Below are 115,343 nucleotides of genomic sequence, written 5' to 3' on the forward strand. Positions count from 1 at the left end.
CCATCGTACTCGCGATTATTCTGTTCGCTATTTCTCCGATCATCCAGCGTGCCATGAAGGGTATTAGATAACGATGATTTAGGAAAGAGCTGTTTACAGTCCATAATGGACCGTAAACAGCTCTTTTTTTGTACAAACCGATGCAGACTAAATTTTACATTGCGATTACATTGTTTTAAGGATGCATTAAGCTTGCTGCCCTATAATAATATGATATTTAGCAATTTCGCTCTGTTTAAGGGAAGGCTACGGTGGGTTATATTAATCATCATATCCCATAAGGATGCGAATACGCTAAGAAATAAAGAGGTGTTTATATATGCTTAGAAAACTGATCGACAAGGTTCTTCACTCCACTTCGCACAGTCAGGGACGCAAACGATACAGCAGCTCAGACCGGAAATACCGTAAACGTTCTTCAAGCTCTCATCGTTATTCACGCAGAGGCTCCTCGTCCGATTACAAGCACAGACACAACCGTAACGGCTCCTCATACTACAAGAGCAGAAAATATAGTTCAAGCTAGGCCGTGCCTAATTAGATACGAAATGCCGAAGGAAAGGGAGGAATCCCTTTCCTTTTTTTGTCCCGTGTCAAAAAAAGGATGAGCCAGGCTGGCTCATCCTTACCATTGATATATTAAGATAGTACCTTCTCCCGGCTGCCGTCCACGTCCTTCTTGATCTGCTTGCTTCGCAGCTGTCCGCAGGCCGCATCAATATCCGTTCCGTGCTCCAGCCGCACACTTACGCTGATATTTTGCTTCTTGAGCGTATCATAGAAGGAAGTAATGGAGTCCTTCTCGCTACGCTGATACTGGCTATGCTCATCTACAGGGTTGTATGGGATGAGGTTGACGATCGCGAGGCTCCGTCTATGCTTCAGCAGCTCTGCGAGCTCTAATGCATGCTCCGGCTGGTCATTTACATCCTTCAGCAAAATATACTCCACCGTAATCCGGCGATTGGTCTTATCCCAGTAATACTCAAGCGCGTCCATCAGCTTCTCGATCGGGATGGCCTTGTTAATCTTCATAATACGTGTTCTTAGATCATTGTTCGGTGCATGCAGCGATACCGCAAGGTTAACGTTCAGGTCCGAATCCGCGAACTCCTTGATCTTGCCGGCCAGTCCGCTGGTTGAGACGGTGATGTGGCGTCCTCCGATCGCAAGCCCTTTGTGATCCTTCACGACACGAATGAAATCAGACATGTTCTTATAATTATCAAACGGTTCTCCGATCCCCATAACGACGATGTGACTCACTCTCTCACCCGTACCCATCGAATCGAGATGCAGCTGCACCTTCATGATCTGCTCGACAATCTCTCCGCTGCTCAGATCCCTGCTCTTCTTGAGCAATCCGCTCGCACAGAAGCTGCAGCCAATGTTACAGCCAACCTGCGTTGTCACGCAGACGGACAAGCCAAATTTGTGGCGCATAAGCACGGTTTCAATCAAGTTGCCATCGGACAAGCGGAACAGAAATTTTATCGTCCCGTCGATGGACTCCTGACGCGTATGCTCAGTCAGCGTTTGAATAGAGAAGTGTTCCGACAGCAGCTGAAGACAGTCCTTATTGACTTCTTCCATTTGGTCAAATTCTGTAACCCGTCTTCTGTACAGCCATTCCCATACATGGGTGGCCCGGGATTTCTTGTGGCCCTTCTCTTCGAGCCAGGCTCCCATTTGATCAAGTGTTAATCCATAGATGGATGGTTTAATCATGAATCTTTTGCCCTCTTTTCACATACCAGGATTGTGCGTCATTCTGTATGAAACGAGCAGAATCCTCATACTTCAATATATTTAAACAATCAATAAAACGATGAATTTGAAAATGTCGTATAGACAACGATCAGCATAGTGACGAACAACCGGGATTTGACCTCTATAATCATGCGGTAATCCGTCTATTATTGTCCCAAACTTTTCACGTTTAAACAAGGCTTAATCCATGGAACTTGAAAAAGACGGCCCCCTATAAGATGAGGAACCGCCTTAACTGGAAATTTTTAAAAATCAATATGATCTGGATCTGGACCTACCCGGTCATTTTGATTCAATTGATCTATTCTAGCCATCTCTTCATCCGATAGGGTGAAGTCAAATACTGTGGCGTTCTCTATAATCCGATGCTCCTTTGTGGATTTGGGAATCGTGATAATTCCATGCTGGAGATCCCAGCGCAAGATGACTTGGGCCACTGAACGGCCATGACGCTCTGCGATGTCTTGCAGCACCGGCTGATCCAGCAGCTGCCCTTGCATGAGCGGGGACCAGGCTTCAATCTGAATATGATGCTTGGCCGCATAATCGCGCAGCTCGGTTTGGCTCAAATAAGGATGAAGCTCAATTTGGTTAACGACCGGCGTGATTTCTGCATCCGCCAGCAGATCCTCCAGGTGATGGATTTGGAAGTTGCTCACTCCAATCGCTCTCACTCTTCCATCCTTGTACAGCGTTTCAAGCGCTCTCCACGCTTCTTTATACTTGCCTGGCACCGGCCAATGCACAAGATACAGATCCAGATACTCCAATCCCAGCTTGTTGAGACTTGCCTCATAGGCAGCCAGCGTCTCCTCATATCCCAGATCAGCGTTCCACACCTTCGAAGTGATGAACAGCTCCTCTCTTGAGAGTCCGTTCTCCTGCAGAGCTTCACGAATGGCCTGTCCAACGCCGGCCTCATTCTGATATACGCTCGCTGTATCGATGCTGCGGTAGCCGTGAGCTATTGCATTTTTCACAGCTTGAACGAGCTCCTCGCCCTCCTCCACTTTAAATACGCCAAGACCAAACCATGGCATGTTCACTCCGTTATTCAGCTTAACCGTGTCTTGTAAATGCATTGCTGTAATCATTTGTACATTCCTCCATTATTGTTAATCGATCAGGCTGCCGGACTCGTGTGAACCGGTACCTGTTTTCTTTCCAGTATTAAGCTCCATATGGTGAGCAGTACTGCCCCCAGAACCATCAGCGATCCAACCCAAGGGGTATGAATCAATCCGATGGAATCGTTGACCACGCCGCCGAGATAAGCTCCGATCGCAATTCCCGCATTAAAGGCTGCGATGTTCAGTGAGGAAGCTACATCCTTGGCCTCCGGTACATACCGCTCTGCCAGAATAACCACATAGACTTGCAATCCGGGAACGTTCATAAAGGCAAACAATCCCATCATAAAAATGGTGATGAGCCCTACAATCTTAAACGGTGCTGTAAAAGCAAGCATGAGCAGCACTACAGCTTGTAGAATAAACATAACGAGCAGCGACTTGAGCGGGTTTCGATCTGCCGCTTTGCCGCCAATGATATTACCAACGGCAATGGCGATTCCGTATAGCAGCAGGATGGCCGCTACCGTATTTTCTGAAAATCCGGTTATATCATGCAGCAACGGGGATAAATAAGTGTAAACAACAAACGTTCCTCCGTATCCGAGTGCCGTTATAGCTAGAATTAACAATAGTCTTCCGTTCGTAAGCAGCCTGCCCTGATCCCGAAAGCGCACGGTCTTGCCTTTTTGCAGCTCAGATGGAACGAGGATGGCATTCGCGATGAATGCGAGAATACCGATAATGATGATCGTGACAAAAGCCGCTCTCCAGCCGATCTGGCCTCCGATAAATGTACCCAGCGGCACACCCGTTACGGTCGCTACCGTAAGACCTGTGAACATGGCGGATATGGCACTTGCCCGCTTATCTTCCGTGACGAGATCTGCCGCGATCGTTGAGCCTACCGACATGAAGACCCCATGTGTAAATGCAGACAGAACACGGGCAGTCAGCAGAACTGCGATGCCGTCCGCCATGGCGGCTACACTGTTCGCAATAATAAATAGAATCATAATGGATAATAGCAAGGCTTTGCGCGGCACACGGGCCGTAAGTGACGTCAGAATCGGTGCCCCGAAGGTGACTCCAAGCGCATACAGTGTCACCGTCAGCCCTGCGGTGGTAACGGATATATTCAGGTCATCAGCAATCATGGGCAGCAACCCTACACTAATAAACTCGGTTGTTCCAATGGCAAAGGCACTGATCGCCAGGGCTAACAGCGCCAAAGTGCTTCGTTTTTTTTCGAATGACATGGACTTTTCGCTCCTGTATGATAGAATCGCCGGCCGGCAAAAGCTATTATGATCCATATGAGTTATAATGAACAGTACGTACTTTAAAGTACTATAGGTACTTTTTAGTGCCTTTTGGAAAGGGATGATGCAGATGAACAAGAAATATAACATCTCTGTGGAAGCAACGCTTGAGGTCATCGGTGGAAAGTGGAAGAGCGTCATTCTGTGCCACCTGACTCACGGCAGGAAGCGCACCAGTGATCTTCGCAGGCTCATGCCCAATATTACGCAAAAAATGCTGACCCAGCAGCTTCGCGAGCTTGAGGAGGACGGAATCGTAAACCGAATCAGCTATAATGAGGTCCCGCCACGGGTCGAATATGAGCTGACCGAGTATGGCTGGAGCCTCAAACCGATCCTGGACTCCATGTGCAATTGGGGAGAACAACATATTATTAAGGAGCATGGCAGTTTGACCGATATGCTGGAGGACAGCATTCTGAACAAGAAGGAAGAGCATTCGGTCACTTAGAATATTCTCAATTAGAACAGAACGCACAAAGAACGCCGGAACCACTATGCAGTGGGTGCCCGGCGTTCTTATGCATATCTAATATATTATTGTGGTCTCTTACAGTGCTTCTACGTCAAAGCCTGCTTGTTTCCACGCTGCTGTACCGCCGTCAATAAAATGAACGTCAGTGAAGCCCATCTGATGCAAGATATAAGCACCTAGAGTAGCTTGTCCGCCTGCACCGCACGTAACAAGAACAGGACGGCTGCGATCAGCTAGACGCTCGTCACGAAGCTCAGCTGGCAGCTCAAGATCTGCACGAATCGGCAGCATGCCAAGAGAGATGTTGACACTGCTCGGAATGAGTCCGCAAGCACCGGCATCAGCGGCATCCTGTACATCGATCACTAGCGTGTTCGGTTTGTCAGCAATTTGCTGCTTCGCTTCCTGGGAGCTAATCCCGGATACATGCTTCAATGCTTCTTCAATCATATTCTTAAATGTCAAAGCCATTCGTCATACACTCCTTTTTCCGTATGGGGATTGGCACGTTTTAACTTCGCGCCTTATTTATTCTATCATGCACGATTCAATTATGCGAAATGAATGCTCAAATAGACTTATAAAAAAGAGACAGGAGTCCTCCACTACCCCTGTCCCTTCCTTCCCAATGGATTCTACACATACCTCAGTTGTTAGCTGTTCGCTATACTCTTGTCTTGAATAGCAAGTACACAAAGTAAGGAACCCCTATGATGGATATAACGATACCCACCGGCAGCTCCGCCGGTGCAAAGATGGACTTGCCGATGAGATCGCCGACGACCACCATTGCCATCCCTATAAGCCCGGATACAGGAATAACATGCCGGTGCTTAATCCCGACAAGCCTGCGGGCGATATGCGGTGCAATCAGTCCGACAAAGCCCACGCTTCCTGATACCGCTACACACGCACTCACAATGCCAACACTGAACAGGAGCAGCCATAAGCGTTCACGGTGTACACGCACACCGGCTCCCAAGGCACTGAGTTCTTCAAGCTGCATGACATCAAGCACGAGTGATTTACTCCAGATCAGCGGGATTAATATGATCAGCCATGGCAGCATGGCAAGGATAAACTGCCAGTTCGCATTATAGATACTGCCTGACAGCCATACTGTGGCCATCTCGAAGTCACTTGGGTTCATTTTGAGCGATACATACAAGGTCAGTGCACCGAACCCTGACGATACCGCGATCCCTACCAGAATGAGCCGCTGCGAATCAAGTCTCCCTTTATCAATCGTAAACAGCAGAATGAAAGCGGCCGCTATAAGCCCGCCGACGAGCCCGAACAAGGGCATCAGCATGATGGAGCCAAAGCTCGCTCCTGTAATGGTTCCCTGGAACAAGAACATGAACAGCACGACCGCTGAGCCAGCCCCTGCGTTAATACCTAACATCCCGGGGTCCGCAAGCGGATTTCGGACGATACCCTGAATGACGGCACCCGCTACCCCAAGCCCCAGTCCAAGTAATATGGCAATGACAATTCGGGGCAGCCTGAAATCAAAGATTACCAGATCATGCTCTGGCGCCGGATCAATCCGAAGCAGTGTCTTGATCACCTCAGCCACCGTCATGTCAAAGGTGCCATTCGTTACACTGATATAAGAAGCGGCAAGAATAATGAATAGCGACACGGTAACGACCGTCCATCGCTTAAAACGAGCGGTTCTAGGCATCGGACTTCCCTCCTCTGGTCTTGATCAGGTAGAGGAAGAATGGTACACCAAATATGGCAGTAACAACGCCGATCGGCGTCTCAAACGGAGCGTTGATAAACCGGCTCATTATATCACACCAAGCTAGGAATATGCCTCCGATTAACGCAGAGCATGGGATGACCCACTTATAATCAATACCAACAATAAAACGGGTAATGTGCGGAATGAGAAGACCGACAAATCCGATCTTACCCGCAAGCGCTACCGAAATTCCTGTAAGAATAACGACGCTGAGAATGGACAATGCCTTAACCCATTTGGTCCGTTGGCCAAGACTGGTAGCCATCTCCTCGCCCATCGATAGAATCGTAATGGACCGTGCCAGACCCATGGCAAGCACGAGGCCGGCAATTGCGAATGGAATAATCAGCTTGATCAGCTCAGGATCCATCTGATGGAGTCTAGCATTGTACCAGAAGCTTACCGTCTGCGATACCTGAAAATAAGTCGCAGCCGCCTCAGACAATCCACTCAAGAAGGTCCCGATGATTGTCCCGAGAATGGCCATCCTGACCGGTGTCATCCCCCTCGGCAGCAGCCATGCAAGTGAGAATACGATGCCGGCACCGATGGCAGAACCGATCAATGAGTAAGCTATGTATCCTAATGAGGATGTGTTAGGAAGCAGAATCATGCAAATCGTGATTACAAATACGGAACCGTCCGATACACCCATTATGGAAGGTGAAGCCAAATAGTTTCTCGTCATCCCCTGCATCAGCGCACCGGAGACAGCTAAAAACGCACCAATTAATAATGCCCCCACGACTCGAGGGAGTCGTGAGGTTAGTATAATCTGGTGATCGATACTGTCCGAGTCGAAGTAAAATAAGGCATTCCATACTTCAGACGCGTTAATATCCTTGGCACCATAGAGTATCGAGACGAGAATGGTTACAGCTATGATGACCGGAGCGACCAGGCATATGAGCAGCGGATGTACTCGTCTTTTGGATAACATGGATGAATGAAAGCTCGTTTACTTCTTCAGCTCTGCTACAGCAGCTGTCAGGAAGTTTGTTCTGCTCCAAGCAGGTCCGCCTTCAGACAATGGATCAATGATATTGGTATATACATGTCCATCCTTGAAAGCATTTGTTTTTTGAATAATCGGGTTGTTCTGGATGTCTTCGAGTGCAGTAAGTTTATCCGCGTTCTCCGCATCTGCAAATTGCAGGAAGACATAGTCAGGATTAATCTCGGCAAACTGCTCAACCGTAATCAGCTCCTGCGCTTTGGCTGCAGCAACTGCATCTGGAACCGTCAAGCCAAGGTCAGTGTAAAGCACTGGGTTAAAGAATACATCCTGTGGGTAAACATACATCTCTCCACCACGAATACGGATCGCCATGACATTCTTACCTTCAAGCTTCGTACCAAGTTCAGCTTTGGCTGCTTCTGCCTCTGCTTTGTAATCTTCAATGACTTTAGCTGCCTCATCCTGTTTGCCGGACAGTTCACCCATCAGGTTCAGGTTAGCTTCCCAATCCGTTGAGATATGAGACACTTGAATAAGTGGAGCGATCTTTTTCAGCTGTTCTACAACTTCTGGTTTGAATTTGGTTGTTCCCAGAATAACGTCTGGCTTCAAGGAAAGAATCGTTTCGAAGTTAGGCTCTTGTTTGGCTCCGATCGATGTTGCCCCTTCCGTAATAGAAGCGTAACGCTCAGGGAACTCACCGCCTACTTCAATAGCACCTGTCAGCGGCACATCAAGTACAAGAGCGTCCTCCATCGCTTCCATAGCGCCCGTTACGACGATCTTCTCCACATTTGCTGGAAGAGTATACTCTTCTCCCAGATATGTAACCGTACGTGTCTCGCCTTCTGAACTGTCTGTTTCTGTTGTATCGGTTTCTGTAGTATCGGTTTCGGCAGGCTGCTCAGAAGCAGCTGGAGTTGTCTCTGTTGTGCCGCTTGCTGTCTCCGAGTCGTTCGTGTCGCTTGCTTGTCCGCACGCTGCCAGCATGACCAGCATCACTACGAGCATGGCATAAAAGGAAATCTTTTTCATGAAAATAGAAACCCCTCTCTTATATCTCCATAATTGATAATGATTATCATTATTGAATATTATAAGAGTTTTATAAAGGTATCCATGGACATTACTCGGTAAAGACATGGACTAATTCCACATTTTTTACCAATACCTAGGAAAAACGGCTGCCTAAGAAGGTTAACTCCTGCTGCTTCTTATATTCAGATGGGGAAACACCCATCATTTTCTTAAATTTACGGCTGAAGTAGAATTCATCTGGGTACCCGACTAAGTGGGCAATATCCCGCAGCTTGAGCTCTGAATCCATCATGAGCTGCTTAGCATGCTCCATACGCGTCGTCGCAATATATTCGGTTACACTTACTCCATATTGCTTCTTAAACAGTTCACTGTAATACTTCAAGCTGAGTCCCGCCATCCGTCCGAGCCGCTCCAGTGTCAGATTCTCATCATAATGCTGATCAATGTACTCTTTTGTCTTCTGGAGCGTCGAGTTCGAGTCCTGCGAATCAGATGTACGGCTCTTTGCAACCCAGTACAGAAATTCCTGAAAAATAATCTGGCTGCGGTAGCGTCCAAGTCCCTCACCACTGTGCCAATGACCATATATGGACTGACACATCCCTGTGAACCAGCTTGCCTCTTGAGTGAGCAGCTCACTGCCGGGTTCCATAATGTAATCATCGACAACGACAAGCGGACCCTTATTGCCCTGTTCCTGGTAGATATCATACTCTATAATCATTAAATCGAGATCCCGGCCGCAGTTGCATGTCATTTCAATGCTCGCTTCCGGCACACAGGAATACACGCAGGGCTTCTCTACTTGATATGAACAGTTGTTCATCGTAAGGGAGCCCTTTCCATCCGTGATCACAAGCAGTCTGCGTGATGCTGTACGGGTTCTCGGAAGGGACCATCTTGATCTGGTACTGACTCTTGCAATATCACGCAGTCTTACCGATGAATAATCAAGCGTCTTGCTTACCAATTCATGATCTGCACTATCCATCTTCCATTCATACATGTTGGATCACCACCTCATAAATGATAATGATTATCAATATCATAAAGAGTATATCAAATTTTACGACTTTGCAGTGATTTTTTTTGAAATAAACGAAAATTCATTTTCATCCGCAGAAAAAAAGACAGCTTCCTCAAAAAGCACTCCTGAGAAAAGTTGTCTTGTTGTCCGTTATTTGCTCGCCCAGTCCGCAAATCGTAAAGCCCGATTAATCAGTACAGGCAGAATGGAGCTGTGATTCTCGTCCTCGAATTCCTTGAATACAGCGTGTACGCCATATTCGGATAGAGCGGAGAGCCGTTCTGCCTGCTTCTTGGCATTCTCAATCATCGGGATCTTAAAGTTTCCCTCCCGCTCGCCTACAGCCACCAGAACCCGAACCTTCAGTGATGCAAGCTCTCCGGATGTCAACGACTTCGTCCAAGTCTCCTCCTGCTGCGCAAGATAAGATCCATTCCAATGAATAGAAGGGCTTCCGGCAATGTAGGTATGAAAAGTACCCGGTCTCGCAAACAGCATTTGCAGCACGAACAAGCCTCCGAGTGAATGTCCGATGATCATTTGCTTCCTTGCATTCACCGAATAATGCTGCTCGATTTCTGGTTTGAGCTGTTCTTCGATAAAGGACATAAATTCCTTAGCTCCGCCCTGCTCCGGGCGTTCTCTTCCTCCTGGCATTGCAGGCAGCTCTGCTTCGTTAGCCGGCATCGTCAGATCATAGTGTCTGCGCGGCGGAAACGGCGCATCCAGATCATAGCCAATACCGACCACAATCGCTGGAACGACCCCCGTCTTCTCCCGTCTCACCGATTGAATTCGAATCATTTCCGTTGTCATTGCAAAGGTCGCATTGCCATCAAGGGTATAAATGATAGGAAAGCCTTCTGCTGGAGGCTCCTCTACTGGACAATACACACAAATTCGATAGTCATGTCCGTTAAATCGGGAACGCAGGATCCATTCTTTCGTTGCAGAAAGTGTGACCTGCTTCGCTGAAGTTGTTGCCATACCTCTCCTCCTCCCTACTTGCCTAGCCATTATAGAGTATTCACCCCGGACAAAACATGGACTTTTTCCGTATCAAAGTCTAGTCAGCACCAGAGATCGTACTTCTTGCAATTCGAACGAGCTCTTCTTGGTCCGCTGTGTGACTGGTCAGCACATAATTGGCTGTGAATTCTCTCTCTTGGATTGCCCAGATCAGCGAGTTCTCGTGCATATGATCATTCTTATAATAATAGGTATCCACCCCATTAATCTCTGTCACGTTATCAGTCGTTGGAGCATCATCATAAAAATGGGTTTCTTCTTGAGTTTGAGTAAAATGAATGTTGTAGTCGATTACGTGCTTGCCGTTCTGGTAGCTCAGTATAATTGAATTCTGCTTACTGCCTAGCTTTTGAGTATAATAACCGTATTCTTGTCCATTTGAGGCAATACCATAAACGATCTCTCCCTTTTCCCTTACTGATGGGTTTGAGTTCATATAGATGGATGCTTCCTTGAAACGATACTCATCAGACAACTGCCTCGGAAATTGGTTTGACTTGAATGGAACAGAAACAGCTTTCAGAAATTGTTCATAATCCGTGTATTTGTATGGTGAAATGGTCCCCATCATATTTTCCGGAATTTTATTCTCAATGTCCTCCTTGGTGCCAAAATAGACTGTAGCCGACTCTCCGGGAGGTAGCATTTCTCGAATTTCATTTAAAGCAATCTCATGAGTTGTCGGAATGGACTTATCCGTGAGATGTACTTCCATTACCTTGTTTCCATCTTTATCTTGCAGCTCAAACCAATCTGCTGCAACAAATGAAAAGCCAGTAAGTAATCCTACCACTGCCACTACAAGCGTTACACGTTTTAATATCACAAATCTAAGTTTCCCCCTTGACTGCTCCAACCTGTTAATATTGTCCATGATATTTAAGGAGAAATCCCGCTTGGGTAAATACGATGTATTGAACAGATTATTTAGATCGTTAATATCATCATCTAAATGCTGTTTTTGTTCCATTTTGGGTACTCCTCCATTTGAATCAATTTGAGTTTTTTTCGAATGCGTTCAAATCGCTTGCGGAGTGCTGCTGGCGTTCGGTTCATAATTCGGCTGATTTCCTCGAAGCTCTTCTCTTCACTTACTCTCAGTACGAGCAAATTTCGATCCTCTGGGGATAGTAGGCTTAATAGCTCATGAATAGATGGAGAATAATCCAACATCCCTTGCGATTGCTCACATTGTACACGATAAAGATTAAGTATTTTATAACGCACTTTACGCTTTTTAAGTAAATTAATACAGTGATAATAAGCCAATTTATATAGCCATCCTGAGAAGGCTGTGCTGCTGGCATATTTACTTATCTTTTGATAACACTTTAAGAAAATTTCTTGTACCGCATCTTCGGCCTCTTGACGGTTTCCTAGCATGTGATAACAATACAGGTGAATTTTTCGCTGATACTTGTAAACAAGAAGTCGAAACGCTTCCTTGTCTCCGTTCTTGACTTGATCAACAATAAGCTCTATTTCTATGTCTATATAATCCTCGCTCATAGCTCCTCCTTCCCTACAGGGCGCCCTGTCTATGAGTAATAACAAAGTAAAATGCTTATTTGTGACATTCATTTGATTATTAATAGCAAATAATCTGATCATCAGTTGTCATCTTAATAAAGAAAAAGCTGCTCAATACCGCCATCGGCAGCATTGAACAGCTCAGTGCTCATGTTACAGTGTCGTGCTATTACTTACGCTCTACGGCATACCAGCCGTCTTCATACGTAACCGTTGCATCCAGTGCATCTGCAATGGAACGCAGTGGAACATAGACCATCCCATGCTCCGTATAAGGTGCAGAAGGCAAGGTTACCTTCTCTCCATTGACGACAGCTTGTTTAGAGCCCAGCGTATAAGTGGACTGTTCCAGTGTCAGGTCATTCGTCACCACAATCTGATTCGAACCTTTGGTCCATTTCACATCCGCTTCAAACTGGTCTGCAAAATAACGAAGGGCTACAAATCCAGTACCGTCGTGATTCACCAATCCGTAGTACTCGTCTTCCGGATCAAGATAAGTGTACATGCTGGTCATACCGGAGTTCAGCAGCAGCTCATGCACTGGTGCGGATCCTTCAAAATTACGAAGAATTTCGCCTGTCGTTGCTTCACCGTACATCACATCAAGAACGCCACTCGAAGTATCGACCTGATCTGCCTTGACTTCTGTTCCGTAGTTCCAGATCTCAGAGGTATTTACAAGCTTGATTTCACTGACAGGCAGTTCATCCGATTCGGGAATGGCTACCTTCAGCTCCATATCTGATTTGCGGGCATTCAGCTCGCTGTCGAAATAATAATCTACTGTAAGATTCGTATCATCGCCAAATACGGTCTTCAGCTCTGGTGTTTCATTGAACAATTTCTCAACTTCTTGATCATAATCCAAAAGGAACTCATCCAGATAACCCGTGATCGCGCCATGAATCATCGCTACCGTCGTATCCTTGGATTCCGGAGACAGGAACTCCGAAGCTCCTTCCAGTGACTCATCTTCCGCTTCGATCGCAACAAACATAACTGAGATGGCATCGTAGAGATTGCCAATGAGCTGCTTCAAGCCTTCTTCATCCTCAGCAATAGAAGTCAGGAACGGACGGATAAGCTCGACCATCTCTGTACCGCTGAGTTCCACATGAAGCTGAGTGAGGTCAAGCTGCTCTCCATTAACTGTCTCTTGTGCCTTTGCAACCGAGATGGTGTCTGGATTAGGCAAATGCTTCACCAAGAAGCTCGCCAATTCCCAGGTTACATCCTCTACCTGCTCATAATATTCTGTCATCTCTGGTGTTTCTATCTCTTCCCCAAGCGAGAAGTAGACCGGCTTCTCTGCACCCTCAATATCAAGAGCAAACCCGGCTTTATCCATGCTGAAGAGGAATGGAATTTCATTATCCGAATAGTATACAGAGCCTGTAACCGAAGCATGATCCATATCTTCCGATTTGGCACTGTCAATATGTACGGAAATGGAGTTCAATAGGTCTATCATTTCCTTATCTTCCGCAGTTGCATTCGCAGACGGTGTAACTTCCAGATCGAGTGTCTGACGGGATTCCATCGGCTGATATAATTTTTCCTTGCTTCCTAGTATGGCTGAATTGACATCAAATCCACCTACTGACTGACAGCCTGTCAATACGACCAGCATGAAAATGAGTGGCGCGGCGAGCCACTTAAACGATTTACGATTAATAATATTGCTCTCCCCCTTAAACGTTATGGACGTACTCCTTCATACTATATTTAGAGGGAAAATATGTAAACCTATTTTTTTAAAAAATGCCTATATATCCTTGTGTATCAATTGTTGAGAAATGATGACAATAGTCGACAATCTATCATATTCCTCTGTTTTTCATGAAAATATTAATATTTTCGGCATGATGTAATAAAGATTCTATTGCAACTTTATGTAGAACGCCGGCGTCAGTAGAAGTATTAATTAAATCAAAAGGAGTCGTTATACAGATGAAAAAAAGCCGAATTATCCTCTATGCAGCAAGCGCCGCAGTGTTACTATGGATCACTGGATGTAGTCAAGCAGAGACGGAGACTTCGACTCCTGATCTTCCCGACCCTGTTAATGCGACAGAAACAGCGCCAAAAACTGTTCCAGCAGAGCAGCCGGAGGCTGAAGAACAAACGATTATATTTGAAAGGTCCGCCCCCTCTGATCCCACTAAATTTCAAGAAGGTGTCTCTATAGATATGGCAGGTTATGTACAGGATTTTTTTACATTGGACATGGCGGAGACCATCCAACGCAATATGGAAGCGATCGTCAGCAATGATTCAGAAGGCTTCTCAGAAGGAATGTCCGAGGATGTAGTGGAACAAAATCTGAATTTATTAGCCTATCTGCACACGGATGGAGAAGCGATTGAGTTCCAATCTGTTGATTCAATCACTTATTTGGAGAAGGAGAAAAGAATCCAAATTGCAGTAAGCTATGCCATTCAGATGAAAGAAGAAGTCACCTATGGATCTTTTGAATATACTTTGATTCCGGAGAAGGGGACAGAAGAGGACAGGTGGATCATCGCTACCATGGACTAGAAAGTAGATCCAATGCGAACAAGCAAACCCCCATCAGCAAGATGAGGGTTCACAACAAAAGAATGAAATGGATGGATTTATTCCTTATTGAAAATGAGGGCTGTCTTCGTTTCGTTGATAAAGGCCGTATCCGCATTCAGCTGTTCGGATATGAAGCGGACAGGAACGAACAAACGGCCATGCTGCTGCATGAGCGGGACATCATACCGTTCAATCCTGCCATTCACATCCACCTGCCTGCTTCCCTCTGCCCAGCGAATCGTTGTGTCTCCAGCCTGGATCGTCGCTTCTCTAAGATCTTGATTCCACTCAACAACTGCCCCCAGCTGTTCTGCTGCAAACCGAAGCGGTACATAGGTGCGGTTATCGCTTATATATGGGGCAGTTTCCAAAGAAAATTCCATGCTGCCGGCATAGGCTGTGCTTGATCCAATGATTAAGCGCTGCAGCTCGCCTTGGGATCGTTTGTCTTTGTCATTCGCCGTTATTTTCTCAAAAATATCTAATGTATCGCTTCCTTCGCTTAAGTCCAGATAGTTGTCAGCGAGCCCCAAAGAATAGTATTCCAGCACGTTTCCAACCTGGTTTGCCGGATAATAGATAAAGTCATGATCTGCAAGGGGCGAAATATCCCATATTCGATTGCCTGACAGCTGCAGCTCGCTGAGCTCTGCCAAATCTGCCAGTGGTGCCAGATCATAGATCTGGTTATTGGCCAGCTGGATGGATCTTAAGTTCGTCAGGCTCGCAAGTGGTGTTAAATCGGTGACTTCATTATTATTCATACTGATTCCCTCAAGGGTCTCTGTCAAATGCTCAAGAGGGGACAAATCCGCAATCTGATTATTGTCCAGCTGAATATACCGAAGGCTCGGAAGCTCGGCGAGCACCGAAATATCTGTAATCCCATTATCGGTCGCTTCCAGCCAGCTTAATGCCTTGGCTTCTTCCAGTGCATCCAGTCGATCTACAGGATTGCCGCTGATCAGAAGCGTATGTAGCCGAGGAAAGTTTCTGACGACCTCAATGGATGCAACTCCATTATTGCTTATGTACAGTCTTCCCAAATCCGTAAGTGCTGCTAACTCCTCTATTGAAGTAATATAGTTACTCCTTACATCGACTTCCCGCAAAGTCTTTATTCCACTTATAGGTGCAAGATCCGATATTTCATTGCCGGAGAGCCTCAGATGGGTCATATTTACCGCGTGCTCCAGTCCAGCCAGACTCTTAATTCCCAAGCTCCGCAGATCAACGACCGTCAAGGAAGCCAAATCTTCTGTCGTGAGCGGCTCGTCAACCGGCTTATTAAGTATTGACTTCAGTCCATAGGACAGTGCCTCATCTTCAATAAATATCTCTTCGGTGTACGCTGCGGCAAAGGAGGATTGTCCGACAACACTTATACTGATGATTAAGAAAATAAGTATGCTGGATATGTATTTCCTCACTACGCATATTCCTCCCCCTGTTTGCTTAAACTGAAAGCCAGAATCCTAAATATATGGACGTTTCTTGTGATCAAATGTTTCGATTTATTATCTCTGTTACATATACCCAATTTCAAGGGGAAAGGAACAATATATGATAAATTCATCCAATAAAGCACTTCTGTTCCGTACAGGCACTATCCTGCTCATTGTTATGGTTTTATTTTCGATGATAAATATAATGACCGGATTGGAGCCTAGTTCTTCTGCTGCCGCCGCTTTCCAACGTCCGAGCGAGATGAATACGTCTCTTCCGGAGACCAAACGTTTTCACCTCTATGCCACTGACGGCACTCTCAAGCTCCCTGATGAGACATCTGTATATGTGTGGGGGTATAGTGAGCAACAAGCAAAGGGGACTGCCGGATATCCTGCCCCTACTCTCACCGTTAATGAAGGAGATCAGGTAGAGGTGACCTTGACCAATCTGGGTACCTCCCAGAAGGGGATTAAGCAGGTCGGGCATACGATTCATTTTCATGGGCTCGATACGGATCAGGCAAACGACGGTGTGCCGCACACCTCCAAGGATTTGCTTGTGGGAGACAGCTATACCTATAGATTCAAGGCCGATCATGCAGGAACCTATTTCTATCACTGTCATGTCGATACGATTGAGCATCTGCAGATGGGAATGACCGGGGCTTTTATTGTCAAAGCAAAGGACCGAGCTAATGAGGCTTGGACCAGTGGTCCGAAATACGATAAAGAATATACTTTCGTACTGAACGAGATTGATCCGGTATGGCACAAGGCCGTGCAGGAGGGCAAGAAGTATGATCGTACTGACTTCAAGCCTACCTATTTTACAATCAACGGCAAGGCCTATCCTGATACGGAGAAAGACCCAGGTACGCTGATCACAGGCAAGCTCGGGGAGAAGGTACTCGTCCGCATCATCAACTCGGGATACCGGCCTCATGCCATGCATCTGCATGGACATCATTTTCAGGTGATCGCATCTGACGGCAGGCCGCTGCCTGCCCCGCTTGAGAAGGACACGGTAAATATCGGGCCCGGCGAGCGCTACGACCTGTTAATTACATTCACCCAGGAAGGGGCTTACCCCTTCCACAGCCATAACATCGTCGACAATACGAACAATGGAGTCTATCCCGGCGGTATGCATACGATGGTCATGATCGGTGATCAAGGACCGGCGCCAGGACATGAAGGGCATGGGAAGAATGGTGAACTTGAGGAGCACAACGAGAATGAACACCCTAGCAGCATAACAGGAGCAGGAGCCGCTGCACCCCCTGTCTCCCCCTTGGAAGAGTCCCGGGAAGGAGCTATGGTTGCAATCAGCCACATGAAATATTCCGTGAAAGAGCTTCGAATCAAAGCCGGAACAACCGTTACCTGGGAGAACCAGGACCCTGTCTTTCATACGGTGACGGATATAGGAGGCACCTTTGACAGCCGTCACCTCGGACCTGGGGAGGAGTTCAGCTATACCTTCCATGAAAAAGGCGTTTACAACTACTACTGTGCTACCCACCCGAGTATGGAAGCCAGTGTTATTGTGGAGTAAGCATAAGACTGACTTACTTCATTAAAAAACACCCTCTCGTCTTATACACGAAAGGGTGTTTGGTGTTTGGCACTTAACTTACGCGTTGCTTTACTCAGACTTCTCTTCGTCCGCGCCAGCCTTCCCGCCGGTTTGCTCAAATTGGTCCGGTTCATCATCACGGATCGCTTTATCTTCTTCATTGTTTTGTGTATCTTTGTTTACCATGATGCAGCCCTCTTTTCTGTAAAGTTGTACGTATGCTCATTATTAACCCGTTACAGCAAATTGAACCTGGCACCCGATTCAATTTGAGTATGCTTCATCAAAAAGGCCCTCACTTTAATCAGCAAACAATTTCCTATACACTGGCTATAGTAATCTATAGAGAAACGTGGTGACTTGTCATATGTTCACAATCATGCTCATCGAGGATGATCTGACCTTGTTTCAGGAGATAAAAGACCGTTTATCGCAGTGGTCTTATGATACATACGGGGTACAAAATTTTGATAAGGTCATGCAGGAGTTTGCAGAAATCCAGCCCGATCTAGTCATCATCGACATCCAGCTTCCCAAGTTCGACGGGTTTCATTGGTGCCGCATGATTCGGGCCCACTCCAACGTTCCCATCATCTTTCTGTCCTCCCGTGATCATCCGACGGATATGGTGATGTCTATGCAGCTCGGTGCTGACGACTTCATTCAGAAGCCGTTCCATTTCGATGTCCTTATCGCGAAGATCCAGGCTACGCTCCGCCGTGTCTACAATTACAATACAGAACCGACTCAGCTCAAGACCTGGAGGGGAGCTACCGTAGAATATGTGAAGAACACGATTTCTAATGATCAAGGTACGGCAGAGCTGACGAAAAATGAGATGTTCATCCTCAAGATGCTGATTGAGCAGAAGAACCAAATCATCAGCCGAGAGGATCTGATCAAGAGCCTGTGGGACAACGAGCATTTTGTGAGCGACAACACGCTCACCGTCAATGTGAACCGCCTGCGCAAGAAGCTCGAAACCATCGGCCTTGGGGCTTATATCGAAACCAAGGTTGGACAGGGTTACATGGCTACGGAAGAGGCTGCCCCATGATTCGGGGGTTTCTTATTGAACGGCGCAGCTGGCTGCTGCTGATTCTCGTCCTACAGCTGCTGACACTGTTCGTCGCCTATATCGATGCCTCTGTTCCACTGCTGCCGATTTTGTATATTACACTGCTGTCCTCCATGCTCTGTATTTTGTTCCTCTTTATTCGGTATCATAAGGAAACCAAGTTCTTCAAACAGTTGAAGGCCTGGAATCACACCTATGATCTTACAGCCTTCAAGAACGCCGAGAGCCCCTTCGAGCAAATTGTGGAGGAAGCAGTGACATTACAGACCCAGCACTATAAACAAGAAGCTTCCGGCCGTCTTCTGCTCCTTGAGCAGGAGAAGGATGAACTGCTCTCGTGGATTCACGAAGTCAAGACACCCCTGACGGCAATGAGGCTCATGATCGACCGGCTGCCTGATGATACGCTCAAGAACCAGCTGCAGTTCGAATGGCTGCGGATTCACCATCTGCTGGATCAGCAGCTGCACCAGAAGCGGATTCCTTTTATCGAGAATGATCTGTATATTGAGGAGACCTCGCTCGAGCCGATCATCTACAAGGAGATTCGGGACTTGAAATCTTGGTGTATCCAAAAAGGAATCGGCTTTGACGTATCGCTGGAAGCGCCTCAGGTGCTCACGGATGCGAAATGGCTCGGCTTCATCCTTCGTCAGCTCCTGACCAATGCCGTCAAATACAGTGAGGCTTCGGATATTATCGTAGAGAGCCGGCAAGAGAATGGACATGTTATTCTGACCATTCAGGATTTTGGCCGCGGCATTGATCCGAAGGATCTGCCCCGCATTTTCGATCGGGGTTTCACCTCAACGACCCGGCATCAGGAGAGCGCGGCTACGGGAATGGGGCTGTATTTGGCACAGAAATCGGCTGATTCGCTTCGAATTCATATAGAGGTTCAGTCTTCTGTAGGGCATGGCACGGCCTTCTATCTTACCTTTCCTGTTCCTAATGATTTCGATCACCTTGCAGGCATGTGACAACATTGTCACATGCTTTTGTGCTTTGTTCGCTGAATCGAAGGAGAATCTTACGTGAACCAGGTAAGATGGATTCATAAAGAACATAAGGAGTGAAACCCGTGGTTATATTGGAAGCAAACAAGATCCACAAAATATACGGCAACAAATTCAACAAGCAGGAAGTGCTGAAAGGGATCGATCTGAAAGTAAACAAAGGAGAGTTTGTCAGCATCATGGGCGCCTCGGGCTCAGGCAAGACCACCCTCTTGAATGTGCTGTCCTCCATCGACAAGCTGAGCGAGGGAACCATAGAGATTGAGGGCAAGGAATTTACAGGCATGAAGGAGAAGGATCTCGCTGAATTCCGCAAGAACCATCTCGGTTTTATTTTTCAAGAGTATAATCTGCTCGACACACTGACGGTTAAGGAAAATGTACTCCTTCCGCTATCCATCAAGAACGTATCCAAGCGGGCTGCGCTGGAGAAATTCAAGGCGGTTGCATCCGAGCTTGGCATTTATGAGCTGGCGGATAAGTATCCGAGTGAGATTTCAGGCGGACAGAAGCAGCGAACCTCTGCTGCGAGAGCCTTCATCCATGATCCAGGCATTATTTTTGCAGATGAACCGACAGGAGCGCTCGATTCGAAATCCGCCTCCGATCTGCTGAATAAGCTCAGTGACATGAACGAGAAGCATGCGGCAACGATCATTATGGTTACGCATGACCCCGTAGCGGCAAGCTACTGCAGCCGGGTCATCTTCATCAAGGACGGACAGATATACTCGCAGCTGAATAAGGGCGAGCAGCCGAGATCCTCCTTCCTGAGCGATATTATGAAAACCCAAGGCGTGCTGGGCGGTGTTCAAGCGTGAATCTGAATACCATTATTTTTCGAAACCTGAAGAAGAATATACGCAATTACTATCTTTATGTATTTGCTCTTATCTTCAGTGTCGGCCTGTACTTCTCATTCGTAACGCTGCAATACGATCCGTCCATGGATGAAGCGAAGGGTACGGTCAAAGGGGCTGCGGCACTTGGGGCAGCTTCGGTTCTGCTCGTTGCCATTGTCGCCGTCTTCCTGCTCTATGCCAACACGATCTTCATCAAGCGTCGGAGTAAGGAGATCGGATTGTTCCAGTTAATTGGTCTGACAAAAGGCCGCATCTTCCGGATCCTGACGGCGGAGAACCTGATTCTGTATTTTGGCTCCATGGTTATCGGTATTGCGGCAGGCTTCGCCGCTTCGCGGCTTATTCTTATGATTCTGTTCAAAATACTTGGCGTGGATGAGCTGGCAGCCCTTCGCTTCTCACCGGAGGCTCTCACGCAGACCGTTATTGTGTTTGCACTCATCTATGTGCTGATCATGATCATGAACTATCTGTTCATTGTCAGACAGAGCATACTCTCCCTGTTCCGTGTCGTATCCACCGCACAGCAGCGGGTGAGTAAGATGTCACTGCTTGAAATATTACTCGGCGTACTGGGAATCGCTCTGATTCTGGGCGGTTATTATGTTTCCTCTGAATTATTCGGAGGACGCTTTACGGAAATGGGAGATCTGATGTGGGCCATGATCTTTATTTTGGCGTCCGTCATCATCGGTACTTATCTCTTCTATAAGGGCTCGGTCAGCTTCATATTCAACGCGATCCGCAAGAGCAAGAATGGATATTTGTCCATTGGCGAGGTGCTGTCGCTCTCATCCATTATGTTCCGGATGAAATCGAATGCCATGCTCCTCACCGTCATCACGACCGTCTCGGCGCTCGCGATCGGCCTGCTGTCACTCAGCTATATCTCTTATTATTCTGCTGAAACAAGTGCGAAGAATAGTGTACCGCATGACTTCTCCTTTGCAGATGAGCAAGTCAAAGAAGATTTCATATCCGAGCTGGATTCACACCTGATCGCTTATGAGGTCATCCACAGACAGCCGATTACAGCTGAGATGGATGCAAGTAAACTCATGTCTAATAGTACATTTGCCGATGAAACGATTGCAACGCCTGTGCTCAGTGAAACGATGGTTGGAGGAATCGAGCTTGAACCTGGTGAAGCTGTATTCATGGGATACGATGATTCGTTATCAAGCTTCATGACGATTGCTAATACAGGTGAGTTCAATTTGATCGGAAGAAATGGAACTGAAATTCATCAGAAACTGATCGGAATCAAGAAAGAGGCTGTGCTCTCCTATTTTTACGGCGGCTTATCACCTACTGTTATTGTAGACGAGACTGTGTATCAGCAGCTGCACCAAGATATGAATCCGGAGCTTCAAACAGACGACCGTGCCAACTATTACGGAGTTCAGCTCAAGGACCGTTCACAGGTCAAAGAAGCCCATCAAATATATAAAGAGATGGATCTTGGCGTACCAAGCTTCTCTCAATATGATTTTGAATTGAATCAACGTAATAACATGGGAATGATCATGTTCATCGTCGGCTTCCTCGGTCTGACATTCCTGATTACCTCCGGCTGTATTCTGTACTTCAAACAGATGGATGAAAGTGAAGAAGAGCGGCCTAATTATACGATTCTGCGCAAGCTGGGCTTTACAGAGAGCAACCTGATGCGCGGCATAAGGTTCAAGCAGCTGTTCAACTTCGGCATTCCGCTCATTGTCGGTCTGTGCCACAGCTACTTCGCCGTCAAGTCAGGCTGGTTCCTCTTCGGTACCGAGCTCATGGCGCCGATGCTGATCGTGATGGGTCTGTACACCGTGCTCTATTCGATCTTTGGCATCCTGTCAGTCAACTACTACAAACGGGTGATCAAAAGCTCGCTGTGAGCATGACTTGAATAACATCCCCTTGCACTATGCAAGATCTCATTTCGCGATACCAAGAACAAACGGTGCTGATATAAAAAAACTCCCTGCCAAAGAAGGCAGGGAGTTTTTTTAATAGGCATTAAGGCTGGCCACGACTTCTCAGTCGTTAATTCAATATCTTAAGCTCTGAATTCTGCATTGCGGCTTCTTTTCTGCCCACCAGTGCATAATAAAGAACAAATCCAACGATCATCAGTGCCGCCATTGCCATGTACATGCCGTTGTAGCCGATGACCGGTGTAAGGAACCCGAGAATAAAGGGCCCCACGCCGATTCCCACATCCACAAAGATATAAAAGGTCGAGGTAGCCAGTCCCATCCGGTGAACGGGAGATCTCTTCACGGCGAGAGCCTGAGCGCTGGCCTGCGTTGTTCCGTAGCCAAGCCCGACGAAGACGGCGGAGAGCAGCAGCAATGGACCGCTGTGCACCTGACTCAGTATCGCAAGTCCAATGGCGAACAGCACAATAGCAGGGTACATGACCACGTTGATTCCATGCTTATCGAACCATTTCCCTGTGAAGGGTCTGGTCAGAATGACGACAATCGCATAGACGATGAAGAAGAAGCTTGCGACCTCCACCAGGTTTATTTTTTCGGCAAACAAGGTGAGGTAAGTTAGAATGCTAGAATATCCAAACGCCATGACGAAGCTGATGATGGAGATCGGAATGGCCTTCGGTTCCACCAGGTTGGATATCTTGAAGCCTTTTAAGTCCTTCTGCTGTTCCGCGGTCAGTGTAAGCTTCGGAACCTTCATCAGGAAAGAGGAAGCCAAGGATAGTACGCCAAGAACCGCGCATAAAATAAAGTTTAACGTGATGCTCCCGTGTTCTTTGACCAGCAATCCGATAAACGGGCCAATGGCAGAGGCAATAATGATGCTGACCCCGTAATATCCGGTTCCTTCTCCTCTTCTGGAATGAGGGATGAGGCTGGCCGAGATGGTTCCTGTCGCAGTAGAGGCTAGCGCAAAGGCAATCCCATGCAGCAGACGGACGATCAGGAGCACTCCCAGATTAGGGGTGACGAAATAAAGAAAGGTTAGGATGACAAAAGAAATCAGCCCGGTCAAGAGCATTCTTCCCCGTCCCACCTTCTCAATTGTGCTGCCTCCAACCAGCCGGCCGATCAATGCACCGATCACAAAAATACTGGATGCGAATGCACCCATGCTCTCCGATGCCCCAAACTCATTGATCGCGTAAGATGGCATGATCACGACAAGCAAGTAGAAGCATAAAAATAATAAAAAGTTCACACCGAAGACAATGAAGAAATCCTTTGTCCATAATCGGTCCTTTGAAATTGTCTGTTCCATTGCATATTCCCCTTTCTATACATCAAAAAAAGGACCACCCTGCATTGGTGCAAGTCTGGTTCTTTGCAGCAAAAAGCTTTATTGAGCTTAATTAGTCAAAAAAGGCCGTGTTCTTTTCACTATTAGTTACCCTAGGTAACTATATTGCTCTATTATTATAATGTACTTTTTTACATATGTCCAGGTGCGTATGAGGCGTACCTAAAAAAGGACTCCTCAACCCATAAGGTAAAGGAATCCTTCAAAATCACGATCTCTCGTAAGGCGACAGCTTTGCTGTAGATATAATCGCAACTACACAGACCAAATACTATCCACGCTGGCCGAGTATGGCCAGGGAGAGCGCTGCATCAACGACCGCTTCCGGCTGATGAATATGAATGTCTTGCTCACTGTCCTGAACCGTTAGCGGTATTGTGCAATTGGTCAGTTCAAACAATGCCTGCTGGCTGTCCTTCCACTCTTCCGTTTGCTTGCCTGCCGTCAGCACGATGACCGGCATCGAAGGCCGAAGCGGTGCAGCACTATACAACTGCCGAACACTCTCACGAGCATACCTAAGCTCAAGCTCAGGATCAGCGACTGCAAATGCACTGCGGCGATATCCTGAAGCTATAGCCTCGATGTTCATGCCCTCATGAATCGAATCGACGAGCAGCAATCCAGACACTTCATCCGGATACATGGAAGCAAACAGCCGTATGGTCATTCCACCGAACGAGGTCCCGACAAAAACATAGGGAGGCTTCAGCTGCTTCACAGCCAATAGGGTTCGCAGATCCTCCACATCCTCTCGGCAGGTCTGCTGCTTCTCCTCTCCCCTGCTCCAGCCGAATCCTGCACGATCATAGGAGAGCACTACTGCATGCTTGGACAGCTCAGGCTGTATCCGAGACCAGTCCTGTGAGCAGCCGCCGTTACCTGCTTCCAGAATAATCGTCTGATCGCCTGATCCGGTAATCAGCGTGTGAAGCTGGCGATCCCCCACCGGAACAAGCTCTCCAGGCGGCGTGACGAAACGGTTCTCATCATCGGACAGCATGAATGGGTTCAGCATATAAGGAAATTCTGTAACGACAGCACAGGTATCTAAATTTATATATTTATCCGTTAAAGGAGTAGAAGTCATATCAACACACCTCTCTTATTTATCGCAAACAGCGTAGCTGCATCTACATACGATAATAAAGGGAAATGCTTCTGTGAAAAATAGAAGGTATGTGGGCGATTCTTTCTTATTTTTTGAGGATGTAGGCTTGCCGGGTATTCACATGGGGACTTCTCAGGGTAAAGAATATCAAAATGATAACCAAGGAAGGAACAACGATATGAAGCAGGCAATGATTATTATTAACCCTTCTTCAGGTAAGGAAGAAGCTCTTGCCTATCTGAGAGATGTACAGGAGGTCTTGGAGGAACAGGGCTACCAGACGTCCGTAAACGAAACAGCGAAGGAGCATGATGCAACAGCCTTCTGCATTTCCGCCTGTGAGGATTGCTATGATCTGGTTGTATCCATCGGAGGAGACGGTACCTTGCACGAGACGCTGAATGGTTACATGGATCAAGCGCACAGACCCAAGCTTGGCATTGTTCCTCTCGGCACTGTTAATGATTTTGCCAGAGCACTCCATATCCCGCTTGATCCGGATGAGGCGATCCGTACGCTCCGTTCCACCCGCTTGAAGCCGATTGATATCGGATTGATCAATGATCGGATCTTTGCCAACGTCATTGCGGTCGGCATGCTGGCTGAAGTGTTAGCTGAGGTGAGCTCTGAGCAAAAATCGAAGCTCGGCGCGTTCGCTTATTACAAAGAAGGCCTTAAACGCCTCGTGAACAGCCCGTCCAATCATCTGATTATCGAGCATGATGATGAAACATGGGTAGGTGAATCCCCCTTGTTCGTGGCTGCATTAACGAACTCTGTCGCCGGATTTGAGAAGATGGTGCCTTCGGCCTCCGTGGACGACGGACTGATTCACTGCTTCATCATCAAAGATATAAACTTCTTTAACACTCTTACTGTCGGAACGTCGCTCTTACTCGGGAACTTAAAGGATCATTCCGACGTGGTTTACTTTACAGCGAAGGAAGTCCGTGTTCGATCTGAGGAGTCATTGTCTACCAATATTGATGGAGAAGCTGGTCCTTCTCTGCCCCTCCATCTGCGTATATTACCCCGTCATATTGATGTGATCGTTCCAGAGGAAGATTAGATTTTATACATGGATCCATTTTCTAAGCGGATAAACACTGTTTCTCCCCGATTTCTTGGCGGTATACAGCGCTTTATCTGCTTCCCTCATGAGGGACTGAGCGGAATGCTGTCCTTCGCCAGGGACGATACCGGCATGCGCTACACCAAAGCTGGAGGTTACCCTAACTTCTTGGTCCTCTACAATCATCTGACGTCCAGCAATATTCTTACGAATCGATTCCGCAAGCTCACACGCCTCCGTCAGGGAGGTGTCCGGAAGCCAGAGGATAAATTCATCCCCGCCATACCGGCCTGCAAATCCTGCACCGCTGAGTGTCGAATGAATGGCATCTGCCACATGGGTCAGCACGATATCTCCTGCTTCATGACCATACGTATCATTAACTTCTTTGAACAGATCGATGTCGAACATGATCACGGAGAGCCTTCCCCCATGCTCGGTGTATTCACGAATGACCCTATCCGATTCTCTCAGTAGTGCGGTTTTGTTTAGGAGTTGGGTCAGACCGTCCGTATCAGCCAGCTCCTTGAGCTGTTCTTGCATCAGGATGCGCTCTGAGATGTTGGCAAACGTGATGATGCGGCCGATCGGCATCCCTTGCTTCATCATCGGTGTAAATCTGACGTGAAAATGCTGATTCACTCCATTTATTTTGAGCATATAGTCAAACTCCAGCCCACGGCGAACCAGCTCCGCAAGCTCAGGATAATCCTGAAGTGCAGCCGATGCCGAGCGGCCTATAACCCCCTTGGTCATTCTTGGAAACACAGTCAGCACTGTTTGGTTGTAATCAACAATGATGTCCTTGTCATCTAATACGACGACTCCTTCCCTCATATGCTCGAATACCATCTCTCTCGCCAGAGGTACGGCGCTGAACATCTGAAACCGGAACAGGGCGATGCTGTGAAATATAAAGGACAGACTAATAAAAACAGGCCCCAGATCGATCCCGTAAGGACTCATACCCGCCAAGTACAAAAAGGCGCCGATAATCGGCACAAGATTCCCAACCGCCATCGTAAGAAGCTGCCTCCGAAAGGCGGGCGCTGCCTTGCCCCATTGTACAAGCAGGATAGCGGCACTCGCGATGATGCATCCGTACAGATAAACCGAGTGCACCGCGAACCACGGTCCATAAGTCAGCTCCACGATCGGAAATGGAGCGTTCCCCCGGAGTGTCACGGAGGTGTAGTACAGATGATGCAGCTCGTTCGTGCTTTGGATGAGTGTCGTCGTCACTGGGATGGCAAAAAGGATATAATAAACCCACTTTTTCATAGCCACGCCGACGTATTGTGTGCACATGAGCAGCATGAATGCAGGAATAAGCGGAAGCGGGATGTATTCGACGGTGATCCAGAACTTGATCTGCATCAGTGTCGAGCTGGTCAGCTCCGCCGCATAGGCAAATGAAAAAAAGGATGCCATTAATGTCATCCAGACATAGTACATCCCGCCAGGTGCACTCTTAAGCCTCAGCAGTCCGTATACACATAAAATTACGCTTATACTGCCGCCAGCCATGATCATGAATACCGGTAAGCGCAGCTCTTCTGCCATCTTCATCTACTCCATGATTACTTTTATGGTTTCATACTAAATCCTCATTAAATTATAAAACAGGTTGTTGCCGTTCTCTAGCCATAATTCTACATAAAACGACTTTAATCTACTATATCACGATAGGAATAATTGTAGATTATTTTTTTTTGCTTTTTTCACTTCTTTGCCATCTATAACGCAAAAAAAAAGATCCTCAACCCTTACGCTTAAAGTAAGGCTTGAAGATCTTCTATTTATAATCAATCACTTATCATGATATCACTGATTTAGGCTCCACCATTCGCTTCCCACGCAGCGATCTCTTCCCGAACCCGAGGGGCGACCTTCGTGCCGAGCAGCTCAATCGCCGTCATGACCTCCTCATGCGGCATTGTGCCCAGGGGGACGTGAAGCATGAACCGAGTAATGCCGACATTTTTTCGCAAATATATAATCTTCTCGCTCACCGTGTCCGGGTCACCAACATACAGCGCCCCTTCAAGACTGCGGGCTGCATCATAGCTCTGGCGCGAGTAGCTCGGCCAGCCCCGTTCCCGTCCGATGACATTCATACTCTGCTGGGTCGGAAGGAAGAACTTCTCCACAGCTGTCTCTTGATCTGCTGCAATAAAGCCATGGGAGTGAGAAGCCACTGGAAGCTTGGAAGCATCATGCCCTGCATGGGCAGCCGCCTTCTTATACAGCTGAACCAGCGGTGCAAACTGTGCAGGTCTTCCTCCAATAATCGCAAGCACGAGCGGGAGCCCCAGCAGCCCGGCCCGGATGACGGATTCCTGATTCCCACCACTGCCAATCCATACCGGAAGAGGGTCCTGAACCGGCCTTGGATAAACGCCAAGATTGTTGATTGCCGGACGATGAGTCCCCTGCCAGGTTACCTTCTCCGATGCGGTTAACTTGAGCAGCAAATCCAGCTTCTCATCAAACAGGGTGTCATAGTCATTCAGATCATAGCCAAACAGGGGGAAGGACTCGATAAAAGAACCTCTGCCCGCCATAATCTCCGCGCGTCCGTTCGAAATGCCGTCCAAGGTCGCAAAGTCTTGAAACACACGTACCGGATCGGCTGATGACAGCACGGACACGGCGCTCGTGAGCCGAATTCGCTTGGTCTGCGGTGCTGCTGCTGCCAGAACGACTGCAGGATTGGATGCGGCATAATCTTTTCGATGATGCTCCCCAACTCCATATACATCAAGTCCCACCTGATCGGCCAGAATAATCTCTTCCACCACTTCGCGCAGACGCTGCGCGTGACTCATCACCTCACCGGTATGCACATCGGGTGATGTCTCTGCAAAAGTACTGATTCCTATCTCCATTCGATTTCTCCTCCTGCTTTATATTAATTAATTTTTGTAAGTTAATAACTTTAACGCACTATCTATATTCTGAGGTCGAATGGCTGATTTATCAAGCACTATTTTATCCGAAGATCTACCCTTGCTCCTGGCGGTACAGCTCGCGGCTCTTGTACCCTTTTCCGAGAATCATCTTCATCTCTTCCCGTCGTTTCTCTCTCGTTGCTTCCTGCTTGGCACTGTATACGTACCGTGCCCAGTCCTTCTGATATCCAGGGGTAAGGGTGAGGTAGAAGGCAAGCAGCTCCGGCTCATTTTGCAAATCCTGCTCCACATTTGGGATCATGGCGACATAATCTTCTACTCTCTGGCTTGCTTTGGAGGACTCCTTACTCTTCCGCTGTTCCTTCTTCAGCCCTACCACGGTAAATACGTCATCCATACCCACCATGCGGGCAAATTTAATACTGCTTGTCCCTACATAGCCGTCCTCATCTGCCCCTATTCCTCCCAAGATCTCATCACGGTGAATGTAAGTAGCGTAAACCTTGTTGCCCTTTTTGGGATAAGCGAAGTACAGGTAGCCCTTCTCTTCGAGCAGATCCTCTTCGATTACCCTGCTCACCTGTGACTTCATCTGGTCCATATCCAGCACGAAGGCAAAGATCAGATCATATTTACTCTCTGCCAGCTCCTGCTCATATTCCCCGAGCTCTGCAAAATAATCGATGTCTGCAGGCAAATTCAGCACGGCCTTGCGGGTAAAGTTATGTAAATTCAGCTTTTGTACAATGGTCTTTGTCATCTTCTCACCTGTCCATTCATATATTCTGTGAAAAAAGAGGAAGCTAGAGCTTTCACTAGAGATTATAGCGAACGAATCATATAAACACGAGGAGACTGAATCGATATTTAGTTCGTGTGTCCTGCTCATATGAAAAAATCGGTGCATAAACGCTTTAAACGTCTATACACCGATTCGTGTGCAAGTCAGCTATTCAAAAACGGCAATTATTTTGTTTTAAAGCTCAGGAAACCATCATCCACTGGAAGCGTTGTTCCGTTAATGGCAGAAGCAGCATCGGTAAACAGGAAGGTTACAGCGCTTGCTACTTTTTCCGGCTCAATCAGTTCACCGCGCATATGCTGCTCGGCCAGGAATTTCTTCGCTGCTTCATCTTCCCCAAGAATCGGCGTATTAATAAAGCCAGGAGCAACACCCACCACACGGATCCCATGCTCGGCCAGCTCAAGTGCACCAGATTTGGACATCATCACAACAGCCGCTTTGGCTGCGTTATAGTTGAAGCTGCCGACAGCAGCAATGGTTCCATAGATGGAAGCTGTATTCACGATGGTACCTTTGACGCCAAGCTCAACCATTTTCTTAGCTCCGTAGTACATACCATAGTATACGCTGTGTTGGTCGACATCAATTACACGGTGATAGGACGCAGGATCCATCTCAAGGAACGGTTTAACCAGACCAATACCCGCATTATTGAAAATACCGCTGAAGGTTCCGAATTTCTCAGCTGTAAAGTCGATTAATGCTTTGATCTCATCGCCATTGGATACGTCTACTTTGTAAGCAGCCGCTGTACCGCCCTGCGCTTCAATCTCGGATACGACTTTCTTGGCACCTTCTTCATTAAAATCAGCTACAACAATCGTTGCTCCTTTTGCCGACAACTGCAAAGAAGCCTCTCTGCCGATACCGCTTGCTCCACCTGTAACGACGATGACTTTTCCGTTTAATTCAGACATGATTCAGGACTCCTTTGTATATAAAAAGTAAGTATATTGAAGTGAGTTACTAACTATTTGTTATTGTACTCCTCTGTCACAGTTTTGTCAAATGTAGTCGAACTTTGTTGGTTCGAGCTTCAAGACGAACTGTTGCCAGACAACTCCATTTTTATATGTTTGCCCAAGAAGCTCTTAAATATGAGGATTTATGACATACGTCGAATAGCCCAAAAAAAGGGCAGACGAACTTATTGTTCGCCTACCCTTATTGTGTTATTCCTGCTTGATCCACCTGCTGTGTTAGTTCACTGCCGATGTTGTTGCAAGCTCCTGTACCTCTTCTGCACTGATGGCACCTTGATATATTCTCAGCTCATCCATCATGCCTTTGAACGGGGGGTCCCACCAATTCACAGCCAGACTGAAGGTTCCTGTATTGTCGAGAAAGATGTCCGGGAAGCCTGAACCTGTGAATTTTTCTTCCCCATTAACATATACCTTGACCTGATCGCCAGCGACTGTGAAGGCCAAATGAGTCCACTCACTTAATGGAAGCTTAGTGCCTGTTACCGCATTGTACCAAGCTCCATTGGAATTAGACCAGAGCATGGACTTACCCTCAGGACCTGCCGGCTTTAGACTAAGCCAGCTTGCATTCGACAGCGCTCCAAAGAAAGTGGTCGTATTCACGCCTGGCAGCTCATCTGCATATACCCACATCGTTACAGAGTAGCTGTCACTGGATATAAGCCCATTCGGCAGTCTTACGCCCGACTTGCCATCAAATACGGCTGCTTTACCTTCTGTCCCGTCTTGGTAGGTGATGGATCCACCGTCCGGAGTATTGATATTGTTACCAATCACGGTTCCTGCTTCAAAGTTACCGACAGTGTCTGCCAAATTCTCTTCGAAGGAATACTGCGCTTGCAGCTCTGCAGGTCCTTCTTCACGCGGCGGCAGATCTTCAGCAAGCTTCGATGCAACTTCGGCTGTAATGGCCACATCATAAATTTTAAGCTCATCTATTTTCCCTTTGAACGGCGTATCCCAGAAATTCACACCAAGACTAAACACACCTTCACTCGTCGTAAATACATGAGGAAATCCTGTTCCGGAGTAAGCTTCTTCTCCATTAACGAACACTTTAACAAATTCACCATTGACGGAGAAGGCTACGTGATGCCATTGATTGGTTCGAATTCGGGAGCCTGTTGATGCATCGTACCAGCTCTCCCCGGACCATAGCATCGTATTCCCATCGCCTCCATGGGGAACGAAGCTGATCCAGCTCTTATCCGAGCCTCCGAAGAAGGCCGTTGTATATTGTGTTGTCTGTGCCGGGTTCAGCCACATGGACACCGAATATTCGTTTCCTTCGATCAATCCATTGGGCAGCTTGATGCCTGAATTTCCGTCAAATACAGCGGACTTCCCTTGTACTCCTGCCTCATAAGTAATCGCTCCGCCTTCATTGTTGATGCGATCACCGGTGATTGTGCCCTCCCCGAAATCGCCAACCGATGCGGCAAGATTCTCTTCAAAGGAATACTGTGCAGATAAGCCAAGCGTCACATCAATCGGTGTGACTGTAATGTTGAAATCTTTCGTGCGTGATGCGTCACCTTTGGTGATGGTAGCCGTCAGTACAGCTGTTAGATTCTCTTCACCTACCTCAGGAGGGAATACTTCTCCTTCCGCAGTAATTACAGTTGGATCGGAAGTTGCCCAAGTAATCGTTGTGTTTCGTGCCGCTTCTGTTGGAAGGTCCAGACGGGAGCTTACATTGGATGTATTCCCGAGCGTCAGTGCCTGCTGTACATCCTGTACGACCTGCTCATCTGACTTGTCCGGCTGCTGGATTCCCCATACCGTTTCGCCAGCTTCAGAGATGGCTGTAAAATTCATCGTCTCCCGCTTCGTCATCTCATCCCACTGGGATATAAATACGCCGTCATAAGTCACATCATCAATAGTAATTTGCGTTTCGTAGTCATCAACAAGAGTCCATGTTCCATATACATCGCCGGATACCGTATGATCCTCGTTCAGAACGATATTCACAGAGCTGACAATATCTCCTGAATAGGCAAGTCCATGGTTGACGAATTTATACTCTCCTGCAATTTCTTCTTCTGCCACCTCTTCAAGTGATTCACCTGAGTAGCGATGCGGGGCAACAACAGGCCAGCCGTCCTTGTTCATAAACATTTGATGGACACGCAGCTCGTGTGCCTCCCCTTTTTGCGGGAATCGAGTATGGAAGAACAAGAAATGCTTGTCCAGCTCTTCATCGTAGAAGACGGAATTATGCCCTGCCGATACATATCCATAACCGCTTCCTGTTCCAGCCTCACCAATTTCTCTCTCGAATAGGAAGTTACCAATAAGCTTAATGCCAATCTTCTCGTTCTCCGTCCCCGCTGGCAGAACAGCATCATTTCCAGCCGCATCGAGGTAAGGACCTTCTGGGCTCTCTGCTCTAAACTGCCGGATGTTATAACCACCGTTTGCTCCAAGCCAGCCATAGGAAACGGTCAAGTAATAGTAGCCGGAGGCTTCATCATATACGATGAATGGACCTTCGCCCGATTTGGTATGTCCGCCTGCGATTTTGATTCCGAAGTAACGGTCGATCATACGTCCATCAGAGGTCTTCCCATCTTCTCCCGGATAGAGCGCTCTGCCTGTCTCTGGATCAAGCTCCAGCAGGAAAATACCGCCTGACCAGGAACCGTAGGTCATCCACAGTCTTCCGTCTTCGTCCTTGAACAAGGTTGCATCGATTGCATTCGGGTATTGTGAATTATCATAGGCACCGTCCGCCTTGAACCAATTCGGGTTCGGCTCTGCCAGCACTTCGCTGTCAACAAGACCTTGAATGTTGGTATTCGTCCATTTCTTGTTAACCTGACTGTCTGCATCTTTTGCATCGTTCTTGGTAAATCCAGAGTATACAATCGTGTCAACATAAGTGTACGGACCTTCGATATTTTGTGATACTGCAATACCAATGGCGGAGCGGATATACGTCGAAGACGCGCTGTAATACATCATGTAGGCACCTGTCGTTCCGTCCTCATTGATATAATCCTCATTCCAGTACACATCAGGTGCCCAGACCGAGAAACCGCCTTTACTGTCTGAGTCATTCTCACCCGCCCATGCAAATGAGCCTGCAAGATTCTCGGACAAATCGCCATACAACTTGTTACCTGGAGTCGTGTAGCCGTTCGTAAAGGTAGACCAGTTCATCAAATCAGCCGATTTGGCAGCTTCAATATGCGAACCGAACACATAATAGGTATCTTCGTCTTTAATGATAGAAGGATCATGTACAGATACGTTCGTAAAAGCAGGAGCTTCCTGACCCGGTTCTTCTGGCGTAGGAGTCGTAGGGGTCGATGGATCACTTGAGTCCGATCCTGGATTTGGATCCGGGCTCGGATTCCCACCCGTTGTTTCGTCACCGCGATCATGAACAATACGGTCATCCTTGGAATTCACTTTCCCTTTTCCTGTTACCTGAATGGAGCCCTCGACATGGATTTCTACCTTATCAATGACCGCTCCCTCACCAACCTGAAGCGCTGCCGGTTGATTCAGAATGATCTGCTTGATCAGACCCTTAATCAGGTCAATCGTAGGCTGATGCTCTGCCTCCACTTCGACCCGCTCAAACTCCCCGCTCAATCGAACGACTGCATTCAGGGGCAGCTCCGCTTGCAGTACGATATCTAAGAAACCGACGCCCGTTAAGTCCTGTTCTTCAAGAGATGCACCGGAAAGAACATAGGACTTGTCGATGTTCGTACTTCCTGTAGCAAGTAAGCGAATATTGCCGTTCAGCTTGTTCACCAGCAGCTCATTAATGGCAGAGTCCTGCAGGTGCACTGTATTCTCACCGCCGCCACTAGCGATAACCTGACCTTTGACAGTGACATTGTTAAGCACCACGTCTCCATCTGCAATCCCTTGAGTCAGATAGAGATTTCCATCAATGGTCGTATCCTCAAGCGTCACACCCGGCTGATTAATGACCACATTACGGGATGTAATGTTGCTGTAAGTTCCTGATTTATTGATGACCTGTCCTGAGATGTTCTGAAGGAGGGTCACTGCTTCAGCTCTCGTGATCTGGCGTTCTGGGCTAAAGGTGCCGTTCGTATAGCCCTTCACATAGCCCTCATTAACAAGCGTATTAACATATGACCGGCTCCAATCTGGAAGCCCTTTCACATCAGAAAGTGCAGAAGACCCAAGAGCAGATTGCAGCGGCAGTCCATAAGCCTTCGTCAGCATCACCGCCGCTTCTTGACGGGAAACATAGCTGTCCGGCTTGATTGTACCGTCTGCATATCCGTTCATATAACCGTTCGCAACCGCTTTCAATATCTCTTGATAAAAAGGATCTTGCACCGACAGATCGGAGAACTTACTGCTGCTGTTCACCTCAACCAAGTTGAACGTACGATTAATCAGTGTCGCAAGTTCAGCCCGTGTGATCGGCTGGTTCGGCTTGTAGGACCCATCCGGATATCCTTGCATCAGACCGCTGTCGATCCAGGTGCCGAGTTGCTCCTTCGCCCAATGACCACTCACATCTTCCTTCTGGCTGGAGTCAGCGAATGCGGCGCCAGGCAGTAGCATCGTAAATGTGAGAAGCGTGGCCGTAACTTTCTTCATCATTCTCTTCATGCATATCCTCCTTCGTTAATATAGCTGTATCGCTCAATTTCTTGCGGGATTGTTGACAAGATTAGACTAAACCATCCATAGCCGGCGTGTGGAGAACTGTTCACCTCCGTTATCATATAATTAATAACAATATTAATTACTAAATAATTGAGTTAACATTTGTATTCTAACTTTATTTACCATATGGCGTCAATAACTTTCCCGCAAAAAAACAGACGGACTAATCATCCGTCTGTTTCCTACTAGTGCTATGCTCTTCGCTGTTTATTAATTGTACGGCTGTCGCTTCATCGGTGACCAGCATTTGGATCCAGCCTCCGCGAAGTGCAGCCGTTATGCTCTCAATCTTGTGCATGCCAAAAGCGAGTCCCACAACTTGTCCAACCTGCTTCAGATGCTCGAGGTTCATGCCGATCACCTTACGGTTGATGGAATGATCTACAACCTGGCCGTAATGGTTGATGAACCGGGAGTTGATGTCTGCTGCAGTGCCCAGCTTTTTCAGCTCGCTCAGCACCTGCTCGGACAGGTAGCCGAACCGCTCCAGAGTCGACATGGTATACGGATTTCCGATGCCAACGACAGCCAAATCCACCCGCTTCCCTTCTGCAAGAACAGACTGGATATGAGGAAGGTGGGTTAGCTGTTCCTTCAGCTCCTCTGTTTCCACCATGGAAGGAGCATATAGCGATTCACTTCTTCCGCCCAGCTTCTTGGACAGCTCATAAGCAATCTGATTGGAATGAACCTCTGTTCTCTCATTTCCTGTTCCACCGATCAGAGGGATAACCTTCACGTTCTCTTTCTTGTCGAGGGGGAACTCCCGCACCATGTGAAACAGTGTATTCCCCCATGACACTCCGATTCGGTCCCCATTCTTAATGAGCTTCTGAACGAACTGGGCTGCTGCTTTACCGACGGCGCTTGTAACCAGCTCTTTGTTCAGGTCTCTCGTCGGCACGACCAACACCCTTTTCAGCTGATATCTCAGCTCCAGCTGCTTCTCCAGTTCAGCCGTCTGATGGGATTCGTCATGCACAATGATTTCGACAATCCCTTTCTCTCTGGCCTTTTGCAGCATTTTGGAGATGATCGGCCGGGACACCCCTATTTTCTCCGCTATTTTCTCCTGCGTCCAAGCTTCATAGTAGTAGAGCTTGCATACTTTTACGAGGTCCTTGTCGTATTCGTCGTTCAATTCAACATTCACCCTTACTATTGAGATTTCGCTGCAGCAACTTCTTATCCATATATTCACTCTACTATATAAATGCACTGCTGGAAAATATTCATCCGCCGTACAAGCGACTGCTTTACAGAAATTTAACATTACATTAACGCCTCATAAACACATCTCTTTTACAATTGTTTTGTCGAGGAACAAATGTAAATCTACTTTACAACCATTTTGAGGTGAAGTCCATGAAGATCAAAATACTAGGGTACTGGGGAGGGTATCCAGCTGCAGATGGAGCTACAGCAGGATTTCTCATTCAAACCGGGGAGGGACAGCTGCTTCTGGACTGCGGCAGCGGAGTCATGAGCCAGCTTGCCAAATATACAAGAGTGGAGCAGCTGGATGGCGTGATCTTATCGCATCTCCATTATGATCATATGGCCGATATCGGCATCCTACAGTATGCAGCCACTGGTGCTTTGCGCAATGGAAGAATGAACAGAAGGCTGCCGATCTATGCGCCAGCCGAGCCTGCGGGAATCTTGAACACGCTCTATGGGGATCATTCTGAAATTGTCCATATTGAGGAGGAGCAGCCTATTTTCGTGGCCGGAGCAAAAATTGAATTCGTTCCTGTCCGCCACACCATTCCCTGCTATGCTGTCAAGATCACGTATGGAGAGAAAGTGATTGTGTACTCTGCGGATACCTCCTACTGTGAATCTCTTATTGATATCGCACAGAATGCAGACCTCTTCCTCTGTGAAGCGACAATCTGTGACGGCAGTGTTCATACCTCAGGACTGGGTCACATGAACGCACACCAGGCAGGAACCATTGCAAGCAAAGCTAATGTAAAAAAACTAATCCTCGTGCATTTGCCTGGTGACGGCGATTTTGACAGCATGCTTCAGTCCGCAAGTGCAGCATTTGAGGGCCCCGTGGAGCTCCCGGACACTGCTCATGTGTACACCCTATGAATCCAAGGACAAAGGAAGGGCCCACCTATGTATAAATTACTGGCACTTGATATGGACGGCACACTGCTTGATCCAAGCAAACGCATAACAGAGTCTGTACATGCCTCGCTCCGAGCGCTCATGAATAAGGATATCCTTGTCACCATTGCATCTGGTCGATTTCCTGCCTCGGTATGGCTGCATGCCCAAGCGGCAGATATGAATGCCCGGCTTATTGCCCTGAATGGAGCCGTCATTATGGATGAAGCCTCCGGTGAGCTTATTCATGGCATTCCGCTGCCTGCTCCCGATCTGCTGCGGCTTGTGCATCTAGCAGAGAGCAGAGGAGCCTATGTCCACTTTTACGGCTACAATGTGCTCTATGTCAAAGAATTAAATGAGATGAATATGCGCTGGCCGCTCGCCAATGTCGTCGTACAGCCGGATAAGCCGCTTACAGAGGAGCATTATCAGGAGCAAGCCGGATACATCCAAGTACAGCCTGTAGGAGATCTGCATGCCTTTGCACGCACTTCTGCGTCGCCAATCTACAAAGCTACAGTCATTTGTGATTCCCCTGATCAAATTGAAGGCTTAATGGACGAGCTGTACGAATGGGGCTGCTTCACCATTACGAGGACCGGCAGGCGGCGCTTTGACGTCAATGCTCAGGGAGTATGTAAACGCGCTGCTCTAGAGCATGTAACCCGCTATTATTCCTTGCATCCGTCCGAAGTCGCGGCAGCCGGCGATTATGACAATGATCTGTCCATGCTTCAGTGGGCAGGGCTCGGTATCGCAATGGGCAATGCCAAGGATTCCATTAAGCAGGCCGCCGATGTCGTAACGTTAAGCAATGAGGAAGACGGCATTACGTATGCCGTAAAGAACTATTTGTTGCCAACCCAATCCAAATATGAAGACAAAAGGAGCTCAAATATATTATGAAAAAAAGTGCGATCTTTTCTGTTCTTGCTGCAATGCTGATCTTTACCGGATGCGGTGCCCAGGATAACACCACCTCCGGCGGCGATACAGGATCAAATGAAGCTGCTGGCTCATCTGCTCCTTCCGTATCCGGCGAGCTGACTTTCTACACCTCCCAGCCAGAAGAGGACGTAACCAAGCTGGTCAGCGCCTTTAATGAGAAATACCCGGATGTAACAGTAGAAACCTTCCGTTCAGGTACAGAGGAAGTAACAGCTAAGCTGCAAGCCGAGAATCAGGCTGGCGAGGTTCAAGCCGACCTGCTCCTGCTTGCCGACGCGGTCACTTTTGAAGGATTAAAGGAGCAAGACTTGCTGCTCTCCTACACCTCTCCTGAAGCTGAAAGTATCCCTGACGAGCTGGTAGATCCGGACGGTGCTTACACGGGAACCAAGGTCATGGCAACTGTCATTGCAACGAATACCGATCAGGTGGCATCTGCTCCGACTTCCTGGAACACTCTGACTGAGGAAGCAAGCAAGGACGCAGCAATCATGCCAAGTCCTCTGTATTCCGGTGCAGCCGCATACAACATTGGTGTATTCTCACGGACAGACGGCTTTGGATGGGAGTATCTGGAGTCCTTGAAGAATAACCATATTTCCGTAATCAAAGGAAACGGCGCAGTACTCAAATCTGTTGCAAGTGGTGAAAAAAGCTACGGCATGGTCGTCGATTACCTTGTGGCCCGTGAAAAAGCCAAAGGCTCCCCAATTGAGCTGAGCTATCCGGAGGAAGGCGTACCGATTATTACTGAGCCGATTGCCATTATGAAAAATACCGATAACAAGGAAGCAGCACAAGCATTTGTAGACTTTGTATTGTCTGAAGAAGGACAGGAGCTGGCAGCAGAGATTGGCTATACTCCAATTCGTGAAGGCATTGCGCCTCCAGAAGGGCTGAAGAGCCTCTCTGAGTTCAAAGTCATGAGCGGTGATCTTGCCACACTTACGAGCGAGCGCGAGGCTGACAAAGAGAAATTTACAGAAGTGTTCGGAAATTAACGAACGGAGCGATCATACATGCTGGACAGAAACACGGCAAAGGCCGAACAGAAACGGAATGAGCGGGCCGCCCGCTCTTCCCTATTCTCGTCACCCTCAGTTTACAAGAAGACGGGAACAGCTATAGGCATTTTACTGACGCTGTTCTTCTTTATCCTCCCCATCATTCAGCTTCTACTGCTTAGCTTTAGGGGAGAGGAAGGCTTCACACTCGGTATTTACAGCGAGCTTTTTCGGCAGGATCGGTTCTGGAATACGCTCAAATCCACCTTTGTCATTGTACTTGGATCGACGGTGCTCTCCCTGGTGATGGGGCTGTGCGCTGCCTGGTTCATGGCTTACACAGATATTAAGCATAAACGGCTGCTTCATCTTCTGATCCTGCTCTCTTTTGTACTGCCTTCTTATGTTCTGACTCTATCCTGGTCTTCGTTCATGGGATCTCAGGGTCTGATGGCAAGCTTCCTGCAGCTGTTTAATCCAGATGCCAAGCCTTGGAGTATGTACAGCACCGGAGGCATCATCTTCGTCATGGGCATCCATCACTTTCCGCTTGTCTATATGTTTACGACGGGTGTACTCAAGAAAATTCCGCGCGATCTGGAATGGGCGGCCAAAGCGGGCGGAGCAGGCAGGGTCAAAACCTTTGTCAAAATTACGCTGCCCCTAGCGCTTCCGGGCATTACGGCAGGCGGTCTGCTCGTATTCCTGGCATCTCTTGACAACTTCGGGATTCCGGCTTTCCTCGGATCTCCCGTCAATATAAGCGTGCTCAGCACACTAATTTATGAAGAAATCATCGGCTTTGGTCCCTCTGCCTTTGCAAGAGGCGCATCGCTGTCCGTCATATTGGGCTTGGTCGCGATCGCTGGCACTTGGCTGCAATGGTTGTCTGTACGGAAGAGCAAGACATCCGATACGATCATGATGGATGAAGAGCCGCGCTACTTCCTCGGCAAACACCGGGCTTGGATCAGTTCCCTTATCTGGATAGGACTGATTGGAATTACCATCGTTCCTCTCTTCTCCATGGTATCTCTTTCGCTGAGAAGCTCATATGGCGGAGGCTTCAGCCTGCAAGGGCTGACACTGGACAACTACAAATATATTCTGTTCGAGAATTCAAAAATCTGGCAGGCCATTACGAACAGCCTTATGCTCTCCTTGTTCACCCTGCTTGCATGCCTGATCATCGGTACACTGTTTGCTTATGTGCGGGTTCGCAAGCCTTCGAGGCTGAACAAAGCCGCTGAGCTGGCCATCTCGATTCCATACACGCTGCCCGGCATCGTATTTGCCCTGTCAATGATTCTCGTCTGGATGGAGCCAATCCCTGGCTGGAACCCAGGCATCTATGGAACGGTGACGATTCTCTTCATCGCATATATTTGCCGCTTCCTCATTTTGCAGATCAGGGCAGGAGTCACTGCCTTTATGCAAATTGACGCATCGATGGAAGAGGCAGCCCGTGTATCGGGTGCTGGTATGTTCACCAAGTGGAGGACCATTCTGCTCCCGCTCCTGCTGCCCGGTCTTCTGAGCGGAGCGCTGCTCGTATTTCTGACAGCTCTGACGGAGCTAACCGTCTCTGCGCTGCTCTACTCTTCCGGCTCCCAAACAATCGGGGTTACGATCTTCAGCTTTGAGCAGGCAGGCGATACACTGTACTCTACAGCCTTATCGAGCCTGATCGTGTTCCTCATCATTATTGGAGCAGGACTGCTCCAGCTCATCCAGTATTTATCCCGACGCAAAGGAGTTCGATTATGAGTATACAGCTGAATGAAATATGCAAAGCCTTTGGCCGATTCCAGGCACTCAAATCCGTAAATTTAACGATTGCAGAAGGCGAGTTTGTTGCCATCCTCGGTCCTTCCGGCTGTGGGAAGACAACACTGCTTCGCATGCTTGCCGGCTTTGAACAGCCCTCCTCCGGAGAGATTCGTATTCAGGACAAAGTCGTTGCCAGCGCACATGGGCTGACCCCGCCGGAGAAACGGCGCATCGGGATGGTGTTTCAGAATTTTGCTCTGTGGCCGCATATGAATGTATATGAGCATGTACAGTTTCCGATCCGAAACCACAAGGAGACACCTTCATCTATAAGGGAACATGAAGACAAACGGATTAAGGATGTGCTTGAGCTTGTCGGGCTGTCGCACTTGTCCAAGCGCATGCCGCATGAGCTGTCCGGCGGACAAAAGCAGCGCGTAGCGATTGCGAGGGCGATTGCTTCAGAGCCGTCTCTATTACTGATGGATGAGCCGCTTAGCAGCTTGGATGCGATGCTCCGCATGGATATGAGACGGGAAATCCAATCCGTCCATCGGAAGACGAGATCCGCTATCGTGTATGTTACACATGACCAAAGTGAAGCACTTGCGATGGCCGATCGCATCATTGTGATGAAGGATGGACAGATAGAGCAAGCTGGAACACCCGAAGAGATCTATTTATATCCGCAAACCGAATTTGTAGCAAAGTTTGTCTCGAAATCGAATCTTGTACACGGGCAGTGGACACCGAATGGCTTCTTCCCTGATGGGGCGGAGACCGGCCTGCCTTGGACCGGCGAGAAGATCTCCCCCTACTTCAAAGAGAACGGGACTTACCCCGTACGCCCTGATCAATTTGAGCTCGCCTCAGACAGCACAGCTGGATTGCAGGGAACGGTTGCGAACGTACAATTTCAAGGGAAGGAGTTTATCTACGATATTCAGTCAGGAGCGCAGCAGCTGGAAGTCGTTTCACCGGTGCCCCTGCAAATCGGAGACACGGTGACCCTATCCATCCCCCTTCAGAAACCGGTGAAGGAAAAAAGCTATGTATGAACAAGGCATGCTTCATGGAACCAGGACGAGCACGTCTGCGAAACGATTAATTTTCTTTGATATTGATGGGACACTGCTGGATTATAACAAACGGATTCCCACATCCTCCAGGCAAGCAATCTATGAGTTGAAAGCAGCAGGTCATGAGATTGTCCTTGCAACCGGCCGCTCTCCATTCATGCTGCAAGCCGTAGCAGCAGAGCTGGAAATTCATTCATATGTGGGATTTAACGGCCAGTATGTCGTTCTGAATGATCAGCTCGTCTATGCCAATCCGCATCTGACGGATGAGTTGTCCAGGCTTGCTGCTGTTGCGGAACAATCAGGCCATGCCCTCGTATATCTGGATCATGAAACGATGCGAGCCAGCCAGGCTTATGATCCATATGTAGAGGAATGCATGGGCTCCCTGAAGTATCCTCATCCCGAGTATGATCCGGACTTCTACCACCAGCGGAGCATTTATCAGAGCATGCTGTTTTGTCCGGAGCATGAGGAAGGGCAATACAGGAAGAGGTTCACCTCGCTTCAATTTGTCCGCTGGCATCCTTATTCTCTGGATGTCCTCCCTGGCGGCGGCTCCAAAGCGAATGGAATCAAACAGCTCCTCCATTATATGCAATATGATCCGAGGGAGGCCTATGCGTTCGGGGACAATTTGAACGATATGGAGATGCTACAGTATATCGGGAACAGCGTCGCGATGGGGAATTCGCCGGAAGCCGTCAAGCAGCACGCCAAATATGTCACTACCGATGTAGACAAGGATGGGATCGCGAACGGCTTGCGGATGGTAGGCTTGCTCCCTTGATTCATGATAAATATGCACGAAATGACTGCTTAAGGCCTTGATCGCATGGATCTAGATGCAGTGGATGCTCAGAGCAAAAAGAGCCCTTCCTTGAATGGATAGGCTCTTTCTTCTTTGCCTTCTTGGCCATTAGACCAAACGCATACTTCATCATCTTAGTCCGATGCTTCTGTCGCGATCGCCTGAATTGAATTCCCAATGGATTGCAGCAGGCTGCCGAAGGCATTCCAGTTGTTGGCGCTCTTGTTCGTGACAAAGGGGGTTTGCTGCAAGGTAAGCTCGGTTTGGACTGCATTGGCGATGGACTGAATAATGTTTCCTATAACCACCAGGTTCTGTCCCTCGTCTTGTACCTCCGTGCTTCTCGACAGGATCTTGGTCTGTCCAATCGCTGTGATGTTCGTGCCGATTGCCTGCAGCCATGTATATATCGCAAGCTGTACATTAATATCCTGCTGGATTTGCTCAGACTGCTCATTAGCCTGGTTTTGCTGGCCCTGCTGCCTCTTCCGCGGGGACTTTTTGGAGTTATTCCGCTTGATCGGCTGTGGCAGCTGCTTCTTCTGCTGTGGAAGCTGGCGCCGCTCCAGCCGCTTCTGCTGCTGTCGCTTGGCGGGCACAGTACATCCCTGCTTTCTCCTGAGTGCTGTAAGTTTCTATAGCATATGCAGCCGGTGTCCGCGAGGATAAAGATATTTTGCTAGATTTTATCCATGATCAGGTTCGTACTCGCTCAGCTTGCCCTCATAGATCAGCTTCAGCCGGTCACACTGGCGAAAATCATCCGGTGTCACTAGTGCAGGCAGCTTATTCCACAGCTTGATTCCGGACCGCTGTAAGATTTCAGCGACAAACTGGGAGCAGAAGTAAGAGTTGCTGAACTCAACTGGCTCTTTTAACGTAATGCCAATCACACCGAGGATATTGTAAATATATTTACGATGACTGCGAATAAAGATCTGCAGCACTCTCTTCATCTTCACTACTTCCCGGTCGGTGACCCTCAGCTCATACAGAACGCATGTCGTACCAGGATATTTGCTGAACGTACCCGTCTTGATATCCTCCTTGACGAATCCGCCATTCAGCGGATTATTCGGATGCTTTCTGCCGAAGCTGTACAGCTCGGAGAGTTCCCGATCAAATGAAATGGAGGCATGATTATAGGGAGCCCTTGTATAGCTCTGGATCATCTTCGTAAAGAGCGTCCCTGTATTCGTAAGCAATATATAAACTGAGCGTGAAGCTTCCATTTTGAAATTTCCCCTTATCAAGATTGACCTATTCCTTCATAATAACATATGATCCTAATGGTGGAATTTTCGAATAATCAAGGTCTTCTATCCGTAGTTTTCATTCATTATAGCCGAGAATTTGAAGAAGTTGGTGACATCACATTGAGCAGTTCTTTACCTACGCTTATCGTTATTCTTACGTTGTTAGTTGCAATCCATATTATCTATCATATCATCGGCAGGGTTCAGCCTGACAAGGACTACAAGGCAATCGGCCAGCGGATCAAGACCTGGTGGGGCATGTTCTTCATCTTCTGTCTGGCTACCCTGTTCACTCCAGCAGTTTCGCTCTTATCGCTTATGGTACTATGTTTCTTCTCCCTGCGGGAATACTTCTCTATGATCAAGACGAGGAAGGCAGACCGCCGACTGTTTCTGTGGGCCTATTTGTCAATTCCGGTGCAGTTCTATTGGATTTACATTGGCTGGTACGGCATGTTTATTATTTTTATTCCCGTGTATGTGTTCCTGTTCCTTCCGCTTCCGCGGCTGATTAACAAAGGCACGATCGGATTTGTACGCAGCGTCAGCTCTACCCAGTGGGGGCTTATGCTGATGGTGTTCGGTCTCAGTCACCTGGCCTATTATCAGTTCGCTGCGCCCGAGTATGGAGCTGGAATCGTCTTGTATCTCGTGCTGCTGACACAGCTGGGTGATGTCGTTCATTATTTAGCGTCTCTCTATTTTGGCAAGCGAAAAATCGTACCCACATCCAATCCCTATTTAACATGGGAGGGGTTTGCCTGCGCGTTTCTCGTGACGACAGCTGCTGCTTATTTTGCCTATCCTCACCTGACGCCGTTCGATTTGAAGTTTGGCCTAATTACAGGTATGCTGATCAGCCTCAGCGGATTCTTCGGCAGCTTAACGATCTCCGTGCTGAAGCGGGACCTGCTGCTCGGAGGCGACAAGCTGGAGGCACCGAAGAAAGGCTATCTCAGTCAAATTGACAGCTTAACCTACACTTCGCCGGTGCTGTTTCACTTTATCCGGTATTTCTTCGATTTTATGTAATATTTGTAGTAGATTAAAATGTCCTGATGCGCTAAAATGATTCAGCATGATTTTTTTCATAATTTTCAGAAATTAATGAAATGAATGCACCTATATTAGATTACTGGAGGCATTAACAAACAACATGTCAAATGCATCATCGACTCAAGTTAAGATTGTAACGGCTGATCCGAGCGGTATCGGCCTATTCGGCCTGGCTATTGTTACACTGGTTGCTTCTTCGCAGAAGCTGGGCTTGACCGAGGGCCTCAGCCTGGTTATCCCATGGGCTATTTTTCTAGGAGCCTTCGCTCAATTGTTCGCAAGCATGCTGGACGCCAAGCACAATAACACCTTCGGCATGACCGCCTTTGGAGCTTATGCCTTCTTCTGGTTTGCTACAGCTGCCAGCTGGCTGACGAACATGGGCGTGTTCGGGGAGGAGCTTGCAGGTGCAGCAGATGGCAGACAACTGGGCTTTGCTTTTGCCGGCTATTTGATCTTCAGCGTATTTATGACTATTGGAGCTATGGAGACACATAAAGTGCTGTTCTTTATTTTCGTACTGATCGATCTGCTCTTCCTCGGCTTGACGCTGGATGCCTTCGGCATTGCTCCTCACGTCTTCCACACGCTGGCAGCCTATGCAGAGATGGGTATCGGACTTCTATCCTTGTATGGAGCGGGCGCTGCTGTGCTTAATACGCACTTTGGACGGACCTTCCTGCCTGTGGGACGAGCATTTGGCATTTTCAAAAAATAAAGCTATTGGTTTAAACCGGTATGCATCAGAACAGGCCGTTTCCCGATATCCGGGAGATGGCCTGTTTGTATATAGCCTGTTATTTAGATGGAAGAATGCCTCTAATATACCCTGCTAATGCTGTGGCGGCTTCCTCGTGAGCCAACGCACCGGGATGACTTCTCGCGCCCATGGTCGCTTCCGTCATGTTCGGCATCTGGAACACAGATACCTTCCGATCGGCCGATCTCGACAGGTAAGCATCCACCCCCCGATAAATGGCCGGCATCATCGGTGTTCCGAGCATACCGTAGGCCCATACGATATGAGCCTCCTTATTATTCTTCCGAAGGGTGACGAGAAACTGCTCTACCGCGTTCTCGAACGCCTGTAAGTCTTCCTTATGATATGTTCCGTCCGAATTTAACCGCTGTTTGTGGGTCGCTCCTCCTGCTTCATCTCGCCATTCGGGAGAGTGAAAGGCACCGCCATCATTCGTACCCAGATTGACCACAATGACATCCGGCTGCCATGCGGCAAAATCGTTCGGCTCCTGCGCACCGAGCTCCCGGTTTCGCTCTCCTGGCAGCAGTCCGCACACCTGCTCATAATACTGCGGCATGCTCGCCTTCGGATTGTTATCCCAGCTTGTGAGCACACCCCAGCCGCTCTGGGACAGGATACGGTATTCCGCATCATCGAGCGCTGCGGCCGTCAACCCGCAGTAATTGCTTACCGCGCTAAACCACATCGGAATCCAGTCCTGCTCTAATTTTGCGCCAATAGCTCCTTCCCCGGAAGTGATGCTGTCGCCGATAAATTCCAGCTTCACAGCACGCTCGGGAACAGGCATAAACTGCCCATTGCCTTTGACCGCATGGAATTGCAGCAAGGCATCAGGATCGGCGCTCATGGCCTGAACCTCCTTCACGATTCGCACATTTTTGACCGTACGATCATTCATCCCTCTGAATAAGCAGATCCAGTACCTGCCGTGCGTGAGCATCTGTCTTGCTGCCGGCACCCCGTTGATCAGAATAGAGATCCACTGTTCATGCTGGCTGTAGTCCACTTCGACTTCGAGCCACAGCTCGGAGCCCGTGCTGTTCAGTTCAATGCCACTCCCCGTCCAGAATAAGGTGAGTGGTGCGAGCCTGCCTGTCGTACGGCCGTGAACCTTAAGATGAGGAACATCGGATAGCTGATGAGTTTGCAGATTCGGATCTTCTTTCATGACTTCACTCCTTATTATTGCTCACTTATTAAGCTGGATTCCGAGCGGAGTCGGCAAACCGTCAATGCTTGCGCTGTTTTTCTGCTCCCAGTAGCTCTTCAGCCCTTCTTCCCCTTTTTGATCAGCCCATCTTTGGAGTGTATCTCTCTCCTTCTCATATGCCATGAACGGAATAGAGTAACCGCAGGAAGTCTGCACTTTATGTACGTCGACGATGATAATCTGCCTTGATCCGGGAAGCGGATCAAACTTGGGATACAACTCCTCCCACTCCTTCGTCCCGTGCAGCACTACGTTTCCCGTTCCATACAGCCGCAATATATTAGGCGGGCCCTCGAATGCACAGAACATGATGGTTACCCGCCCATTTTCCTTGATATGTGCGCTCGTCTCGCTGCCGCTTCCGGTCAGATCGAGATAAGCGACTTGATTCTCGGACAGCACACGAAACGTATCATAGCCCTTGGGTGAAAGATTAACATGCCCATCTGGTGATAGAGCCGCTGAACCTACAAAGAACAAATGCTGTTTTCCAATAAACTCAACATGCTCTGGCAGTAAGGCCGGGAACTGCTTTGCCATTCTAATCTACCTCCCCTATGTTGTTGTGAATCAGGCAATTCTCATATTACAATTCCATCCCCTGGTGTATTCTCCTGCTGCCAAACCCTCCAATAAGACACCACCCTGCGCTTCTTCTGATATAGTTGCTTCTCACCCAAAAACGAAGGAGGCACTTCATATGGTACTAAACGTTAAAAACTTATCTGTTACCTACGGCTCTACTCATGCCGTCAATCATATCAGCTTCGAACTTGAATCAGGCAAGGTGCTTGGGCTGCTAGGAGCTAACGGTGCCGGTAAATCTTCAACCATTTCCGCTGTTCTAGGCATGGAGAAGAGCCAGTATGACGAGCTTGCCATTCTAGGCAAATCCCCGATCAAGGAGAGGAAGCATGTTTTTCAAGAGGTTGGTGTCCAGCTGCAATCCACGCAGTTTCAGGAAAACATAACCGTTCAGGACTCATGCCGCCAGTGGAAGAGCTTATACCAGCAAACGGCAGATATTAACGAGTTACTACGTATTTTTGGACTCGAGGACAAATCAGATCAGCTCGTCAAAACACTCTCTGGTGGGGAACGGCAAAGACTCGCTGTTCTTCTTGCGCTCATTCCCAGACCTAAGCTGGTATTTCTTGATGAGCTGACGACAGGTCTGGATACTCGAGCACGCCGCATGCTCTGGAATCGACTGCTGGATATGAAACAACAAGGGATGGCCATGGTTCTTACTTCACACTACATGGATGAGGTGGAGATCCTGTGCGATGAAATCCTTATTCTTAATAAAGGAAACACCGTCTTTCAAGGGACGACACCTGAAGCACTTGAGCTCAGCGGTACGCAATCATTGGAAGAAGCATATTTACATTTTGCAGGAACAGAGGGGGACATCTACTGATGAATTCTTTTATGACATTCTTTAAAATTGAAGCAAAGCTCGTCTGGAAGAGTATCGATATACTCATCTTCGGGATTTTATTTCCCATTATACTTGGGTCTATATTTGGATATACCTTGAGTAAAGACAGTGCTGGGAGCGGTGCGTCTAACTTTGACCTTTCGTACGCATCGGTCATAACGATTGGTATACTGGCAACCGGGGTGATGGGCTTGTCCCTGACACTTGCCGATTATCGTCACCGGGGAATTCTGCAGAGACTGCAGGTTACACCTGTATCCCCTCTTCAGATCGTCATTGCCCAGGGACTTGTTCAGATGATTGCAGCTGTCATTTCATTTATTGGCGTTACACTCGTTTACATCTATGCGTTTGGCTTTGAGCTTCAGGGCTCCTGGCCGTTGTTCCTGATATCTTATTTATATGTTCTTATATCCATGTTCAGTATTGGCACACTGATTGGCAGCCTTGTTCGGGATACCAAGTCCGCCAACCTTTGGAGCTCCGCAGCCTACTTCTCGATGCTGTTATTCTCAGGAGCAACCATTCCGTATGAGATTATGCCGTCTTTTCTGCAATGGGGAATGGATGTGTTTCCGCTTGCCCATGGCATTCATTTATTAAAGGACGTCAGTACAGGAACCGCACTCTCAAACAGTCTCCTGCACATTGGAATTCTAGGAATTTGTATCATCCTCTCTATGGGGATCACGATTCGATATTTTAGATGGAAGTAGGTCGTTATCCGTTGTACAAGACCTCAGAGATTGCCGCTCTCGCCTCTGTGCATCCCAATACGGTAAGAGTCTATGAGGAATGGGGATACATCTCTCCTGTTCCTCGGCTTACCAATGGGTACCGTGTGTATTCAGACCTTCATCTCTTTCAGATGAAGATTGCCCGAATTCTGTTTCAATGCGAGATTGTACAAGGTGACATCCGTAATAAAGCAAGAGAGATTGTTACCACTTCTGGGAAAGAACAATTCCCACAGGCGTTACATTTGACTCACGAGTATCTATCCCATCTAAAAAGCGAATATCAGCATGCTCTGCTCGCGGCAGAAGCCGTGGAGAAATGGCTGCATGAGGATGTTCCAACAGGAGATAAGACATACTCACGAACAGAAGCAGCTCATATTTTAGGAGTGACGACAGAAGCGTTAAGAAACTGGGAACGCAATGGGCTGATTGTGATCCCGCGACTTAAGAACGGACACCGTATTTATGGGGAAAAGAATTGTCCAGGCTGCAAATTATTCGGGGGCTAAGAAGCGCCCACTACTCTCTCCAAGCCATTCTCCGTTTGCTTCGCAAGCTTGATCAGCTTCCTACAGATGTCATTACTATTCTTAACTCTCCTTCAAATGAAGAGGATGTTGTAACGGTTACAGACCGTCTAATCCAATCCTTGCTCGAAGCAATCCAAGGGGCAAAGTCGGCTATTGCTCTCTTTTATGAGTACAAGCATCTTTATGAGAGACCACATTAGTCTTGTGAATTTAGGCCACTCCCTTGGTCAGATAACCGTTTCTACTAATCTTTCATCTTCATACCATAGAGTATAGTTGTAAGATTCCTGTGGATGAAGGGAGTGATCGAGTGGAAAACAGACGTCAGCGATCCATATTGAAACAAGGCGTGTCGATCATCACTTGTACGAAGCGCCAAAGCTATGTAGCACAGCTCTTCAAAAATTACACCAGACAGCGTCATTCAAAAAAAGAACTGATTATTGTCGTTAACAACGATGCCATATCACTTGAACCCTATGAGCAAGCCGCTAAGCATCTCCGTCATGTGCAAATCTTCCGTGTCCCTGAGCACTACTCCCTCGGCACCTGCCTTAACCTTGCTGTAAAAAAAACAAAATATAATTATGTCGCCAAGTTTGATGATGATGATTACTATGCCCCTGATTACCTAACCGAAGGCCTTCTGACCTTTCAGAAGAGTGGCGCCGATGTACTGGGCAAGCGGGCTCATTATATGTATCTGCGCGGCTCCAAAACTTTAATACTGCGATTTGCGAATGATGAGAACAAGGTTGTCTCCAAACTTCCGGGCGCTACCCTGATGATCAAGCGAAAGGTTCTGAAACAGGTTTCCTTCCCTGATCAAAACGTGGGAGAAGATGACCTGTTTTGCAAAAGAAGCAAGAAGAAAGGATTCAAGGTCTACTCTGGCGGCAAACATAACTTCGCTGCAATTCGAAGAAAGAATTCGGCCGATCATACTTGGATTATCAATGACGAAGAGCTTATTGCTCATCATAAGTCTATTCCCGGCGTTCACAATTTCAAGAAATTTGTTAAACGTAAGCCAAAGGGAGTGTGAGTATGGCAAAAAAGGAGCGTTCTTCACATTACGGCGTTTCCATTATCGTCTGTACCAAAAGACATTACTGTATGGACAACCTCATTGAGAATTTTATAAGTCAGCGCTACAAACACAAAGAGCTCATTATTATCCTGAACCACAAGGAATTGAAAATGAAAGATTATATTAAAGCTGCCGAGCCTTATAAAAATATAAGAATTTATCGACAGCCTGAGCATGTATCCTTGGGCAACTGTCTTAATTATGGAGTCAACATGGCCAAGTATCCCTATATTGCCAAGTTTGATGATGACGATTATTATGCACCGGATTACCTGAAAGACAGCATGCATACGCTGCGTAAAACAAAAGCAGATATCGTCGGAAAGAGAGCCCACTATGTATATTTAAGCAGCAAAAAACTTGTGCTTTATCGTTATCGTGATATGGCCGAGCGTTACGTATCTGAGGTACAGGGGGCGACACTCCTCTTCAAACGTGAGGTATTTGATGCGGTGAGCTTCCCGAACCGGTCGCGCGGTGAATGTGTGAAGTTCTGCTCCCTGTGCCGAGCCAAGGGTTATTCCATTTATGCAGGAAGCCCCTACCACTTTGCTGCGATTCGAAGAAAGGGCTCCAAGGATCATACATGGATTGTTAGTGATAGAAGGCTCATGAAGAAAGGGGATCAGGTACCTGGAGTCAATGATATTAAGACGTTTGTAAGCCGCTAAGTGGATAATATTCTCCATTAGCGGTTTTATTTTTTTAAGGCTTTGTAAAACTTTGTTGTTGATATTTGCGAACAAACGCTTCGGCTTTCTGCTTATTCTTGTTAAGCTAACAGGCAGGATCGTTTAATGAACTGAAATTGTGATGTATATTCATTAATAAGGAATTCTAATTCAGCTATATAATATTCAACATCACTTTCGTAAAGGGGTTTTAAGAAATGAAAGAAGGACATCTTGAAAAGATTAATTTATATGACATTACTAAGGAGATATCCGAATATAGAAACTGGATTGTGAATGAAGTAAATGATCATGCCCTACGTATTGCTGTTATTAATGGTGAATATCATTGGCATAAGCATGAAGATTGTGATGAGTTGTTCATGGTTCTTGATGGAGAACTTTTCATTGATCTGGAAGATAGGACGATATCACTCAAACCTGGAGAAATTATTACTATTCCACGTAATGTTATGCATCGTACTAGGTCTAATGAAAGAACGGTTAATTTATGTTTTGAAAAATCCTCTAACGATATATCTGGAAAAACAGCAGAAAGTCTATAAAGCTATCTGGGCAGGTTAGTATAATAAGAACGTCGAAAACATATTGCAAACAGAAAATTTCAACCAAGCGAAGTCTGGAATGGTTAAGGGAGTTTACTAATAAATAATAAGGGTGGATGTAGATGGGTACGAAGACGAGAGCTGCGCGGTATTAGATTACGGAAATACATGCATTAATCTCTTAAATCAATCGAATGCCCAAGAGTTGATTGATCCGGCTCAGGTTGGGCGTGTCGGGGATGGAGCAAGGTTCCTGTTTACCATCCAAGTGCCTGACGTTGACCGGTTATGCAATGAGTTGGTAATGCGGGGCGTTACATTGTTGAATGGGCCGATAACACGTCCCTGGGGGCGGCGGACGGCATGTTTTGCCGATCCTGACGGGTATATTTGGGAGATTGCGCAGGTGCTTTAACGACTTTGAAGTGAGTGGTGAAAATTGTATGATAAATAATGATTCCCCGGCTATTATCGAGCAATATAAGCGAAGTCTGGCTGAATATACGATAGACCAGTTACGGTATAAATCTGAAGAAGACGTTTGGTCGATTGGACAAATGTATATTCACGTGATCGATGTAGCGGAAGAGTACATCGGTCATATTCACACTTGTACTATAGCGGCACAAGAAGAACATGGAGACAAGACTGAAGACGGAACAAAGGCGTTTCTCGAAAAAGCGTGGCCCGATGTCCGTGTGAAACTTGAGGAACCGGTCAACAGGACCCGTAACCCCGATAGTAAGGATGAGATCATAGCCGGCCTGGAGCAGGTGCTAAAGAAATTGAAATACTGGGAGGAACACGTACGTGGGGCGAATCCTGCTTGCAAGGTGCGTCATGGCTGGTTTGGCTGGCTTAATGCGCGTGAATGGTTTGAAATGATTGGCATGCACAGCAGGCATCATTTGCGCCAAAAGGCAAGACTGGACCAGAAGCTTGCGGAGGCAGGCTTATGAAATAATTCACTAAGCTAACGTAGAAACGATAGCTCAATACGCCGCCTTTTTACCAGGCGGCTTTAATTTAACATAGCCATTCTAAAAAACACCTGCTCAGCAGAATTATGACGACTTCTCCTTACGCTGCTCAAGGATCTCTGGAATGTGCAGCTCTCTGAGCACGGGCACAATCTCCTGCACACTGCTCTTCTTGAACTTCTTTAGAATACTGTTAATCTGTGATTTTAGAGTGGAAGGCTCCACATGTCTGAGCTTGCATATCTCCTGCCGTGTATAGTCTTTCATCAACAGCTCCAGCACCTCAAGCTCAGTCGGGGTCAGCTGGGTGAAGATAAAAAAGTTGTGCAGCAGACTGTCTTCTGTCGTCTTGATCCGTTTGAACTCCCTAGTAATCTTGCCGGCAATATTCGAGTGAAGAGCAGGTCGATCGTTATAAGCATCCTTCACTGCCTGTAGTATAGAATCGGCTGGCATATTTTTGAGTAAATAATTCGTTGCACCCAGCTCAAACGCACGAAATACCGTTTCATCCGTCTCGCATACGGTTAGCATGACAATTTTGATCTCCGGCATGTAATTCAGAATCTCCTCCGTAGCTCTAAGCCCGGCCTGCTTATCCTCCAGTTCAATATCCATGAGTATGACATCCGGCTTATTCAGCGCAGCCAGCATCGTTCCTTCGTATCCACTTGCTGCTCTCCCTACGCACTCAATCTCCTCATCCTTGGACATGATCATTTGGTATCGCTTACAAATTAGATCATCATCTTCAACAATCAGAACCTTAATCTGTGGCGTACTCACGAATGTCTCATCTCCTTCCATATATCATCTTAAGAGTAACGGCATAACAATATGAAATGAGCTCCCCTCTCCCTGTGTGCTGCTGGCATGAATCTTACCACCATGTGACGTAATAATCGTATGACAGAGCGATAATCCCATTCCCCAATTTGTCGCCGTTGGTTTTGACGAGTAGAAAGGCTGAAAAATGTGCTCCAGCTTGTCCTCTTCCATACCCGTTCCGTTATCTTGAATGATCAGCTCGACCCACTTGTTCTTCACATTCATTCTAACATCGATTTGTCTGGATTTGTCCGGAACAAATTTCAGAGCGTCAACGGCGTTAGACATAATATTTTCGATGGCCTGCGAAAAATAATAAGAGTCTGCCATGATCGTCAGCGGTTTCTGCGGCTTGCTGTAGTTCAGCTGAATATCTCTGAGCTCCATACTCATATCGCCGAGCAGCTTGTCCATTAGCTCTGTCAAGGGAACCGGTTTAAGCTCCATCTGGGATTTAAGATTTTTTTGATGAATAACATTCAGCCGATCATACACCTTGCGGCAGCGCTGCTCGATCACTTGAATTTCCTCTACAACCTCAGGTGACTTCTCACACATGCTCTCCAAAAATTCAGTCTGCGCCATGATGGCCAGCAGTTCATTTTTTATATAGTGACTGAACACACGCGATGTTAATAATGCCGAATCGATATTCTGCGATGTCACGGTCTCCTGGTTCCGAATGCTGTTCTGCAGGCGTGCATATTTGTAGATGGAATATAAACTGAGCAGCACACACACCCCCGCAAGATAAGGCAGCAGCGTATAGATGGACGGATTGCCCACTAGATTGATGGGTTTAAAGCTGATGAAATGGGCCGCTTTGGACACTTTGACCATAAGGTCAGGAGCCCAGTAATTCATATAGTAGTACGTAATTTGTACGGAGACATAGGTCACCACAATCATTAGTATATTGCTTCGGATCTGCCTGACTTTGGGAGCATCACAATAGGCATAAATAATAAGCACAATGCCTGCCACAATATAAAGTGTATTTAGTGTCCAAGTCACTTTATGAATGGATTCATAGAGAGTGACAATACCCTGTGCTGTCATGTAATCCGGGTACATTGCATAGTAGAAGGCCGTATATACGGACGGATCGTAGATTATCACCTGCAGGATACACGGTAGTGCGATGAGGGATAGAATCCATACCCCCCTCTTGGGAAGGATGTGAAAGGCAGAATAGATCGCAGAAGCAAGGCCCGCATACAGAAACACCATGGTGAACACGTTAAAGACTCGTATCAATACATACCGTGATATCGGCAAGAATACCAAATCATTTTGCAGCTCTTTCGAGATACCGAAGTAACGATCCAGGCTGTAATAGTAATAAGCGTCCTTGGACAAATAAGTAATAATACAGGAAACGACGACGAGGAAGGAAAAGCCCATGAGCAGCATAAACAGCGTGGCCTTTGTATATTTTTGCTGGGTCAGGCAGAATACCGCGATCACAATAAACAGGATCAGCACGAAGAATATAACCATAGATGCCACCCTTCCCTAAGATGTGAAATGAATTAATTTTATGGTGCATTCCTTCACCTGTAAAGGTTGAAATTATATACACCTTATTAGGAATGCGTTTTCATAATAAATCCGCAACTGGAGCTGTATTTTAGCCTGATATACCGCTGCTCTCCCTTCGTCCACCTGTAGGACGATAAAATTTCAACCTTACACTTAACCAAAGATCACCCTACTATTAGAGCATACCACAAAAAATTGGGGGCGTTATGATGAAGAATAAACACGGCTATTTCAGGTTCTCGCTGATTGCTGTGCTAATACTTGCCTTGGTCGGCTGCAGTTCAGCAGCCACAGATTCAGAAGGCAGTACAGGTGAGAATGGCAAAGTCGTTCTGGAATATTACACATGGACGGATGAAGAAGCTTACATGCAGAAGGTCATTGAAGCCTTTAATGCTCAGAATAGCAACATCGAAGTGCATATGAATACGATCAGCAACAATGCAAATGAGTATAACACGCAAATAATGAACAACCTCTCCGGCGGTTCAAAAATGGATGTATACAGCGTTAACGGAACAACCAGTCTTGGCCTGTTTTCAACCAAAAATCAGCTGCTGGACCTTACCGATCGGGTGAAGGAGGATAATCTTGATGTCAGCGCCTACGGTCCCAGCTTTCAGGAGATTAGTGAGGTGCTAACCGAAGGGAAATATTACGCGCTCCCTTATCGGACGTCTCAATATGCCCTCTTTTATAACAAGGCGCTCTTTGATGCCCAAGGCATTCCTTATCCTGAGCAGTTAACATGGGAGGAATACGCGGAGCTGGCGAAGAGCCTGACAAAAGGCGAAGGAGCAGACAAGCAGTGGGGCGGCTACTACGCTGACTGGATCATCTCACCACTTGGTGCAATTCAGCAGGGGACTACGATCCTGGACGACAGCCTCGCCCCCATTGAGGAATGGATGAATTATCTGGATCGCCTGTATTACCAGGATCAATCTCATATGAGCTATAAGCAGATGAATGCAGAGAGCATCGACTGGATCAAGCAGTTCGAGAATGGGAACGTCGCCATGATGGTCAATGGTGAATGGACTGTCAATATGCTCAAGGCCGATATAGAAGCAGGCAAGACCGATATTGAATTTGATATGGCTCCGCTTCCGCTCCCAGAGGGAACCTCCGACCCAATAACCGTTGGCGGTGTGAGTACCTATATGGGGATTAATCCAGCCAGCAAAAATGTGGACGCAGCCTATGAATTTGTAAAATTCGTAACCGGTGAGGAAGGGGAGTCGGTTATTGCAGAAGCAAGTGTCCTCCCTGCCTATTCTAGTGATGCAACGAAGGAAGCCTTCCTGAATGCCACCGGCCTTGAAGGAAGCGGATATTTCTTCGAATCGAATACGCTGGTTGAAATGCCTCCGATTGCCAAGATCGATCAAGTGTATAACTTGTACAGCGAGCAGCTCGATCTATTCCTGTTCCAGGAGCAGGATGCGGCGCAGGCGATCCAAAACTTCCAAGCGGAGAGATCCTCCGTCTTGAATTAGATAACGAAGTATGGCGATCAGCCTGTCCCCACTCGGACTCAGGCTGATCTACGTAAGATCAATAATGACAAAGGAGGCTGTTGTGATGACGGGCAGACATCGAATCCAGTACAAATCCTACATGGCAGGCACACTGTTCATTCTACCGGCCTTCATCCTGTTTGCGGTATTTATATTTATCCCTTTAATCTATGGTTTGTACTTAAGCTTCACCGATTACGGCGGCTTCAATATCAAGCCCAATTTCATAGGTGTAGACAATTACACCAAGCTGCTTACGGACGATTATTTTCTTATATCACTTAAGAATAACTTTATCTACATGATTCTGTTTGTTCCTCTAACGATCTTGTTCGCCCTGCTCTCCGCAGTAGCTTTGAACAACATATGGCATCTGCGCAAATATTTGCGTATGGCCTTCTATTTTCCTCATATCACTTCCATGGTGTCGATCGCCATCGTATGGGGTCTGCTCTTTAATCCGATGTCGGGTCCGATCAATTACATCCTGAAGGCCATCGGAATAACCAATCCGCCAGAATGGCTGATGTCCTCGGCCTGGGCACTGATTGCCATCGTATTGGTAGCGGTATGGAAGAGCTTCGGTTACTACATGATCATCCTGCTTGCAGGCATTCAAGGGATACCAACATACTTGTACGAGTCTGCAAGGCTTGATGGGGCAAACAAGTTTCAGCAGTTCATTTACATTACGCTGCCCTCCCTGTCACCCACCTTGTTCATGGTGCTCATTCTTACGATCATTAACTCCTTCCAGGTATTCGACCTTGTATCGGTGATGACCGACGGCGGTCCGGGACGTTCAACGAATGTGCTCGTATTCCGAATCTATCAGGAAGCCTTCAGCAATTATCAGATGGGATACGCCTCTGCGATGTCCATCGTCTTGTTCGTCATCGTTATGGTTATATCACTAATTCAATTCAGACTCGAGAAGAAATGGGTCACTTACTAAGGAGGGGAGGGAGGAACACATGATAAATGCATTTCATACAGTCAAGAGACATAAGCCCTCTTACTACCTGCTGTTAATTCTGCTCGTTATCTTTTCAGTAGCTGCACTTTTCCCATTCTTATGGATGATCTCCGCATCGCTTCGGACCGATGTCGATCTGTTCAAGAACCCGATGAATTGGATTCCGGAGACGCTGTTCCTGAACAACTATAAAGAGGTATGGACGGCCATTCCTTTTGCCCAGTACTTTCTGAATACATTAAAGCTGTCCGTGGTGATCACGGTATTGCAGGTGATCATCTGCTCCATGGCGGCCTATGCGTTTGCGAAGCTCAAGGTGCCCTTTAAGAATACGATCTTTGTCCTCTTCATGGCGAATCTAATGATGCCCTGGCACTCTATTATGGTGCCTCAGTTCTCCATTGTCAGTAGCCTGGGACTGTACAACACGCATACTGGTTACATTCTGATTCAGCTGTTCAGCGGCTTCGGTGTATTCTTGATGCGGCAATTCTTCAAGAGTCTGCCTGATGAGCTGAATGAAGCGGCGCGGGTTGACGGCTATAATGAATGGCGGATTTTCTGGCGAATTGTGATGCCTTTATCTGCGGCTGGCTTGTCCACGTTCGCCATCTTTACGTTTACTTTTATGTGGAACGATTACTTGGCACCCTTGATTTACTTTAATGATGATAGCTTGAAGACTTTGCAGCTGGGTCTTAAATCCTTCCAGACCGAGCACACCATGGATTACGGGTTACTCATGGCAGGCACATTAATTGCGACTGTTCCGATGATCATCGTATTCCTGATCGGCGAGAGATTCTTCATTCAAGGCGTAGCTACAACCGGCATGAAAAACTAACACATGATAAAAGGAGTACATGATCATGACTAATCTATTGCACAATTTTGTACAGGTTCGCGGTGAAGATTTTACGGTGAACGGAGAAAAAATCGTATTTCGAGGCTTTGGACTCGGGTCCTGGATGAACCTAGAGCATTTCATGATTGGACTCCCTGGGACAGACACCATGATTAAGAAGGCATTTGCCGAGGTGTATGGCGAAGAGCGCAGCGCCAAGTTCTTTGACCGATTCCTGCTGGAATATGTCGATGAGAAGGATTTTGAGTTTCTCAAAAAGATCGGCGTCAACCATCTTCGGATTCCTTTTAATTATAAATACTTTATTGATGATCAAAATCCGCATGAATACAAGAATGACGGCTTTAAATATCTCGATCATATTGTTGCTTTGTGTGAAAAATACGAGATCTATGCCATGCTCGACCTTCACTCCGTTCCAGGCGGGCAAAATCCGGACTGGCACGCGGACACCTCCTCCGGCCTACCGTTGTTCTGGGAGTATGGCGCTTTGCGCGATACCGTCATCGGACTGTGGGGACATATTGCTCAGTACTACAAGGATCAGCCTTGGATTGCTGCTTATGATATTGTTAACGAGCCTTCAATGGTCACCAATGCAGCAGCATTTAATGAGTTCTACGAGAAGGTCATTGCCGAAATTCGCAAATACGATCCGCATCATATTATCTTTATTGAGGGTAACAAGTTCACGACCGACTTCTCCATGCTGGATCCGATTGATGATCCGCAGGTGGCATATGAGTTCCACTTCTATCCGTTCGTGGATGAACCTGCTGTGCTTACCGAGGAAATGGACCGGGCGCGCCGCAAAGAGATCTTTGCCGACGCCTTCAACCAGCTGCTCAGCATCCGCGAGAAGTACAAGCGTCCTGTCTGGTGTGGTGAGCTTGGGCTGGTGTTCAATCAAGAGCAGATTGATTTTCAGATGACGATCATTGAAGACATGCTGGAGCTGTGCGAAGCAAACGATGTCTCCTGGGCGCTCTGGACCTATAAGGATGCTGCCGTGATGGGCATTGTGTATCCTAAGATTGAAACACCTTGGCGCAAACTGACCGAGGAGATCAAGCTCGTATGGAATCAGCACGAGGAACAGTCAAAGGGAGAAGCGTTAGTCGATTATATGGCTGAAACGTATTTTAAACCGATCTCGAAGGATGAGCGCTATCCGCTTCAGTTCCGGATGAGAACCCTCATGCAGGTCATCTGTGTGGAGCAGAACCTGAAGCCTTATCTGCAGAAACGCTCCTGGGAAGAGATTTACGAGCTTCCTTCCTCATTCCATTGGGATCAATGTGACCATTGGAGCGAGCTGGTCGATGTAGTTGAAAAGTATACGAAGGCTTAACGCAGCTAGACAAGAACTGGGCCGCGCATGATATGCTCCCATCATAGTAGACAGTAGAAAAAACTCTACCGCTACCACGATGGGATTTTTTGTAGTTGTCTAAAAAAGCCTAATCCTATCCGTCCTTATTTATAATCTATAATTCAACTTTCAAAGTAACTCTGCTTAACACAGTAATATGCAGGCCTTTCGCCTTTCTGATCAACGAGGGACAACGAACTTAATTCCTTCATCACTTTTCTTAATGTTGCTTCTGATTTCGAAAATATTTCGCTGAGCTCTTTAATTGTAAGACCTCTACTGGAATCAAAGAAGTAGTCTTGTGCTAACACGAACATGACTTCCGCGTAAAATCCATCCTGATCCTTCAAGATACTCTCTTCCATTATTTTTCGACTTGCTAAGTTCAACAACTCACTCTTTTCCTTTAATTCTGCATTCATTTGTATAAGAGTTTCTAGAATGATCTCCAGAAAGTTCTCAATAAAGCAGTTCATTTCACCCCTGCTCTTTATGCTGTTTGTGATCTCAAAAGAATCCAAATATTTATTTTTATATTTATTGCATCCTCTTGATAAGGAAAGTGTTGAAATATTACCTAGCACTTCAGATAAATAGATACTGCTAATAAATCTTGAGGTTCTCCCGTTTCCATCATAAAAAGGATGAATATACCCAAAATAATAATGCCCTATAGCAATTTTGATCATCATAGGAACCTCATTATTATCATTCATAAACCGTAATAACTGTTCTGAGGCACTAATAACTGCAGACTCTGGTGTCATTCCTTGATGAACGACCTTGCCTGTACCCGACTTTTTCAATATATAAGTTGTTTCACTTCTAAAAATATTACCATCAGGCAGTTCCTGCTCCTCGATCTCACCATTTGTAATATCATCATATATTTCACGTATATTATAAGGTGTCTTTGGAGGTACGATGTCATTATTCAGAAGACGTATATACGACTTAATCATGCTTTCAAATCTTTTATTTGAACCTCTATTTAGCTGTATTTCTCTAGTACTTCTCGCTATCTCCTCTCGAGTACTTCTTATACCTTCAAGGTCATTTGTGTTGTATAATTCCTCTACTAAGCACTCGTTTATAAATTGTTTCTGTGCAACTGTTGGTAATTCATTAAAGATATTTTCAAATTGGTCAGACACTGCATGGATCTTACTCACAACTTGAAGCATATTATTGGTAGGAACATAATATAGTTCATAGTTATTGGGCTGGTTCATCGGTTTGATATATAAGCCAAAACGGCTAGTCGAATCAAAGTTGAATCTCTCATTGTATTTTATCTGAAAATCAGTTGCATTTTTTTCATGAAATATTTTATAGAGATACCTCATGTCGACACCTCTTTGTTTAATTTTAAAGAATATTTTACATATAAAATAGAGGGTGTCTATATCTAATTATAAAAATATCTATTTTTTTGCAAATAGACTGAATTAATCCTTGTCTATCACTTTAATATTAGCTCCACATTCGCATCTTCCGTTTCCGTTTTTTTTGATCTTCACTATTCTTTTACAGGAAGGACAAGTTACATTCATAAATAAGATCTCCTGTCTATTAAATGTTACTATTTTGGACAGGATAGATATTAAATATTCACTTGCTAGTCTTCCATCGTTTATTTAGATCAAATAAATCCAAACCGTTTCTTCTTATAAAATGGTTCCGCATCCCTGAGATGTTCGGCAGCCCAGCCCTTGCTATCGGTAATATCAAGCAATGATCCGTTCAGATAAGGCGAAGCTGCTTGGGCAATGTCTCTGAACAGCTCTGCCTGACTCCCCTCGAAATCGACGATGAGGAGATAGCTTTGTTCTTCTCCTTTTACCATCCATTTTAAGTAGGCTTTCTTAACGCCCTTCTGCTTCTTCAGACAGGCCTTTAACGAGTGGGAGAGAGGTTCTGGCACCTCACTAGGTTCACCAATCCGCAGCGTTGTTCCTTGAGGAACCTTCACTTCCTCAATTGCCGCGGCAGAAGGTGAATGCTTCGTCTCAACTGGGGCTGCACTTTCGTTCTGAGCTCCATTGTCTATGCTACTCTTTGTCTCGCGATCAGCTTGGCTATCATTTTGTGCTCCTGCTGATGGGTCAATGGTTACATCTGTTGCTGCTTTAATCGGTGCATCTGCTGATGCATCATTTAAAGCTTGTCTCGACACCTCATTCGGCACTGCATCAGATGTTCGATCTGGCGCGTCACTTGTTGCTTCGGTTGGCACATCATCTGTATTACTCTCTTGTACAGCCTCGGTTGGTGCTTCCTTAGAAGCTTCAGCCGAAGCCGAATCAAGCTCCTGTCTGTACGCCTCAATCATCTGTTTGTTTTTCTCATGGATGGGAATCGGAATCCCCCTGCAATTCACGACAATTCCATTCATTCTTGCTGATATCGCCACGATGTCATCGTATGTAGCAATGTTGCTGCTCCACACCTTCTTATCGTAAGCCTTCTCAAACTCTTTCCAATCTGTAAATACCGGCAGCCATTTCGAATCACCCTCGCCGCCCAGTACGGCAAATTGGATTCTTGCACCTTCCTTGATCGTCTTTCTGCCCTGCTCATCTGGCGTAGACGGCACTTTTTCCTCCAGCTGCATCGGGACTAGATACTTGGCACGAATCACTTCATACAGCATCTTGGCCTCAAACTCCTTGGCCAGCTGTTTTGCTCCTTCTCCGCTCCGTCTGGTGCCAATGAATTGAAAGAAGCGAATAATAGCATGCTGCAAATCTGGATTGGTTACAGGAATATTAATCTCGGGTGTATCGCCAAATTCCGGTGGCGGCAGCAGTTCATCCCGATCCAGCAAGGTGTGGTACTGCCCATTATCTACGAGTATTTTTTGCAGCCCAAGCATGTGAAGCTCGCCAAACATCTTCATCAGATCTTCCTTGTTAACCCGCTTCATCTCCAGCATCAGCTGCTGCTGCATGAAATAATCGGCTGCATGCGATGCATATTCCTCTGTTGAGAACATCCAGATGCGATCCTCTGCATCAATGTAAGGGTAATTCGTCTTTTTCTCATAGGCTATGTATAACGCTTCTGCGTCTCTTACTTTCTCGTGCAGCACGTTAATTAACAGACTGATTCTCTCATCCAGCTGCTTCGCTGGAGCTGCCTCTTTTGTCTTGAGGTGTTTACCTGAATGAATGAGAAAGATCAGTTCTTGTATTTCCAGTTCATTGCACTCATCTATTAAAATATAGGGGCTTAGCAAAAACCTTCTTCCTAATTCGTCCTTTCGTTTCTCGTTCATCCCATTCCCTCCGTCTCTGAAGTTGTAGTGAGCTTCCTCATCAAATATCATCTCGGGCTTCATTCGGCTCTGCTGTTTCCCAGCTTCATACAGGGCTCTATACATAATGTAACATAGATTCTACCTTCTCTATCACTTATCCGTACTATTCTTCAACAATAAACCGGCTTTGCACCTATCAGCAAGGGCAAAGCCGGTTTATATGTTCAAGGTTTCTTCATTAGTTCCCTTAAAAAAAAGACTGCTACTTAAGGATCTACCCTTTTCTGTAGCAGTCTTTATTCATTTAGATTATTTCAATTCAGCCAATATTTCTTCAATCTTAGCAAGCTCAGATTCCAAGCCGCCGCCGCTCAGGTACCACAGTGGACCGTCAAGGTAAACGACACGATCGTTCTGGTAAGCGGTTGTTTTCTTGATGATGTCATTTTCCATATCGGCTTCGATATTCGATTCGCCGCCTGTAGCTGCGGTACGGTCGATAACGAACAATACTTCAGGGTTGAATTCCAGGATGGCTTCAAAGCCGAAGTTAGAGCCGTGGGATGAAGATTCGATATCCTCTGTTACTGGCTTGAATCCGTATACTTCATACATATATCCAAAGCGGGATTCGGAGGCGAATCCTGACAGATTGCCTTCATTGTACATTGTCACCAGGGACGTCTCAAAGTTGCCTGCAAGCGTATTGATCTCTTCTAGAGCTGCATCGAATTTCGCAGTGTACTCTTTAGCTTCTGCTTCTTTGCCAAAGATTTTGGCTGCCGTGTCCACAGAAGCAAGGAAAGTGTTCCAGTAGTCATCCTGCTGTGTACCCACGAAGAGGACGGGAGCAATCTCTTTCAGCTCTTCATAGTAAGCAGATTGACGACCAGAGATGAAGATCACGTCTGGCTCAAGCTCTGCGATATCTTCCAACAGCGGGCTCTTGAGTCCGCCTACACTTACGTAGTCATCGGATGCAAATTTTTCAAGGTGAGCTGGCAAAGTGGAGTCTTTAGCAACACCAACGATTCCTTCAACACCCAGTGCATTTAGTGTATCTAAGAAGCCATAGTCGAATACAACGACTTTCTCTGGCATTTTTTCAAAAGTAACATCTTCAAAGTTGATCGTTCCGTTCTCTTCACTTTCAGATGAACCAACCGTAGGAGATACGGTTAGCGGGTATGTAGCCGTTGATTCTACAGCTGTCTCTTCACCAGCTGCTTCATTTCCGCTTGCCGTTGTCTCATTCTCAACGACTGCCGTTTCATTCGTTCCTTCCGCTGTACTACCTTCTTCCGTTGTTCCGCATGCTCCGAGCATCAAAGCGATGGCAAGTATTGCAGAAGTAAATTTCCACTTTTTCATGATCACTAACTCTCCCCTTTTCGTTTCTCTTATTTATAATGATAATCATTATCATATTGTTGATAACGATTCTCATTATATTGCTTTAAAGCATGATAAGTCAAACGTTTTTTACAAAGTTCTCATGATTTCTTATACGAGATTTAATAAATTGTTCAATTTTATTGGTTTATGCTGCCCCCTCCTAAAGCGATCATCTTAAAAAAAGGCTGAGAAATCAGCTGTTTTAGCTGCTCCTCAGCCTATAATCAGGAACTCTATTTCACTTAGGATTGGGCATCAAAATAGACACAAATACGGTTACCATTCTGCTCTTGAACCGGAATCGTCATATCGTAGATATCACGCAGAGCCTCGGTATTAATAATTTCATGTGTCGGCCCGTCCTTCACCAGCTTGCCATCCTTAAGCGCCACAATCCGGTCAGAATACACGGAGGCAAAGTTGATATCATGGAGCACGATAATGACCGTTTTGCCCAGCTCATCAACGAGCTTGCGTAGAATTTTCATAATTTGGACAGAGTGCTTCATATCCAGGTTGTTCAGTGGTTCATCGAGCAAAATATAGTCCGTATCCTGTGCAATGACCATGGCAATAAATGCTCGCTGCTTCTGTCCGCCTGACAATTCATCCAAATACTTGTCCTGCATATCAGCAAGATTCATATATTCAATTGCTTGGTCTACGAACTGCTCATCCTCTGCATTAAGCCGCCCTTTGGAATAAGGGTAACGTCCAAAGGAAACCAGCTCACGCACCGTCAAACGCACATTAATAAAGTTTGACTGCTTCAGTATGGATACCCGCTTTGCGAACTCGCTCGACTTCCACTTCTTCACATCATTTTGGTCGATAAATACTTCCCCTGTATCCGAATCAAGCAAACGGCTGACCATGGACAGCAGGGTAGATTTACCCGCACCATTCGGACCAATGAACGATGTGATCAGCCCTGATTCAATTGTTACTGACACGTCCTCTACAACAGGCTTCTTGCCATATCGCTTCGTTAATCCTTTGATTTCGATCATCTTCCAGCCGCCCTGCTTTCTTTGAGTAATAAGAATATAAAGTAGATTCCACCGACAAAGTTAATGATGACGCTCAGTGTGGTGCGCAGCTCCAGTATATGCTCGACGAGAAATTGTCCGCCGACCAGCGCGATTATACTAATTAGGCTGGCCCCCAGAATTAATATAGAGTGTTTATAGGTCACTATAAATTGATAAGCGAGATTGGCCACAATGAGTCCAAAGAACGTGATTGGGCCGACCAGCGCAGTAGATGTCGCAATCAGCACCGAAGACAGGATCAGCACTCTCATGACCATGCCATCATAGTTAATACCAAGATTGATCGCATTCTCACGGCCCAGTGACATGACGTCGAGCTTGTGCATAATACGATAACCATAAATAAATGCTATGCCCAAGATCACAATAGACACGTACAACAAATCGACCTTAACATTGGTAAAGTTCGCGAAGAGACGACTTTGAAGGCTTAGATACTCTACCGGATCAATCAATACCTGCAAGAAGGTGACGAAGCTTCCGAGCAGTGTGCCCAAGATCATTCCTATTAATAGCAGCAAATAAATGGGATGCTTGTCTGCCCTAAACAGGAACCGGTACAAGATGAGCGCGAATAGAACCATAGCAGCAATCGCCGCGCCAAAATTCAAGTACTTATTCAGCACCCATACCGACATGGAGCCGGCAAAGAAATAAATTAAAGTCTGCACGACCTCATACATAGAATCCAAACCCATAACAGACGGCGTCAGAATCCGATTACGCGTAATCGTCTGGAATACAACGGTTGAATATGCGATAGCGATACCTGTTACAACCATAGCCCCGATGCGGACCATGCGTCTTGGGAAGGCATAATCAAACCCGCCTTTTATATCATAGAAGGCATAGAGCAGAATGCATGCAAGGCCAACAACCCCTAGTAGAATTAACTTTGTGCTATTTTTTTGCATATGCTCTCCCCCTAAACAACATAAATAAGAAGATCGCACTGCCAATTACCGCCACCGTTACGTTAACTGGAATTTCAAAAGGATGAATTACAATGCGCCCCACAATATCACAAGCCAATAGGAATACTACACCAAGTGCTGCGGTATGCGGAATGGTTTTGCGCAGATTATCCCCCAGATACAGTGATACAATGTTAGGAACAATAAGTCCCAGGAACGGTATAACACCAACGGTCAGCACAACAGTTGTAGCAATAATCGCAACTAAGATAAGTCCTATATTCAGCACTGTTTTGTAGCTCAGACCTAGATTCTTGGCAAAATCCTCGCCCATGCCTGCAACCGTAAATTTGTTGGCATATAAGTACGCCAGGATAACAGCCGGAACACTCAGGTACAAGAGCTCATAGCGCCCTGCAATAACAAGGGTGAAGCTGCCCATCAGCCATGAAGAGATATTTTGAAGCAAATCCCCTTCATAAGCGAAGAATGTCGTGATTGAGGATAGAATATTACCATACATAATCCCGATGAGCGGTACGAAGATAACATCCTTAAATTTAATTCGATCCAGAATTCTCATAAATACCAGAGTGCCTGCAAGTGCAAAAACAAAGCAGAAGATGACCTGCCACGTATAGCTTACATTCGCAAAGAAGAGCATTGATATCAAGATGCCCAGCTTCGCTGCATCAAGCGTGCCCGCTGTCGTGGGTGATACAAATTTGTTGCGGCTTAAGGACTGCATAATCAATCCCGCGATACTCATGCCGATGCCTGCCAGTATGATTGCCATTAAGCGGGGTACCCGACTGATAAGGAAAATTTGCATCTTATCCGAATTACCGTTGAACAGGTCAAAGATGTTAATATCAATCGCACCAATAAACAGCGAAACAAAAGACAGGACTACGGCTGCCGCTATTAACATCCATAGTCTCATAAGTATTCCTCATGTTATAAGTATTCTCTTTATGACAATTGATAACGATTATCATTCTGAGTATGGGTCAATTATATTTTAATAACTCTCTTTTATCAAACCATTTTCCATATAAAATTTGATTAGAGCCATTTGATCTATATATGCAAGAGGCCCTGAATCCATACTCGGATCCAAGGCCTCTATCTGATGTTTTATGATAAAACAGACATTTTTAGTGCTGCACAGCAGCAGCTATTACATGCTTCCATTAAGCTTCATGGGAGACGGTTTGATAGACGCCTGCTCGATACTGCCAAGACCTAATATCTTGGACGTTGATGTAGAGATCTCTTGGAGCATCGCACGATTCTCTACCAGCGATACGCCATAGGAAGGAATCATCTCCTTGATCTTTGGCTCCCAGCCCTTCATCTGCTGCGGAAAGCACTTCTCTAATACTTCCAGCATGACATGCACTGCCGTGGAAGCGCCAGGTGATGCCCCAAGCAGCGCAGCAACGGAGCCGTCCGAGGCACTAACAACCTCTGTTCCGAATTGGAGTGTTCCTCTGCCGCCGGTCTCTGTATCCTTGATGACCTGTACACGCTGACCAGCCACCACGATTCCCCAGTCCTCGGTCTTCGCATTCGGAATGAACTCGCGCAGCTCCTCCATCCGCTTCTCATTGGACAGCATAACCTGTTGAATTAAGTATTTGGTAAGAGCCATTTCCTTCACACCTGCCGAGAGCATCGTCAGGATATTGTTCGGTTTGACGGAACCAATCAGATCGAAATAGGAACCCGTCTTTAGAAATTTCGGTGTAAAGCCTGCAAACGGACCAAACAGCAAGGACTTCTTGCCGTCGATGTATCTTGTATCCAGATGCGGAACAGACATTGGTGGGGCTCCAAGCTTAGCTTTGCCGTATACTTTGGCATGATGCTTCTCCACCACTTTAGGGTTGTTACACACCATGAACAGTCCGCTGACCGGAAATCCGCCAATATGCTTGGATTCAGGAATCCCTGTTTTCTGCAGTAACGGTAAGCTTCCTCCGCCACCGCCAATAAAGACGAATTTCGCTGTGTGGTACTCTGTTTTGTTGCTGCTTAAGTTATGAACCTTCACTTGCCATAGTCCGTCGCTAGTTCGTTTTATGTCCTTCACGCTGTGCTTGTAGTGAAGCTCGACATTTTGTCTCTTCAAGTGATCGAACAACATGCGCGTCAAAGCGCCAAAGTTGACATCTGTCCCCGAGTCAATTTTGGTCGCTGCGATCGGTTCATTGGATGTGCGTCCTTCCATAATAAGCGGTACCCATTTCTTTAACTGTACAGGGTCATCGGAGAACTCCATCCCTTGGAATAACGGATGCTGTGAGAGCGCTTTAAAACGATTCTTCAGATAAGATACGTTCTTCTCCCCTTGCACCAGACTCATATGCGGGATGGGCATGATAAATTTCTGCGGATTACGAATTAAGTTGCTTTTGACCAGATAAGACCAGAACTGTTTAGATAGCTGAAATTGTTCGTTGATTTTCGTCGCTTTGCTGATGTCTATAGATCCGTCAGGCTTCTCGGAAGTATAGTTGAGCTCACACAGAGCAGCATGCCCTGTGCCGGCATTGTTCCATTCATTAGAGCTTTCCTCTCCTGCGCTTCCTAGCTTCTCAAACACTTTGATTTTCCATTCAGGTGCCAGCTCTTTGAGTAATGAACCCAAGGTAGCGCTCATGACTCCGGCACCAATCAAGATCACGTCTGTATTCATCCGTATGTCACTCATTGAAACCCTTCCTCATCGCCTATATTTGTAAAAAAAGGGCAGCGCTCTGCTATAAATGTCGCAATCAGCAAGGGCGTCACCTTGGAACTAACATCTTCTACTATTACCATATCATATCCGGTGCCATGTTTTGTAGAATATTCCGTGTTTCTTCTCAGACAATTATAAACGATTAAATTCGGTTTAAAAAGTGTAAACTCCGAGAAATCCGATGGCAGAAACTTAAATATTGCGTCCTCTTTGAACTAAAATCCCTACCTATTAGTAGAATTGTAGTAGATTTTTATTGACAATACGGCAAATGGATTATATGTTTTACGATATTGATAATCATTATCATACATAATATCCTACGCTGGTCACCCATTTAAGGTTAGTAATGCATTAAAAAATATAAATAGATAAAGGACGGGTACGTAAATGAAACAGAACTTTTCTCTGAGAACCATCGTAATATCCGCAATACTAGCCGTTACACTTGTCGGGTGCGGAGCCCAGCAGACCGATTCTACTTCCACGTCAACAGAAGCACCTGCCACTTCTACAACTACGGAAGCACCTCAAACTGAAACACCGGTTACCGAGGATGAAGCATCCGAATATCCGATCACGATCAAGCACGCTTTTGGCGAAACCGTTATTGAGAGTAAGCCGGAGCGTGTAGCTACGGTCCAATGGGCGAACCATGATGTTGTTCTTGCTCTCGGCGTTGTACCTGTTGGATTCTCTGCGGCCAATTACGGCGTTGAGGATGACAGTGGACTGCTGCCTTGGACGGCTGAGAAGCTGAAAGAGCTTGGTGTAGATCAGCCTAATGTATACCAGGATACGGATGGACTGGATTTCGAGGCTATATCCGACTCTGATCCTGATGTCATTCTTGCAGCCTACTCGGGGATCACGCAGGAAGACTATGACCTTCTTAGTCAAATTGCTCCGGTTGTCGCCTATCCGACAGCTCCATGGCTTACAACATGGCGTGAGCAAGTGCAGTATAACGCAACAGGCATGGGCATGAAGGCAGAAGGCGAGCAGCTTATTAAGGATACCGAGAATCTGATTAAAGAAAAAGCAAGTGAACACCCTGAAATGCAAGGCAAAAAAGTCGTCTGGGTTAACTTCTCGGCTGACGATATGTCCAAAATGCATGTGTATACACCTACAGATCCACGCGGCGAGTTCCTGATTGAGCTTGGAATGGAATATCCTGAGAGCGTAACATCACAGATTGAAGACAAAACCAGCTACTCCTTGAGCCTAAGTGCAGAGAATGCTGATGTACTGAACGATGCAGATCTCATTGTTGGATATGGCGGCGAGGACTTGTATGAAGCTGTCAAGGCAGATCCGCTGCTTGGTAAAATTCCTGCCATCGAGAGAGGCTCCGTTGTATTTATCGGTAACGGCACACCTCTTGCGGCTGCCGGCAATCCGAATCCTCTGTCCATCGCTTATACGATTGATGATTACCTGGATCTCATCTCAGAAGCAATCAGCAAGGTCGAATAGTTCTAATTTACTAAACTGACTCACTCCATAAAAATATAAATTCAAAAAGGCAGGGTATGTATTATGAAAGACTCTCAGAAATACTCTATAAAAACAATCGCGGTATCGGCAATACTTGCGATTGCACTTGTGGGCTGCGGAGCCCAGGAGTCCGATTCAACTTCAACTGCGAATGAAGCTCCTGCAAATTCTTCAGCAGCGGAAGCACCTCAGACGGAAACACCGGTAACCGAAGAGGATGCGGATGCTACCCAGTATCCCATCACAATTAAGCATGCTTTTGGCGAAACAACGATTGAGAGCAAGCCTGAACGTGTAGCTACCATCCAATGGGGTAACCATGATGTTGCACTTGCCCTTGGCGTTGTACCTGTTGGCTTCTCTGCAGCGAACTACGGTGTACAAGACGACAGCGGACTGCTGCCTTGGACGAAGGAGAAGCTGGATGAGCTTGGCGTAACGAATCCGAATGTCTATCAGGATACAGACGGACTTGATTTTGAAGCCATCTCTGACTCCGCTCCTGATGTCATTCTCGCTACTTACTCGGGTATTACACAAGAAGATTATGATACGCTGAGCCAAATTGCTCCGGTTATTCCTTATCAAGAGACAGCCTGGGTAACCACTTGGCAGGATCAAGTTCTGTATAACGCAATGGGAATGGGTATGCAGGCAGAAGGCGAGAAGCTCATCGAAGACACAGAGAACCTGATCAAGGAGAAATCATCCGCGTATCCAGATATTCAAGGTAAGACAGCTGCCTTCGTATATATTACTCCAACCGACCTGTCTCAGCTCTCGGTATACGCGCCAGGTGACCCTCGCGGAGACTTCCTGATGGAGCTCGGCATGACGTTCCCGGAAGGACTTGCAAGTCTAGTGTCGGAAGACAGCTTCTATCTGCAGCTAAGTGCAGAGAATGCAGATGCGCTTAAAGATACGGACATCATCGTTACCTATGGAGACGAGAACCTGCTTAGTGCCCTCCAAGCAGATCCACTCCTTGGCAAAGTCCCAGCTATTGAAAGAGGCTCGGTTGTCGTGATCGGAGACAACACACCGCTTGCAGCTGCAGGTAACCCAAATCCACTTTCAATCGCAAGTACGATTGATGAATATTTGGAATTGATCGATGCATCTGCTAAGAAAGTCAATGAATAATCCAGCGACATTAACAGACAAGCCGCAGAATTCGCCCGCACCGAAGCATTTTGTAGTGGTCCTGATTCTTAGCGTGATTGTTCTCGGTATTTGCGTGGTGGCATCACTTGCATTCGGTTCAAGAGTCATCGGACTTAAAGAATTAATGGACGCGTTGTTCCATCCAAGCAGCGAGTCCTATGATGCCAACGTCATTGCGCAGCGAATTACCCGAACCGTGTTCAGTCTCTTATGCGGAGGTGCACTCGGTATTGCCGGTGCCCTCATGCAGGCAGTCACGCGCAATCCGATTGCCGATCCAAGTATTCTCGGTGTAAATACCGGTGCATCCTTGTTTGTTGTTGCCGGAATTGCATTCCTGAACATTGGCTCGCCTAATGAATTTATCGTGATGGCCTGTATCGGCGCGGCGGTTACTGCGATGTTTGTCATGGGGATCGGCTCGCTTGGACGAGGCGGACCCACACCTGTTAAACTCGTGTTAGCGGGGGCGGCTACTAGTGCTGCCCTTTCTTCACTAGTAAGCGCCATTATGATTCCACGCTCGAACGTGATGGATCAGGTTCGCTACTGGCAGGTGGGAAGCGTCGGGGGAGCAAATTGGAGCGATATCGGGATCTTCTTTCCTTTCCTATTAATTAGTTTTCTAATCGCCATATTTACGGCTCCTGCACTGAATGCGCTGGCACTAGGAGATGAAGCAGCAACCGGCCTCGGTGTTCGGACCGGAGTTCTGCGTCTAATTGCGTCATTCGCTGCGGTTATTCTATGTGGTACAGTAACGGCACTTGCGGGGCCGATTGCATTCGTCGGACTTCTGGCGACACATCTAATACGTTTGATGATCGGACCTGACCAGCGTTATCTCATTCCCATGTCTGCGCTGACAGGAGCGATCGTATTAACCGGATCCGACGTGATTGGAAGAATCCTTGGAAGACCCGGAGAGCTTGAAGTAGGTATCGTTACTGCCTTCGTCGGCGCTCCGATTCTAATCATACTAGCGATGAGATCGAAAGTGCGTGCCTTATGATGAATAATACGATCAATTTAATTGTATCCGGCAGACGTCAGCGACGCCGCCAATATGTGCTGGTAACGACAACACTTGCTGCTATTGCTTTTGTGCTGTGCGTCCTGATGCTCTATTTTGGGAATACGATCTATCCGGTGGATGTGATCGCACGAGTATTATCGGGTGAGGATATCAAGGGTGCGACATTCGCGATTGAGACGATCCGTCTGCCGAGGATGCTGGCAGGCTTGTTCGCTGGATTTGCCTTCGGTCTAGCCGGAAGCGTCTTCCAGACCATGCTTCGCAATCCGCTTGCGAATCCGAACGTACTCGGCATTACCTCAGGCTCAAGTGCAGCGGCTGTATACTGTATCCTCATTCTTCATACGAGTGAAGCGGTTATCTTTATTGCCTCTGTCATCGCCGGTCTGGCTACGGTCATGCTTCTCTATCTGTTATCTCATAAAAAGTCCTTCTCATTCGGGCGTTTAATTCTTGTCGGTATTGGTCTTGATGCTATGCTCGGCTCCGTCATATCTTATATGCTGCGGATCAGCTCCGAGCATGACATCGGTTCTGCGTACCGCTGGCTAAGCGGTACACTTAACGGCGCCCAGATGGACGAGCTTCCGCCACTAATCATTACGGTACTTGTATGTACACCGATCGTTGTCTTGTTAGGCAGACATCTGAGCCTGCTAGAGCTTGGCGAGCAGGCAGCTACTTCTCTCGGTATCCATACGGATAGAACGCGAATAGCGCTGATTCTCGGCACCGTCTGTATGATTGCGGTCGCTACCGCCACTACAGGACCGATTGCCTTCGTCGCTTTTCTGGCTGGACCGATTGCCAAAAGACTTGTCGGTGCAGGTTACTCTACTGTCATTCCTGCCGGTCTTGTCGGAGTTATCTTGGTTCTGGCAGCAGATTTAATCGGACAGTTTGCTTTTGAGACTAGATTCCCTGTGGGCGTCATCACTGGAATCCTCGGAGCGCCTTATCTGATCTATCTGCTCATCCGAATGAATCGAAAGGGAGATTTTTAATGAAACCGACTCACGTATTTCAAGCAGATCAATTGGCAGCGGGTTATGAGCAGCGAACGATTATTGAGAATATCAACCTGATCATTCCCAGTAATCAGATTAGTGTCATTATTGGGGCTAATGCCTGCGGTAAATCGACACTGCTCAAAACGCTCGCCAAGCTAATCAAGCCGGAAGCTGGAGAAGTGACCCTGGACGGGAAGTCGATCAGTAAGATTCCTCCTAAGGCTTTGGCGCGTATCCTAGGACTGCTGCCGCAGTCCCCTATCGTCCCTGAAGGAATTTCTGTCGCCGATCTGATCGGCCGGGGCAGATTCCCCCATCAGTCCCTTCTTGGGGGATGGACGAAGAAGGATACTGAAGCTGTAGCAGAAGCGATGGAGATCATGAAGATTACGGAGCTTGCCAACCGCAGCATAGATGAGCTGTCCGGCGGTCAAAGACAACGCGTCTGGATTGCGATGGCACTCGCTCAGCAGACGGACATTCTTTTTCTGGACGAGCCGACAACCTTTCTCGATATCACCTATCAGGTGGAGATCCTGGATCTGCTTACCGATCTTAACCGGAAGCACGGGACAACCATTGTGATGGTTCTTCATGACATCAATCTGTCTGCACGGTATGCGGATTATATCTATGCGATTCGCAAGGGAGAGCTCATCGCTGAGGGACGGCCATCGGAGGTCATTACGAGTGAACTGATCAAGGATGTATTTGAACTGGACTGCACAGTCATTGAAGATCCTGTATCCGGTTCACCATTGATCGTGCCGAAGGGACGATATCATGTGAATGCAGCCTTGACCAGAGAATTCCAAGACGCTTAGAGCTTGTATAAGGATTCGTGTAAGAATTACATACAGAACATACAAAAGGCACCCGCTCGGGTGCCTTCTGTACGTTCTGCATTCTTTTTGCGAAACCTTAGAAGTTGTATTCGGCCGTATTTGAACAGATCGAACATCTAAATTGGAAATGATCTGGATCAAATAAAAGGATGGTGTGTATCCCTCAGGCTACGTTATACTTACTACAAAAATGATCAGAGAACACCTGAGCAAAGGAGTTATTCATGGACCATTATGAGGCAGTAGATAGGGCATTAATTTATATCGAGGAACATCTGCATGAGCATTTGTCCGTGGAATCTGTTGCAGCCTCCTTTAACATATCAAAGTACTACTTCCACAGGCTGTTCTCTGCAATGATGGGCTGTTCGTTAAATCAATACATTCTATCCAGAAGATTGAATGCTTCTGTTACGTTGATACAAAACCATAACATGTCTCTAACGGACATCGCTTATGAGCTCAGCTTTGGTACCCAAGCCTCCTTTACCCGCGCTTTCAAACGACATTACGGCGTAGCTCCCCGCTCTCTGAGGGCAGGAACTCATACGATCTCTCCAACCCCTGTCCCTGCAGTTGTCAAAAGACCCATTAAAAACATCAACGGTGATATCGTTACCGACTTTACCCTCATCGAATTAGATGAAATCCAGCTCAGCGGCATTGCCTTTGAGGTAGATTTAGCCATAGCCGATTATAAAGAGCGAATTCGTGATCATGCGAAGCTATTATTAAGTCAGATTGATGAGAGCATAAATGGCCCCTGCTATGTCATTTACTCTAACTGCCAGCCTAACTCCACCCAGTTCAAGGTTCTGTTCGGAATTCCGTGCGATATTCAAATTCATAAGCCCTTTTATTTTACGGTCAATGTACCTCCGATTTTTTGTGCCCGGTTCAAGTACTTCGGAGACCTGCTTGAGATTGGGAGTGTGCTCGAAACGGATTATGCAAGATTTCTAAAGATCTCCAGACAAGAAGCGGAGCAATCCGATATCGAACTCGTACAAGTATTTGATGACGTCCACAATCTCGATTCAAGTTACCACATCTATGCCCCCATCAAAAAGCTTCCTTCGGATTCAGAATGTTAGACCGGACATAGAGCGCATATCCCAGCCATATTAGGGCCACTCCCATGGGCACTGCCATCATTCGGTCCAGCGGGTGAGGGATGATTGAAGTGGCGACGGTCGCTGCGGCAGCACAAGCAAGCAAAATACCCGCCATGCGCGGCAGAACTCTGGCCCGAAATATGGCGATGCCAAGCAGCAGTCCACCCAGTATATACATGCCGCCCGCTAAACCGGCTAATGCCGGAAAGATTCCGAGATGAGCCGCACTCTCCGTTCCATCAAATATCCCCAACATTCCTTCTACAAATATTCCGGCATCCGTTGTTAGCAGCGGCATAACAAAGGCTTCGATGAAGCTGAAGGCGAATGATATGAGCCAAAATAGACCGAACAGCAGAATACCGATCAGACCAAGCCAACCCGCTTCTTGTACCTGCCTCATGTAAACCCCTGTCATTCCAATTAGGCTGGAGAGAGACATGACAAGGGTTAAGCATGCAACCATGACCCAAGAACTGGAGTTCACAGAAGACAGATCATCTGGCGGGTGAATGAACTGAATGACGATGTATAGAAGCCCTGCCACCACTGCTGATAAGCCCGCCCCACGGAAAATGCCCGCAGCTGTCAGGCCTCGGTTCATTTTCTTTTTGTTGTGCTTATTACTCATGTTTTTTACCTCCATTCGAGTTCTGATGTCGTTAACTATCAACAGCTACAACGTAACACCCTCCGCTTTCTTTTACTTCTCACATCTTGCTGTAATTCAAAAAAGCACCTCTCTCGAGATGCTCTCTTGAACGATAAAACTCAGGATGAGGCTGAAAGGTCACTGTCCCTCAATCACAATGGAAAGTTTGCTTTACATTGCTCGCATTGCACGATATACTCTCTATATGTAAAGCTGACTTTCCATATGGAGGGCGAACACATGAATAACCGTTTAGAAGAAATCCGCAAGCAGCGCGGAATTAAACAAGAGGAATTAGCAGCAGCTCTTGAAGTATCACGACAAACGATCGGTTCACTGGAGAACGGCCGTTATAACCCATCGATTCTGTTAGCGTTCAAGATTGCTCGTTATTTCGGTATGCGTATCGAAGAAATCTTTATTTATGAGGAGGATGAGAAGGCATGAATAAATTGGTTTCGTCTTATATATTTACCGTCTTAGGCATAGGACTGCTCGCAGGCGGTCTGTACTTCATCAAAGCATTTGAAGATCCAGAAGGTATGCTGCGAGCATTGCCTTATATTTGTGTAGGAGTGGGCTGTGTTATTTTTGGTCATGGTATAGGAGAAGTCATCCTCCAACATGCAATGAAGCGGGCACCCGCCGCTGCTAAGCAGCTTGAGATTGACCAGAACGATGAGCGTAATCTGGCGATCGCCAACCGGGCAAAAGCAAAAGCGTACGATATGATGACCTTTGTATTTGGCGCGCTAATCTTAGCATTATCCTTGATGGGTGTAGAGCTGATCGTATTGCTGCTATTGGTGTTTACCTATCTGTTTATCCTTGTCAGTAACAGTTATTACCGTTTCAAGTACTACAAAGAGATGTGATGAAGTCCCGTACCCCTTGCCTCTAACTTAAGGCTTGGATAACAACTGCTTCGCAAGCTTGCGATCATCCTTATCCTTACTTGTTGTTGCAATTGTCTTTATTGCAGCCAGTACGCTCGGCTCTTGCCAGACCGAAGGTGTCCAACATTCTAAGACGCTCAGGGCCGAATATTGAAGCTCCTCCTTATTTGATTCAAGTGCAGCTAGTACCAATGGAAGCCCTGTTCCTTCGTCATCGTATAGCCCTTGAACAATGCACCGCAGACATTTTTCTTGTTCTGTTGAGAGCTCGGCAGCTAATAAATGACGTTCTGCAAAAGCACAGAGATCCATCATATCCTCGCGATGATTTGAATGAATTATGGCTTGGTACACATGTTGATCTGTTGGATTCAAATCAAGCAGCTCAAACAGCTGGGAACGAATGTCCAGCTTGTAGTGCCGGGCAACCTCAATCGCCTCTATATTAATGATTCTCTGCTCAATTGCATCCATGGCAAGCTGCGGCCATTTCGGATTGTTAACCATGGGACGGATCGCTTCCTGAATAGAAAGACGCTCTTGCTGCTTCCACGCATCATCTGATCTGTCTTCCCAGATTTCTTCAGAGCTGAGGAATTCATCTATTTTCATAATTGGATAGAAGTCTGTAAGTGATTCACAGTGGTGACGTGCATGGGAAACGAAGCGAAATAGAGTCGCCGTCTCAAATAAATAATCATCGATGTCATGATCCACCGCTTCATCAAGCAGCGTTTGAATTATACGGCCTGCTCCATTGTAAAGCTCTTTTGATATCTCCTCCTGGTACAGCGCTATTGGGAGATCTCCTTTGACTGCACAGGTGTAGGCCGAATACGCAGCTAAGCTGCCTTCACAGCCTTTTGTCAGCAGCCAATATTTCATGTCCGGTGTGGTGGCTTCCAGCTGTTCAACAGCGGCCACTTTGCCATAGCCCTGAGTCGATTGGGCGAGCGCAAAGATCGTCTGATCCGGTTCTCTGATTCCGTTCTTCAATGCCATGCTGACGTATGCTGTGAATTCAGAATGCAAGCCAATGGTGAATAAGAGGTCCCTGTGTTTCTCACCGTGTATAGTCCCAAGCACTAATACAGCGAACTTCACAACCTCCCGATGCGCTGCATGCTCAAGCAGCCAGAGGGCCTCCTGCTCTACAAGAGCTTCATCCAGCTCGGCTTGCTCTAATCGTTCGATGAACTCTGAAGCGCTGCTTGCCATATGGTCAAACGTAATTTGTTCATAGGTTGCCTTGCGTGTTTTATTCGTCGGATCCGTAAGCTGCTGTTCGAATCGTTCGATGAGCTTCTTATTGTGATATGGATTCGGCACCTCCACGACTCCATAATCAGCATACCCCGCCGCTACGCGCCGATGATTCTCATCATACACGTATTCATCATCAGGCAAATCATCGTTAATGATCGTTCCGTGCATCTGAACTTGTCGCTGTATATAAGGAACGAGCGGCTCTTTATGCTCCCATGGAAGGAAATCCAGCTTATGTGAATTATTCAATACGAGCTTATTGTCTATCTTAATTATGCAGTTAAAGTGTATGAATCCTCCAAGCTTAACTGTAACCTTATGCTTCACTCCATCGTCCGTTAGCAGCGTACCTGATAATCTGGAGTAAGGCATAATATGTGATAACAGATATTTTCGTTGGTTCTTATCCACTGTCATACCATCAATGATGAGCTGTTCTTCTTTTAACTGATGATGGACTTCAATGGAATGCCCTTGATAATCAAGCTTCCACGTATGGTGCACCTCTTTCTCTATGTCTTTCATCGCGTTGTTCATTTCGCGCTTAAATTCCTCTTTAAATCCCATTCGTTACCTTCCTTTGTGTGAATATTAGACAAAAATTCCTATTAATCCATCATACCATGAACCTGTGCCCTGTAGGCTCTGCTGGCTTATACTGTGCTGCAACCTCTCTATAGTCATTTCCTATCAACTTTATTTGATTTATATATTATACCAATCACGGCTCTATTCTTTACAATGGAGTTAAACGTATAAGGGGGAGTTGGAATGGAATTATCCGTGAAGAAGCTTTTTGACGCTGTTGCCCGTGACTATGATCGGGAGAGGAAACACCTTATCCCTTGTTTTGAGGATTTTTATGGGATGGCTCTATCCTTGGTTGAAAGCCGCAGTGACTCTCCAAAGATCCTTGATCTTGGTGCAGGTACCGGGTTATTTTCTAGCATGGTCTATCAGAAATATCCTAACTCGCAGATTACACTGGTGGATTTGAGCGATAAAATGTTGGAGGGCGCGCGTGAGAGATTTCATTCATTAGGCAATATTGAATATGTGGTTGGGGACTATTCGAACCTAACATTCTCTCAGAACTATGACATCGTCATTTCTTCATTATCGATACATCATTTGACTCACACCGCCAAAAGGCAATTATTCTCCACAATACATCAGCTGTTAAATGACGGCGGTATTTTTGTAAATGCAGATCAAGTAGCAGGTAATACTCCGCAAAACGATGAATTGTTCAGACGACGCTGGCTGGAGCGTATTAACGAAAGTGGACTCAGCAAGGAAGCGATTGACGCATCCATAGAGAGAAGAAAGCTGGATATCAATGCAAAATTAGTTGATCAGATCCAGTGGATGGAGCAAGCGGGATTTCAAGATGTAGATTGTATGTATAAGCATTTGGATTTTGCCGTATTTTTCGGAAAAAAATGATTAAAGTTATCTTCCATAGTTGCAAGTGTGGCATAGAGGAGTGTGACTAATCACGCTCCTCTATTCCACTAAGCCGAACAGCATACGGAAGTAACACAAGCTCTATGCTCGACTATGCCATAATCCCCGATTCAATCAGCTTCCAAACTGATTCAAACTCTGCTCTGAAGTCAATCCTCAGCCAATTATCTGCATAAGCCGGTGCGGAGAAATAAGAGAACGCCAGCAAAATAGCCTGCAGCTGCTGAATGTCCTCTATGCCGCTCGCTGCCTTCAGACTGCCCAATAAATCGCCAATGTGCCGTACGAGCACCTTAGGATTCCCATCGATATAAGCCGTATATAGCTTAAACATTTCAGTCTCACGCATATAAGCTTCATATTTCGAATGACTTAATTCCCATAACCAGTCGTGCACGATGTCCTTCGTAGATGAGTACTTGTCCGTATTGAATGGGAACAGCCCCGCCAATTCATGGTCCAGCCAAGATAATGCAAGCTCTGTCCACAGCTCTTCCTTGCCCGAAAAATACTTGTAGATCGCGGCGTGCGTTGTCCCCAGCTCAGATCCGACCTTGGACAGATTCACTTTCTCCATGCCGTTTTCAACGACCATTCGATGTGCGGTTTGTAAAATGAGCTCTCTGCTTAAATTTTTCATAATTGTATTATACAGATTGGCATCAGAGGTTACAACTATTGATTTTTGTAACTTGGCATTGTATGCTTAGTTTGCTCGGTTGTTACAAAATTCAAAAAATGTAACTTGAAAAGGAGAGTCATTGGATGAAGCTTTCTAATCGTACAATTATTGTGACAGGCGGTACTTCCGGTATTGGTCTTGCCTTCGCCTTGGAGTTTATGAATCGCGGCAATACAGTCATTGTCATCGGTCGGAATCAGGCAACCCTCGATCAAGTGACCAGCAAACATAAGGGGCTCATCGGACTGCAAGGTGACGTCTCTAATGCAAACTCCGTTCGTGAAATGGCTGCATTCATACGTGACCGCTACCCAGAAGCCTCGATCTTATTTAACTCAGCTGGTATTATGCGCGCATTCGAATTGATGGACGACAACCTTGATTTGGAGCGAACTACCGCAGAGGTGGATACGAATTTAAACGGGACCATCTGGATGACAGAAGCTTTACTCCCTCAATTGAGCAGGCAGGACGAAGCCATGATTGTCACTGTAAGCTCCGGTCTGTCCTACGTCTCTTCGCCCGCTCATCCGGTCTACTCGGCTACGAAAGCAGGAGTGCATATGTTCACCAATGCACTGCGAATTCAGCTCAAGAAATCTGGAAGAAACGTTCATGTGATGGAGCTTGTCCCGCCTCTCGTTGCGGAAACCAGTCTCCAACCGGATATGCACAGCGGCGGCCCTATTCCCAACATGAGCCTAGATTCACTGGTGAAGCACGGAATCCATGGGATGGAGCAGAATAAAAAGAGGGTCGTCCCGGGATTCTCTAAATTTCTACGCTTTGCCGGCAGATACTTTCCAGATGCTCTTTCAAATGCAATGGCGCGGGGATGAAACAGCCGTACTTCAAATACTCAATCGTCAGCCCTCCTGTGACACAAATACGATTCGCTCTTCCGGTGGAGGTGTTGGCGATCCGCTCATCCCTGAGTTTCAGGACTTTAAAGCCTTAACTAACGGATGCGAGCCGAGTCTCGTACATATCAGTGAAGAAGTTTACGGTTTCCACGTAGATACGATCAATATTCCGATTACCCAGCACATCTCGAACGAGCTTATCGATATGGTACAGCACGTAGCGGCACATGCTGAGGAGCTACAGGAAGCGAGCAGATTCTAGAGAACAGCAAGCTTGCTGTGGAGAATGCAGGGAAGGTCTCTCAGGTCTCCAGTCTAATCCGGGGAATTTCGGAACTAGTGAGAAAATGATAGGCGTCTCTGGGAATTTGATTAAATACTCGGTAGAATAATACCGCTTGGCCTCAAAATAGAACAATACATAGAACAGCGATCCTCCATGGGAGAATCGCTGTTTTTTTATGCCCGATGGAGATCATTCTTTACAAAAAATGTGATAAGCCATAATCAAACGATGATAATCTACAAAGAATTAATTCAGATGAGGTGAACATTCATGAACTATGAGACATACGCTTCCGATCTGCAACGACGATGGAATCAAGATATGAATAATAGACCGGAGGAATGGGTCGTTTCGGAGAGTTTATCAGCCAAAATTACGCAAGAAGGACAACTGAACGATTTTTACGGTGCTACCTCTGTTATCACATTATCTGAATCGGATCGTCAAAAGTGCCGGGTCGCGCAGGAACGGCTGCTTGGCGTGTTGGAGCATCAACTCGTGAAACTCGAGCCTGAAACCTTCCATTTAACGATCCATTCCTTCAGCAATGTCAATAACACACCGGGTGGCAAGCAGGTGATTCAGGAGAAATTAGCTCAGCTGGAAGAAGTCATTGCGGCAGAATTCCGGAGCATAGCCGCACTATACGGAGGGCAGCGTATTCGGATGCGTTCTCTTGGAGTAAGTACCAGCGGCAAAGATGTCATTAGTATTAAATATGTACCCGCATCCAAGGACGATTACGAGATATTAACCGATCTGTACAACCGGATGGAGAAGATCTTTCCAGAATACAGGTCATATGTGCCGCATGTATCGCTGGGTTACTTCAAACTGAAGAAGCTAGAACAGCCAGAAATCGCCTTGTTATATAATACGCTGAAGCGTATGTGCAAGGAGCTAGACTTGGATATCGTTCTGGATGTCGATCGCTTCGTCTATCAGCATCATTTTCATATGAACGACTTTCGGGATGTGATTAGCGTTCAGGAGTATAAGTGACCTGGGACCGGTACGCTTACTTAAATGACTTGCAAGAATTGCTGTCGGAATCAGGGCATCTGCTATATGGATTCTTTCAATTTCAATGCGAAGAAAAAGGCGCCCCATTTGAGCGCCTGTTCAAAAAATCATTTTAATATATCGAGGATGTACGTTACCGAGATTACTCTGGTATATAAGGGAGGTCCAATGCTTTTGGAACGTTGATGACATGTGTTTCCGTATAAGTGAGGATGCCTTCCTCGCCATATTCGCGGCCAACGCCGGATTGTTTGACGCCGCCAAAAGGGAACCTTACATCGAGCCCTTGCACAGCAGCTGTATTGATCATTGTCGTACCTGCTTCGAGCCTGCGTGCGACCCGAATGGCATCTTCTTCTCTTCCCCATACAGAGCTTGTGAGTCCATAGATGCTCTCATTGTGCAATGCAATAACCTGCTCTTCATCGTCAAAAGGCAGGATCGGTACCGTAGGACCGAACTGTTCCTCGACCACAATCGGATCACGATAGTCACAATCGAGCACAAGCGTAGGCTGCAGGTAGTAGCCTTCTTCAATCTGCTTCTGATCGAGAATTTGCCCCAGCGGGATGACTTTCGCTCCGCGTTTGCGCGCATCTTCAACCAGTCCCTCCACATATTGCTTCTGCTTCAGGTTATTGACCGGACCGACCGTCGTATTCGGATCAAATGGATCCCCGATTCGAATCCACCGATTGGCCGCCTCTATATATTTGTCCACGAAGGCATCATAAATCGATCGATGAACATATACACGTTTGGCAATCATGCAGATCTGGCCTGCTGTCAAAAAGTTAGAAACGACAATCCGGCGCATGGCCCGCTCATCGTTAACATCAAAGCCCTCCAGGAAGATCGCCGCATCGTTGCCGCCAAGCTCTAGCGTCATATGCTTAATCGTTTCCGAAGCAGCCTTCATAATATGCTTGGCTGTTTCGGTTCCGCCTGTAAAAGCAATCTTGGCGACAAGAGGGTTCGAGGTCAGTTCAACGCCCACATCGGATTCGCCATGAACGACATTGATCACACCAGCCGGGAATTCACCCGCAATGATCTCTGCCACTTTGGTTGCTGCCAGTGGGGCAAATGGACTTGGCTTCAGTACAATCGTGTTGCCGGCAAGTAAGGCGGGAGCGATCTTAATCGTGGACAGCGCAATGGGATAGTTCCATGGGCTAATCGCCGCCACCACACCAATGGGATCATGGGATATGATCGTTTTACCTGTCTCATGTTCTTTAACTTCTTCCTGCAGAACCGACTTGGCCTGATCACAGGCATATTCCATCCACATCAATGCAACATACATTTCACCATGTGCATCATAAAGCGGCTTGCCATGCTCTCTAGACAGCAATTGGACAATATCATTCTCCGCTGCTCTAATTTTCTCAATGGCCTTGCGCATGCGCGTGATGCGTTCGTCGATGGCACTCTGCTTCCATACTGTAAAAGCCTCTGCTGCCGCTGCAATAGCTTCAGCCGCTTGCTCTTTCGTGGTGACCGGGAAATAGCCGACAATTTCATTGGGGTTTGCCGGATTCTCTTTGGCTGATTGGGAAATGGACTCTACTCGCTGACCCTTAATGAAGTTCTCAACTACAATTGTCTCTTTGTCCGCTTGAATCGTCATGTTCTATCCCTCCGTTGTATGGATCTATGAATTCCAAACTTCGTCGGCAATTTCTTTAACGAAACGAAGTTTACGCCATTGTTGTTCTTCTGTTAGAATATTGCCTTCTTCTGTAGACGAAAAGCCGCATTGCGGGCTCAAACATAGCTGTTCAAGCGGTACATAGGTCGCCGCCTCTGCAATACGCGCTTTAATTTGTTCCTTGTCTTCTAATTCACCTGATTTCGATGTGATTAAGCCGAGTACGACTTTTAAATCTTTACGATTCACATATTTTAATGGCTCGAATCCACCTGAACGCTCGTCGTCGAATTCCAGGAACAGCCCGTCCACGTTTAAGCCTCCAAATATGACTTCAGATGCGTAATCATAACCGCCGGTTGAGAAATAATTGGATTTATAATTACCACGGCAAATATGCATCGTCACCACTAAATCCTCCGGTTTATGAGCCAAAGATTCGTTAATCATCCGCTGCATAATTTTCAGCTCTTCCGCCGGATCCCAGCCTTTTGCACGCAGCTTATCATGACCCGCTTCAGAGAACAGATCTGCCCAGGCTGTATCGTCTAATTGCAAATATCGGCATCCTGCATCATAGAAGGCTTGAATTGCTTTTTGATATGCCGCGATGGTGTCCTGAAGGAACGATTCACGCTCCTTATAAATTTCGTCATTGTATTCAACACGATACAGAAGCATATTCGGACTTGGAATCGTCTGTTTCGCCACTGCATCACCCGCGTGCTTTTTCAAAAACTCGAAATGCTGAATAAACGGATGCGTCGAGAAATCGACTTTACCGACAATGCGAATACCGCCTTTACGAGTTACCATGTTGTGAAATTTCGGTCCCGCTATTTCTTCAAATAACTCTACTCCATCCAAGCCGCCGAGAAAATCAAAATGCCACCAGCTTCTGCGGAACTCGCCGTCCGTTACGGCTGCTATGCCATTCTCCTTCTGCTTCTCAATAATACGGATGATCTCGTTATCTTCTACAGCCGTTAATTGTTCATATGTGATATTGCCCGATTTATATTGCTCACGTGCCTGAGTTAAGTTGGCAGGACGTAAAAAGCTGCCTACATGATCATTACGAAATGGAATCATAGATGTCTCTCCTTCAAATCTTTAATCTATTGAATATATCACGATTAAATAGATTGCATGTTATATGTAAAACGTATGGCTAGCTATAGCTTTTAGTAATAGCCCAATCCTTCCCATTTGGACACCACTGTGCAACAAAAAAGCCGCACCAATGTTGGGCGACTCCTTGGCCATCATTTAGTTTTGAAATTCCGTGAAAATCTGAAAGGTTATGCCGAATTTATCTGTCACATCACCAAAACCAGGACTAAAAGGCTCTTCCTTAAACGGAATATTGACTTGACCGCCTTGCTGCAGTGCATCATAGATTCGTTTCGATTGTTCCACCTCATTTGATGTAATGCAAATGGTTACCCGCTTTCCATCAGCAATAGGCGAACCCCATGGAGCATCGGAAAACATGAGCTCCGATTCACCAACCTGCAGCTTTGCGTGTGCCACAAGGCTCTTGTAATCATCGGTAAACGTACTTGGCATATCCGGCATTTCACCGTACGTAATAAGCGAGAGAACCTTGGCACCGATGGCTTGTTCATAGAACTGGATAGCGTCCTTCGTGTTCCCCTCCAGCGTAATATACGGGGTTAGTTTTGAAGTCATACATACTACCTCCTTGGATTTGGACGATATTCGAACGAACCGCTTAGGATCGCTCCGTGTACGCCTTGAAATTGTCCATGATCGCTTGCCAGCCCGCTTGCTGGAACTCTACCGGATTCGTACTTTCAGGGTCAAACGTTTCCACGACCTTCGTTTCGCTGCCTTGCTCCATAAAGGTGATCTCGACTTGTCTCCCGTCTCCTAACGTATATGAAATCAACTCATGCGTTTTCACTTCATCATATACACCGGCAAAATCAAAACCCATGCTGCCATCCTTCGCTTCCATTCTGGTCAGAAACTTGCCGCCCGTCCGCAAATCATTCTCCGCATTCGGCACATGCCAATCCTCAGAAGCTTGATTCCACTTCATAATGTGTGCCGGCTCCGTCCAGCAGCTCCATACCTTTTCCATTGGCGCTTGAATGACGGCCTGAACCGTTATTTTCGTTCCATTACTTGTTCCCATTTTGAAGACACCTCTTATCGTTTTTTTGTTATTCATTGATATAGACGTCATGGGGCCTCGAAATTCATCGGTCTATTTGCTCAGGAAGCCCAAATCGCGAAAATAATTTGGTATTAATGAAATTTTGGACATGCCGTATTTTCCCATCATGCGCTTCAATGACGTGAATTCCCCAAGGGATCAGGACGGACGCATCAGGACTTGGCATATACTGCGCATAAGCAGGATAGCCGCCGTTTACTGTAACTGGCAGGAAGCGTGAGCCTTCGCAATGACTTCGTGTCAGAGAGAAGAATTTGAACAAATCGTCCTTGCCGCGCACCCACATCGGGAAAGGCGGCATCGACATGCAGCCCTCCTCATGGAATAGCGCGACTAGCGCGTCGACATCGAATTGTTCAAAGGCGTCCACATACCGTGTCAGCAGCTCGCGATCCGGCTGAACCTCCATCCGGCTAAGCTCTTCGGAACGGAGCCGGGTCCGATTCATCGTCTCCCTGGCTCTTTGCAAAGCGCTGTTGACGGCAGCTGGCGATAAACTCAACGCTTCAGCGATCTCTTTAGATGACCAGTCAAATACATCCTTCAGGATAAGTACGGCACGCTGGCGAGGCGGTAAGGTTTGAAGTAGTGCAATGAAGCAGAGCTGTAGAGTGTCTTTGCGAATGAAAGCTTCTTCGGGATTCCCCCCCATATCAGGAGCAATCCATACCCATGAGGAGTCGGGCAACGTTTCGCGGGGTTCAATGATGGAGGCCGCCGGTTCAGAGAGATCAACGGGCAGCGCACGGCGTTTGGCTTGTCTCAGCTTGTCCAGACATAAGTTCGTGGCGATGCGATAAATCCACGTTTTATACGATGATTCCTGCCGAAATGAGTCTCTGCTCTGCCATACACGGATGTATACCTCTTGAACAGCATCGTCTGCATCATCGATGGATCCCAGCATTCTGTAGCAGAACGACGTTAACGCCGGTTTTAAATTTTCTAATACTTGCAGATCCAATGTCATCTCGCTCATAGCAGACTCCTTTTGACAGGTGATATTTTGGATATATTTGGTCATAGTTTAACACAGGAGCGTCTAGCAATCACCCTTCCATTATTGTAAAAAAACTATATAATACGAGAAAGGAAGGTGATCCGCATGCTTATCGAAGAGTTACAAAAGAAGTTAATAGATAAAATCATTCTAGAGGCAAGTCCCGCCTTCGTCATTCTATTTGGTTCTTTCGCTAGAGGCACAACTCATGATGAAAGTGATATCGATCTGGCTTATTTCAGTGACAAGCAGCTATCGCCTTATGAACGTTTTGTACTTGCTTCTGAGCTAGCGGCTATTGCCGACCGAGAGGTTGATTTAGTCGACATTAAACAAGTTGATACCGTGTTCACCATGCAAATTTTTGAGCAGGGCATTCCAATCTATATACATAACGAGAATGAATTTACACGCCAAAAAATACGTGCCTATAGCATGTATGCTACGTTAAGCGAACAGCGCGCTACCATTATTGATGCGATTAAAGAACGAGAAACGGATTCGGCAATGAATGATGTTGTTTTGAATAAGGCGGCGACAATCGAACGTTGTATTAAACGTATTCATGAAGTGTACGAGGGCAACCCTGCAAACCTAACGGACTTTACGAAGCAGGATAGCATCATTCTGAATATTCAACGTGCTTGTGAAGCGAGCATTGCCCTAGCCATGCATATTGTCAGCAATCGTAAGCTGGGCGTGCCAAAAGCGAGTCGTGACGCATTTAAACTGCTGCTAGACGCTGGATTAATTGAAAATGACTTAGCACAGACCATGATGAATATGGTTGGATTCCGAAATATTGCTGTGCATGACTACCAGACGTTAGAGCTTGAGATTTTAGAGGCGATTATAGAGAAGCATGTTGATGATTTTAAAGTTTTTACGAAGGTGATTTTACAGTTGGGGGAATAGTCGTATTCTCCATTCTATAGTTAGACACCAATAGCCACTCAACCCATGAGCAGCTATTTCATATTATTGAAACGAGCTAAACAACTCTCGAAGATAATCTCTACGTCCATGCAAAATACGGTGGATGACTACTGTATCATTTATGATCCGATAGAACACCACATACGGACTCACCACAATACTGCCGCTGGGGTATATTTAATCTTACTCTTTTGCGGCATCGATCTTCCTCCGCATTCTTTCCATTACCTGATCATGATCAAGTAATTCTGAACCCTCTGCAATCTGTTTTTCCGCTACTAACAGCTTAGACTGTAATTTGATGCGAGCCTCCATTCGTCTGAATGTCTCATGGCTCATGACAACTAAATCAGCTTCACCGTTTCGTGTTAATACCACAGGTTCATCAATTTCATGGCAATACTTTGAGAAACCGTCGTAATCTTGTCTAATTGTTGTCGAGGGTTTGATGTTCATTTTTAACAACCCTTTCTAATATCATTATTCTGACAGATAAATCAATTGCATAGATTTGATTTTTTGCTGGATAAATGCTCTGGCTTCAGCGGGGGCTACTATTTCGACTTCATTCCCGAATTGCCAAATCAAGTCCACGTAGAACTTCATCTCCTCTGCCGCTATTTTCATCGTCAAGCTTCCGCTCCCATCTGTATTCTGCTGGATGAAGGGTTGAAACCGAGGATTAGATTCCATCAACCACACCCCCTTATTTGTCATCTTAAGCTCGAGTGTAGACGGTTCCCCATCATCCTGATTAGGTTTATCCAATAATGTCTTCTGGCTGATGTCTGCAAGGCAAGCCATTTGATTGTTGAGCGCAGCGGATAGAATCCGATCAGCTCTAAACTGTCTGATATCCTCCTTAGTGAAACAATATGCCGGACAATACCAATAACCAGAGCTGGCATATAGACCGATCGGCTGAATATCTCTCTCCGATACACCGCTGCTGGATTTGTACTTAATCTTGACTACACTACCAACCATAAGAGCTTTCAGGAGAGTTTGCAGAACTTCCGCTGACATCGATCGATAAGGACTCCAGAACATAATTCTATTTTTTAGCCGGTCGATTTGTTCCCTTACATCGGCAGGCAAGTAGTGATAGAACTTATGAAGGGCGGAGTCCACCCCCTCCCCGAAAGGCAAGGAACCAAAATACTCCATCGACTGGCACGCAAAAAACATCGCAATCGCTTCGCTCTCCGTAAAGCTTATCGGCGGCAGGAGTCTTTCTTGAAGCAGCCTGTAGCCTCCTCCTCTTCCCTGAACAGAATATACCGGCACCCCGAGTTCGCTGAGCTCCAGCAAATCCCTCGTAATCGTTCGTGTGGACAGACCGAATTCATCGGCTAGTTCCTTAACAGTAAAAGAAGGTTTGGCGTTGATCCTCATGATCAACTGAATGAGACGCTGCGACTTCTGCAAAGGGTCCACCTCGTTTCTTATCGTTTATTTTATTGTATCTCATAAATAAGACATAAACTGTCTTATTTTAGTGATACGATAACTTTAAGAAAACAATTTAAACTCAAATCCAATGGAGGTCTGATATTAATGATAGAACATTCGCAAGAAAAAGTAGGGTTCGTTTTCATCAATGGGGCGGGCTTAGAGGGTCTTGTTTGGAGTAAAGTTGTAGAGGAGTTCGAACATCCCTTTTTACTAGCTGAGTATCCTCAGAGGAAAGGTTCCGTGGAATCGAGAAACGGTCTTACTTTGGAGGATTACGTGACGGAAATGAAAAAACAAGTAGATGGATGGGGTCCTCACAAAATCGTAATCGTTGCCCATTCACTTGGGGGCGCGCCTGCTCTTAAACTGGCCTCCTTATTGACCGATCGACTAGCGGGGATTGTCGCTGTAGGTGCAGTAATTCCAAAGCGGGGCGGTTCATTTTTATCCGCTTTACCTTTTCCTCAGCGAGTCATAATGTCTATCATGCTGCGTACCATAGGTACGAAACCTCCGGAGTCTTCCATCCAATCGGGATTGTGCAACGACCTCCCAGCCGATCAAGCTGCGAAAGTCGTAAGAGGATTCATTCCGGAGTCCAGACGCGTCTATTCAGACCGAGTCAACGTGCTCGTTCCAAGTGTACCAAAGCTGTTTGTGAAGCTCACAAAGGATAAAGAGCTTAGTTCTTCGTTACAAGATAAGATGATCTCAAACTTTGCCCCGCAAGCCGTACGGAGCTTGGATACCGGACATTTACCGATGATTAGCAATCCAGAAGGTTTGAGGTCGATTCTCGTAGAGTTTTTATCGAATGAACTGAGGTGCTCGCGGATACCGAAACGCGAATAATTTGAAGCAGGGAAAACTCGCCTGATACGGTTCAACGTATCATAAGAAATTTAAAGGGCACCTTGTGAGGGTGCCTTTTGCCTTAATACGTTGGCTTGGTTTAATTCTTTAGGTTAATCCATTATCATCTCTTTCCTTTAGTGCTTCTTCGATCTCCGATGTTAGAACCGCTAATTTTTCCTTATCCGAAACATTTAACTCGACCTTGCTGCGGTTAAATACCGACAATGCCTTAGCTGCTATTTCGGGACTTTCCTTCGAATGCAGCAAGTCGTAAATAACCGCGAACGACTCGGCAAGCTGTTCGTTATCAAGCGTACGCATTGTGATCGCATCTCCATTGTTGGGTGTGCCGAAATAAAATGTATTACCTGAAGGGTCACAAAGAGTAAACCGCCTGTCCTCTTTTAATTCTCTCACCTTCGAAATGCGGGGAAATCCTGTTCGCGGAACTTTTCCCCATGCGCTTTTCATATTGCTGCAGAACTCCGCATTCAAGCTGTCGACGTCTTCAACCTCGATGAACACCATGCTCGCGTTGGCGCTGGGATCATTTTTTTTACTGCCCCAAAAAAGTAAGTTTATATCCTCGTAGCGTACAGCGGCATACGCATATGGGGATTTATCTTTAGCGGTTATTGTTAAGCCTATGCTTTCATAAAACTCACACTGTTCATCAATGCTCACGCAAGGCAATATCGGAATGACTTTGCTCAAATGATCTCCTCCATTTTCGCCCCGAAAATTGATTTGGGATTTATTCGACTTACACTCCTATCGTACAATATTAATGCAAATGGTAAGGTTTGAATAAATCAGCCTTTATATTATAGGGTATAATTAAATGAAGTAGTCATGTGCTTTAAGGTTGAATTACAAGGGGTTGAAAGTTTGATGAATGGCCGTGATATAGCTAAAAAGTTGAATATCAGCACGAGCGCATTGAAGCATTACGAAGCATGGGGGTTAATTCCTACAGTCGAAAGAGCATCGAATGGTTACCGAATATATACACAGGAGCATGAATCGTATTTCCAATGTATTCGCGCCCTAAAATCAGGATTTGGTATGGATTTGGTCAAGGAAGTCATGCCACGCATCGTCAAGGGGGAGAGACTTGATGCTCTATGGTTAATAAATAAAGCACAAGTGGACCTGCATGCCGAGAAGCTAACGGTTCAAAGAACAGTCGAGATGCTTGATTTAAGAGAGCTTACTGATCTTCCACTCAACCGCAGCAAACCGTTTTTTACGATTGGAGAAGTGGCGAGAGAGGCCAACATATCTGCATCCGCAATTCGACATTGGGAGAAAGAAGGATTAATTAAATCTGAACGGCACCAAGAGAGCGGGTTTCGCATTTATAGCCCGTCCGATGTCCGAAAGATTCTGATCATTCGTACCGTTCAGAGAGTGGTTTATTCCTTGGATGTTGTTCGTGAAGTATTGTCGGATCTTGATAACCATAACGTTGCTCGGGCTAAAGAAATTGCTCTTAAGTCTTTACAATACATTGACCATACACTCGTAGAGCAAGTACGAGGAATTTTTTATTTGCAGAAGCTTTTTGACATTCTTACTAACCGTGCCTCAGCACCGGTAAATTCAAACTAAATTTTGCTCTACTTGTGAGAAGGTTCAGCTTAACGGTCATAACGGCGAAAAGGACATAAAGAGATTATAATAATCATGTATAGAGTGCTTGGGGTCATTTGGCTAGCGATATGTATCTTCCATATGAATAAATAGAGGTGACACACTTGAAAATGAATCGTTCCTCATCCGCATTGGGTGACTTCCTTAAATCGCGCAGAGAACGGCTACAGCCTTCAGAGGCCGGGATTCAGCCGCTGCCCGGACGAAGACGCACTCCGGGGCTTCGAAGAGAAGAAGTCTCTTATCTTGCCCATATGAGCGTGACTTACTATACCTGGCTGGAACAAGGCGAGGAGGTTAATCCTTCGCCGGAAGTGCTGCTAGGTATCAGCAAAGCGCTTCAGCTTGACGAAGACGAGCAGAAGCATCTGTTCGATCTAGCCAATGTAGATTTGGCGAGTATCATCATAGTGCCAAATAACGGGGGGCCGGATACGACAGTTTTGCAGAAAATTGTAGATCAACTGCATTATCCTTCTTTTATCACAGACGAAGGGACGGATATTATCGCCTGGAATCGGGCGGCAGAACTGATCGTAGCCGATTTTGGCAATCTGCCGGACAACGAACGGAATATGATGAACATTATGTTTTTACAGCCGGATTATCGCAGCAGACTGGTAAATTGGGAAGGCTTTGCCCGATACGCTGTAGCCGTTCTGCGAGCAGGCTTTGATCTTTACAAGAACAATCCGTTATATATGGAACGGTTTGAACGCTTGAGGCGGGAAAGCGCCGAGTTCGTACATTTCTGGGAGCTATATGAAATTAAGCAAAAACGCGTAGCCACCGCTTTATTCCGTGTTCCTGGAGCACAGGAGATGGAGTTCAAGCTCCATTCCGCGGGTGTAATCGATAATAACCCGGGACTGCACTGGTGTTTCTTTGTTCCGGTGCCCGGATCAGGTACGGAGGAGAGATTATTACGTTTACTTGAGCAGGACAGGCAGCTACCGTAGACTGTTACTCCCGTTAATAGAATAGACGTGCTGTGGCTAGCACCCTCTAGTTGTTTGTATGATTCAGTGGATGACAACGAATGGAGGGTGTTTAGCATGCAAACTTGGTTCATTACAGGAGCATCAGGAGGATTGGCTTCACGTATAACTCGCCGGTTGCTTGATCGAGGGGACCGTGTAGCCGCAACGGTACGTAGGCCTGGGGTGCTGGATGATCTGCAGGCACAGTATGGCTCACAACTTTGGCAGGCTAATTTAGATCTGACAAACTTTCAAGAGATTGCTGAGGTGGTGGAACGCGCATTTTTAGAACTGGGCACGATCGACGTGTTTGTCAATAATGCAGCCTATGGCTTGTATGGCGCAGTGGAAGAAGCAAGCGACAGGCAAATTGAGCACCAGTTTATGACCAATGTGCTTGGATCCCTACGTGCAGCGCGTGCAGTCCTGCCCTTCTTCCGTAAGCAGGGCGGCGGTCACATGGTACAGATTTCGAGTATGGCGGGTCATTATTCGATTCCGGGTATGGGGCTGTATTGCTCTTCGAAATGGGCGGTCGAAGGAGTCTTTGAAGCACTCGCTAAGGAAGTGGCTCCGTTCAATATTAAGACTACAATAGTGGAGCCCGGCGGAATTCGAACGAATTTCATTACAAGCAACGCCATATTCGGCGAGCGGATGGACGAGTACCGGGATACGGAGGCAGGTCAATTCGTTAGCTTGATGAAGGGGGAACTACCAGGTATAGATATGAGCATGTTTAATCAAATGGTTGTCGGCGATCCAGATAAAATGGCGCAGCATATTATCCGCCGTGTGGATCAGGGAGAGGGTCCGATACGTATGGCGCTGGGCAGTGACGCCTATGAGCAAATCCGGGCAGCCCTTCTAGACAGACTAGCTGCTCTGGAAGCACAGAAAGAGCTGGCTTATTCCACTGATTCAGATGATGTGGTGAAATAATTTTAAGAATTCGACATCCACAGCAACTGATATGCTCCTCTGCAAGTAGCCGGTACTTACAGGGGAGCATAATTAAAAACTTTCCGTTACTTATGATACGGTTCAACATACCCCACCATAGATTTTCCCGCTATTGGCGGTTCGCCTGATGTACCTTCAGCTGCTTCCCTTTAATGGTTGTATTCTTCATCACATTCAGAACGAGTTCACCTTTGCCGTTAAGAATATCCACGTAGGAGGCGTTATCCTCTATTACAATGATCCCAATGTCATCGGCCGATATCCCGTCAATCTTAGCAATGGTGCCTACGAAGTCAACGGCCCGGATCTTCTTTTTCTTACCCCCGTTGAAATAGAGCTTCAGAACCTCCTGATTCCGATGGGCGCTTCGGTCCTTCTTGATCGTCTGCTGATTCGCAAGCTTCGCTTCAAAAGCAGGAAGGGTACGTGCGATGGCCTCTTTGGACGGGGCGTTACGCTTCTCAATCTCGAACCCGATGTATTGCTGGACGCTGGCAACGAACTTGTCTTCAGACGGTGTAGCGAAGGAGATGGCCTTCCCCGATTTCCCGGCTCTTCCCGTACGGCCACTGCGATGGACATAGCTTTCATTCTCTTGCGGAAAATCATAATTGATAACATGGCTGATGTTCTCGATATCAATCCCTCTGGCAGCCACGTCGGTCGCAATCAGGTAGCGGAATTCCCCGCGCTTAAATGCGTTCATCATCTCCGTACGATCATCCTGCTCCATGCCCCCATGGATTCGGCCGCAAGGGTAGCCGTGCTTAGTCAATTCATTAAATACCGTTTCAACCCTGATCTGGGTCCGGCAAAAAATAATGCAGCTATCCGGATTCTCCACAATCGTGATATCCCGCAGCAATTTCAGCTTGTGATCGTCCCTGACGGCGTACAGGGAATGCTCGATTTGGCTCGTCGTTCTGGCTTCGGTCTGTACCTCAATATCCAGCGGATCATTCATATATTTGTGGCATAGCTGCTCCACATCTTTAGGCAACGTCGCCGAGAACAGCATCGTCATCCGCTCCAGCGGCAGCTCACGGATAATCTTCTCCACATGTTCAATGAAACCCATGTTCAGCATCTCATCGGCCTCATCAATGACCAAATAACGAATTTGCTCCAAATCAATCGTCTGCTTCTCGATATGATCAATTAACCGCCCCGGTGTGCCTACAATAACATGATTTCGTTGCTGCAGCTGTACCTTCTGTCTGTGAAAAGGCTGTTTCCCGTATACAGCGGTTGCCTTAATCCGTTTATATCTGCCGATGTTCATTATATCCTGCTTAACCTGATCGGCCAGCTCACGCGTTGGCGTCAAAATAAGGACCTGCGGCCGGTATTCCTGCCATTCCAGCATCTCACAGATCGGAATCCCATAAGCTGCGGTCTTCCCGCTTCCGGTATGGGATTTAACGGTCATATCTTTTTTCCCCAGCGCATAAGGAATGACCTTACGTTGCACCTCCGTCGGCTGCTTATACCCCAGGCTATCCAATGAACGGATAATTTCCTCGCTTAATTCATAACTTTCAAAGCCTTGCTCAACTTGCTCACTCATGAAGTAACCCCTTTATATAAGTAACATGTCCACGCATTTGTCATTTACAGCAGCTTAATCAGCTCTTCCAGCTCATCAAGCAACACTTTGGCAAGTTCAAAATTCGTATCTTTCAAAGCCAATTCAATCTTCATTTCAACGGCCTTCTTCTTTTGTTCCATTTCCAAATAGTCTTTACTGAAGTGGCTCGCATAAATCATCTGTCTGAACTTGCGCATACTCATCTTACGTATTGTCTTATCTTCAATGATTAATACATAATTCATACCATTCACAACGGAATAGAAATCATGTGAAATCATCAGAATCGCGCCTTTATAGTCGATAATGGCTTTCTCTAGTGCGATCTGGGTGTAAATATCTAAATGGCTTGTCGGTTCATCAAGAAGCAGTATGTTGGCTTGACTGGCAGCAACCTTGGCTAGCTGAAGTATATTTTTCTCTCCGCCAGATAACGTTCCGATCTTCTGATCCAGGATTTCACCTTCGAAACCATAGTGTTTAAGATAAGCTCTAATCTCATCATAGGTTTGAAACCCGGCGTCAATGAATTCATGGAGTATGGTATTCGAATCCGTTAACGTTTCGCCTTGAAGCTGAGACAAATAAGCAACTTTAGCATCGGCATTTATTTCAATGGAGTCATGTTGATTTCGAGCGATTTCCCGGAGCAAAGTCGTTTTCCCGGTACCGTTCGCACCGATAATGGCTACTTTATCACCCGATTTGATTTCAAAGTTCACATGATGCAAAAGCAACTCATCAAAGGCAGCACTATAATTCTCCACATTTATGAGAGTGGTGTCTTCCACTATATGATCCAGCTCAAACCGAATCTTTGGTTGCTTGATATCAACAAATGGCGCTTTAATTCTACGTGCTTCCAATCGTTCCTGGAACCGGACTCTGGCCTTTAACGCCCTTCCTCTGGATGCTTCTGAATTATATTCTGTGATCGCTCTAAGATTATCAATAATGACATCATAGCGCTCAATCTCTTCCTGTTCAGCGACTGCGAGCTCCTGCATCTCAATCTTGGTCTGAAGTAAAGAGAAATTGTACTCGATATATCGCCCATCAAACTCCTGGATCTCCGCGTTTTCGAGGTGTAGGATTTTGTTAAAGCAATGGTTCAACAGATACCGGTTATGCGTAACAACGAGCAGCATGCCCTTGTGGGAATTAATGAGTTTCTTAAGTGCGTTCAGGTTTTCAAAATCCAAAAAGACATCCGGCTCATCCATAATTAGCAGTTCCGGGTGATTCAGCATTTCCTTCATCACTTGAATCAGCTTGAATTCCCCGCCGCTCAGGTCGGATACGCTGGAGTCTTTGAGCTTCATCAGGTTGGCCAGATTTAGCTTCTTATTAATGTTACTTTCAAAATCTTCCCCGCCCATGGCTTCAAACGCGTCCAACGCCAATTGATACTTCTCCAGCAGGTCATCCATATCCGAAGAGGTTTCCATCTCTGTACAGATGGATGTGATTTCGTTCTGAATCTTAATGAATTCTTCTCCAATATATTCGAAGACCGTTACTTCTTTTGTGTTGTCTACTTGCGAGAACTGACTGACATGCCCTATTCTGCAATTCGGGTCGATCTCAAGCTTCCCCTCAAACAAATACCTTTCAGGGTCCATCAGGATATCGATCAGCGTAGTTTTGCCGCTACCACTTGTACCTATGAAAGCGCAGTGTTGGCCCTCTTCTAACGTGAACGAAATATTTTTATACAGTTCCTTTTGCGGAAATGAAAAGGATAAGTTATCAACTTTGATCATCGTATTACCTTTCTGGATAGCTAGGATGGTGACTATTGTTGGTGTATGGCGATGGTAAGACAGAACATAAGTCTGAGTCGCCGTTGTTCAGCGTAACACTGTTCCATGGTAAGTTCAATTGGATTGTGGGTTTGGGTCTCTTGAGTGGTTGATTTAGAAGGATTGGTTCATGGATATATGTATAAATTATCTCATAATACATACCGCAAGAGTGTTCATATCCATAAATAAAAGATTAAGGAGGATCACGTTTATGCTCCCAACGTACGAGGAAGTTTCACAGCAAATTGTAGAAACGGAGACCTTGCATCAGCTAGAGAAGAAGGGCTATTTTCCCATGACTCCATTAATGCAAGGGTCTTCTTGTCTTTGGTGAGCTGATTAGCCATTAACCAAGTTCCATTGCTAAGCTCGTGATCTTTTTTAATGTCCTTCGCGCGATAAACTAATAACTTAATTTCGTTATAATTCTTATTGCAATTCATTTTGCTCTACTTGTGGTACGGTTCACCGTAACGTTGGATAGGGTAAACTAAATCAAAAAAGGGTAGAAGGACTTGCGCAGCCTTTTACCCCTAAAAATAATATATACGCCCTTAAGGCTGTTTTGTATGAACTTCAAGCAACTTATAGGATATGCTCTCTTTATCTGTACATGTACTAATCACCTTTTTAGTCTCGATTAATGCATTTACTTCCATTGGAACCTCAAAAGTATAACCATTACGTACTATTGTTTTAATCTGTTCTGATAAATTCCCAGAGTAGTCATTACCGTCATTACCTTCAATGTAGAAAGTGTTCCTTTTCAGATTTATTGCTATTAGTTTTCCTTTTACAATCATTTGGTGATATGTTTCAGAGTTTTCATTGATAAGTTTAATGGCTGAATCTAACTGGTCCTTCGATATTGAGTCGGTTTTACTTTCCGAATTAGGTGACGCCCATTCAAATTTTAAGCTTCCAGAGGTACTTTGAATAGAATTAAGAAACTTCTGGTACCACATGACCGCTCTTGGATTAATTGCCCTTAAACTCTGCTTTAACGTTTCATTGTTCTTACTATTAATTAGAAGGTCAGATAATTGATTCATTGCTTCAGTAGCAGGCGTTACATCAAATATATTCGCTGATTTTTTTGACTTTATTCTAATTCCAAATGAGGATTCAAATAAAGATGTAACGTTCGCTGCATTGTCCTCAATAACAGCTAAAGGAGGCTTTCTCAAGTTAGAATCCCACCTTGGGTCTAATGAATATAAGGTATATTGAATTGATGTTAATGTTTCACCAAGTTTTTGACAACCAAGCTCATAATCTTCCTCTCCACCTTCTATTGCAATATCCAAAATATCCCTACGGCTTTCAAAAGCTTCTTCCAATGTAGGTGACGGCTTTAGTGGAAGTTCCGAGTAGTGAGTAACAGTACTTAAAGGTGCATAGGAATCTTCCTCTGGTAAATATTCATCTGGAATATCATCACTGAATAGGATTTGCGTAGTAGGTTTAAAATCTTCTGTTACAGGAAGATGTACCTCATATAGGTGGTCCTCAGCATTTGTAATTGCATCTCTAATAGATATCCTACCTCTTTTAATCTCTTGAACTCTTGATTTGCTTACTGGTATAAACAACCAATGGTCTGATTCCTCTAGTTCATCGACCAAGAAAGCAAGAAATTCTATTGATTTACTTTTACATGTAAATATACGGGGTCCATCATAATAGAAAAATACATCCAAAATTTTCAGACATCCTAATGGTGTATATAGCTCACCATGCATTATATGTCCTCTCCTATCTTTAATATCTCATTAAAATATGTATGAGGTTCAACACCAATAAATGTCCACCAATTCACATGAGAATTTCCAACTGTTTGACTAGAATCATGAACAAAGACACCAGTATCTGGTGCAATATGTCCGACAGCTACCTTATTCATTTTCTTCATGCCTATGCCAGAAAAAAATTTGTGTGCGACAGGTATGTCGTTAGCACTACTCAAAACAGAAAGAGCAAGATTATCACAGGTAGCAGAAGCGTATTGCTTTCTCCTAACACCAGGTGCTATAAAATCCTTTGCTTTTATTGAGTTCGATGGAACTATTCTATATACTTTCATTTCTTCTTTTATCGCCTTATCAATTGGGGGACAACTCTCTGGAAAATAATTTGGGAACTCCTTCAAATCATTCTCTCCCATTTAAATCACCTCTAAACCGCCTTAATATATCAGAATCATATTCCTTACTTCGATATAACGTTACTTTTTTCCTGCTAAATAAACAAAAAAACCCAGGTCACATGATAATATATAACATGGACCTGGATATCCTTTTAAAGATTTGTATCCTAGTAATCTTCATTTAAATAATGTTCCATTTTCCGTCTAACCTTAGTTCGTAGGTTCTCATGGCCATTCTCAATCTTCGATAATGTCTCAAGACCGATACCTAGTTTCCGAGCAAGCTCCCGCTGTGTTAGGCCTTCAGCTTTACGTTTGACATAGACATCCATGGCTAATGACGATGGTAATTCAAGAACATCACCATCTTCTACTTCCCAATCACCGATTCCTTTATTGAACTTCATATCAAGGTATTCATCAATACCCAAAAGCTGTTGTAACTCTTCCTCTGTTTCGTACAAGAAACCGTTGCATAAATTTGTCTTCATATTATCCAGCATCCTCTTATTAGATTGCAAATACTTGTGATTTTCTATCACATTCCATTTGCTAATAAGATTTCACCCATTAGGCGCTCATAAGTCAATAAAAACTTATGTCAATTAGACATCCATTTTGAATTTCTCATAGCTATTAGCTAACTTATATTCCACACCGTTTTCTAACGCAGCAAAGTGCTTCCGACCACAAGTAATCTTTCCGTCCTCTTTCAATCGAAGATCCTCTTGGTCAGTACTTCCCTTTGTTTCTACTACAAAGAACAAGGTCTCGACGCTTTCTTTTTCAACAAGTACGGCCCAATCGGGATTGTAATTACCAAGTGGCGTATCAATCACGAATGTTCCAGGAAGTTTCACAAATAACTTAACATCATCATCGCTATTTAGCCTTTCAGCAAATGCACGTTCCACATTGGAATCGTATCTAATGTAGTTATAAACTGATTTTTCATTGGATACTTCAACAGCATTAGCTTTCATATACCCAACAAGTTCTTGATGCTCAAACAGTGATTGCTGATAATAGGCATGGTCACCAATTCGCTCATATTTAATTCCATCAATGATTAGCTTCTTCTTTTCTCTGTTAATGATTTTCATGACCGCTTCCATAAATGCCTGAGGATTTTTCTCAAAGTCCTTCAAGCGCTTGGAACCAATTAAGATGTCAACAAGTGTACGTCTTTTAAGATTTGTTTGTTCCTGTAAATAACGAAGTATATCAGGCAAACGTCGTTTCTCTTCTAGTGCTTCATAAACACGCATGGTCTGCCCCTCACCTGAAACACCAGATTGATCCACTTTTAACAGTGCATTTTCTCTTTTAATTTTCCTAGCCTTGAATGGGTCTAGCTTTTGGACTGCATTTATACAATGCTTCTTAAGTGTATCTGAGTCCAAGTCTACTGAATAAGTAGTCTTATATTTTATTTGGTCCCAAAGCTGATTAAATTCATCGCTGAGAAGTACTTCCTTATTCAGAGTAATATTCACTTCGTCTTTCTTATTGAATATTGGCAGCTTCTTGATAGAATTTCTTATGATCCGTTCTATATCATGTTTTATTTCTTTAAATTCATCTGGAACCTCGAAAGTTTCGGCTGCAATAGCTTCCTTTAGCTTGTTTTCTACCTTTCCTTTTTTATCAAGGAATTTTTCCTTAACAAGGAAGGAATACACTTTGGCAGAATATTCATAGCCTAGTTCCTTGGACTCTCCAGTGACCTCATCTGTCAGAGTAATTGTAGAGAAAGATTGTTCTTCAAGGTATCCAAACTTAACACCTGTCTCATCTTCCATTTCCTTCTGAAGTGACTCAGCAAATTGTTGGTAAGATTCATTCGCTATTACTGTAAGGACATTGATATTTTCGTCATACTGTCTTTGTCCATCTTGATTCACAGATAAGCGCAATCCACGACCAATTTTTTGACGCTTAGTGAAAGGGTCCTTGGTTTCAACTAGGGTACATATTTGAAATACGTTTGGATTATCCCAGCCTTCTTTTAGGGCGGAGTGGGAAAAGATAAATCTTAACGGTGTCTCAAAGCTAAGTAATTTTTCCTTTTCTTTCATGATAAGTTCGAATGCTGATTCATCATCTTTATTCGAACGTAGGCTTCCATCCTTCGCAAGTTTACTATCTTTAAATTTTCCACTCTTATCCTGTGAAAAGTATCCGTCGTGGACCTCTTCGGCACTTTGGTTCGAAATGTACTGGTCTTCTTCAAAGAGAGTTCGGTATTTAGGCAGCTTGATAAGGTTTGCATATTCTTCCTCGAAAATTTTGGCATATTTACCTTTTTGCCATGGTTGTCCCTTTGGATACATTCGATAATTTTCGACTTTATCAATAAAGAAAAGTGTAAGGACTTTAATACCCTGATGAACAAGCCTCTTTTCCTTATCTAAATGAGTACGAATTGCTTCCCTTATTTGATATCTCTTTAGTAGGTCACCATCAATACCACCAATTGATTCACCAAGCTTCAACGTCTTCCCATTTTCAAATTCAACCATTTCGTTTCCAGGATAGCAGTCGATTCCTTCAACGATATAACCTCGGTAGAGTTCCCGCTCCCCAGATAATAGAAATAAGTTGTTCTTACCGTTAGGGTTTATTTCCTTTTTGACTCTTGTAACAGTACCATTTTTCTTTTTCTCATCAATTTCAACAGTGGCCTTATATCCATTTTTGTTCGATACACTAATGAGCTTAATATACGGATCGTTAAAGTCGTCATCTGAATTGACAGATAACACCTCAATTTTCTTAACAAGCTTTTGCTCATATGCATCAACAGGGTCTAGCTTGTACATTAGATTGTATGTGTCCCTATGTGTAGCAGAATAGCGTAGCTTACAAAGTGGGTTTAATGATGCGATTGCTTCCTTCGCTTTATCCGTGTTATCTACACTTTGTGGCTCGTCAATAATAACAATAGGATTTGTTTCTTGTATAAATTGGATAGGCCTTTTGCCATTCATCGTGTCCCTTTCACGGTGAATTAGATTAGCCTTGTTTTCCTTTTTAGGGTCATCAAAGCTTTTCTTAAACGCATCGATATTAATAATCATCACTTCAATATTTGTGCTTGTTGCATATTCACGAACTTGTTCTAGCTTAGAAGAATCGTATTTAAAGTAATGACAATGTTGTCCAGGGTATTCCTTAGCGAAATGTTCCTCTGTCATTTGCAAGGACTTGAATACCCCTTCTCTAATGGCAACACTTGGTACAACAATAACAAATTTGGAAAATCCATACCTTTTATTTAATTCAAAAATACTTCTTGTGTAGACGTATGTTTTCCCAGTACCTGTTTCCATTTCAACCGTAAAGTTCCAGTCTTGAATACTTGTACTCTTCTTTAAATGGTTCCTCATTTGAATCTTTTGCACATTCTCAAGGACTTCAGCTTCAGATAGCTCTAGCTTGTTTCCAATACCAAGTTCCGTAATTTCTTGTCCAACAATTTCTCCCATACTGACGGTAAAGTTCGATACTTTAACCGTTTGACCCTCAAAGATATCAGTGATGGATTGAATGGCATCAAGCTGATATTGTTGTTCATCAAACTTAATTTTCAATGTTCCATACCTCCTTATATCACTCGAACATCTTCAACGCCAAAACGTTTTAGTATTTGCTGCGCATTTGTACGTACAGTATCATCTTTGAATCCCTCATCATAAAAAACAATTCGTGCTGGCCGTTGTTTTGCCATTTCTTCAATTTGATTCAAGGTTAATTCTCGTTCTAGACATATAAGCAGATATCCCAAACCAACAGAGAAAACTGTCTGCCCAGCTATACTTACTTCTTCGATTGGTACTGACAAATCAATTCCATATTTAAGAAGGATTTCGTATACCACATCTTCCTTGGTACGTCCTTCTTTAAGTGGTTCAATAAAATCTAATAAACTCTTTTCTACATCAATGGATTCTTCGTCCCATTTTTTTAGGTTTGTTTCATCTAGCTTAAATACCCTAAATCCAGCATCTATTTTTGCTGCCGTACCATTTTCTTCATCTATTTTTGCTTTTGCAAGAACTATACGTTTTTTACCTACATCACAGAGATTCTTATAACCTAATTTATATACCTGAGATTTTTCATCAGTTTTTTCTGGTAATTGAACCATAATAAATCTTCTATTTTCACCACTATTGGCGTTAATATCCATAATGGCATGTGCTGTACTTGATGACCCAGCAAAAAAGTCTAGTACTAGATCATTTTCATTTGTAGATATTTCAACTAATGTCTTTATCATGTTAACTGGCTTACTATAATCGAAGACTTTTCCATTAAATAGTTCTTCCAATTTTTTTGAGGCTTGAGTACTGGAATATCCCTCTAATACTGACAGAGGACGTTGGGTTCTCTCAATCGGTTTGTCATTATTATCCACTTTTAAGTATTGCTTACTATATACTTGCCAGTTTCCGTCCTTATCCTTCTTGAATTCAATAAATCCATTTTCTAATCCCCATTCAACCTTTTCCTTTGACCATCTCCAGCAAGCCCGTTTTTCATTTATTGCTGGATATAGCTCTTCACCCTCTGGAGAAATTATTGGATAATCAAGTGAAGAAGAATACTGTATACTTGCCTGGTTTAGTTTTTGGAGATAATACGGTCCCCTTCTTTTTTCATACTCGTCAGATTGGGTGTATCTATCCAAGTTTGAAATCTCTACCCCTTTTATTTCTAGATTATCGATACTTTTTGCATAACAAAGGATATACTCATGTTTAATTCGGAAGAACTTACTATCTGAGCCCCCTCCGCCTTCTTTGTTATACCAAATAATATTTGAGACAAAATTCTGCTCTCCATATATTTCATCACATATTTTTTTCAGGTTTGTATACTCGTTATCATCGATACTTATAAAAATAACACCATCATCTGTTAAAAAGTTTCTCGCTATTTTTAGACGAGGGTACATCATATTTAACCAATCCGTATGAAATCGACCATTTGTTTCCGCATTAGACTTCATGTTTTCATCTAATTGTTCAGTATAGCTTTTTACATTGTCATGAAAATCATCTTTGTAAACGAAATCCTTTCCAGTATTATATGGTGGATCAATATAGATCATCTTCACTTTATTTCGATATGAATTTTGAAGAATTCGGAGTACTTCAAGATTATCCCCTTCTACATAAAGGTTCTGTGTTGTATCCCAATTCACACTTTCTTCTATACTAGGACGTAAAGTCCCTGTTGTCTGCTTTTGAGCAAGTTGAATTGCTTCTGTTTTCCCATTCCAATTAAATTCATATCGTTCCTTTTCTTTTTCTACATGTTCACCTAAAGCAATACGTAATTTATCAATATCAATCTTTTTTTCTGTGAGTACCTCTGGGAATAACTCCTTTATCTTTTCAATATTGTCTTGTACAACATTGAATGTTTTTCCTTCTAATTTCTGCAATTAACACAACTCCTTTATTTGTTGTAATTGGATGTTGATTTGTTGTTCTTGACGTTTTATCTTCATATGAAACTCCATCTTAGCTCCGAAATCAAGTTGTCCTTTTTGCTCATGCTGCAATTGTCCAACTTCTCTCTGATTTTCCTGAACCTTGTCCATAATGTAGACTACTTTTTCACGGTTTTCTATACTCACAGGTATTGAACCTACAAGTGAAATAAGCTTTTCGCATTTTAACCATTGGTGAACATCATTATAAATACAATATAGATTTTCAAAGGATAAATTTGAAATGGTTAATGCGTTTAGTAGTTTGGTATACGCTCCATCTTCCGCCTTTGATTCAAACCAATTAGTAATAGTTGGGTGTTCAACAACTACTTTAGTATTGTCATTCCTATTAATCCTTTTATGACAAGTACTCATAAGTATCTCCCCATCAGACGATTCCATGATTAATACTAAAGGATTAGGAATAGACTTATGAACAGCACTAATAATTCGATTAATGTTTTTCTTTTCTCGAAGCTGAACATAAATCCAAACTACTTCTGCATAATGGTAATCGTCAGTTTGGAAAACTGGGATATTCATACTCTGCTGATTCATAACACTTAACAAATATATTCCTTCTATTTGGGAAGTGAAAATTTCCTTTTCAGAGGTTGAAAGGTCCGCTTGTGTAAAAAAGGCTTTCTTCGGTATCTTACGATTAAGCACCGTACGAGAAGGGAACTCTAATCGCTGAATAAACCATTCTCTCATTCTCATCACCTACTTTATCACTAGAAATGATATCAACTCAAAGTCATCCGAAGTTGTATTAGTATCCTGTAATAGACTTGAATTCCCAAGACTGAACAATGATTCCATTCCTTGCTCTTCGACGATACCAAGAACAAACCCTACTGCTTTGTCCAGAAGGTACTTATAAGCAGACATGTCTGCCAAGTCCTCCGTTTCAATATTGAATTGATGTATTAATTCATTAAATACATCTGTTTGTCCGTGAGCAACTTTACGATAGAGGTCTAGTATCTGTTTTGTTTTTAAATGTCCAAGTTGTACCTCTCCAGCCATGTTCATATAAACAAGGTAGTATGGATATAAAGCACTTGTTTCTTTCACCTTTGCTTCTGCATTGCGCTGCTTAATACAGAATATTACTCCTTGTTCCGTGTCTGATGAAGGTGCCAAACTAATGGCTGTTATAGCATGTAACCCAAGTGGAGCCGTCTCAATTTTCTTCTTGTTTGTATTCATATTCATATAATCAAGTAAATCCATTTTAAAATCATTTAGAGTTAAATCAGTGATAGAGATTCCTCCTGAGATATCCTCTAAGTCGACAACCTCTTCTTGTAGCTGCTTCAATTGCTTTTTACGATATTCCAGGTCATTCATTTGCTTTTTTTCATCATATTCAATTACATTTTCTTCCCCAGTTGCTGAAATATCAAGTAGTACCATTCTCCCGCTAACACGAGCTTCTAAATTAATGTACTCATCTAGGTCCATATTGGGCCAAAAGTTCACAAGTTGAATAACATCATTCTTGGAGCCTAGTCGGTCAATACGACCAAATCTCTGTATAATTCGAACTGGATTCCAGTGGATATCATAATTGATTAAATAATCACAGTCTTGCAGGTTTTGCCCTTCTGAAATACAGTCTGTTGCAATCAATATATCAATTTCATCCTGTATGCTAGAGTCAATTTTACTTCGCTCCTTTGATACTGGAGAAAAGTTGGTTAAGATAGAATTTAAATCTTTCTGTATTCCTTTTAAAGTAGTTTGGTTACCTCCAGACCCTGTTACAAGTGCCGTATTAATACCATGATTATTCTGTACCCATTTCGATATTTCTTCATACAAATAACTTGCTGTGTCTGCAAAAGCCGTAAAGATGATGATCTTCTTGTTGTCGCCATTGATTGGACGACGGAGCTTTTGTTCTATCATAAATTTTAGCTTATTCAATTTAGCATCACGTGGAGCCCGTACCTTTGCTGATTCGATTAGTAACTTCTCCAGTTTGTCCCTATCATCTTGTAAATCCTGCTTCCATTTAATACGGTCAATATCTTGAAGTAGTACTTTAACTTTCGAACCTATTAACATGTTTTCAATATCGTCATCATCAATATCGATCTCGTTTATATTAATGTCTGCATTAGAATATTGCTGAATATTATCAAGCTTAACCAATAAGTCATCAATTTTTCTTAAAAGAGAAGCTACTGTCATACCAAATGAATGAATAGAGCTTTCCATCCTTTTTAGTAGGTTTACCCTCATTAAGTGAACAAGGCTGCGTTCACGGTCAATTTGCTTGAATACCGAGCCGCCCTTTACTTTCTTATCATATTTACGGCTATACTCCTCTTGTTTTTCAGGCATTACATACTTTAATGGTGAATATGCACTTAAATTCAATCTATTAATGAGCTTATTTACTTCCTTTATTTCAGGGAACTCGTTGTATTCATCGATATCGGCATGAACATTACTTGGCTTTAATCGTTCTGGAAACTTCCCAATTTCAGACATGTTGTAGTATTTTTCTATATGCTTTCTTGAACGAGCTATTGTTACTGCATCCAGTAATTTGAAATAGTCAAAGTTCAACATTTCAAGGAGAGTATCGGATTTACGCTCCTCATCTTCTAATTTAAGCCATTTATTGAAAGAAAGCTGTGCTTTTCTCAGCGTCTGTTCAATACTTTCAATTCCTGCCGCTTCCAAAGCCTCATCTTTGGCTTCCGTAATAAAGGCTACTTGGTTCTTTAAGTCGTTCATTTTGTTATTTACAGGCGTTGCTGAAAGCATAAGGACTTTTGTCTTCACACCCGCTTTAATGATTTGATTCATTAATCTTGAATAACGAGTTTCCCTGTCATTTCTAGCTTCATTATTTCTAAAATTATGTGATTCATCAATAACAACTAGGTCATAGTTACTCCAATTTACAGTAGCTAAATTAATATCCCCTGAGAAACCACCTGTACGACTCAAGTCTGTATGATTTAATACGTCATAATTAAAGCGATCAGAAGAAAGGACATTTCTCTTGTCATTTTGAGTGTAGATAAGCCAGTTCTCTCTTAATTTTTTGGGACATAAAACTAACACTCGGTCATTTCTTAATTCGTAGTACTTAATGACTGCAAGTGCTTCAAACGTTTTCCCCAAACCTACACTATCAGCAATAATACATCCGTTATGCTTTTCCAGTTTATCGATAGCACCAAGCACGCCATCTTTCTGGAATTTGTAAAGCTTGTTCCATATCGCAGTGTCTTTAAAACCTGTTTTTGATTTAACAATCATATCCTCATCGAATTCTTCTAGGTAATCACTAAAAATATTATATAGTGTGACGTAGTATAGAAACTCTGGGGAATGATTCTCATAAATAGCTGCTATTCTTTCTAATACTTCTTCTTTTACTTCTTCAGCAATGGCTTCATTTTTCCATACATCATTAAACCATTGTATATATTGCTGCGTTAATAAGGGCTCATTAATAAATGTATTCATTTGTAAATCAGGTGAATAGGTATAACCCAATCCGCTACTTGTGAAATCCGAACTACCCTGTGTAGCAACTGATGAACCATCTTTATTTTCTATATGAAACATTCGAGTTTGCGTCAAAGGTGACGTTAGTGACTTCATCTTCACTTTTGAGCTTATCCAGTCAGCACATTCTTTTGCAATTTTTGCCTGTGTCAGCTCATTTCGCATCTTAATTTCAAGCTCTGATCCTGACAACCTCTTCTCACGGTCAGACTTGTCCAAGTCCATATGACCCTTCGAATGTTTCTCTGAAGTAAAGGTAGGGTCAATAAACAAAAACCGTACTTCATCAACCTTCATCAATTCCTTTTTCAAAGCTTCAAATGCATATATCGTAAAGTAGGATGACATGATTGCTACCTTTGCATCTTTTTTAAAATAAGGCTTCAAAGCGTCTCCTACAATTCCAGACTTTTTATTATCTAACATTTTTCCTAGCATTCTAGCACCCCCAAAAGACAAACATATAACTATTGTACTACTTTCATTCTACAAGACTTTTCGTTAACGATAAATCTATTTTACAAAATTAGTAATTACACATTTTAGCAACCTTCAATATGGAAGAAAATGTAACCCATATAGTGCCAAAAATATTGAAAATTTTTGACCCCAGGTAATGTTAGGCATGAAAGGTTTAGGTGATGTTCAGTGCCCACCCATGCCTTATTAAAATGAAAGGAGGTGATACAAATGGAAAAGCAGCATAAAAGCACGGTAAAGTCTTTGATTGCTAAGAATGGCTATTGGACTGGCTTCCTAGTAGCAAGTAAAGTGAATCCAGCTAATATCGAGGGATGCTGGAACTTGGGATTTAAGGTAACTGTTTCTACGATAGAAGACCTTGAAAAAACGGTTGAAAGGTTTGCTTATTACAACTGTAACAGTGAATTAGGTAATCGTGTATCCTTCTATGAGAAATAGGAAGCATGGGTAAGTATGTGAAAATTGATAAAAGGAGTGAACAAGTATGGTCGCAGAAAACAATGTAATTCGGAATGTTATACCCATAAGGGAAAGAAATGTAAAAGAAAATCTTGTTCCAAGTCTAGCTATCTCTTTAGTCGATGCTAAGGAGAGAATTGATTTATTACAACAATTTGTAAAGGAAATGATGATTGAAGGCCTCGATTATGGAATTATTGATGGTTTTCAAAAACCAACCTTGCTAAAACCTGGGGCAGAGAAGCTTTGTGACATTTTCGGCTTTTCCAAGCATGTGAATATCGTTAATCGTATTGAAAACTGGGAGAAAGGAATATTTGCTTATGAAGTGAAAGTAACTCTTGTTAGCAAGGAAACTGGTTATACGGAAGCAGAAGGTATTGGTGCCTGCAACAATAAGGAAAAAGCATTTGTGGATCAAGACCCATTTAGCATTATAAATACACTTTTGAAGATGGCGAAGAAGAGAGCACTAATTGATGCTATATTAAGTGCTACAAGGTCCAGTGGCTTATTCACACAGGACATTGAGGATTTACCTAAGTATTCGCCAAAAATTAAAGGAGGTGATGAACCAGCCACGGACAGGCAGCTAAAGATGTTATTTAGGACTGTATCAAAGCATGGAATACACCCTGACACAGCAAAGGAAATGATGAAAATGATGTATCAAGTCGACCACAGTACAAAGCTAACCAAACAACAAGCATCATCTTTTATCCAAGACCTACTATTGCTGAAAACTAATTCTTAAAGGAGGTGAAAAGCTATTGAAGTCGGTCAATAGCGTGGGAACATGAGGCTCTTAGAGTGCAGCAAGCATTCGAGAGCTATTTGTGTGCATAAAAAAAGATGAGCCGCTGGAACGGACTCATCAGTAAAAAAAGAATAACTATCTATTATCATACTGAAAAAAAGTAAATGAATCAATGGGAGAGACGTACATTCGTCTCTCCTTTTTTATTTCAACTTAATGGAGGAATTACTAATGAAAACATTTGATAAATTAACTTTTAAACAATTATTATCTACTACTATCCGTGAAAAGGATGACAGCTATATTGTTAGTGAGATTTTCAACCGTTTCTTAACCATTCAGGAATTATTGGATGTTACTGAGGAAGAACTTCTATCAATCAAAGGTATTGGTAAAGTTAAAGCACAACAGATCATCGCAGCATTAAAGTTAGCAAGGTTAAATCCTAGTACAGCAGAAGAACGATTCACTATTAGAAGCCCACAAGATGCTTATGATTATCTTAAAGATATGCAGTACTTAAATCGGGAAGAATTTGTTTGCTTGGGACTCAACACTAAGAATGAAATTATTTTTAGAGAAACCATTTTCACAGGTTCATTGAATGCTAGTATTGTCCATCCAAGGGAAACATTCCTACCATTAATTAAAAGATGCTGCGCTAGTGCTATTGTAGCTCATAATCACCCATCAGGGCAGCCACAGCCTTCAAGGGAAGACATAGAGGTGACTAAGCGCCTTGCAGAGGTAGGGAAAATAGTGGGAATAGAAGTTCTTGACCACCTTATCATTGGAGCCGAGAAATATATCAGCTTAAAAGAAAAGGGATACCTATAAGAAGTGCTGGGGGGACTACCTGAATGGGTTTGTCCCTTCTATGTTTATCTCAGTGTAAGAAAATAGCCAAAATCATACACCCAATTACTTGATAAACCTGAGATAGTGCCCTTTTCTCTGCTATCTCTTTTTTATATAAAAAAATCATACACTCATTTTATCGATTTTACTGATTTGAAAGGAGTCGGGGAAAAAATGACTACAAAAGCAGAGGTTTATGATGTTCAACCCATTAGAAGCAAAGAAAAATTAGAAGACATGAAATGGGGCTTAAAGAAATGGTGTGGCCAACGGGATTATATTCTCTTTCTTATCGGCATCAATACAGGCCTAAGGGTTGGCGACTTAGTGAAACTCAAAATAAAGCAGGTAAAGGGAAAGAAGAAAATTACTGTCAAAGAAGGAAAGACCAAAAAACCAAGATTGATACACCTTACAAATATTTATGATGAAATACAAACCTATATAAAAACACTGGAAGCTACAGAATGGCTATTCCCAAGCCGTCAAGGAAACAGTCATATCACTACTACACAGGCATACAGACAACTTGTAAAGGCTGGCAAAATGGTTGATATGGAGGATGGCATCGGAACCCATACAATGCGTAAAACATTCGGTTACTGGTTTTATAAACAGACGAAGGACATTGCTAAGCTGCAAGAAATCCTGAATCACTCAAAGCCAGAAATCACAAAGCGGTATATCGGCATTACCGCCGAGGAAATCGAAGATAGCTTAAATGAATTTGTATTATAGGAGGACGAAGCATGAAAACAATAGCAATCGACATCAAACATTCAGTTTTTGAAAATGATACTGAAGCAATCATGTATATTACAAAGGATATTTACAGTGACAGTTATATTGTAGCCGTACCAGTTATTACGTTTTCATGGGAAGTCGCAGACGAAAGAGACCTCGATTATTTACTATGGTTTAATCTTTTCGGAGAAAGAGACAAAAGAGAACGATTAGCCACAGCTATAAAGAAAGGTATCACAGAATTTGAACAAGGTGGTGATATAATATGCAATCACTTGCCGAAATAAACCAAGCATATGAGGAAATTATTCGTGGGATAGCAAAAGAGCCATTTAGAAGCCGTTCTTTAGCTGATTTAATGGATGAAATGGAATGGACATACAAGGTACCAATTTTGAGAAACGAATCATGGGAAGGCCAAAATAGGTCGATTATAGCCCTGTATAGGAAAATAAGCCTCAGCAGGGAATTATAAGAGATAATTTACTCTCCCTGTTCACTTAAAAGACTCAAGTCCCAGGGACAAAACAGATACCCGAATGGCCAAAGTTTAGGGGCTAGCAGTTTTGTTAGCCCTTTTATATTATCAGAACAAATGTTCCGTTATTTATTGTGGTTACACCTGCTTACATAAAATTTCTTTCAATATTACTCCTAAACCCTTATATTATAGGCCTTTTTTGCTAAACACCACTTTATTTCCAAATGATTGCAGATCCGCCATTCAGGGTGGGAGCTACACCTTAAAAAGATAAATTCTTCTTATAATCTATTAAGTATATCCTTTTGGATTATCAACTAAATATAAATGAGAGGCTTTGGTAGGTTCCATATCTACTACCGTATCATGGACAAATCCGTTGTTCTTCTCAAGATAAATGCAATCCAGTAGTATAGCAATGGCATCCCGCTTAACCTCTTCGGGTAAATACCCCTGTACTTCTACATCCTCTATCTCTTCTCCTCGGACAATCATTTTGGCAACATAGACCACCTTAGCTTCCTCTCGGGAATAAGGCTCCTCACTTGCTACTCTTACTGAGTATATTCCTTTCTGTTTGTCGATATAGTCATATTTGAATGAGTTTGGCATTATGTAGTCCTCCTTTTGGAATCTTATATCTTTTAGTACGACCCCTTTATACGAGCTGTATGAAGAGGACCGCCGCTAACCTTTCATGTTTAACTGTCTCATATTTAGGAGCTTGTTCTTGAATACTGAGTCTTGCTATGACTGTCCAGTAGCTGGTATTTTAGGTGCGGCCAATCTTTCAATTTGCTATCTGCTTGTAGGTAAGTGGCTGATATAATAGCTCGCTGCTTAAGTGAGCGTATTTAAAGTTATATTTCCTGTTTCATGGGAAACGGCTCTGAGTGCACACTACTCCCTGTGCAAATATATAGGTAAATCTACATCTACACAAAGAGTAGTCTTTGATAAACATTTTCCCGTTCCTTCTTAATAGGGTATCCGTATCATCGTGTTCATACTGACCATCTTTCTATATCTCCTACAATAGTTGTAAAGAATTATAGAAAGATAACCGCTTACCAGGTACTTCATGCGCCCCACCTGCTTCACCAACTTTTTCTTGCTGGATCTCTGCGTTTCTCCGCTCGCTTCATCTCTCCACTTATAATGAAGAAACTGAACCCCCGCAACTTCTTTTTTGTACGCTTACTACAGAGGCATCGTTGCATTTATCCTCCTGACGTTTCAGACACAAGTATGAAATTATGTCTGCACCGAATGAACTTTCCGACATTGGCTTCATTTCACCTTACCAGTTTTTTGAATACGCTGGTGTCAGGTCATTCCAGCTACACTTTATCCTCTTAATTCTGTTTTATCCTTAAATAGAGCCAAAGTCAATAAATTTTTATCTAATCAGAAAAAAAGTAAGCATATTATTTTTCCAAACAGAAAAAACGTGTTATATTAAAGACAACGAAAGGAGATTGCTAATTATGCAAAGAAGAAAACCTTACCAAACCACCAATAATGATTTAAAAGCATTAGCAATAATGGAAAGTGTAAATGAACGAATTGAATGGATTCGAAATAAAGCTTCAGAGATGAACAACGGTCAATATACAGTATCT

Annotated in this window: 111 protein-coding genes and 4 pseudogenes (2 of these 115 cut by a window edge); 56 read left to right on the plus strand and 59 right to left on the minus strand. The window is 45.0% G+C overall.

The features are described from left to right. Both ACFSVM_RS23945 and ACFSVM_RS23950 read left to right on the plus strand, forming a co-directional pair. On the plus strand, positions 1-71 hold the 3' end of the coding sequence (locus tag ACFSVM_RS23945) for a peptide MFS transporter (protein WP_090724922.1). 1,420 nt of this gene lie to the left of the window's left edge; the window shows 71 of its 1,491 coding nt (coding positions 1,421-1,491); its start codon lies off the left edge, out of view; its stop codon occupies positions 69-71. A 248-nt stretch (positions 72-319) separates the two neighbouring features. Beyond that, a complete protein-coding gene (locus ACFSVM_RS23950) occupies positions 320-526 on the plus strand; it encodes a hypothetical protein (protein ID WP_076314267.1) in 207 nt (68 codons plus the stop codon). A 113-nt stretch (positions 527-639) separates the two neighbouring features. On the opposite strand, the gene rlmN is transcribed toward ACFSVM_RS23950, so the two are convergent. The 3 genes from rlmN to ACFSVM_RS23965 all read right to left on the minus strand — a co-directional run bounded on the left by rlmN (position 640) and on the right by ACFSVM_RS23965 (position 4,099). Further along, entirely contained in the window at positions 640-1,728 is a 1,089-nt protein-coding gene (gene rlmN / locus ACFSVM_RS23955) for a 23S rRNA (adenine(2503)-C(2))-methyltransferase RlmN (protein ID WP_379265000.1), read from the minus strand. Between the two features lie 287 nt (positions 1,729-2,015). After that, positions 2,016-2,864 (minus strand): aldo/keto reductase, encoded by an 849-nt coding sequence (locus ACFSVM_RS23960; protein ID WP_379265002.1) that lies wholly within the window; start codon positions 2,862-2,864, stop codon positions 2,016-2,018. Between the two features lie 29 nt (positions 2,865-2,893). Next, positions 2,894-4,099 (minus strand): MFS transporter, encoded by a 1,206-nt coding sequence (locus tag ACFSVM_RS23965; protein WP_379265004.1) that lies wholly within the window; start codon positions 4,097-4,099, stop codon positions 2,894-2,896. A gap of 133 nt (positions 4,100-4,232) precedes the next feature. Here ACFSVM_RS23965 and ACFSVM_RS23970 point away from each other — a divergent pair, with 133 nt between their 5' ends. Then, a complete protein-coding gene (locus tag ACFSVM_RS23970) occupies positions 4,233-4,613 on the plus strand; it encodes a winged helix-turn-helix transcriptional regulator (RefSeq protein WP_076314263.1) in 381 nt (126 codons plus the stop codon). Between the two features lie 99 nt (positions 4,614-4,712). Here the strand turns inward: ACFSVM_RS23970 and ACFSVM_RS23975 are convergent, their stop codons facing one another. The 9 genes from ACFSVM_RS23975 to ACFSVM_RS24015 all read right to left on the minus strand — a co-directional run bounded on the left by ACFSVM_RS23975 (position 4,713) and on the right by ACFSVM_RS24015 (position 13,605). Beyond that, the gene (locus ACFSVM_RS23975) at positions 4,713-5,108 is read right to left on the minus strand and encodes a rhodanese-like domain-containing protein (RefSeq protein WP_076314262.1); all 396 of its coding nucleotides are present in this window, start codon (positions 5,106-5,108) and stop codon (positions 4,713-4,715) included. Positions 5,109-5,301: 193 nt separating this feature from the next. Beyond that, entirely contained in the window at positions 5,302-6,324 is a 1,023-nt protein-coding gene (locus ACFSVM_RS23980) for a FecCD family ABC transporter permease (protein ID WP_379265007.1), read from the minus strand. After that, entirely contained in the window at positions 6,317-7,327 is a 1,011-nt protein-coding gene (locus ACFSVM_RS23985) for a FecCD family ABC transporter permease (RefSeq protein ID WP_379265009.1), read from the minus strand. The genes ACFSVM_RS23980 and ACFSVM_RS23985 overlap by 8 nt, the downstream gene beginning before the upstream one ends. 18 nt (positions 7,328-7,345) lie before the next feature. Further along, complete coding sequence (locus tag ACFSVM_RS23990; RefSeq protein ID WP_379265011.1) at positions 7,346-8,380, minus strand: ABC transporter substrate-binding protein; 1,035 nt, start codon at positions 8,378-8,380, stop codon at positions 7,346-7,348. A gap of 136 nt (positions 8,381-8,516) precedes the next feature. Continuing rightward, positions 8,517-9,392, minus strand: coding sequence for a helix-turn-helix domain-containing protein (locus tag ACFSVM_RS23995; protein ID WP_379265013.1), 876 nt, complete (start codon positions 9,390-9,392; stop codon positions 8,517-8,519). 171 nt (positions 9,393-9,563) lie between these two features. Then, entirely contained in the window at positions 9,564-10,400 is an 837-nt protein-coding gene (locus ACFSVM_RS24000; protein ID WP_379265015.1) for an alpha/beta hydrolase, read from the minus strand. A 79-nt stretch (positions 10,401-10,479) separates the two neighbouring features. Continuing rightward, entirely contained in the window at positions 10,480-11,412 is a 933-nt protein-coding gene (locus ACFSVM_RS24005; RefSeq protein ID WP_205054721.1) for a hypothetical protein, read from the minus strand. Continuing rightward, a complete protein-coding gene (locus tag ACFSVM_RS24010; protein ID WP_379265017.1) occupies positions 11,391-12,053 on the minus strand; it encodes an RNA polymerase sigma factor in 663 nt (220 codons plus the stop codon). Before ACFSVM_RS24010 ends, ACFSVM_RS24005 begins: the two co-directional genes overlap by 22 nt. An 88-nt stretch (positions 12,054-12,141) precedes the next feature. Further along, positions 12,142-13,605, minus strand: coding sequence for a copper amine oxidase N-terminal domain-containing protein (locus ACFSVM_RS24015; protein ID WP_205054719.1), 1,464 nt, complete (start codon positions 13,603-13,605; stop codon positions 12,142-12,144). A 320-nt stretch (positions 13,606-13,925) separates the two neighbouring features. Between ACFSVM_RS24015 and ACFSVM_RS24020 the strand changes: the two genes are divergently transcribed. Next, complete coding sequence (locus tag ACFSVM_RS24020; RefSeq protein WP_076314255.1) at positions 13,926-14,513, plus strand: hypothetical protein; 588 nt, start codon at positions 13,926-13,928, stop codon at positions 14,511-14,513. A 77-nt stretch (positions 14,514-14,590) separates the two neighbouring features. Here ACFSVM_RS24020 and ACFSVM_RS24025 read toward each other — a convergent pair whose 3' ends face one another. After that, positions 14,591-15,964, minus strand: coding sequence for a leucine-rich repeat domain-containing protein (locus ACFSVM_RS24025; protein ID WP_090724937.1), 1,374 nt, complete (start codon positions 15,962-15,964; stop codon positions 14,591-14,593). Positions 15,965-16,097: 133 nt separating this feature from the next. Here ACFSVM_RS24025 and ACFSVM_RS24030 point away from each other — a divergent pair, with 133 nt between their 5' ends. The 5 genes from ACFSVM_RS24030 to ACFSVM_RS24050 all read left to right on the plus strand — a co-directional run bounded on the left by ACFSVM_RS24030 (position 16,098) and on the right by ACFSVM_RS24050 (position 22,401). Beyond that, positions 16,098-17,537, plus strand: a complete 1,440-nt coding sequence (locus ACFSVM_RS24030) for a multicopper oxidase domain-containing protein (protein ID WP_379265021.1) — start codon at positions 16,098-16,100, stop codon at positions 17,535-17,537. Positions 17,538-17,925: 388 nt separating this feature from the next. Next, positions 17,926-18,615, plus strand: coding sequence for a response regulator transcription factor (locus ACFSVM_RS24035; protein ID WP_090724940.1), 690 nt, complete (start codon positions 17,926-17,928; stop codon positions 18,613-18,615). Then, a complete protein-coding gene (locus tag ACFSVM_RS24040; protein WP_076314251.1) occupies positions 18,612-19,616 on the plus strand; it encodes a sensor histidine kinase in 1,005 nt (334 codons plus the stop codon). The genes ACFSVM_RS24035 and ACFSVM_RS24040 overlap by 4 nt, the downstream gene beginning before the upstream one ends. Positions 19,617-19,717: 101 nt before the next feature. After that, entirely contained in the window at positions 19,718-20,473 is a 756-nt protein-coding gene (locus ACFSVM_RS24045; RefSeq protein ID WP_047912670.1) for an ABC transporter ATP-binding protein, read from the plus strand. After that, on the plus strand, positions 20,470-22,401 hold the full coding sequence (locus ACFSVM_RS24050) for an FtsX-like permease family protein (protein ID WP_090724942.1): 1,932 nt from the start codon (positions 20,470-20,472) through the stop codon (positions 22,399-22,401). The genes ACFSVM_RS24045 and ACFSVM_RS24050 overlap by 4 nt, the downstream gene beginning before the upstream one ends. Positions 22,402-22,549: 148 nt before the next feature. Here the strand turns inward: ACFSVM_RS24050 and ACFSVM_RS24055 are convergent, their stop codons facing one another. Next, positions 22,550-23,764: an MFS transporter gene (locus ACFSVM_RS24055; RefSeq protein ID WP_177178731.1), complete on the minus strand. Its 1,215-nt coding sequence runs from the start codon at positions 23,762-23,764 to the stop codon at positions 22,550-22,552. A gap of 310 nt (positions 23,765-24,074) precedes the next feature. Next, on the minus strand, positions 24,075-24,893 hold the full coding sequence (locus ACFSVM_RS24060) for an alpha/beta fold hydrolase (protein ID WP_076314248.1): 819 nt from the start codon (positions 24,891-24,893) through the stop codon (positions 24,075-24,077). 199 nt (positions 24,894-25,092) lie between these two features. Between ACFSVM_RS24060 and ACFSVM_RS24065 the strand changes: the two genes are divergently transcribed. After that, entirely contained in the window at positions 25,093-25,983 is an 891-nt protein-coding gene (locus ACFSVM_RS24065) for a diacylglycerol/lipid kinase family protein (RefSeq protein WP_090725096.1), read from the plus strand. Between the two features lie 3 nt (positions 25,984-25,986). Here ACFSVM_RS24065 and ACFSVM_RS24070 read toward each other — a convergent pair whose 3' ends face one another. From ACFSVM_RS24070 to ACFSVM_RS24105, 8 genes and pseudogenes are all read right to left on the minus strand, one after another. After that, positions 25,987-27,549: a histidine kinase N-terminal 7TM domain-containing diguanylate cyclase gene (locus ACFSVM_RS24070; protein WP_177178732.1), complete on the minus strand. Its 1,563-nt coding sequence runs from the start codon at positions 27,547-27,549 to the stop codon at positions 25,987-25,989. Positions 27,550-27,818: 269 nt separating this feature from the next. Then, a complete protein-coding gene (locus ACFSVM_RS24075) occupies positions 27,819-28,874 on the minus strand; it encodes an LLM class flavin-dependent oxidoreductase (protein WP_076314246.1) in 1,056 nt (351 codons plus the stop codon). A 115-nt stretch (positions 28,875-28,989) separates the two neighbouring features. Continuing rightward, positions 28,990-29,658 carry a YdeI/OmpD-associated family protein gene (locus tag ACFSVM_RS24080; RefSeq protein ID WP_090724945.1) on the minus strand — a complete coding sequence of 223 codons (669 nt, stop codon included), beginning with the start codon at positions 29,656-29,658 and terminating at the stop codon, positions 28,990-28,992. Between the two features lie 206 nt (positions 29,659-29,864). Then, positions 29,865-30,620 carry an SDR family NAD(P)-dependent oxidoreductase gene (locus ACFSVM_RS24085; protein WP_076314244.1) on the minus strand — a complete coding sequence of 252 codons (756 nt, stop codon included), beginning with the start codon at positions 30,618-30,620 and terminating at the stop codon, positions 29,865-29,867. A gap of 282 nt (positions 30,621-30,902) precedes the next feature. Further along, positions 30,903-31,466 (minus strand): LamG domain-containing protein, encoded by a 564-nt coding sequence (locus tag ACFSVM_RS24090; protein WP_371264558.1) that lies wholly within the window; start codon positions 31,464-31,466, stop codon positions 30,903-30,905. 99 nt (positions 31,467-31,565) lie between these two features. Beyond that, positions 31,566-34,106, minus strand: a pseudogene (locus tag ACFSVM_RS24095) (LamG-like jellyroll fold domain-containing protein); the annotation flags it as partial. A gap of 624 nt (positions 34,107-34,730) precedes the next feature. Next, positions 34,731-35,297: pseudogene (locus ACFSVM_RS24100) on the minus strand (S-layer homology domain-containing protein); the annotation flags it as partial. Positions 35,298-35,517: 220 nt separating this feature from the next. Continuing rightward, positions 35,518-36,495, minus strand: a complete 978-nt coding sequence (locus ACFSVM_RS24105; protein WP_256209737.1) for a sugar-binding transcriptional regulator — start codon at positions 36,493-36,495, stop codon at positions 35,518-35,520. Positions 36,496-36,719: 224 nt separating this feature from the next. Between ACFSVM_RS24105 and ACFSVM_RS24110 the strand changes: the two genes are divergently transcribed. Genes ACFSVM_RS24110 through ACFSVM_RS24135 form a run of 6 tightly spaced genes read left to right on the plus strand, consistent with a single transcriptional unit; the run spans position 36,720 to position 43,066 of the window. Further along, on the plus strand, positions 36,720-37,454 hold the full coding sequence (locus ACFSVM_RS24110) for an MBL fold metallo-hydrolase (RefSeq protein WP_379265028.1): 735 nt from the start codon (positions 36,720-36,722) through the stop codon (positions 37,452-37,454). A 27-nt stretch (positions 37,455-37,481) separates the two neighbouring features. Further along, on the plus strand, positions 37,482-38,381 hold the full coding sequence (locus ACFSVM_RS24115) for a Cof-type HAD-IIB family hydrolase (protein WP_379265030.1): 900 nt from the start codon (positions 37,482-37,484) through the stop codon (positions 38,379-38,381). Further along, positions 38,378-39,424 (plus strand): ABC transporter substrate-binding protein, encoded by a 1,047-nt coding sequence (locus ACFSVM_RS24120; RefSeq protein ID WP_379265032.1) that lies wholly within the window; start codon positions 38,378-38,380, stop codon positions 39,422-39,424. Before ACFSVM_RS24115 ends, ACFSVM_RS24120 begins: the two co-directional genes overlap by 4 nt. An 18-nt stretch (positions 39,425-39,442) precedes the next feature. After that, the gene (locus ACFSVM_RS24125; protein WP_379265034.1) at positions 39,443-41,194 is read left to right on the plus strand and encodes an ABC transporter permease; all 1,752 of its coding nucleotides are present in this window, start codon (positions 39,443-39,445) and stop codon (positions 41,192-41,194) included. Further along, positions 41,191-42,255: an ABC transporter ATP-binding protein gene (locus ACFSVM_RS24130; protein ID WP_090724956.1), complete on the plus strand. Its 1,065-nt coding sequence runs from the start codon at positions 41,191-41,193 to the stop codon at positions 42,253-42,255. Before ACFSVM_RS24125 ends, ACFSVM_RS24130 begins: the two co-directional genes overlap by 4 nt. After that, a complete protein-coding gene (locus ACFSVM_RS24135; RefSeq protein ID WP_379265037.1) occupies positions 42,248-43,066 on the plus strand; it encodes a Cof-type HAD-IIB family hydrolase in 819 nt (272 codons plus the stop codon). Before ACFSVM_RS24130 ends, ACFSVM_RS24135 begins: the two co-directional genes overlap by 8 nt. A 155-nt stretch (positions 43,067-43,221) precedes the next feature. Here the strand turns inward: ACFSVM_RS24135 and ACFSVM_RS24140 are convergent, their stop codons facing one another. Both ACFSVM_RS24140 and ACFSVM_RS24145 read right to left on the minus strand, forming a co-directional pair. Continuing rightward, the gene (locus ACFSVM_RS24140; RefSeq protein ID WP_256209739.1) at positions 43,222-43,686 is read right to left on the minus strand and encodes a DUF6944 family repetitive protein; all 465 of its coding nucleotides are present in this window, start codon (positions 43,684-43,686) and stop codon (positions 43,222-43,224) included. Between the two features lie 87 nt (positions 43,687-43,773). Beyond that, positions 43,774-44,319: a hypothetical protein gene (locus ACFSVM_RS24145; RefSeq protein ID WP_076314242.1), complete on the minus strand. Its 546-nt coding sequence runs from the start codon at positions 44,317-44,319 to the stop codon at positions 43,774-43,776. Between the two features lie 144 nt (positions 44,320-44,463). On the opposite strand from ACFSVM_RS24145, the gene ACFSVM_RS24150 reads away from it, so the two are divergent. Next, positions 44,464-45,375, plus strand: a complete 912-nt coding sequence (locus ACFSVM_RS24150) for a phosphatidate cytidylyltransferase (RefSeq protein ID WP_090724957.1) — start codon at positions 44,464-44,466, stop codon at positions 45,373-45,375. A 124-nt stretch (positions 45,376-45,499) separates the two neighbouring features. Beyond that, positions 45,500-46,117 carry an acetate uptake transporter gene (locus ACFSVM_RS24155; protein ID WP_076314241.1) on the plus strand — a complete coding sequence of 206 codons (618 nt, stop codon included), beginning with the start codon at positions 45,500-45,502 and terminating at the stop codon, positions 46,115-46,117. Between the two features lie 79 nt (positions 46,118-46,196). Here the strand turns inward: ACFSVM_RS24155 and ACFSVM_RS24160 are convergent, their stop codons facing one another. Together ACFSVM_RS24160 and ACFSVM_RS24165 are read right to left on the minus strand one after the other, a co-directional pair. Continuing rightward, positions 46,197-47,330 (minus strand): SGNH/GDSL hydrolase family protein, encoded by a 1,134-nt coding sequence (locus ACFSVM_RS24160; RefSeq protein WP_090724959.1) that lies wholly within the window; start codon positions 47,328-47,330, stop codon positions 46,197-46,199. A 21-nt stretch (positions 47,331-47,351) separates the two neighbouring features. Further along, positions 47,352-47,912 carry a pyridoxamine 5'-phosphate oxidase family protein gene (locus tag ACFSVM_RS24165; protein WP_076314235.1) on the minus strand — a complete coding sequence of 187 codons (561 nt, stop codon included), beginning with the start codon at positions 47,910-47,912 and terminating at the stop codon, positions 47,352-47,354. A 160-nt stretch (positions 47,913-48,072) separates the two neighbouring features. Here ACFSVM_RS24165 and ACFSVM_RS24170 point away from each other — a divergent pair, with 160 nt between their 5' ends. The 9 genes from ACFSVM_RS24170 to ACFSVM_RS24210 all read left to right on the plus strand — a co-directional run bounded on the left by ACFSVM_RS24170 (position 48,073) and on the right by ACFSVM_RS24210 (position 53,369). Continuing rightward, complete coding sequence (locus tag ACFSVM_RS24170; protein WP_090724960.1) at positions 48,073-48,792, plus strand: ABC transporter ATP-binding protein; 720 nt, start codon at positions 48,073-48,075, stop codon at positions 48,790-48,792. Continuing rightward, entirely contained in the window at positions 48,792-49,529 is a 738-nt protein-coding gene (locus ACFSVM_RS24175; protein WP_090724962.1) for an ABC transporter permease, read from the plus strand. Before ACFSVM_RS24170 ends, ACFSVM_RS24175 begins: the two co-directional genes overlap by 1 nt. After that, positions 49,520-50,062, plus strand: a complete 543-nt coding sequence (locus ACFSVM_RS24180) for a MerR family DNA-binding transcriptional regulator (protein WP_256209740.1) — start codon at positions 49,520-49,522, stop codon at positions 50,060-50,062. Before ACFSVM_RS24175 ends, ACFSVM_RS24180 begins: the two co-directional genes overlap by 10 nt. Beyond that, the gene (locus ACFSVM_RS24185; protein WP_256209741.1) at positions 50,032-50,283 is read left to right on the plus strand and encodes a hypothetical protein; all 252 of its coding nucleotides are present in this window, start codon (positions 50,032-50,034) and stop codon (positions 50,281-50,283) included. The genes ACFSVM_RS24180 and ACFSVM_RS24185 overlap by 31 nt, the downstream gene beginning before the upstream one ends. 110 nt (positions 50,284-50,393) lie before the next feature. Next, on the plus strand, positions 50,394-51,128 hold the full coding sequence (locus ACFSVM_RS24190; protein ID WP_090724963.1) for a glycosyltransferase: 735 nt from the start codon (positions 50,394-50,396) through the stop codon (positions 51,126-51,128). A gap of 2 nt (positions 51,129-51,130) precedes the next feature. Next, positions 51,131-51,844 carry a glycosyltransferase gene (locus ACFSVM_RS24195; RefSeq protein WP_076314230.1) on the plus strand — a complete coding sequence of 238 codons (714 nt, stop codon included), beginning with the start codon at positions 51,131-51,133 and terminating at the stop codon, positions 51,842-51,844. Between the two features lie 218 nt (positions 51,845-52,062). Next, positions 52,063-52,410, plus strand: coding sequence for a cupin domain-containing protein (locus ACFSVM_RS24200; protein WP_090724965.1), 348 nt, complete (start codon positions 52,063-52,065; stop codon positions 52,408-52,410). Between the two features lie 112 nt (positions 52,411-52,522). Beyond that, positions 52,523-52,825 (plus strand): VOC family protein, encoded by a 303-nt coding sequence (locus tag ACFSVM_RS24205; RefSeq protein WP_256209742.1) that lies wholly within the window; start codon positions 52,523-52,525, stop codon positions 52,823-52,825. A 28-nt stretch (positions 52,826-52,853) separates the two neighbouring features. Then, entirely contained in the window at positions 52,854-53,369 is a 516-nt protein-coding gene (locus ACFSVM_RS24210) for a DinB family protein (protein WP_090724968.1), read from the plus strand. A 105-nt stretch (positions 53,370-53,474) separates the two neighbouring features. On the opposite strand, the gene ACFSVM_RS24215 is transcribed toward ACFSVM_RS24210, so the two are convergent. After that, complete coding sequence (locus ACFSVM_RS24215) at positions 53,475-54,176, minus strand: response regulator transcription factor (protein ID WP_177178733.1); 702 nt, start codon at positions 54,174-54,176, stop codon at positions 53,475-53,477. A gap of 24 nt (positions 54,177-54,200) precedes the next feature. Further along, positions 54,201-55,718, minus strand: a complete 1,518-nt coding sequence (locus ACFSVM_RS24220; protein WP_379265045.1) for a sensor histidine kinase — start codon at positions 55,716-55,718, stop codon at positions 54,201-54,203. 248 nt (positions 55,719-55,966) lie between these two features. On the opposite strand from ACFSVM_RS24220, the gene ACFSVM_RS24225 reads away from it, so the two are divergent. From ACFSVM_RS24225 to ACFSVM_RS24240, 4 genes are all read left to right on the plus strand, one after another. Beyond that, complete coding sequence (locus tag ACFSVM_RS24225; protein WP_090724971.1) at positions 55,967-57,259, plus strand: ABC transporter substrate-binding protein; 1,293 nt, start codon at positions 55,967-55,969, stop codon at positions 57,257-57,259. Positions 57,260-57,344: 85 nt separating this feature from the next. Then, a complete protein-coding gene (locus tag ACFSVM_RS24230) occupies positions 57,345-58,235 on the plus strand; it encodes a carbohydrate ABC transporter permease (RefSeq protein ID WP_083655987.1) in 891 nt (296 codons plus the stop codon). A 19-nt stretch (positions 58,236-58,254) separates the two neighbouring features. After that, a complete protein-coding gene (locus ACFSVM_RS24235; RefSeq protein WP_090724972.1) occupies positions 58,255-59,100 on the plus strand; it encodes a carbohydrate ABC transporter permease in 846 nt (281 codons plus the stop codon). Positions 59,101-59,125: 25 nt separating this feature from the next. Further along, entirely contained in the window at positions 59,126-60,472 is a 1,347-nt protein-coding gene (locus ACFSVM_RS24240) for a glycoside hydrolase family 5 protein (RefSeq protein WP_076314223.1), read from the plus strand. A 143-nt stretch (positions 60,473-60,615) separates the two neighbouring features. Here the strand turns inward: ACFSVM_RS24240 and ACFSVM_RS24245 are convergent, their stop codons facing one another. The 7 genes from ACFSVM_RS24245 to ACFSVM_RS24275 all read right to left on the minus strand — a co-directional run bounded on the left by ACFSVM_RS24245 (position 60,616) and on the right by ACFSVM_RS24275 (position 69,829). After that, positions 60,616-61,839 (minus strand): Fic family protein, encoded by a 1,224-nt coding sequence (locus ACFSVM_RS24245; protein ID WP_090724974.1) that lies wholly within the window; start codon positions 61,837-61,839, stop codon positions 60,616-60,618. A 296-nt stretch (positions 61,840-62,135) separates the two neighbouring features. Beyond that, positions 62,136-63,770: an enhanced serine sensitivity protein SseB gene (locus tag ACFSVM_RS24250; protein WP_143042115.1), complete on the minus strand. Its 1,635-nt coding sequence runs from the start codon at positions 63,768-63,770 to the stop codon at positions 62,136-62,138. Between the two features lie 291 nt (positions 63,771-64,061). Then, positions 64,062-65,123 carry a siderophore ABC transporter substrate-binding protein gene (locus ACFSVM_RS24255; protein ID WP_076314220.1) on the minus strand — a complete coding sequence of 354 codons (1,062 nt, stop codon included), beginning with the start codon at positions 65,121-65,123 and terminating at the stop codon, positions 64,062-64,064. 266 nt (positions 65,124-65,389) lie between these two features. Next, a complete protein-coding gene (locus ACFSVM_RS24260; RefSeq protein ID WP_076314219.1) occupies positions 65,390-66,157 on the minus strand; it encodes an iron ABC transporter ATP-binding protein in 768 nt (255 codons plus the stop codon). After that, the gene (locus ACFSVM_RS24265) at positions 66,154-67,113 is read right to left on the minus strand and encodes an iron chelate uptake ABC transporter family permease subunit (RefSeq protein ID WP_076314218.1); all 960 of its coding nucleotides are present in this window, start codon (positions 67,111-67,113) and stop codon (positions 66,154-66,156) included. Before ACFSVM_RS24265 ends, ACFSVM_RS24260 begins: the two co-directional genes overlap by 4 nt. Then, complete coding sequence (locus ACFSVM_RS24270; RefSeq protein WP_076314217.1) at positions 67,100-68,056, minus strand: ABC transporter permease; 957 nt, start codon at positions 68,054-68,056, stop codon at positions 67,100-67,102. Before ACFSVM_RS24270 ends, ACFSVM_RS24265 begins: the two co-directional genes overlap by 14 nt. 237 nt (positions 68,057-68,293) lie before the next feature. Then, on the minus strand, positions 68,294-69,829 hold the full coding sequence (locus tag ACFSVM_RS24275) for a malate:quinone oxidoreductase (protein ID WP_090724977.1): 1,536 nt from the start codon (positions 69,827-69,829) through the stop codon (positions 68,294-68,296). A 420-nt stretch (positions 69,830-70,249) separates the two neighbouring features. Here ACFSVM_RS24275 and ACFSVM_RS24280 point away from each other — a divergent pair, with 420 nt between their 5' ends. The 6 genes from ACFSVM_RS24280 (at position 70,250) to ACFSVM_RS24305 (ending at position 76,508) form a co-directional block, all read left to right on the plus strand. Further along, positions 70,250-71,338, plus strand: a complete 1,089-nt coding sequence (locus ACFSVM_RS24280; protein WP_076314215.1) for an iron-siderophore ABC transporter substrate-binding protein — start codon at positions 70,250-70,252, stop codon at positions 71,336-71,338. 63 nt (positions 71,339-71,401) lie between these two features. After that, on the plus strand, positions 71,402-72,502 hold the full coding sequence (locus ACFSVM_RS24285) for an iron-siderophore ABC transporter substrate-binding protein (RefSeq protein ID WP_076314214.1): 1,101 nt from the start codon (positions 71,402-71,404) through the stop codon (positions 72,500-72,502). Next, complete coding sequence (locus tag ACFSVM_RS24290; protein ID WP_076314213.1) at positions 72,495-73,535, plus strand: FecCD family ABC transporter permease; 1,041 nt, start codon at positions 72,495-72,497, stop codon at positions 73,533-73,535. The genes ACFSVM_RS24285 and ACFSVM_RS24290 overlap by 8 nt, the downstream gene beginning before the upstream one ends. Further along, positions 73,532-74,563 carry a FecCD family ABC transporter permease gene (locus ACFSVM_RS24295; protein ID WP_090724978.1) on the plus strand — a complete coding sequence of 344 codons (1,032 nt, stop codon included), beginning with the start codon at positions 73,532-73,534 and terminating at the stop codon, positions 74,561-74,563. Before ACFSVM_RS24290 ends, ACFSVM_RS24295 begins: the two co-directional genes overlap by 4 nt. After that, positions 74,563-75,393, plus strand: coding sequence for an ABC transporter ATP-binding protein (locus ACFSVM_RS24300; RefSeq protein WP_090724980.1), 831 nt, complete (start codon positions 74,563-74,565; stop codon positions 75,391-75,393). Before ACFSVM_RS24295 ends, ACFSVM_RS24300 begins: the two co-directional genes overlap by 1 nt. A 245-nt stretch (positions 75,394-75,638) precedes the next feature. Next, entirely contained in the window at positions 75,639-76,508 is an 870-nt protein-coding gene (locus ACFSVM_RS24305) for a helix-turn-helix transcriptional regulator (RefSeq protein WP_090724982.1), read from the plus strand. Here the strand turns inward: ACFSVM_RS24305 and ACFSVM_RS24310 are convergent. Continuing rightward, positions 76,477-77,160: a hypothetical protein gene (locus ACFSVM_RS24310; protein ID WP_090724983.1), complete on the minus strand. Its 684-nt coding sequence runs from the start codon at positions 77,158-77,160 to the stop codon at positions 76,477-76,479. The genes ACFSVM_RS24305 and ACFSVM_RS24310 overlap by 32 nt on opposite strands. A gap of 261 nt (positions 77,161-77,421) precedes the next feature. Between ACFSVM_RS24310 and ACFSVM_RS24315 the strand changes: the two genes are divergently transcribed. Together ACFSVM_RS24315 and ACFSVM_RS24320 are read left to right on the plus strand one after the other, a co-directional pair. Next, positions 77,422-77,628 (plus strand): helix-turn-helix transcriptional regulator, encoded by a 207-nt coding sequence (locus ACFSVM_RS24315; RefSeq protein WP_076314208.1) that lies wholly within the window; start codon positions 77,422-77,424, stop codon positions 77,626-77,628. Further along, a complete protein-coding gene (locus ACFSVM_RS24320) occupies positions 77,625-78,056 on the plus strand; it encodes a hypothetical protein (protein WP_090724985.1) in 432 nt (143 codons plus the stop codon). Before ACFSVM_RS24315 ends, ACFSVM_RS24320 begins: the two co-directional genes overlap by 4 nt. A gap of 27 nt (positions 78,057-78,083) precedes the next feature. Here the strand turns inward: ACFSVM_RS24320 and ACFSVM_RS24325 are convergent, their stop codons facing one another. Next, positions 78,084-79,910, minus strand: a complete 1,827-nt coding sequence (locus ACFSVM_RS24325) for a hypothetical protein (RefSeq protein WP_090724987.1) — start codon at positions 79,908-79,910, stop codon at positions 78,084-78,086. Positions 79,911-80,114: 204 nt separating this feature from the next. Here ACFSVM_RS24325 and ACFSVM_RS24330 point away from each other — a divergent pair, with 204 nt between their 5' ends. Then, positions 80,115-80,789: a class I SAM-dependent methyltransferase gene (locus ACFSVM_RS24330; protein WP_090724988.1), complete on the plus strand. Its 675-nt coding sequence runs from the start codon at positions 80,115-80,117 to the stop codon at positions 80,787-80,789. 112 nt (positions 80,790-80,901) lie between these two features. Here the strand turns inward: ACFSVM_RS24330 and ACFSVM_RS24335 are convergent, their stop codons facing one another. Continuing rightward, positions 80,902-81,450 (minus strand): TetR/AcrR family transcriptional regulator, encoded by a 549-nt coding sequence (locus tag ACFSVM_RS24335; protein ID WP_076314204.1) that lies wholly within the window; start codon positions 81,448-81,450, stop codon positions 80,902-80,904. Between the two features lie 125 nt (positions 81,451-81,575). On the opposite strand from ACFSVM_RS24335, the gene ACFSVM_RS24340 reads away from it, so the two are divergent. The 3 genes from ACFSVM_RS24340 to ACFSVM_RS24350 all read left to right on the plus strand — a co-directional run bounded on the left by ACFSVM_RS24340 (position 81,576) and on the right by ACFSVM_RS24350 (position 83,643). Further along, positions 81,576-82,331, plus strand: a complete 756-nt coding sequence (locus ACFSVM_RS24340) for an SDR family oxidoreductase (RefSeq protein ID WP_090724990.1) — start codon at positions 81,576-81,578, stop codon at positions 82,329-82,331. Further along, entirely contained in the window at positions 82,312-82,617 is a 306-nt protein-coding gene (locus tag ACFSVM_RS24345; protein ID WP_090724991.1) for a hypothetical protein, read from the plus strand. Before ACFSVM_RS24340 ends, ACFSVM_RS24345 begins: the two co-directional genes overlap by 20 nt. Before the next feature lie 294 nt (positions 82,618-82,911). Continuing rightward, positions 82,912-83,643: a hypothetical protein gene (locus ACFSVM_RS24350; RefSeq protein WP_090724993.1), complete on the plus strand. Its 732-nt coding sequence runs from the start codon at positions 82,912-82,914 to the stop codon at positions 83,641-83,643. A 163-nt stretch (positions 83,644-83,806) separates the two neighbouring features. Here ACFSVM_RS24350 and ACFSVM_RS24355 read toward each other — a convergent pair whose 3' ends face one another. The 5 genes from ACFSVM_RS24355 to ACFSVM_RS24375 all read right to left on the minus strand — a co-directional run bounded on the left by ACFSVM_RS24355 (position 83,807) and on the right by ACFSVM_RS24375 (position 88,545). Next, positions 83,807-85,297, minus strand: coding sequence for an aldehyde dehydrogenase family protein (locus ACFSVM_RS24355; protein ID WP_090724994.1), 1,491 nt, complete (start codon positions 85,295-85,297; stop codon positions 83,807-83,809). Positions 85,298-85,321: 24 nt separating this feature from the next. Next, positions 85,322-86,410: a 5-methyltetrahydropteroyltriglutamate--homocysteine S-methyltransferase gene (locus tag ACFSVM_RS24360; RefSeq protein WP_090724996.1), complete on the minus strand. Its 1,089-nt coding sequence runs from the start codon at positions 86,408-86,410 to the stop codon at positions 85,322-85,324. Between the two features lie 177 nt (positions 86,411-86,587). Next, a complete protein-coding gene (locus tag ACFSVM_RS24365) occupies positions 86,588-87,010 on the minus strand; it encodes a VOC family protein (protein WP_076314196.1) in 423 nt (140 codons plus the stop codon). Between the two features lie 43 nt (positions 87,011-87,053). Further along, positions 87,054-87,479: an SRPBCC family protein gene (locus tag ACFSVM_RS24370; RefSeq protein WP_090724997.1), complete on the minus strand. Its 426-nt coding sequence runs from the start codon at positions 87,477-87,479 to the stop codon at positions 87,054-87,056. A gap of 64 nt (positions 87,480-87,543) precedes the next feature. Then, positions 87,544-88,545, minus strand: coding sequence for a sigma-70 family RNA polymerase sigma factor (locus ACFSVM_RS24375; protein ID WP_371264554.1), 1,002 nt, complete (start codon positions 88,543-88,545; stop codon positions 87,544-87,546). Positions 88,546-88,626: 81 nt separating this feature from the next. Here ACFSVM_RS24375 and mntA point away from each other — a divergent pair. Together mntA and hepT are read left to right on the plus strand one after the other, a co-directional pair. Further along, a pseudogene (gene mntA / locus ACFSVM_RS24380) lies at positions 88,627-88,923 on the plus strand (type VII toxin-antitoxin system MntA family adenylyltransferase antitoxin); the annotation flags it as partial. Between the two features lie 105 nt (positions 88,924-89,028). Beyond that, complete coding sequence (gene hepT / locus ACFSVM_RS24385) at positions 89,029-89,436, plus strand: type VII toxin-antitoxin system HepT family RNase toxin (RefSeq protein WP_076314585.1); 408 nt, start codon at positions 89,029-89,031, stop codon at positions 89,434-89,436. 63 nt (positions 89,437-89,499) lie between these two features. On the opposite strand, the gene ACFSVM_RS24390 is transcribed toward hepT, so the two are convergent. From ACFSVM_RS24390 to ACFSVM_RS24400, 3 genes are read right to left on the minus strand one after another with little or no spacing between them, the layout of a single operon-like run. Next, on the minus strand, positions 89,500-89,613 hold the full coding sequence (locus ACFSVM_RS24390) for a type II toxin-antitoxin system RelE/ParE family toxin (RefSeq protein ID WP_371264555.1): 114 nt from the start codon (positions 89,611-89,613) through the stop codon (positions 89,500-89,502). A 27-nt stretch (positions 89,614-89,640) separates the two neighbouring features. Then, a complete protein-coding gene (locus ACFSVM_RS24395) occupies positions 89,641-89,913 on the minus strand; it encodes a type II toxin-antitoxin system Phd/YefM family antitoxin (RefSeq protein WP_090724999.1) in 273 nt (90 codons plus the stop codon). Positions 89,914-89,937: 24 nt separating this feature from the next. Beyond that, positions 89,938-90,885 (minus strand): helix-turn-helix transcriptional regulator, encoded by a 948-nt coding sequence (locus tag ACFSVM_RS24400; protein WP_076314192.1) that lies wholly within the window; start codon positions 90,883-90,885, stop codon positions 89,938-89,940. A gap of 129 nt (positions 90,886-91,014) precedes the next feature. On the opposite strand from ACFSVM_RS24400, the gene ACFSVM_RS24405 reads away from it, so the two are divergent. Beyond that, the gene (locus ACFSVM_RS24405) at positions 91,015-91,764 is read left to right on the plus strand and encodes an alpha/beta fold hydrolase (protein ID WP_379265060.1); all 750 of its coding nucleotides are present in this window, start codon (positions 91,015-91,017) and stop codon (positions 91,762-91,764) included. A gap of 108 nt (positions 91,765-91,872) precedes the next feature. On the opposite strand, the gene ACFSVM_RS24410 is transcribed toward ACFSVM_RS24405, so the two are convergent. Next, positions 91,873-92,481: a hypothetical protein gene (locus ACFSVM_RS24410; RefSeq protein ID WP_379265062.1), complete on the minus strand. Its 609-nt coding sequence runs from the start codon at positions 92,479-92,481 to the stop codon at positions 91,873-91,875. Positions 92,482-92,658: 177 nt separating this feature from the next. Here ACFSVM_RS24410 and ACFSVM_RS24415 point away from each other — a divergent pair, with 177 nt between their 5' ends. From ACFSVM_RS24415 to ACFSVM_RS24425, 3 genes are all read left to right on the plus strand, one after another. Beyond that, positions 92,659-93,378: a MerR family transcriptional regulator gene (locus ACFSVM_RS24415; RefSeq protein ID WP_379265064.1), complete on the plus strand. Its 720-nt coding sequence runs from the start codon at positions 92,659-92,661 to the stop codon at positions 93,376-93,378. A 152-nt stretch (positions 93,379-93,530) separates the two neighbouring features. After that, entirely contained in the window at positions 93,531-94,379 is an 849-nt protein-coding gene (locus tag ACFSVM_RS24420; protein ID WP_379265241.1) for a helix-turn-helix transcriptional regulator, read from the plus strand. 96 nt (positions 94,380-94,475) lie between these two features. Further along, on the plus strand, positions 94,476-95,342 hold the full coding sequence (locus ACFSVM_RS24425; protein WP_379265066.1) for an SDR family oxidoreductase: 867 nt from the start codon (positions 94,476-94,478) through the stop codon (positions 95,340-95,342). A 130-nt stretch (positions 95,343-95,472) separates the two neighbouring features. On the opposite strand, the gene ACFSVM_RS24430 is transcribed toward ACFSVM_RS24425, so the two are convergent. The 10 genes and pseudogenes from ACFSVM_RS24430 to ACFSVM_RS24475 form a co-directional block, all read right to left on the minus strand. Further along, positions 95,473-96,930, minus strand: a complete 1,458-nt coding sequence (locus ACFSVM_RS24430) for a DEAD/DEAH box helicase (RefSeq protein WP_379265068.1) — start codon at positions 96,928-96,930, stop codon at positions 95,473-95,475. Positions 96,931-96,974: 44 nt separating this feature from the next. After that, on the minus strand, positions 96,975-98,714 hold the full coding sequence (locus tag ACFSVM_RS24435) for an ABC-F family ATP-binding cassette domain-containing protein (RefSeq protein ID WP_379265070.1): 1,740 nt from the start codon (positions 98,712-98,714) through the stop codon (positions 96,975-96,977). A gap of 314 nt (positions 98,715-99,028) precedes the next feature. After that, positions 99,029-99,109: pseudogene (locus tag ACFSVM_RS24440) on the minus strand (DNA alkylation repair protein); the annotation flags it as partial. A 201-nt stretch (positions 99,110-99,310) separates the two neighbouring features. Next, positions 99,311-100,498, minus strand: a complete 1,188-nt coding sequence (locus tag ACFSVM_RS24445) for a DUF6575 domain-containing protein (protein WP_379265072.1) — start codon at positions 100,496-100,498, stop codon at positions 99,311-99,313. Next, positions 100,498-100,920, minus strand: a complete 423-nt coding sequence (locus tag ACFSVM_RS24450) for a hypothetical protein (RefSeq protein ID WP_379265074.1) — start codon at positions 100,918-100,920, stop codon at positions 100,498-100,500. Before ACFSVM_RS24450 ends, ACFSVM_RS24445 begins: the two co-directional genes overlap by 1 nt. A 149-nt stretch (positions 100,921-101,069) precedes the next feature. After that, on the minus strand, positions 101,070-101,393 hold the full coding sequence (locus ACFSVM_RS24455) for a helix-turn-helix domain-containing protein (RefSeq protein WP_379265076.1): 324 nt from the start codon (positions 101,391-101,393) through the stop codon (positions 101,070-101,072). Positions 101,394-101,507: 114 nt separating this feature from the next. Then, positions 101,508-104,495: a type III restriction-modification system endonuclease gene (locus ACFSVM_RS24460; RefSeq protein WP_379265078.1), complete on the minus strand. Its 2,988-nt coding sequence runs from the start codon at positions 104,493-104,495 to the stop codon at positions 101,508-101,510. 14 nt (positions 104,496-104,509) lie between these two features. Next, positions 104,510-106,354 carry a site-specific DNA-methyltransferase gene (locus ACFSVM_RS24465; protein WP_379265080.1) on the minus strand — a complete coding sequence of 615 codons (1,845 nt, stop codon included), beginning with the start codon at positions 106,352-106,354 and terminating at the stop codon, positions 104,510-104,512. After that, positions 106,355-107,119 (minus strand): DUF4391 domain-containing protein, encoded by a 765-nt coding sequence (locus ACFSVM_RS24470; RefSeq protein WP_379265082.1) that lies wholly within the window; start codon positions 107,117-107,119, stop codon positions 106,355-106,357. A gap of 9 nt (positions 107,120-107,128) precedes the next feature. Then, complete coding sequence (locus ACFSVM_RS24475; protein WP_379265084.1) at positions 107,129-110,377, minus strand: helicase-related protein; 3,249 nt, start codon at positions 110,375-110,377, stop codon at positions 107,129-107,131. Positions 110,378-110,629: 252 nt separating this feature from the next. Here ACFSVM_RS24475 and ACFSVM_RS24480 point away from each other — a divergent pair, with 252 nt between their 5' ends. The 6 genes from ACFSVM_RS24480 to ACFSVM_RS24505 all read left to right on the plus strand — a co-directional run bounded on the left by ACFSVM_RS24480 (position 110,630) and on the right by ACFSVM_RS24505 (position 113,715). Continuing rightward, positions 110,630-110,860, plus strand: a complete 231-nt coding sequence (locus tag ACFSVM_RS24480) for a hypothetical protein (protein WP_379265086.1) — start codon at positions 110,630-110,632, stop codon at positions 110,858-110,860. 46 nt (positions 110,861-110,906) lie between these two features. Beyond that, positions 110,907-111,635, plus strand: a complete 729-nt coding sequence (locus ACFSVM_RS24485) for a hypothetical protein (protein WP_251629732.1) — start codon at positions 110,907-110,909, stop codon at positions 111,633-111,635. A gap of 234 nt (positions 111,636-111,869) precedes the next feature. After that, positions 111,870-112,475 carry a RadC family protein gene (radC, locus tag ACFSVM_RS24490; RefSeq protein WP_285846676.1) on the plus strand — a complete coding sequence of 202 codons (606 nt, stop codon included), beginning with the start codon at positions 111,870-111,872 and terminating at the stop codon, positions 112,473-112,475. 195 nt (positions 112,476-112,670) lie between these two features. Beyond that, positions 112,671-113,234 (plus strand): tyrosine-type recombinase/integrase, encoded by a 564-nt coding sequence (locus tag ACFSVM_RS24495; protein ID WP_379265089.1) that lies wholly within the window; start codon positions 112,671-112,673, stop codon positions 113,232-113,234. 11 nt (positions 113,235-113,245) lie between these two features. Further along, positions 113,246-113,527, plus strand: coding sequence for a hypothetical protein (locus ACFSVM_RS24500; RefSeq protein WP_251629729.1), 282 nt, complete (start codon positions 113,246-113,248; stop codon positions 113,525-113,527). Beyond that, positions 113,506-113,715 carry a hypothetical protein gene (locus ACFSVM_RS24505; protein ID WP_251629728.1) on the plus strand — a complete coding sequence of 70 codons (210 nt, stop codon included), beginning with the start codon at positions 113,506-113,508 and terminating at the stop codon, positions 113,713-113,715. The genes ACFSVM_RS24500 and ACFSVM_RS24505 overlap by 22 nt, the downstream gene beginning before the upstream one ends. 297 nt (positions 113,716-114,012) lie before the next feature. Here the strand turns inward: ACFSVM_RS24505 and ACFSVM_RS24510 are convergent, their stop codons facing one another. Next, complete coding sequence (locus ACFSVM_RS24510; RefSeq protein WP_379265092.1) at positions 114,013-114,333, minus strand: hypothetical protein; 321 nt, start codon at positions 114,331-114,333, stop codon at positions 114,013-114,015. 875 nt (positions 114,334-115,208) lie between these two features. On the opposite strand from ACFSVM_RS24510, the gene ACFSVM_RS24515 reads away from it, so the two are divergent. Next, a protein-coding gene (locus ACFSVM_RS24515) for a helix-turn-helix domain-containing protein (protein ID WP_251629725.1) crosses the window boundary here: on the plus strand, positions 115,209-115,343 show its 5' end (the start). 429 nt of this gene lie beyond the right edge of the window; 135 of the gene's 564 nt are visible here — the first part of the coding sequence; it begins with the start codon at positions 115,209-115,211; its stop codon lies beyond the right edge, outside the window.

It is taken from the genome of Paenibacillus shunpengii (assembly GCF_042684905.1).
GTDB classification, from domain to species: Bacteria; Bacillota; Bacilli; order Paenibacillales; family Paenibacillaceae; genus Paenibacillus; species Paenibacillus shunpengii.

Excerpts from the sequence above, each read along its gene's own strand:
- ACFSVM_RS24125 (WP_379265034.1), top strand. The coding sequence starts at position 39,443 with ATGCTGGACAGAAACACGGCAAAGGCCGAACAGAAACGGAATGAGCGG.
- ACFSVM_RS24505 (WP_251629728.1), top strand. The coding sequence starts at position 113,506 with ATGCAATCACTTGCCGAAATAAACCAAGCATATGAGGAAATTATTCGT.
- ACFSVM_RS24430 (WP_379265068.1), bottom strand. The coding sequence starts at position 96,930 with ATGAGTGAGCAAGTTGAGCAAGGCTTTGAAAGTTATGAATTAAGCGAG.
- ACFSVM_RS24300 (WP_090724980.1), top strand. The coding sequence starts at position 74,563 with ATGAAACCGACTCACGTATTTCAAGCAGATCAATTGGCAGCGGGTTAT.
- ACFSVM_RS24210 (WP_090724968.1), top strand. The coding sequence starts at position 52,854 with ATGATAAATAATGATTCCCCGGCTATTATCGAGCAATATAAGCGAAGT.
- ACFSVM_RS24005 (WP_205054721.1), bottom strand. The coding sequence starts at position 11,412 with ATGGAACAAAAACAGCATTTAGATGATGATATTAACGATCTAAATAAT.
- ACFSVM_RS24455 (WP_379265076.1), bottom strand. The coding sequence starts at position 101,393 with ATGAAGACAAATTTATGCAACGGTTTCTTGTACGAAACAGAGGAAGAG.
- ACFSVM_RS24030 (WP_379265021.1), top strand. The coding sequence starts at position 16,098 with ATGATAAATTCATCCAATAAAGCACTTCTGTTCCGTACAGGCACTATC.
- ACFSVM_RS24075 (WP_076314246.1), bottom strand. The coding sequence starts at position 28,874 with ATGGAGATAGGAATCAGTACTTTTGCAGAGACATCACCCGATGTGCAT.
- ACFSVM_RS24310 (WP_090724983.1), bottom strand. The coding sequence starts at position 77,160 with ATGAGTAATAAGCACAACAAAAAGAAAATGAACCGAGGCCTGACAGCT.
- ACFSVM_RS24370 (WP_090724997.1), bottom strand. The coding sequence starts at position 87,479 with ATGGGAACAAGTAATGGAACGAAAATAACGGTTCAGGCCGTCATTCAA.
- ACFSVM_RS24265 (WP_076314218.1), bottom strand. The coding sequence starts at position 67,113 with ATGCAAAAAAATAGCACAAAGTTAATTCTACTAGGGGTTGTTGGCCTT.
- ACFSVM_RS24480 (WP_379265086.1), top strand. The coding sequence starts at position 110,630 with ATGGAAAAGCAGCATAAAAGCACGGTAAAGTCTTTGATTGCTAAGAAT.
- ACFSVM_RS24230 (WP_083655987.1), top strand. The coding sequence starts at position 57,345 with ATGACGGGCAGACATCGAATCCAGTACAAATCCTACATGGCAGGCACA.
- ACFSVM_RS23970 (WP_076314263.1), top strand. The coding sequence starts at position 4,233 with ATGAACAAGAAATATAACATCTCTGTGGAAGCAACGCTTGAGGTCATC.
- ACFSVM_RS24255 (WP_076314220.1), bottom strand. The coding sequence starts at position 65,123 with ATGAAAAAGTGGAAATTTACTTCTGCAATACTTGCCATCGCTTTGATG.
- ACFSVM_RS24305 (WP_090724982.1), top strand. The coding sequence starts at position 75,639 with ATGGACCATTATGAGGCAGTAGATAGGGCATTAATTTATATCGAGGAA.
- ACFSVM_RS24260 (WP_076314219.1), bottom strand. The coding sequence starts at position 66,157 with ATGATCGAAATCAAAGGATTAACGAAGCGATATGGCAAGAAGCCTGTT.
- radC (WP_285846676.1), top strand. The coding sequence starts at position 111,870 with ATGAAAACATTTGATAAATTAACTTTTAAACAATTATTATCTACTACT.
- ACFSVM_RS24285 (WP_076314214.1), top strand. The coding sequence starts at position 71,402 with ATGAAAGACTCTCAGAAATACTCTATAAAAACAATCGCGGTATCGGCA.
- ACFSVM_RS24035 (WP_090724940.1), top strand. The coding sequence starts at position 17,926 with ATGTTCACAATCATGCTCATCGAGGATGATCTGACCTTGTTTCAGGAG.
- ACFSVM_RS23985 (WP_379265009.1), bottom strand. The coding sequence starts at position 7,327 with ATGTTATCCAAAAGACGAGTACATCCGCTGCTCATATGCCTGGTCGCT.
- ACFSVM_RS24270 (WP_076314217.1), bottom strand. The coding sequence starts at position 68,056 with ATGAGACTATGGATGTTAATAGCGGCAGCCGTAGTCCTGTCTTTTGTT.
- ACFSVM_RS24335 (WP_076314204.1), bottom strand. The coding sequence starts at position 81,450 with ATGAAAAATTTAAGCAGAGAGCTCATTTTACAAACCGCACATCGAATG.
- rlmN (WP_379265000.1), bottom strand. The coding sequence starts at position 1,728 with ATGATTAAACCATCCATCTATGGATTAACACTTGATCAAATGGGAGCC.
- ACFSVM_RS24195 (WP_076314230.1), top strand. The coding sequence starts at position 51,131 with ATGGCAAAAAAGGAGCGTTCTTCACATTACGGCGTTTCCATTATCGTC.
- ACFSVM_RS24315 (WP_076314208.1), top strand. The coding sequence starts at position 77,422 with ATGAATAACCGTTTAGAAGAAATCCGCAAGCAGCGCGGAATTAAACAA.
- ACFSVM_RS24450 (WP_379265074.1), bottom strand. The coding sequence starts at position 100,920 with ATGGGAGAGAATGATTTGAAGGAGTTCCCAAATTATTTTCCAGAGAGT.
- ACFSVM_RS24240 (WP_076314223.1), top strand. The coding sequence starts at position 59,126 with ATGACTAATCTATTGCACAATTTTGTACAGGTTCGCGGTGAAGATTTT.
- ACFSVM_RS23965 (WP_379265004.1), bottom strand. The coding sequence starts at position 4,099 with ATGTCATTCGAAAAAAAACGAAGCACTTTGGCGCTGTTAGCCCTGGCG.
- ACFSVM_RS23980 (WP_379265007.1), bottom strand. The coding sequence starts at position 6,324 with ATGCCTAGAACCGCTCGTTTTAAGCGATGGACGGTCGTTACCGTGTCG.
- ACFSVM_RS24020 (WP_076314255.1), top strand. The coding sequence starts at position 13,926 with ATGAAAAAAAGCCGAATTATCCTCTATGCAGCAAGCGCCGCAGTGTTA.
- ACFSVM_RS24015 (WP_205054719.1), bottom strand. The coding sequence starts at position 13,605 with ATGCTGGTCGTATTGACAGGCTGTCAGTCAGTAGGTGGATTTGATGTC.
- ACFSVM_RS23950 (WP_076314267.1), top strand. The coding sequence starts at position 320 with ATGCTTAGAAAACTGATCGACAAGGTTCTTCACTCCACTTCGCACAGT.
- ACFSVM_RS24360 (WP_090724996.1), bottom strand. The coding sequence starts at position 86,410 with ATGATTCCATTTCGTAATGATCATGTAGGCAGCTTTTTACGTCCTGCC.
- ACFSVM_RS24055 (WP_177178731.1), bottom strand. The coding sequence starts at position 23,764 with ATGGAACAGACAATTTCAAAGGACCGATTATGGACAAAGGATTTCTTC.
- ACFSVM_RS24145 (WP_076314242.1), bottom strand. The coding sequence starts at position 44,319 with ATGGAAGCTTCACGCTCAGTTTATATATTGCTTACGAATACAGGGACG.
- ACFSVM_RS24365 (WP_076314196.1), bottom strand. The coding sequence starts at position 87,010 with ATGACTTCAAAACTAACCCCGTATATTACGCTGGAGGGGAACACGAAG.
- ACFSVM_RS24060 (WP_076314248.1), bottom strand. The coding sequence starts at position 24,893 with ATGACTTCTACTCCTTTAACGGATAAATATATAAATTTAGATACCTGT.
- ACFSVM_RS24110 (WP_379265028.1), top strand. The coding sequence starts at position 36,720 with ATGAAGATCAAAATACTAGGGTACTGGGGAGGGTATCCAGCTGCAGAT.
- ACFSVM_RS24350 (WP_090724993.1), top strand. The coding sequence starts at position 82,912 with ATGAACTATGAGACATACGCTTCCGATCTGCAACGACGATGGAATCAA.
- ACFSVM_RS24510 (WP_379265092.1), bottom strand. The coding sequence starts at position 114,333 with ATGCCAAACTCATTCAAATATGACTATATCGACAAACAGAAAGGAATA.
- ACFSVM_RS24160 (WP_090724959.1), bottom strand. The coding sequence starts at position 47,330 with ATGAAAGAAGATCCGAATCTGCAAACTCATCAGCTATCCGATGTTCCT.
- ACFSVM_RS24115 (WP_379265030.1), top strand. The coding sequence starts at position 37,482 with ATGTATAAATTACTGGCACTTGATATGGACGGCACACTGCTTGATCCA.
- ACFSVM_RS24405 (WP_379265060.1), top strand. The coding sequence starts at position 91,015 with ATGATAGAACATTCGCAAGAAAAAGTAGGGTTCGTTTTCATCAATGGG.
- ACFSVM_RS24250 (WP_143042115.1), bottom strand. The coding sequence starts at position 63,770 with ATGAACGAGAAACGAAAGGACGAATTAGGAAGAAGGTTTTTGCTAAGC.
- ACFSVM_RS24000 (WP_379265015.1), bottom strand. The coding sequence starts at position 10,400 with ATGGCAACAACTTCAGCGAAGCAGGTCACACTTTCTGCAACGAAAGAA.
- ACFSVM_RS24435 (WP_379265070.1), bottom strand. The coding sequence starts at position 98,714 with ATGATCAAAGTTGATAACTTATCCTTTTCATTTCCGCAAAAGGAACTG.
- ACFSVM_RS24085 (WP_076314244.1), bottom strand. The coding sequence starts at position 30,620 with ATGTCTGAATTAAACGGAAAAGTCATCGTCGTTACAGGTGGAGCAAGC.
- ACFSVM_RS24345 (WP_090724991.1), top strand. The coding sequence starts at position 82,312 with ATGCAATGGCGCGGGGATGAAACAGCCGTACTTCAAATACTCAATCGT.
- ACFSVM_RS24375 (WP_371264554.1), bottom strand. The coding sequence starts at position 88,545 with ATGACCAAATATATCCAAAATATCACCTGTCAAAAGGAGTCTGCTATG.
- ACFSVM_RS24225 (WP_090724971.1), top strand. The coding sequence starts at position 55,967 with ATGATGAAGAATAAACACGGCTATTTCAGGTTCTCGCTGATTGCTGTG.
- ACFSVM_RS24135 (WP_379265037.1), top strand. The coding sequence starts at position 42,248 with ATGTATGAACAAGGCATGCTTCATGGAACCAGGACGAGCACGTCTGCG.
- ACFSVM_RS24245 (WP_090724974.1), bottom strand. The coding sequence starts at position 61,839 with ATGAGGTATCTCTATAAAATATTTCATGAAAAAAATGCAACTGATTTT.
- ACFSVM_RS24470 (WP_379265082.1), bottom strand. The coding sequence starts at position 107,119 with ATGAGAGAATGGTTTATTCAGCGATTAGAGTTCCCTTCTCGTACGGTG.
- ACFSVM_RS23960 (WP_379265002.1), bottom strand. The coding sequence starts at position 2,864 with ATGATTACAGCAATGCATTTACAAGACACGGTTAAGCTGAATAACGGA.
- ACFSVM_RS24080 (WP_090724945.1), bottom strand. The coding sequence starts at position 29,658 with ATGACAAAGACCATTGTACAAAAGCTGAATTTACATAACTTTACCCGC.
- ACFSVM_RS24320 (WP_090724985.1), top strand. The coding sequence starts at position 77,625 with ATGAATAAATTGGTTTCGTCTTATATATTTACCGTCTTAGGCATAGGA.
- ACFSVM_RS24290 (WP_076314213.1), top strand. The coding sequence starts at position 72,495 with ATGAATAATCCAGCGACATTAACAGACAAGCCGCAGAATTCGCCCGCA.
- ACFSVM_RS23990 (WP_379265011.1), bottom strand. The coding sequence starts at position 8,380 with ATGAAAAAGATTTCCTTTTATGCCATGCTCGTAGTGATGCTGGTCATG.
- ACFSVM_RS24180 (WP_256209740.1), top strand. The coding sequence starts at position 49,520 with ATGGAAGTAGGTCGTTATCCGTTGTACAAGACCTCAGAGATTGCCGCT.
- ACFSVM_RS24010 (WP_379265017.1), bottom strand. The coding sequence starts at position 12,053 with ATGATCAGATTATTTGCTATTAATAATCAAATGAATGTCACAAATAAG.
- ACFSVM_RS24175 (WP_090724962.1), top strand. The coding sequence starts at position 48,792 with ATGAATTCTTTTATGACATTCTTTAAAATTGAAGCAAAGCTCGTCTGG.
- ACFSVM_RS24445 (WP_379265072.1), bottom strand. The coding sequence starts at position 100,498 with ATGCATGGTGAGCTATATACACCATTAGGATGTCTGAAAATTTTGGAT.
- ACFSVM_RS24165 (WP_076314235.1), bottom strand. The coding sequence starts at position 47,912 with ATGGCAAAGCAGTTCCCGGCCTTACTGCCAGAGCATGTTGAGTTTATT.
- ACFSVM_RS24340 (WP_090724990.1), top strand. The coding sequence starts at position 81,576 with ATGAAGCTTTCTAATCGTACAATTATTGTGACAGGCGGTACTTCCGGT.
- ACFSVM_RS24130 (WP_090724956.1), top strand. The coding sequence starts at position 41,191 with ATGAGTATACAGCTGAATGAAATATGCAAAGCCTTTGGCCGATTCCAG.
- ACFSVM_RS24040 (WP_076314251.1), top strand. The coding sequence starts at position 18,612 with ATGATTCGGGGGTTTCTTATTGAACGGCGCAGCTGGCTGCTGCTGATT.
- ACFSVM_RS23975 (WP_076314262.1), bottom strand. The coding sequence starts at position 5,108 with ATGGCTTTGACATTTAAGAATATGATTGAAGAAGCATTGAAGCATGTA.
- ACFSVM_RS24495 (WP_379265089.1), top strand. The coding sequence starts at position 112,671 with ATGACTACAAAAGCAGAGGTTTATGATGTTCAACCCATTAGAAGCAAA.
- ACFSVM_RS24355 (WP_090724994.1), bottom strand. The coding sequence starts at position 85,297 with ATGACGATTCAAGCGGACAAAGAGACAATTGTAGTTGAGAACTTCATT.
- ACFSVM_RS24070 (WP_177178732.1), bottom strand. The coding sequence starts at position 27,549 with ATGGCAGAAGAGCTGCGCTTACCGGTATTCATGATCATGGCTGGCGGC.
- ACFSVM_RS24425 (WP_379265066.1), top strand. The coding sequence starts at position 94,476 with ATGCAAACTTGGTTCATTACAGGAGCATCAGGAGGATTGGCTTCACGT.
- ACFSVM_RS24325 (WP_090724987.1), bottom strand. The coding sequence starts at position 79,910 with ATGGGATTTAAAGAGGAATTTAAGCGCGAAATGAACAACGCGATGAAA.
- ACFSVM_RS24420 (WP_379265241.1), top strand. The coding sequence starts at position 93,531 with ATGAATCGTTCCTCATCCGCATTGGGTGACTTCCTTAAATCGCGCAGA.
- ACFSVM_RS23995 (WP_379265013.1), bottom strand. The coding sequence starts at position 9,392 with ATGTATGAATGGAAGATGGATAGTGCAGATCATGAATTGGTAAGCAAG.
- ACFSVM_RS24170 (WP_090724960.1), top strand. The coding sequence starts at position 48,073 with ATGGTACTAAACGTTAAAAACTTATCTGTTACCTACGGCTCTACTCAT.
- ACFSVM_RS24295 (WP_090724978.1), top strand. The coding sequence starts at position 73,532 with ATGATGAATAATACGATCAATTTAATTGTATCCGGCAGACGTCAGCGA.
- ACFSVM_RS24500 (WP_251629729.1), top strand. The coding sequence starts at position 113,246 with ATGAAAACAATAGCAATCGACATCAAACATTCAGTTTTTGAAAATGAT.
- ACFSVM_RS24220 (WP_379265045.1), bottom strand. The coding sequence starts at position 55,718 with ATGGTTATATTCTTCGTGCTGATCCTGTTTATTGTGATCGCGGTATTC.
- ACFSVM_RS24275 (WP_090724977.1), bottom strand. The coding sequence starts at position 69,829 with ATGAGTGACATACGGATGAATACAGACGTGATCTTGATTGGTGCCGGA.
- ACFSVM_RS24065 (WP_090725096.1), top strand. The coding sequence starts at position 25,093 with ATGAAGCAGGCAATGATTATTATTAACCCTTCTTCAGGTAAGGAAGAA.
- ACFSVM_RS24415 (WP_379265064.1), top strand. The coding sequence starts at position 92,659 with ATGAATGGCCGTGATATAGCTAAAAAGTTGAATATCAGCACGAGCGCA.
- ACFSVM_RS24485 (WP_251629732.1), top strand. The coding sequence starts at position 110,907 with ATGGTCGCAGAAAACAATGTAATTCGGAATGTTATACCCATAAGGGAA.
- ACFSVM_RS24330 (WP_090724988.1), top strand. The coding sequence starts at position 80,115 with ATGGAATTATCCGTGAAGAAGCTTTTTGACGCTGTTGCCCGTGACTAT.
- ACFSVM_RS24200 (WP_090724965.1), top strand. The coding sequence starts at position 52,063 with ATGAAAGAAGGACATCTTGAAAAGATTAATTTATATGACATTACTAAG.
- ACFSVM_RS24475 (WP_379265084.1), bottom strand. The coding sequence starts at position 110,377 with ATGCTAGGAAAAATGTTAGATAATAAAAAGTCTGGAATTGTAGGAGAC.
- hepT (WP_076314585.1), top strand. The coding sequence starts at position 89,029 with ATGAATGATGTTGTTTTGAATAAGGCGGCGACAATCGAACGTTGTATT.
- ACFSVM_RS24235 (WP_090724972.1), top strand. The coding sequence starts at position 58,255 with ATGATAAATGCATTTCATACAGTCAAGAGACATAAGCCCTCTTACTAC.
- ACFSVM_RS24155 (WP_076314241.1), top strand. The coding sequence starts at position 45,500 with ATGTCAAATGCATCATCGACTCAAGTTAAGATTGTAACGGCTGATCCG.
- ACFSVM_RS24280 (WP_076314215.1), top strand. The coding sequence starts at position 70,250 with ATGAAACAGAACTTTTCTCTGAGAACCATCGTAATATCCGCAATACTA.
- ACFSVM_RS24395 (WP_090724999.1), bottom strand. The coding sequence starts at position 89,913 with ATGAACATCAAACCCTCGACAACAATTAGACAAGATTACGACGGTTTC.
- ACFSVM_RS24120 (WP_379265032.1), top strand. The coding sequence starts at position 38,378 with ATGAAAAAAAGTGCGATCTTTTCTGTTCTTGCTGCAATGCTGATCTTT.